The sequence below is a fragment of the Arthrobacter sp. UYEF3 genome (assembly GCF_040546245.1).
In the GTDB taxonomy this organism is placed as follows: Bacteria; Actinomycetota; Actinomycetes; order Actinomycetales; family Micrococcaceae; genus Arthrobacter.
This window is the reverse complement of record NZ_JBEPNK010000014.1, coordinates 1-103,287: the sequence shown is the minus strand read 5'-3', so window position 1 is coordinate 103,287 and position 103,287 is coordinate 1. Positions and strand designations below refer to the sequence as shown.

Genomic DNA, 103,287 nt, shown 5'->3' with positions numbered 1-103,287 from the left:
GACGCCAAACCCGAGGTGTTCGCGCACAACGTCGAGACCGTCCCGCGGATCTTCAAACGCATCCGCCCCGCGTTCCGCTACGACCGGTCCCTGGACGTTATCACCCAGGGCCGCAAGCACGGCATGGTCACCAAGTCCAACCTGATCCTGGGCATGGGCGAGACCCGCGAGGAAATCTCCGAAGCCCTCCGCGATCTGCACGAGGCCGGCTGCGACCTGATCACCATCACCCAGTACCTGCGCCCGTCCGAACGCCACCTCCCGGTGGACCGCTGGGTCAAACCGCAGGAATTCGTGGACCTGCAGCAGGAAGCCGACGAGATCGGCTTCCTCGGCGTCATGTCCGGGCCCCTGGTACGGTCCTCCTACCGCGCCGGCCGGCTCTGGGCCACCGCGATGCGCAAGAAAGGCTGGGAAATCCCCGCCCAACTCGCGCACATCGAAAGCTCCGGCAGCACCCGCCAGGAAGCCAGCTCACTGCTCGCGGCACACTCCTGAGAAACCCCGCACACCATTGCCGCCCAGGGCCGGCGCCGGAGCAATCCGGTGTCCGGCCCTGAGCCGTGCATCACGTAGAATTAAGGCACTATGGCGAATTCCTCTGACTCCAGCACGTCCACTTCTTCAGCCGATGCGCCGAAGCGTGGCTTCTTCTCCCGCAAGCCCAAGGAGGCCAAGGTCAAGAAGCCAAGCCGGCTGAAGCAGATCAGCGAGGTCTTCCAGATGACCCGCCGTCACGATCCGATGGTCCAGTGGCTCATGCTGCTGGCGTTCCTCGGCGTGGTCGCGGTCAGCTTCCTGGTCGGTTTCCTGCTGGACAACTGGATCACCGGCCTGATCATCGGCATACCGCTGGGCATCCTGGCGGCCACCCTGATCTTGTCGCGCCGCGCGGAGCGAGCTGCGTTCGCCCAGATTGAAAACCAGCCCGGCGCCTCGGGTGCCGCGCTGGGTACCCTCCGCCGCGGCTGGGTCACCGAAGACCAGCCGGTCGCCGTGAACCCGCGCACCCAGGACGCCGTCTTCCGCGCCGTCGGACGGCCCGGCGTCGTGCTGGTCAGCGAAGGCCCCAGCCATCGGGTCAAGCCCCTGCTCGATGGCGAACGCAAGCGGCTGGCACGGATCCTGCCCAACGTCACCATCCATCTGATCGAGAGCGGCCGGGGTGAGGGCCAGGTGCCGATCAGCCAGGTCGCGAAGAAGATGGGCAAAATGAAGAACGAGCTGACCAAACTTGAGGTCAACACCGTTTCCAAGCGCATCTCCTCGCTCGGCAACCGCCTGCCGATCCCCAAGGGCATCGATCCGTACAAGGCCCGCCCGGACCGCAAAGCCGCCCGCGGCCGCTAGGATTTTCCTCTCAAAACATGCAGTTTAGGAGCGCCCCGCTTACCGGCATAAGGCCGGGACCCGGGGCGCTTTCTTTTAGTCCTTGGGACTTGTCCCGCAGATTAACCCGCACGACGCCGCGCTACCGCGCGGCCACCACCGAAACCGGAGACGTCCCCATGAAACTTTCCTCGAAGACCGCCGTGATCAGGATCTTCCGGACCCTCGCAGTCGCCGAGGCATTCAGTTGGGCGGCGCTGCTGGTGGGGATGTTCCTCAAGTGGGTTCTCCGGACCACGGAACTCGGCGTGGAGATCGCCGGGCCGATCCACGGGACGATCTTTATCGGCTACGGCGTTGCCGCCCTGGCCCTATGGCGGCAGCAGCGCTGGCCGTTCCTGGTGGCACTGTTTGCCGGGCTATCCGCTGTCGTTCCCTTCGCCACCGTCGGGTTCGAACGCTGGGTTGGGCGCCGCGGGCACCTGACGGTCCGGACCGAAGACGAAGCGTCGACGCCGGCCCGGCAGACGGCCGGAGTCTAGCTCTCAAGGGACGCCTGGATCCGGGCGGGTGGCCCGGGCGGCCCGGGCGGCCCAAGGCCGATTTTGTCCGCCTATTCGCCGTGAGCGGTGCGGGCACTGCCGGTTTTGCGACCGGCTGTCGTCGACTTGACTCAAATGGCGGCTATGCCGGGTGGTAGTACGGCCTTCTCTGGCGAATCGCCGAGGGTTCAGCGCCCCCTCGGTCCCGCACTACCGCCGAGGCTGGATCGCTGACGTACCTCCCCGAGACCTTTGCGCCGGCCACTGGATGCGCCCTCAACGCCCCCGATGCCCACGATTTGACGCAAATGGCCGCTATCCGGGGCGGCTCAGAGGCCATCTTTGGCGAACCGGCGCAGGACTCGGGCCATGGCAGGGCGGAATAACGGCCATCCTTGGCAATCCAGGCGCCGGCCGATAGCAGCAGCGTCCCCGGCGGGCACTTCCACGTGCCCTCCCGCCGACGCTACACCCGGACGCTACCTTCGGACGAGAACCGTGTCCATGGCCTTGTCGTGCAGGCCCCGGTGGTCCGGGTCGAAGATGACGGCGGGGATCACCAGGCAGAGCAGCACACTACGAACCAAGGCCGCGAGCGGTCCCGCAGGGCCGCCGCCGAGCCGGACGACGTGGATTCCCAGGATCCGGTGCCCGATGCTGTACCCCAGCGTGCCGACCAGCAGGGCCTGTTCCACGGCGAAGACCGCGAGGGTGGCCCAGGAGTTTCCGTCGAAGGCGAAGTTGCTGATCAGCAGGGCGATGCCCCAGTCGATGCAGATGGCAAGGATCCGCCGGCCTGCGCGGGCGATCGAGTCTGGACCGGACTCGGGCAGGCCCAGCCGCTCCCCTGGATACTTGGAGATACCGGACGTGTCCGGTCCGCTGAGCCACGAGCCTATGTCTTTGCGATCAACCACCCTCCAAGCCTATCGGCTCCCGGGAGGACAACCGACTGTCCGCCATTTGGACTCTCGCTGGTCACGTTGCGGAACCGGATAGGCCACACTGTGGACGGCGACTAGCTTTAAGACGTCAGCGCATTCTGTAACCTGCCTGAAACAAAGCGGACACCCCGGGGAAATCCCATGTCCTTAGGGTGGTAACAGTTGCCAGCGGCGAGCTATGCGGGGCGGACTATTCGTTTTCCCCGCCGTCGAGCCGCGCTGGACCACACGGCCTTATGGCCAGATCTTTCATATGCGTAAGGAGCATAGATGTTCAAGACTGCGGACGAAGTCCTCAAGTTCATCAAAGACGAAGGCATCAAATTCGTCGATATCCGCTTCACCGACCTCCCGGGCGTCCAGCAGCACTTCAACGTGCCCGCCAAGAGCGTGGACGCGGACTTCTTCGTCAACGGCCAGCTCTTCGATGGTTCGTCAATCCGCGGTTTCCAGGGCATCGCCGAGTCGGACATGCAGCTCATCCCGGACGTCACGACGGCGTTCGTTGATACCTTCCGGATCGAGAAGACCCTAGCGCTGAACTTCTCCATCGTGAACCCGCGCACGGGCGACCCGTACCACCGCGACCCCCGCGGCGTGGCCGAAAAGGCGGAGGCCTACCTTGCCTCCACCGGCATCGCTGATACCGCGTTCTTCGCGCCTGAGGCCGAGTTCTTCGTCTTCGACAACGTCCAGTACGAGTCCTCCCCGCAGGGCAGCTTCTACAAGATCGACTCCGAGGAAGCGCACTGGAACACCGGCCGCCAGGAGGAAGGCGGAAACCTCGGCTACAAGACCCCTGTCAAGGGTGGCTACTTCCCGGTCTCCCCGACCGACAAGCAAGCCGACCTCCGCGATGCCATGTGCATCGCCCTGGACGAGGCAGGCCTTGAGGTCGAGCGCAGCCACCACGAAGTCGGTTCCGCCGGCCAGGCTGAGATCAACTACAAGTTCACCACCCTGACCCACGCGGCTGATGACCTGCAGAAGTTCAAGTACGTCATCAAGAACACCGCCGACGCCTGGGGCAAGTCGGTCACCTTCATGCCGAAGCCGGTCTTCGGAGACAACGGCTCGGGCATGCACTGCCACCAGTCGCTGTGGACCGACGGCGAGCCGCTGTTCTACGACGAGAAGGGCTACGCGGGCCTGTCGGACACTGCCCGCTGGTACATCGGCGGCCTGCTGAAGCACTCCTCCGCCGTCCTGGCCTTCACCAACCCGACGGTGAACTCCTACCGCCGCCTGGTCAAGGGCTTCGAAGCCCCGGTCAACATGGTCTACTCGCAGGGCAACCGCTCCGCCGGTATCCGTATCCCGATCACGGGCTCGAACCCGAAGGCCAAGCGCATCGAGTTCCGCGCTCCGGACCCGTCCTCCAACCCGTACCTGGCGTTTGCCGCCCAGCTGATGGCCGGCATCGACGGCATCCGCAACCGCATCGAACCCCCGGCTCCGATCGACAAGGACCTCTACGAGCTCCCCGCCGAGGAAGCCAAGGACATCCCCAAAGCCCCGGGAACGCTTGAGGAAGCCCTGGAAGCCCTCGCCGAGGACAACGAGTTCCTGCAGGCCGGCGGCGTCTTCACCCAGGACCTGATCGACACCTGGATCGAGTACAAGTACGAGTACGAGATCCGCCCGCTGTCGCTGCGCCCGAACCCGTACGAGTTCGAGCTCTACTACGGCGTCTAGTCGCTCACGGTCGGCGCTGACCGGACGGCGTCACAGTACCGGGTAGTACCCAAAGAGTCCGCCCGGCCGCCAGTTATGGCAGCCCGGGCGGACTCCTTCGTGTTCCGGCCATGATGGCCGGCGTGAACGCTCAGCGCGTCGGCGCCAGCCAGTCCTGCCTGGAGGCGGGCTGGATCCGGACAGGAAGCCCGTCAATCTTCAGCAAGGCACGGTGCGCGGCCACGATCAACATGACGAACCCCGTCAGGCCGAGCACACCTCCTAGGACGGCAATCCCCATCAGCACGGCGACCATTCCGCCGTTTCCCCGCGAAGCTGACCAAACCAGGAACAAATTCGACACAAAGCTCAGGAGCGGGCCGCCTAAAAAGAAAGATATGCCGGCCACGAAAACCCCGGCTGAACGTTTGAACTCCATATTTCCCCCAATGAGCACGATTTACTCGGCAAGCGTACATCGGACACGGAGCAGGCTGCGGGCCATGACGCGTGGGCGTAAGGCGGTACCCCTATGGTTCCCGGCGCACCAGGCCATCACCGCGGGTCAGATCCGCGTTTGGTCGCGGAACCCCCGGTACATGATCCGTTGCGGGCCGGCGTCGCCGCCCAGGTATTGCCCCCGGTCCTCGAAGCCGGCCCTGCGGTAGGCGGCCTGCCCGGCCGGATTGGCCTCGTTGACGGATAGGACGACGCCGCGCTGGTCCCCGCCCAGCGCGGCTGTCAGCCTGACGGCCTCCCGCACGGCCGCGACGGCCCCGGCAGCGCCGAATCCGCTGCCCTGCCGACGCCGGTCCACCAGGAATCCCCGGAGCAGCCAGACCGAATCGTCATCGGCCCAGCCGGCAGCGCATCCGGCGCCGGCCTGCAGGGTGGCGACGCCCACGGCGGCGCCGTCCGAATCCATGACGTAGGGGAAACGGGTGTCCTCCGCCAGGCCCAGCAGCATCATCCGCAGCGGGTCCCCGACAAATTTCTGCTGCCCCGCGCCAAGCTCCAGCCCGGCGACCTCCCCCAGCTTGACGGCCCGGGCGTCGTCGTCGAGCTTCTTCAAGGCGATCAACCACACGTGCCGGGACATGATTGAAGCGTATCCGACGCGCAGCTTAGAGGACCTTGGAGAGGAACTCCCGGGTCCGCGGCTGCTGCGGGTTGCCGAACAGCTCCTCCGGTGCTCCTTGCTCGCAGATGACGCCGTCGGCCATGAACAGCACCCGGTCCGCCACTTCGCGGGCGAAGCCCATCTCGTGGGTGACCAGCACCATCGTCATGCCCTCGCGTGCGAGGTCCTTGATCACCTGCAGCACCTCGCCCACCATTTCCGGGTCCAGCGCCGACGTGGCCTCGTCGAAGAGCATGATGTCCGGATTCATGGCCAGCGCCCGGGCAATGGCCACGCGCTGCTTCTGGCCGCCGGAGAGCGACGCCGGCCGGGCGTCGGCCTTCTCAGCCAGTCCGACGCGTTCCAGCAGCTTCAGGGCGCCGGCCCGGGCTTCAACCTTGCCCTGCTTCTTCGATTCGACCGGCGCCAGCATGATGTTCTCGATCACGGACATGTGCGGGAACAGGTTGAAGTGCTGGAAGACCATGCCGATGTGCCGGCGGACCTCGTTGATGTCCACCTTGGGGTCGGTCACATCGAAGCCGTCCACCGTGACGTGGCCGCCGGTGATGTCCTCGAGCTTGTTCAGGCAGCGCAGGAACGTGGATTTACCGGAGCCGGAAGGCCCGATCACGCAGACCACCTCGCCTTCGGCCACTTCGGCGTTGATGCCCTTAAGGACCTCGTTTGAACCGAAGGACTTCTTCAGCTCCCGGACGGAGATTTTGCTCGGTGCAGTGACTGCCGTGGTCATTTGTTGAACCTCTTATCCGCAACGTTGGCCAGCTTGGTCAACAGCATGATGACCACGAAGTACATGACAGCGACGATCAGCAGGGTCTCGGTGATCCGGAAGTTTCCGGCGTAGATCTGCTGTCCCTGGTAAAGCAGTTCAGCGAAGCCGATGGCGAGCAGCAGCGAGCTGTCCTTGAGCATGATGATCAGCTGGTTTATCAGCGAGGGCGTCATGATCTTGAACGCCTGCGGGACCACGACCTTTTGCATGGACTTCGCGTAGCCCAGGCCCAGGCTGCGGCTTGCCTCCAGCTGGCCCGGGTCCACGGACTGGATGGAGCCCCGGACGATCTCGGTGATGTAGGCGCCGGAGTTGAGGCTGAGCGTTAGAACCCCGGCCACCCAGATGTTGATCGGCTGGCCGGTCAGCTGCGGGATGCCGAAGTAGAAGAAGAAGGCCCAGACCAGCAGCGGCGTGCCGCGGAAGACACTGACGAAGGTGGTAGCGATCCCGCGAAGGACTACGTTCGTGGAGATTTTCAGGAAGCCCATGAGCAGGCCGATCAGCATGGCCACGGCGAAGGAAATCGCGGTGACCAGAACAGTGTTGCCCAGGCCCTTCGCGAGGGCGGGGAAGCTGTTGACCAGGAGGTCCCAGAAACTGGACGGGGTGGCCTGCGTCGGGTCCTTGAGGTACTTGTCCAGGATTTCCTGGTACTTGCCGCTGGACTTCAGCTCCGCCAGGCCGGTGTTGAACGCCTGTAGCAGTTCGGGGTTCTTGCCCTTGTTGACGGCGAATCCGTAGGAGCCGCCCTTTTCCTTCCCGGTTACGGCCTTGAGGCCGTTGTTCTGGCTGATGCCGTAGGCCAGCACCGGGTAGTCATCGAAGACGGCGACGGCGTTACCGGACTTCACGAGCTCGTACATGGTGGCGGACTGGTCCAGGGACTTGACAGTGAAGCCGTACTTGTCGGCGATCGACTTGGCGAACGTTTCGCCCTCGCTGCCGGTCTTGGCGGTGACGGTCTTGCCCTTGAGGTCCTCGTAGCCCTTGATCTCCGAGTTGGCCTTGGCGACGGCCATCTGGACGCCCGACTCGAAGTAGGGCTCGGAGAAGTCGTAGATCTGCTTTCGCGGCTCCGTGATGGACATCCCGGCGATCACGCCGTCCACCTGGTTGGAGGATAGCGCCTGGAGGGCCGCGTTAAAGCCGAGCGACTTGATCTCGACGGCGAATCCCTGCTTCTTGGCGATCTCACGGATGATGTCCATGTCGATGCCGGTCAGTTCGCCGCCGGCGTCGCGGAACTCGAAGGGGGCGAACGTCGTGTCCGTCCCAATGACGAAGGTCTTCCCGGAAAGGCTCGACGGCGCGGCGGCCGGATGCGCTGAACCGGCCGTGGCGGCGGGTGCGTCCGTCGGCGCCGCGGCGGCCCCGACGGCGCCAAAGAGCATGGCGGCAAAAGCCAGCAACGCTCCGATGACCGTGACCCTCCGTGGTCTGACGGCTCCGGTCTGTTGGAGTCTGGGCAAGTTTAACAACCCCTAGGTAAGTGCGGCTACCGGTCCCCGGGACCGGTAAAGTACCCCTCGAGGTTACCCGCATTCGTCCGCCGGTAGCGGACGCAGCCCGCACAACCGGCTACTGGCCGTAAAAGACCCGGTCAAATACGGCGCGTGCCCGGCGGCTGAGCCGCAGATAGTCCTCCTCGAGCTCGGCCGCGTTCCCCTGCCCGTAGCCGCACCAGCGGGCCACGGCTTCCAGGTCGCGGCGCGAGGACGGCAGCAGGTCCGAGGCGCGGCCGGTCCAGATCACGTTGGCCGAACGGATCCGGCTCGCCAGCCGCCAGGCCCGCAGCAGCAGCACCACTTCTCCGGCCTCCAGCAGCTCCAGGCCGGCGGCGGCCTCGAGGGCCTGCACGGTGGAGGCGGTCCGCAGTTCCGGGTGCCTGCCGGCATACCTTAACTGCAGCAGCTGGGCGAGCCATTCGACGTCGCTCAGGCCGCCGCGGCCCAGCTTCAGGTGCCGTGCCGGGTCCGCGCCCCGTGGCAGCCGTTCGGCCTCCACCCTCGCCTTAACCCGCCGGACCTCGCGGACGTCGTGGTCGGAGAGCGTGTCCGGGTAGCGGATGGGATCGATCAGCGCCACGAAGTCTGCGGCGAGCTCGTCATCGCCGGCCATCGGCCGGGCCCGCAGCAGCGCCTGGGCCTCCCAGACGAGGGACCAGCGGCGGTAGTACTCGGCATAGGACTCCAGCGACCGCACCATTGGACCGCTCTTGCCTTCCGGACGCAGGTCCGCGTCCACCGCAAGTACCCGCTCGGCGAGGATGGCCGGCTTGAGCGGCTGGGTCAGGAGGCTGGAGAGCTTGCCCACAATCCGGGCCGCTTGCTGTTGCGCCTCGTCCTCCGGGACGCCAGGCAATCCGCGGTGCACGTAGATGACGTCGGCGTCGGAGCCGTAGCCGATCTCCCGGCCGCCCTGGCGCCCCATCGCAACCACCAGCACATGGGTCTTGAGCGGCTCCCGCATTGTGACCACCGTCTCCGCCACACGGAGCGCGCCGAGCACCGCGGCACGGTCGGTATCGGCCAGCGCCGCGCCCACCTGGTCTTGGTCCAGCAGCCCGGCACTGTCAGCGATGGCAATCCGCAGGATTTCGCGGCGCCGGATCAGCCGGATGAGTCGCATGGCGCTTGCGGGCTCCGCGTGCCGGGACATCTTGGACGTGATCTCCTGCCACTGCGCCTCGTAACTGAGCGGGATCAGGTCCTTGTCCGAGCCCAGCCACGCCACGGACTCGGGCGAGACTTCCAGCAGGTCCGCGATGAGCCGGGAATTGGAGAGCACGTGGCAGAGCCGCTCGGCCGCCGCCGTCGAATCGCGCAGCAGGCCGAGGTACCAATGCGTGGTGCCGAGTGCCTCACTGACCCGCCGGAAGGCCAGCAGCCCGCCGTCGGGGTCCACGCCTTCGGCGAGCCAGCCGAGGAGGATCGGCAGCAGCTGCCGCTGCAGCGCGGCGCGGCGGCTGACCCCGCCGGTGAGCGCCTCGATATGCCGCATCGCACCGGGCGGGTCGAGGTAGCCGAGTGCGGCGAGCCGGCCCTGCGCGGCTTCCGGGGTGAGCCTGGCCTCATCGCTGCTCAGCGCGGCCGCGGTGTTCAGCAGCGGCCGGTAAAAGATGCGCTCGTGCAGTTCCCGCACGGACCGCTTGGTCTTCCGCCAAGCCGCGAGCAGCGCGTCGGGGTGCGGGCGCTCGTTGGAGAACGGTCCCAGCACCGCTTTCGCGAGGGAGCGTAGTGAGGCTTCCTTGACCGGCATGAGGTGGGTGCGGCGCAGCTGGAAGAGCTGGATCCGGTGTTCCAGCAGCCGAAGGTAGCGGTAGTCGCGGTCGAATTCCTTGGCATCGGAACGCCCGATGTAGCCGCCAACGGAGAGGGCAGCGATGGCCGAGGTGGTGTCCCGGCAGCGCAGGCTTTCGTCCGCTTTGCCGTGCACAAGCTGAAGCAGCTGGACGGTGAATTCGACGTCGCGCAGGCCGCCGCGGCCCAGTTTGATCTGCCGCTGCTCCTCCTCGGCCGGGATGTGGTCGGTGACCCGGCGGCGCATCGACCGGACCGACTCGACGAACCCTTCGCGGCCGGCGGAGGACCAGATCAGCGGCGCGACCGCCGCCTCGTAGCGGGCACCCAGCACGGCATCGCCGGCGATGGGTCGCGCCTTGAGCAGGGCCTGGAATTCCCAGCTCTCGGCCCAGCGGGCGTAGTAGCTCTCGTGCGAAGCCAGGGTGCGCACCAGCGGCCCGGATTTGCCCTCCGGCCGCAGGTTGGCGTCGACCTCCCACAGCCCGGGCTCCCGGCTCGTGGACGTGATGGCACGCGAAATACCCGAGGCCAAGGCGGTCCCGATGCTGTTTGCCCGGGAGTCTTCCAGTGCGCCGGCGCCGATGACATAGATGACGTCCACGTCGGAGATGTAGTTCAGCTCGCGGGCGCCGCACTTGCCCATCCCGATCACGGCCAGTCCGACGTCGGCCACGTCCGCGGCGCCGAACTGCGCCGCCGCCTCGGCCCGGGACACGGCCAGGGCCGCCTCGATTGCGGCGCCTGCCAGGTCGGCGAGTTCGGCCCCCACGGAGGGCATGAAGTCCAGCGGATCGGCGGCGCAGAGGTCCTTGACGGCAAGCTCCACCAGGCCCCGCCGGTAGGCCGTCCGGAGGGCGACGTAGCCCTCCTGGCCGGTCAGGCCCGCGACCGGGCGGTCCGCTTTGGGATCGGCCCGGACGGCGTGCAGGAGCCGGGTGCGCAGCTCGCCTGCATCCGCGGGCAGCGGCTCGGGGCTGGCCGATGCCTCGAAGGCGTCCAGGTGTTCGGGGTGCCGGATGAGGAACTCACCGAGCGCCTCCGAGGCGCCGAGAACCCGGTAGAGCGGCTCGCTGCGGTCGGGGTCCGCGGCGGCGAGTTCCCGCAGCTTAGGGTGCTTCTCGATCAGCCGTACCAGGGACTGCAGCGCTGTGTCCGGGTTGGCGGCCCGCTGCAGCCCGGCGAACAGGGCGTCCTGGTCCATGCCCTCAAGCTCGGGCGCGGCCAGGAACCGCTCGCCCTTCTCGAGGTCATTGAAACCGGCGGCAATGAGGCGCCGCGCCAGGCTCACCGGGGCCGTCCTAGAGGATGGCCAGGTTGCGCCGCAGCTCATAGGGCGTCACCTGCAGGCGGTAGTCCTGCCACTCTGCGCGCTTGTTGCGCAGGAAGTGCTCAAAGACCTGCTCGCCCAGGATCTGCGGCATGAGCTCGGATTCCTCCATGGTCCGGATCGCGTCGTGCAGGCTGGCCGGCAGCGGATCGTGGCCCATCGCGCGGCGCTCGGCCGAGCTCAGCGACCAGATGTCGTCCTCGGCGGCGGCCGGCAACTGGTAGCCCTCCTCGATGCCCTTCAACCCGGCGCCCAGCAGCACCGCGTAGGCGAGGTACGGGTTGGCGGCGGAGTCGATGCCGCGGTACTCGATCCGTGCGGACTGGCCCTTGCCGGGCTTGTACAGCGGCACCCGGACCAGGGCGGAGCGGTTGTTGTGGCCCCAGCTCAGGTAGCTGGGCGCTTCGCCTCCACCCCAGAGCCGCTTGTACGAGTTCACGAACTGGTTGGTCACGGCCGTGAACTCGGGCGCGTGCTTGAGGACCCCGGCGATGAACTGCCGGGCCGTTTCGGAGAGCTGGAATTCGGCCCCTGCCTCGTAAAACGCGTTGGTGTCACCCTCGAACAGCGAGAAGTGCGTGTGCATGCCGGAGCCGGGGTGCGTCGTGAACGGCTTGGGCATGAAGGTGGCGTAGGTTCCCTGCTGCAGCGCGACTTCCTTGATCACCGTGCGGAAGGTCATGATGTTGTCCGCGGTCTGCAGGGCGTCCGCGTAGCGCAGGTCGATCTCGTTCTGCCCGGGGCCGGCCTCGTGGTGGCTGAATTCGACCGAGATGCCCACGGATTCCAGCATGGTCACGGCGGTCCGCCGGAAATCCTGCGCCACCCCGCCCGGCACGTGGTCAAAGTAGCCGCCCTCGTCCACCGGCACCGGCGAGCCGTCCGGGCCGGGCTCCTGGGACTTGAGCAGGTAGAACTCGATTTCGGGGTGGGTGTAGCAGGTAAAGCCCATGTCCGCGGCTTTCGCCAGGTTGCGTTTGAGCACGTTGCGCGGGTCCGCCGCGGAGGGCTCGCCGTCGGGCGTCAGGATGTCGCAGAACATCCGCGACGTCGCTTCCGACTCACCGCGCCACGGCAGGATCTGGAAGGTGGACGGATCCGGTTGGGCCAGCATGTCGGATTCGAAGACGCGGGCCAGGCCTTCGATCGCAGACCCGTCGAAGCCCAGGCCCTCGTCGAAGGCGCCTTCGACTTCGGCCGGGGCGAGGGCCACAGACTTGAGGGATCCCACGACGTCGGTGAACCACAAGCGCACGAAGCGCACGTCGCGCTCTTCGATCGTCCGCAGGACAAACTCTTGCTGGCGGTCCATGATGGTGCCTCTTTCCGGGTGTACGTCCGTGCCCGGGCCCGTCCCGACTCCACATCGGGGAAGGTGCCCGCAACTGCTCACGGATCACTCTACTCAGCATTCCCGGGGATTGCTGATGTAGCGCAAACGCGTAACGAAGCGTTAACGTAAACGCCCCGGGCCCGCGCTGCCGCGCCGCTGCCGGCCCTGAGGCCGCATTTGTGACGGGTTTCACTTCGGCTGCGCCGCCGGCCGGTAGCTAGGACCGCGGGTATCGCACTACGCTCGTGGCATGGCCCCCAGCAACAGTCCCGAATCCAGCACGTCCGCAGAGCTCGCCGCCCCCTATGGCACCGGCCCCGACTCGGGCGTACCGGCAGGCTCCGCCGCGGCCCAGGGCCCGGCGGCGGACGGGGCGGCCAAGCCTGCGGCCCGGATCCGCACGCACCACCTGCGCCAGGCCAAGCTCAACGGTGAGCGGTTCGCCATGCTGACTGCTTACGACCAGTACACCGCGGAGATCTTCGACCAGGCCGGTATCGAGGTGCTTCTGGTGGGCGATTCCGCTTCCAACAACGTCTTCGGCAACGAAACCAGCCTGCCCGTCACGGTGGATGAGCTGATCCCGCTGTGCCGGGCCGTCGCGCGTTCCGCCCGGCGCGCCCTCGTGGTGGCCGACCTGCCGTTCGGCAGCTACGAGGTGTCCGCCCAGCAGGCGGTGGCCACCGGTGTCCGGTTCCTCAAGGAGGGGCTCGCCCACGCGGTCAAGATCGAGGGCGGTAAGTTTTACGCCGAAACGGTCCGGGCCATGGTGCAGGCCGGCATCCCGGTAATGGCCCACATCGGCTTCACCCCGCAGAGCGAGCACGCCCTCGGCGGCTACCGGGTCCAGGGCCGCGGCGACGACGCCCGGCGGCTGATCGACGACGCCGTCGCGCTGGCCGGCGCCGGGGCGTTCTGCGTGCTGATGGAAATGGTTCCGGCGCCGACAGCGGCTGCCGTGGACGCCGCCGTCGAGGTCCCCACGATCGGCATCGGGGCCGGCAACGCAACCACCGGCCAGGTGCTGGTGTGGCAGGACATGGCCGGGTTGCGCGGCGGCAAGATGGCCAGGTTCGTGAAGCAGTATGCGGATCTGCGGACCGCCCTGGGCAACGCCGCGAAAGCCTATGGCGAGGACGTGCGCTCGGGCCGGTTCCCCGGCCCGGAACACTCCTTCTAGGCGCGGGTTCCGGGGCCCTGCGGGCTCAGGAAGTGGCCCTGGTCAACCTGGTCCACCCGGCTGCTGACAAAAGTGATCTCCGGGAACCGGGCGGAATCAAAGAAGTCGTTGGTCCGCAGGTGCTGATCGCGGACGGCATTGCGCGGACAGGGCCCGGCCTGGCTAGTTCCTAGTCGTCGTCGCCCTTGTCCCACGCCTCGTTGCGGGCCTTGACTTTCTCAAGGGCGTGCGCGGCCTCCTCGCGGGTCTTGTAGGGGCCGATCAGCTGGCTCCAGTCGGACATGGCGTCTTCTTCGATCTCGTGGGTGTTGACGTTGTACCAGTACTCGGTCATCGGCTCTCCCTTGCGCTGCTGGTGCTTTATTCCAGTTGGGTACTGTCCGGCCTGGGGCCCGGGGCTTATAGAATCAATGTATGCCTTCTCTTACCTCGACTGCACCCATCGGCACCCTTGTCCCGGGAGCAGTGAGTCCCCAGCTTGCCGTGCCGGCGTCCATTCCGCGACCCGAGTACGTCGGCAGGCCCGCTCCGGCCAAGTTCACCGGCTCCGAGGTCAAGTCCGCAGACACCATCGACAAGATCCGGATTGCCTCGCGGATCGCCGCCCAGGCGATTGTTGAAGTCGGCAAGCACATTGCTCCCGGCGTCACCACCGACCAGTTGGATAAGGTGGGGCACGAGTTCCTGCTCGACCACAAGGCGTACCCCTCCACGCTCGGCTACCGCGGCTTTCCCAAGTCCCTATGTTCCTCGCTCAACGAAGTGATCTGCCACGGCATTCCGGACAGCACGGTGATCCAGGAGGGCGACATCCTCAACATCGACATCACGGCCTTCATCGGCGGCGTGCACGGCGACACCAATCACACCTTCCTGGTGGGCGACGTCGACGAGGAGTCCCGGCTGCTGGTCGAACGCACCGCGGAGTCCTTGCGCCGCGCCGTCCGGGCGGTAGCGCCGGGCCGCGAAATCAACGTGATCGGGAGGGCCATCGAGTCCTACGCCAAGCGCTTCGGCTACGGCGTCGTCCGGGACTTCACCGGACACGGCGTCGGCGAGGCCTTCCACACCGGGCTGATCATCCCGCACTACGACGCTGCCCCGGCGTACAACACGGTGATGGAGCCCGGCATGGTCTTCACAATCGAGCCGATGCTCACGCTGGGCACGGTCGACTGGGACATGTGGGCCGACGACTGGACTGTCGTGACGCGCGACCACAGGCGGACCGCGCAGTTTGAGCACACCCTGCTGGTCACGGAGGCCGGCGCCGAGGTCCTGACCCTCCCCTGATTCCGCAACACCGCACGAAGCCCCACCCGCCCCTGCCACGAACGGAACCCCATTGACCAAGAAGGACGAGAAGACGAAGAAGAACGCCCCGCTGATCGGCATCGACATCGGCGGCAGCGGCATCAAGGGCGGAATCGTCGATCTGAAGAAGGGCAAACTGGTGGGCGACCGTCTCCGCGTTCCCACCCCGCAACCGGCCACCCCGGAGGCCGTGGCCGCCGTCGTGGCGCAGGTCGTCACGGAGCTGTCCAGCCGTCCGGACGCCCCGCCGGCGGATTCCCCGGTCGGCGTGACGTTCCCGGGGATTATCCAGCACGGCGTGGTGCACTCGGCCGCTAACGTGGACCACTCATGGCTGAACATGGACATCGACGCCCTGCTGACCGCCCGCCTGCGCCGCCCCGTGGAAGTCATCAACGATGCCGACGCCGCCGGCCTGGCCGAGGCACGCTACGGAGCCGGCGAAGGCGTCCGCGGCACGGTCCTGGTGATCACCCTCGGCACCGGCATCGGCTCGGCGTTCATCTTCAACGGCAAACTGGTTCCCAACGCCGAACTGGGCCACTTGGAAATCGACGGTTTCGACGCCGAGAGCAAGGCCTCCGCCGTCGCCCGTGAGCGCGACGGCCTGAGCTGGGCCGAATACAGTGTGCTGTTGCAACGCTACTTCTCCCACGTGGAGTTCCTGTTCTCCCCGGAACTGTTCATCGTGGGCGGCGGCATCTCCAAGCGCGCCGACGAGTTCCTGCCGCGCATGTCGCTGCGTACGCCGATCGTCCCGGCGGAACTGAAGAACGACGCCGGCATCGTGGGTGCCGCGATCGAGGTGGCCCTTACGCACAAGCTGGCCAAGTAGCACCTAGGTTTGGAGCCGGTGGCGGCCGCGGCTTCCCCTCCGCTGCCACCACCGGAACTTGGATGAGCCTAGAGCGGGCTCTTCTGCGGGCTCTTGCCTTCCAGCCCCTTGGACTCGGCCTCGTGGCGGAGCAGGGCGATGGCAGACTCGAAGTCCTCCAGCGACTCGAAGGCCTGGTACACGCTCGCGAAGCGCAGGTAGGCCACCTCGTCAAGCCGCTGCAAGGGGTTGAGGATGGCGAGGCCTACCTCGTGGGCTTCGATTTCGGCGGCGCCGGAGGCCCGGATGGTCTCTTCGACCTCCTGCGCCAGCAAGGCGAGGTCATCTTCCGTGACCGGCCGGCCCTGGCAGGCCTTCCGCACCCCGTTGATGACCTTACTGCGGCTAAATGGCTCGCCGACGCCGGATCGCTTGATGACGGTCAGGCTGGTGGTTTCCACCGTGGTGAACCGGCGTCCGCAGCCGGGGCACTGCCGGCGGCGCCGGATGGCGGAGCCGTCGTCGGCGATGCGGCTGTCCACCACTCGCGAATCAGGGTTACGGCAGAACGGGCAATACACGTCGGTTCCTCCCCTGCCGCAAGCCAGGGCTCCCAAGAGAGAGCCGGAGCACCGAGGGTGGTGCTCCCGCAATCAGTTTACGACTAGATGTTGATGAATAACAAGCCTGTAATTACTACATGTAGTGGTTAGCGGGCGGCCAAGGCGGCCGCCGCCCAGCTCCCTGCCGGGAATCGGGCGGTGACCGCTTCGCCGTGCGCCGGCAGGTCTTCCGCCCGGGAGAGGCTGACAATGTGCCCGCTGACCTCCGCCAGCGCCGCCTTGCTGTAGTTGATCACCTGGATGGCGCGCAGGAAGGTGGTCACGTTCAACCCGGAGGAAAACGCAGCCGTTCCGCTGGTGGGTAGCACGTGGTTGGAACCGGCGCAGTAGTCGCCGAGGCTGACCGGGCTGTAGTCCCCCACGAAGATGGCACCGGCGTTGCGGATCCGGGCGGCCACGGCCGCGGCGTCGGCGGTCATGATTTCGAGATGTTCTGCGGCGTAGGCGTCGCAGGCAGCGATGCCTTGTTCGAGGTCCTCGACCAGGACGACGCCGGACTGCGGGCCGGACAGTGCCTCCCGGACCCGGGCGCCGTGCTTGGTTGCGGCGGCCAGGGCGTCGAGTTCGCCGCGGACGGCGGCCGCGAGCTCATCGGAGTCGGTAATCAGCACCGATGCGGCCTTCGGGTCGTGCTCGGCCTGGCTGACGAGGTCAGCGGCGACCAGTTCCGGGCGCGCCGTGGCGTCTGCAAGGATCGCGATCTCGGTGGTGCCCGCCTCCGAATCGATGCCCACCACACCCTTGACGAGCCGTTTGGCGGTGGCCACGAAGATGTTGCCGGGCCCGGTGACGACGTCGACCGGGTCGAGGCCGGCGGCCGCGCCCGGCCCGGGCCCGTCGACCGGGTCGATGCCGTAGGCGAAGGCGGCAATGGCCTGGGCGCCGCCGATCGCGTAAACCTCCTCGATGCCCAGCAGGCACGCGGCCGCCAGGATGGTGGGGTGCGGCAGGCCGCCGAAGTCCTTTTGCGGCGGCGACGCCAGGGCGATGGACTGAACGCCCGCGGCCAGTGCCGGAACCACGTTCATGATGACGGAGGAGGGGTAGACGGCCAGGCCGCCGGGGACGTAGAGACCAACGCGGGCAACCGGAACCCAGTTCTGGCTGACCACCGCACCTTCGCCGAGTTCGACGTCGGTATCGGCCGGACGCTGGGCGTCGGCGAAGCGGCGGGCCCGGCGGATGGACTCCTCGAGGGCGGCACGCACGGCCGGGTCCAGCCCGTTAAGGGCTGCGGTCAGGGCCTCGGCGGGAACGCGCGGGTGGGTCTGTTCGACCCCGTCGAACTTCAACGCCAGCTCGCGCAGCGCCTCGAATCCCCGGGTGCGGACCGCCGAGATGATGTCCAGGACCTTCTGCTCGGCGTCGGCCAGGGTGCCGTGCTGCGCCCGCGGGACGGCGGCGCGGAGCCCGGCGAGGGACAACTTCTGCCCGCGCAGGTCCACGGTGCGGAAAGTCAGGGCGGAGAGGGCAGGGCTGTCAGCAGTTGGGGTCACGAGTCCATTTTACGCGCCGGCGGCGCCGGGGCCGGACGCCGTTACCCCGGCCGGTTCGTCAGGCGTCCGGCGCGCCGCCCTGCCCGGGCTCCGGGCGGCTGACTACTGTGGCCAGGAAGATCGCCAGGGCGGTGGCGGCGGGCCAGATGAGGAGCATCGCGTAGGCCCGCAGGGAGAAGGCGGTGCCGGCGCTGCCCGGGATCTCCGCCGCGGGGCCCCACCAGCTGCCGGCGAGCACCCCGGTCCCCCACGCCAGGAGCGCCCCCGCCGCGCCCGCAGCGACGGCCAGGACCACTGTCGCGGTTGTCAGCCGGGCCGGCCGGTTGCCGGCGGTGAGGACGCCGGAAAGGCAGCCGGCCAGAAGGAACAGCCCGGCCAGGACCAGGTCCCGGGGCAGCCAGGTCCCCGGGTTGCTGCCGGCGGCCAGGGCCGGGTCGCGGGTGATGAGGTTGAGCCCGGTCGGCGCCAGGAGCCACCACAGCAGGCCCGCCGGAAGCCCGGCCGCCGCAATCGCGACGGGCCCCTTCCACCGCGCCGGACGGGCTGCTGCGGCGCGCCACGGACCGCCGTCGTGCTGGTCAACGGGAACGGGCATCGCGGGTTGTGTCATGCAACAAACCTTAACAAAGGATCCGGGGCCGCCGGACATTACGCCGCCGCCCGCCACGTGACGCCCGGATGACCCGATAGTGCCGGCCGAATTCCGCGGGCCGGCCGCCGCCGGAATACGCTGGCAGGAAGTACCGGTCGCATCAGCAGCAGGGAGATGAACCACAGTGGCCTCAGCCGAAGAAGCCTTCGAAGGAACCTTCAAGGAGATGTTCCGCCGGCACGCCGCCGGCGTCGCCATCATCACCGCGAACCACGACGGCGTCCCCTACGGTTTCACCGCGACCTCGGTGGCGTCCCTCTCGGCCAAGCCGCCGCGCTTCACGTTCAACATGGCCCGCACTTCCAGCTCCTGGCCTGCGGTGGCCAACACGGCGTACATCGGAGTGCATATGCTCGGGCTGGAGAACCAGGGGCTCGCCGACCGGTTCGCCCGCGCCCGCGACCGGTTCGAGGGCGACCACTGGGAGCTCGGCCCGCATGAGGTGCCGATCCTCAAGGACGTGTCCGGCTGGCTGATCGGCAAGATCCAGATGCGCCTCTCCTTCGAGAACAACGCGGTGGTGGTCGTCGAGGTGGTCGACGGCGCGGTCGGCGGCGACGGAGTGCCGTTGCTATACCACGGGGGCAGCTACAGCCGGCCGGCGCCGCTCGACTACGAAATTTAGGCCGCCGGAGGCCCGGACAAGCCGTCCGGCCCGGGCCTAACCGTCCAGGCAGGTCGGGCCGAGCAGCACCTTCAGGTCGCCGAACAGGGACGGGCTGGGGTTCACGCGCAGATGCACGGGCAGCCCCATCACCTCCACCCTGGAGTCGCCGTGCAGGTGCAGCCGCACCTCCGACTTGCCGCGGTGGGTCGTAAGCACCTCACCGAGTTCGTTCACCACCGCTTCGGTGGCCTTGTGTGTCGGCATCGTGATCACGAGCGGCCCGTCGAGGCCTTCGCTAAGGTCCGGCACGGAGAGTTCCATGCAGTTGACGGCCACCGCACCGTCGTCGCGGCGCTGCAGCCTGCCCTTGACGACGACGATCAGGTCTTCGGCCAGCACCGAGGCGATCGGGCCGTAGACCTGGCCGAAGAACATCACTTCCACCGAGCCGCCGAGGTCCTCGATCTCGGCGCGCGCATAGGCGTTGCCGCTGGCCTTCGCGATCCGCCGGCTGAGCGAGGTGATCATCCCCGCGATGGTGATGATGGCGCCGTCGTGTGGACCGTCCTCGGCGATGATCGAGGTAATGGACTGGTCCGCGTGCTGGGACAGGACGCCTTCGAGTCCCTGCAGCGGGTGGTCCGAAACGTACAGCCCCAGCATGTCGCGCTCGAAGGAAAGCTTGTCCTTCTTTTCCCACTCGGGCAGGTCGGGGATCTCGATGCTGAGGGACGCCTCACCCTCGGCTTCGTCGAACCCGGCGAAGAGGTCGAACTGTCCGATCGCCTCGTTGCGCTTGAGCGTGATGACCGAGTCGATCGCTTCTTCGTGGATCATGGCCAGGGCCCGGCGGTGGTGGTTCAGGGAGTCGAAGGCACCGGCCTTGATGAGGGATTCAATGGTGCGCTTGTTGCAGACCACCGCGGGCACCTTCATCAGGTAGTCCTTGAAGGACGTGTAGGCGCCTTCCTTTTCGCGCGCCGTCACCATGGCGTCGACGACGTTGACGCCGACGTTGCGGATGGCGCCCATGCCGAACCGGATATCGTTGCCGACCGGGGTGAAGTTGAGGGCTGACTCGTTGACGTCCGGCGGCAACACCGTGATGCCCATGTGCCGGCACTCATTGAGGTAGATCGCGGATTTGTCCTTGTCGTCGCCGACGGAAGTCAGCAGGGCGGCCATGTACTCCGGCGCGTAGTGCGCCTTCAGGTAGGCGGTCCAGTACGAAATCACGCCGTACGCCGCCGAGTGCGCCTTATTGAAGGCGTAGTCGGAGAAGGGCAGCAGGATATCCCAGAGGGTCTTGACCGCTTCCATGGAGTAGCCGTTGTCCTGCATGCCCTGGGAGAAGCCGGCGAACTGCTTGTCCAGCTCGGATTTCTTCTTCTTACCCATGGCCCGGCGCAGGATGTCGGCCTGGCCCAGGGAGTAGCCGGCGAGCTTCTGCGCCACCGCCATGACCTGCTCCTGGTACACGATCAGGCCGTAGGTGCCGCCCAGGATCTCCTTCAACGGCTCCTCGAGCTCGGGGTGGATCGGAATGACGTCCTGGATCCTGTTCTTGCGCAGCGCGTAGTCGTTGTGCGCGTTGGCGCCCATGGGACCGGGCCGGTACAGGGCGAGCACGGCGGAGATGTCTTCGAAGTTGTCAGGCTTCATCAGCTTGAGCAGGGAACGCATCGGGCCGCCATCGAGCTGGAACACACCCAGGGTGTCGCCCCGGGCCAGCAGCTCGTAGGACGCGGCGTCGTCGAGGGCCAGGGCTTCCAGGTCCAGGTCCTCGCCACGGTTCATCTTAATGTTTTCCAGCGCGTCGGAAATGATCGTCAGGTTCCGCAGGCCGAGGAAGTCCATCTTGATCAGGCCGAGGCCCTCGGAGGTCGGATAGTCAAATTGCGTGATGACCTGGCCGTCCTGGAAACGGCGCATGACCGGGATGACGTCGATGATCGGGTCGGAGGACATGATGACGCCGGCGGCGTGGACGCCCCACTGCCGTTTCAGGCCCTCGATGCCCAGGGCGGTCTCGAAGACCTTCGCCGCCTCCGGGTCCGTGGCGATCAACTGCCGGAAGTCCGCGGCCTCGCCGTAGCGCTTGGCCTGGGGGTTCTGGATGTCGGCCAGCGGGATGTCCTTGGCCATGACGGCGGGCGGCAGCGCCTTCGTCAGCTGTTCGCCCATGCTGAACGGGTAGCCGAGCACGCGCGATGAGTCCTTGAGCGCCTGCTTGGTTTTGATGGTGCCGTAGGTGACGATCATGGCCACGCGTTCGTCGCCGTATTTGCGCGTTACGTAATCGATCACTTCGGAGCGGCGCCGGTCATCGAAGTCGACGTCGAAGTCGGGCATGGAGACGCGGTCCGGGTTGAGGAAGCGTTCGAAGATCAGGCCGTGGTGCAGCGGATCGAGGTCGGTGATGCGCATGGCATACGCCACCATGGAGCCTGCACCCGAGCCACGTCCGGGACCCACCCGGATGCCGTTGTTCTTGGCCCAGTTGATGAAGTCTGCCACCACGAGGAAGTAGCCGGGGAACCCCATGGACGTGATGACGCCGAGTTCGTAGTCGGCCTGGGTGCGCACCTTGTCCGGGATGCCTTGGGGATAACGGTATTGAAGTCCCTTGTCGACTTCCTTGACCAGCCAGGACGTTTCGTCCTCCCCCTCCGGGCAGGGGAAGCGGGGCATGTAGTTGGCGCCGGTGTTGAACGAGACGTCGCAGCGTTCGGCGATCAGCAGCGTGTTGTCGCACGCCTCCGGGTGGTCCCGGAAGAGCTCCCGCATTTCCTGCGGCGACTTGAGGTAGTACCCGCTGCCGGAGAAGGCGAAGCGCGAGCCGCCGTTGTCGTACGTCGGCTCCAACAGTGTGGAGCCGGACTGGATGGCCAGCAGGGCCTCGTGCGCCTTCGCGTCGTGCTCGTGGGTGTAGTGCAGGTCGTTGGTGGCCACCAGCGGAAGGTTCAGTTCCTTGGCCAGGCGAAGCAGGTCCCCGGTGACACGCCGCTCGATGTCCAGGCCGTGGTCCATGAGTTCGCAGAAGTAGTTCTCTGCCCCGAAGATGTCGCGGAACTCGGCCGCCGCTTCGACGGCTTCGCGGTACTGTCCGAGCCGGAGCCGGGTCTGGACTTCGCCGGACGGGCAACCGGTGGTGGCGATCAGGCCTTCGGAGTAGGTGTTCAGCAGTTCGCGGTCTAGTCGAGGCCATTTGCCGAAGACGGAGTCCAATGACGCGAGCGACGAGGCGCGGAACAAGTTCCGCATGCCCACATTGTTGTAGCTGAGGAGCGTCATGTGCGTGTACGCGCCGCCGCCCGAGATGTCGTCTTTGCGCTGGTTCTCCTCGCCCCAGCGGACGCGCGTCTTGTCCGTGCGCGCGGTTCCCGGCGTCACATAGGCTTCGACGCCGATGATCGGCTTGATGCCCTGGTCTGTAGCCCGCTTCCAGAAATCGAAGGCGCCGAAGAGGTAGCCGTGGTCCGTCGTGGCCAGGGCGGGCATACCCAGCCGCTCGGTTTCATCGAAGAGTTCCCCGAGCCGGGCGGCGCCGTCCAGCATGGAGTACTCGGTGTGGTTGTGGAGATGGACAAACGAGTCATTGCTGGAAGTCACCGGACCATTCTAGTGCCGGGACCCGGCCTCCGCTGCCAGGCACTCCGGATCAGGCGTGGCCGGACTCCAGCACCTCAAGGGCGTACTGCAGGTCCTGCGGGTACTCGCTGGTCACGGTGACCCGCTCCCCCGTCCGCGGGTGGTCGAAGGAAAGTTGCCGGGCGTGCAGCCACTGCCGGGTGAGGCCCAGGGTGGCGGCAAGCCGCGGATCCGCGCCGTAGGTCAAGTCGCCGGCGCAGGGGTGGCGCAACGCCGAAAAATGCACCCGAATCTGGTGGGTCCGCCCGGTCTCCAGGTGCACCTCCACCAGCGAGGCCTTGCCGAAGGCCTCCAGCACCTCGTAATGCGTTATGGAGTCCCGGCCGTCCTCAATCACGGCGAAGCGCCAGTCGTGTCCGGGATGGCGCCCGATCGGGGCGTCGATGGTGCCGGCCAGCGGGTCCGGGAGGCCCTGGACGACGGCGTGGTAGACCTTGTCCACCGTGCGCTCCTTGAAAGCCCGCTTGAGCGCCGTGTACGCCCTTTCCGTCTTGGCGACCACCATGACGCCGGAGGTGCCGACGTCGAGCCGGTGCACGATCCCGGCGCGTTCCGGGGAACCCGAGGTGGAGATCCTGTACCCGAGTCCGGCCAGCCCGCCCACGACCGTGGGACCGACCCAGCCGGGCGAGGGGTGCGCCGCCACACCTACAGGTTTGTCGACCACGACAAACTCGTCATCGTCCAGCAGGATCAACAGGTCTTCCACAACTTCCTCCACGACTTCCAGGGGATCCCGGCGGTCAGGCACGACGACGTCGAGATCCGCCCCGGCGCTGAGCTTGAGCGATTTGCCGACGGCTTTGCCGTGGCTGCTGACGTTGCCCTCAGCGATCAGTGTGGCTGCCTGTGAGCGGGAGATGTCCATCAGTTTCGCCAGACCTGCGTCCACCCGGGCGCCGGCCAGCTCGCCGGGGACGGTGAAGTGCCGGCGTTCGGGCGCCGTCGCCGGTCCGGGCTCAGACATTGTGCTCCCGGCCGTTGTGTTCCGGGCCCTTGTGTTCCGGGCCCTTGTGTTCCGGGCCCTTGTGTTCCAGCGCCGCCGGCCGGGCAGTTTCATCATCCCGGCGCTTGCCCACGCGAGAGCCGTCTAGGGCGATGCCGCGCAGCGTGAGCAGGCAGATGATGACCACCGCGGAGACCACCGCCGAGTCTGCGATGTTGAAGATTGCGAAGTTGGGCAGCTGGATGAAGTCCACCACATGGCCCATGGCGAACGAGGGCTCGCGGAAGAGCCGGTCGGTCAGGTTGCCCAGGGCGCCGCCGAGCAGCAGCCCGAGTGCCAGCGCCCACCAGGCGGAGCCAAGCCTGCGCAGCTGCAGCAGGATCGCGACAGACACTGCAGCCATGATGATCGTGAACACCCAGGTGATGTTCTCGCCGATCGAGAACGCGGCGCCCGAGTTGCGGATGTAGTACCAGTGCAGCAGCGGCGGCAGCACGGGGATCCGCTCCCCTTCGGTCATTGTGGCCGTGACCCAGAGCTTGGTGAGCTGGTCGAATACGTAGGCGAACACCGCGAATCCGGCGAACAGGGACAGCAGGACGGCGCGCCGGGGCTTGCGCGCCGGCCCGGCGGCATTAGCCGTCGGCGAAGGCTGCGCGGAGTCCGCGGGCTGGGCGGCGTCTGGTATTGGTGCGTCAGTCATAGTGCTTTCGTTCCGGTGCCGGTTAATGCAAAAGCCGGTGGCCGAGGAGTCCTCAGCCACCGGCTTCCAGAATACTTGCCAATGGTCCTAGCTGTTGGCTTCGACCTCGGGGGCCGCCACCGAACCGCGGGCGTCCAGGTCACGCAGCTGGCCTTCAATGTAGGCCTTCAGGCGGGAGCGGTAGTCACGCTCGAAGCCGCGAAGCTGCTCAACCTTGCGCTCCAGCACGGAGCGCTGCTGCTCGAGGGCGCCCAGGATCTTGCGGGACTTTTCCTGCGCATCGTTGACGAGGCTGCTGGCTTCGATCTGCGCCTCGGCGATGATCTTGTCGCGCTGCTGTTCACCGTCGGAGACGTGCTTGTCGTGCATCTGCTGCGCCATCGCGAGCAGTCCTGCTGCGGACTCGGCGGACGGCGTGGAGGCGACGCGGGCGGCCGGGGCGGGAGCGGTTGAGGGTGCGGGAGCCTGCTCGGCTTCCTTCTTCTTGGCGACTTCGGCGGCCTTGGCCTCGGCTTCTGCCTTGGCGCGGTCTTCCTTCTCGGCCTTGACGGGTGCCGGCACCTTCTCCACGACGGGAGCGCCAGCAGCGGAGCTGGCGGCCGTACCGGAACCGGATTCGGCGAGCTTCTTGCGCAGCTCGTCGTTCTCCTGGTTCAGGCGCCGCAGTTCGACGACGATTTCATCCAGGAAGTCATCAACTTCGTCCTGGTCGTAGCCTTCACGGAACTTGGTCGGCTGAAAGCGCTTGTTGACAACGTCTTCTGGCGTCAAAGCCATCTGGTCACCTCGTTGGTCTAGTTAGTCAGGGGCCTTCCGGCCGTCAAAACTACGGTACCTAAATATGGTCTGGTTCCTCTAATTCAACACCGCAGTGTCAAACCGGAGTTTCAATCTTTTCCGGCGTCGAACCGGGTCCGCCGCGGCGGCTACGCGGCGATGGGCTGCGCGAAAGTGAAGTACCTCGCGACGTTCATGGCCACTGAAACGGCCAGGAAGAGCACCAGGAACGCCAGGTCCAGCGAGATGCCGCCGATCCGCAGCGGAGGGATGATCCGACCGAGAAGTTTGAGGGGCTTGTCCGTGACGGAGTACACGGCGTGGGCGGTCACCAGAGCGGCGCCGTGCGGACGCCAGCTGCGGGCAAACATCTGGACCCAGTCGAAGATGAGGCGGGCGATCAGGGCGACAAAGAAGAGCAACAGCGCGATATAGGCCAGTCCGAAAACAATTCCCATGAGCTAAGTTATATCTCCATGTTCATTCCGGATACCGCAGTGTCCTGACAGTGGTTATACCTCTATTCCAACACGGAATGTTCGGCACGGATGCCAGACGGGTCTGCCCGCCTGGCATCCGTGCCGAAAATCCGGACTAGCTCTGATTGAAGAAGCTGGCCTGCGTCTCGGAAATCTTCTTGTCGTCACCGATCACTTCGACGTACGACGGCGACAGCAGGAAGACCTTGTTGGTCACCCGTTCTATGCTTCCGCGCAGGCCGAACACAAGGCCGGCGGAGAAGTCGACGAGGCGCTTGGCGTCGGCTTCGCCCATGTCGGTGACGTTCATAATGACGGGGATGCCGTCACGGAAACTTTCGCCGATCAGCTTGGCATCGTTGTAGGACCGCGGGTGGATCGTCGTGATCTGCCGCAGGCCGGTGGCTTCTTCGCGGCCGGCCGCCGCTCGCTTAATGGGTGTCACAGGTGCGCGGTATTCCTCTTCGGCGGCGTAGGGATCTTCCCGGGGGGCCTCGCGTACAGGCGCCGGTGCGCGGCGCTCCTCGCGGTCGTGCTCCATGGAATCGTCCTCATCCTTGTGCGGTGTGTGATGGTCGGACTCGTAATGTTCATCGCCATCGGCGAGCCCAAGATAGATCATTGTCTTGCGCAGACCGCCAGCCATGGTCGACTCCTAATCGTGTCCGTCTGCGGGCCGCTCAGTGACTTGACTGTTTGGAGTCACTGCATTGGAGTCCCCGCCATTGCCTTCCAATACCTCGAACCTACCCCACTGCCGGGCGGGGACCGAGAATATCGGCGCCAATTCGAAGGTGTGTCGCTCCGAACCGGATCGCCGCTTCCAGGTCCTGGCTCATACCGGCCGAAATGGCTGTGGCCTGCGGATACTCGGCGCGGAGCCCGGCGGAGATCCCGGCCAGCTTTTCGAACGCCGCATCCGGAGACCCGCCAAGGGGTGCCACTGCCATTACCCCGGCCAGCCGGAGACCGGCGGCTGTGGCGAGCAGTTCGCCCAGTTCCGGGACGGCGGCGGGCACCGCGCCGCCGCGGTGGCCGTCGGCGTCGTCGTCCAGGCTGACCTGGATGAAGCACTCGAGGTCCTCCCGGCCGGTGCGTCCCTGTTCGGTGACCACCGCCTTGGCCAGGGCGGTGACCAGCTGGGCGCGGTCCACGGAGTGCACCGCGTGAGCGTACTTCACCACCGATTTGGCCTTGTTGCTTTGCAGTTGGCCGATGAAGTGCCAGCGGAGCCGCAGCTCCGCCAGCCGGGCAGCCTTGTCCGCCGCTTCCTGGTCCCGGTTTTCGCCGACGTCGGCGACGCCGAGCGCGGCCAGCCGCGCCACGTCCCCGGCGGAGTGGAATTTAGTCACCACGATCAGCTCCGGCGGGGCCTCCTGCCGCCCGGCGCCAGCCGTTGCGGCGTCGATCCGCCGCCGGACCGCGGCAAGCCGGACGCGCAGTTCGGCGAGCCGGTCATCGTCCCGGCCGTCCCATGCCGCCGGCGCGGTCACTCGGCCGCCCCTGTCCAGATCAGCCCCGCGAACCGGCCGGTGCGGGCGTCGCGCCGGTAGGAAAACAGTTCGCCGTCCTCCCGGGTGCAACCGCCGGAGTATTCGATGGCGACCCCGTCGGCCGCCAGCTGGCTGCGGACCCCGGCCGGAAGGTCCAGCCCGGGGGTGCCCTGCGACGTCGTGCACCAGGCCGCGGGGACGAGCGCCGCAACATCCGCGCGCATGCCCTCTGGGACCTCGTAGCAGCTTCCGCAGATCGACGGCCCGATCCAGGCGCCGATGTTTTCGGCTCCCAGCGCACGCATGCGCGCCACGGCGGCGGGGACCACCCCGGCGGCCATGCCCGGCCGGCCGGCATGGACGACGCCGAGCAGCGGGGCCGCCGGGCCGCCTGCGGCACTCTCCCCCACCAGCACGATCGGCACGCAGTCGGCCACCATGACCGCCAGCGGCTGCCCGTCCGACACCATCGCGTCGGCGGTCGGAGCGCCTGCGGTCGGTGCGGCGGCGCCGACGGCCGACGCCGGGCTGCCGGCAAAGACGGCCACCGTGTTGCCGTGGATCTGGTTCATGAACCGGAAGTGCCGGTATCCGAGCCCTGCGGCCTGTTCAAGTTCCTCCCGGCGACGGTGGACCGCGGCCGGATCGTCCCCGACATGGAGCGCCAGGTTGCCTGCCGCAACGTTGGTAAACGCCACCCAGACGCCGGGCCGCACTTCAGCTCGCCAGGAGAACACTCAGCACCCCGCCATTTCAGGAACCAGCATCATTGAAATCTTCATACCAAACACCGTAACCCGCCAAAGCAGCATGGCACCGCCATCAGGCGGTGCCATGCTGCCGATGACAGCTTGCGGACGGGTGGGCCTACTTCAGGAAGTCGGGCACGTCCAAGTCATCCGTATGACGTCCGGACAGATCCGGCTCGACCACCGAGGGCAGGTCCACGTCGAACCCCGAATCGGCGGGCACAGCCGACGTGCGCTGCTGGCCCCAGTTGCTGAGTCCGGAGGCGCCGACTCCGGCGTGCAGCGGCTGGACCGGCGCCGAGGCGGGAGCCTGGGCCGGGGCGGGGGTGGCGGGACGCGCCGGAGCGGGCAGCGACTGGTCCATCGAAGGAGACGTGGCCTTGACATCGTCGAACCCGGCCGCGATCACGGTAACCCGGGCTTCATCGCCGAGGGCATCGTCAATCACGGCGCCGAAGATGATGTTGGCTTCGGGGTGCGCCACTTCCTGGACCAGCCGTGCGGCCTCGTTGATTTCGAAGAGGCCCAGGTCCGAGCCGCCCTGGATGGACAGCAGGACACCGTGGGCGCCGTCGATCGACGCTTCGAGCAGGGGCGAGGCAATGGCCAGCTCCGCGGCCTTGACGGCGCGGTCTTCGCCGCGGGCCGAGCCGATGCCCATCAGGGCGGAACCCGCACCTTGCATGACGGACTTTACGTCGGCGAAGTCAAGGTTGATCAGGCCGGGGGTGGTGATCAGATCGGTGATGCCCTGGACACCGGACAGCAGGACCTGGTCGGCGGAACGGAAGGCGTCCAGCACCGAGACGTTCCGGTCGCTGATGGAGAGCAGCCGGTCATTGGGGATGACGATCAGGGTGTCGACCTCGTCACGAAGGGCGTCGATGCCTGCTTCCGCGGAACCTGCGCGGCGGCGGCCCTCGAAGGTGAACGGGCGGGTGACGACGCCGATGGTCAGTGCGCCCAGCGATCGTGCGATCCGGGCCACGACGGGCGCGCCGCCGGTGCCGGTGCCGCCGCCTTCGCCGGCGGTAACGAAGACCATGTCCGCGCCGCGGATGACCTCTTCGATTTCGTCGGCGTGGTCCTCGGCAGCCTGCCTGCCCACGTCCGGGTTCGCGCCGGCTCCGAGGCCGCGGGTCAGCTCACGCCCGATGTCGAGCTTGACGTCGGCATCGCTCATCAACAACGCCTGCGCATCGGTGTTGACTGCGATGAATTCGACGCCGCGAAGTCCGACTTCGATCATTCGGTTGACTGCGTTCACGCCACCGCCGCCGATGCCGACGACCTTGATGACGGCCAAGTAATTCTGCGGAGCTGCCACGTTACGTGTCCCTTGTTCGTGTTCTATTGCGAAAACTGATGAAGTCAAGCTTGAAGCCCTGAAGGTTAACCTTCTAGTTGAAGGTTATAGTTATGTCAAGTAACTCATGCCATTGACGCTATTTCCTATGTCCGGGACATTCAATAACCGGCTCCGCGTGTCGCGGTAATACCGGAGAAATGCCGAGTGTTTCTGCCATTGCGTCGCGTTTGAGCTCCGCAACGCGGCGCCGCTTCCCGGCACAGGCACCCATTGGACTGTCGCCCGGGCGCCCGGCGGTGTAAGAGACTGACAATCATCTAGTGACCGGATGCCGCGGCACACTGACGTCGTAGACCCGGACCGGGTTTTTCGGATCAGCCGGCGCCTTCAGCAGCGCGGCGAGCACCCTGGCTTTGAGCTCCTTCTCCCCTTCGTTGCCCCAGACGATGGTCTGCCCGTCCACGAGCTTGAGTTCCACCGCGTCGACTGACTTAGCCGAGGCATCGGAGAGCCGGGCGAGCACGTCGGCCGGCAGCGCCCCGAGTACGGCCGTGATGGCATGGAACAGATCCTGCGGCAGCGCGCCAGCGCCGCCGTCAACGACCGGAAGCTTCACCGAAGCAGGGTCCGGGGTGGTGCTGAGCTGGACGCCGTCGACGTCGACCAGCTGGAAAACGCCGGCCTGCTTGACCAGCGCCACAGGCACCCGCTCCGTGATTCTCACCTGCAGGGTGGACGGCGGCCGGCCCTCGGTGGTGACGGCCTTGATCTGAACCAGCGGCTTCAGCAATCCGCTAACCTCCTGGTCGCTGATCTGCGGCAGCGGCTTGCCCTGCAGCGGAGCCAGGGCGGCCTTGACCTGGTCCGCGTTGAGCATCCGGGCGCCCTCCACGGTGACCGTTTGGACGGCCAGCCACGGTGAGTAGACGGCGGCGGCCACGATTCCCGCGATCAGTACAGCGATCACTGCGACCGTGCTGAGGACGATCCGGCGGCGGCGTTTGGCCTTCGGCTCGGGAAAGGACAGGACATTGCCGCGGCGGGGCCCGGTCGAGGCGGCGCCGGCGGGACCGGCACCCGGGGGTTTCGGCGCTGCGGAGTCCGACTTGGACGCCGAGATGATGTCCGGCCCGCGCGTGCTAGCCACCGGGCGACTCCAGGGTCAGCGCCTCGACGATACGGGGGCCGTACCCGGTGACGTCGCCGGCGCCGACCGTGAGCACGATGTCCCCGGCCGCGGCGGCCTGGAGGACCGCCTGCACGGCGTCCTCGGCGGGCCCGACGAGCCGCCCTTGCGAACCGAGGTGGTCAGCGATCAGCTGACTGGTGACGCCCGGGATGGGGTCTTCCCGGGCCGGATAGATGTCCAGCACCAGGGCCGTGTCCGCGGCGTTGAGGGCGTCGGCGAACTCGTGCGCGAATTCGCGGGTCCGGGAGAAAAGGTGCGGCTGGAACAGCACGTGGACGCGGTGTTCACCGGCCACCGAGCGGGCAGCGGCGAGGGCTGCGCGCACCTCGGTGGGATGGTGGGCGTAGTCGTCGTAGACGCGCACGCCCCGGCCCCCGCCCTTGAATTCGAAGCGGCGCGAGGCTCCGGAGAAGTTTGCCAACGCGCCGGCCGCTGCCCCTGGGGCGACGCCGAGCTCCAGCGCCACCGCGAACGCTGCGGCGGCGTTCAAGGCGTTGTGCCGGCCTGGCACCTGCAGCTCGACTGCGAAGCGCCCGGCCGGCGTGGAGATCCAGACGTCGCCCGTCCCGCCGTCGTGCAGCTTCACATCGGCGTCCCCGGCGGTACCGTAGAGCACCACCCGGGTGTTCGACTGTTCCCGGGTGCGCAGCGCGAGGGCGCGGGCGCCGTCGTCGTCGGCGCAGGCGACCAACAGGCCGTCCGGGGGGAGCAGTGCGGCGAAGCGGTCGAACGAGGCGTAGACCGCTTCCGGCGTGCCGTAGTAGTCCAGGTGGTCCGGTTCGACGTTGGTCACCACGGCGATCTGCGGCCGGTAGTTCAGGAACGAACCGTCCGATTCGTCGGCTTCCGCAACGAAGACCGGTGACGTCCCGGAGGCCGCGTTCACGCCGAGGGCCGGGACGTTGGCTCCGATTGCGAAGGACGGATCCATCCCGGCGCCCTGCAGCAGCACCGTGATCATCGACGTCGTGGTGGATTTGCCGTGCGTTCCGGCCACCGTGATGGCCGTGTCCTGGGCCATGGTGGCGGCCAGGGCCTCGGAGCGGTGCAGCACCGGCAGCCCGGCGGCGCGCGCTGCGGCCAGTTCGGGGTTGTCCGATCGGATGGCCGAGCCGGCGATGACGGTCTGCGCATCGTCAAGGTTGGCCGCGTCGTAGCCGACGCCGACCCGTGCGCCCGCCGCGGCGAGCTCAGCCATCACCGGCAGGTCGTTGGCGTCGGAGCCGCTCACGGGCACGCCCCGGGCCACCATGATGCGGGCGACGGCGGACATGCCTACGCCGCCGATGCCGATGAAGTGCACCCGCCCCAGCGATTCCTGGGTGCGGGCCGCCGGCGGGGTGCCGTTCCGGGCCTGGGTCATTGCTTTACCGCTTCCTGCCTGCTGTTCAAAGACACTGCTGTTCAAAGTCACTGCTGTTCAAAGTCACTGCTGTTCACTGCTCACGGTCACTGCTGGTGGGGGTCACTGCTGGTGGGGGTCACTGCTGGTGGACTGCGCTGCCTCGAGGACCAGTGCGGCCATCCGCCGGTCGGCGTCCCGGATGCCGAGTTGCTCGCCGGCGGCGGCCATCCGGTCCAGCCGGGCAGTATCGCGCAGCAGCGGGATGATGTGCCCGCTGATCCAGTCGGCGTCGAAGCCCGTGTCATCGACAAGCAGTGCGGCGCCGGCGCTGACCAGCCCGGCCGCGTTCAGCGCCTGTTCGCCGTTGCCGATCGGGAGCGGGACAAAGGCTGCGGGGACGCCGACGGCGGCAACCTCGCAGACGGTCGCGGCACCGGAGCGCGCCAGGAGCAGGTCCGCGGCGGCGTAGGCCAGCTCCATGCCCTCCACGTACTCGACCTGGCGGTAGCCGGGGGCAGCCAGCAGCCTGCCCTGGGCATCGTGGACGGTTTTGCCGCGTCCGGTGATGTGCAGGGTCTGGATGCCGGCGTCGGCGAGGGCGGCGGCCGAGGCGGCGATGGCGCTGTTGATGCTCTGCGCGCCGGAGGAGCCACCGGTGACGATCAGGGTGGGTTTGTGCTGCTCCAGGCCGAGCGCGGTGCGGGCGGCCGCCCGGGACGCCAGCCGGTCCAGGCCGGAAATTTCGCGCCGCATCGGCATGCCGACGTGCCGCGCCCCGCGGAGCGTGGTCGCCGCGAACGCCACGGCGACGTGCCGGCTCAGCCGGGCTCCGACCCGGTTCGCGAGCCCGGCCCGGGTGTTCGCCTCATGCACCACGATCGGGATCTTGCGGCGCCAGGCAGCCAGGTACAGCGGGGTGCAGACGTAACCGCCGACGCCCACCAGGACGTCCGCCCGGGCCTCGTCCAGGATGGCACCGGCCTGGCGCACGGCGCCGGCGAGCTTAGCCGGAAGCCGGAGCAGCTCCAGTGACGGCTTACGCGGGAACGGCACCCGGCTGACGGTTGCCAGTTCGAGTCCGGCGGCGGGAACCAGCCGGGCCTCCATGCCGCCAGGGGTGCCGACGGCAAGCAGCCGCGCGCCGGGTCGGACCTCAAGGAGGGCATCCGCGATGGCCAGCAGGGGGCTGATGTGCCCGGCGGTACCACCGCCGGCGAGGACGACGGACAAGGGCGAATCGGTCTTCATGGCGGGCTAGGTACGCTTTCGTGCGGGGTTCTTGGGGGCGGCCGTTCTGGTGCCGGGCTTCCGCATGGCCGTGCTTCCGGCTGCGCTGCTTCCGGTTGCGCTTCTGTCCGGTCTTCCGGCTGCACTTCTGCCTGCCGGTGGCTTTCCTGCCTGCGCCTTGGCTGCCGGCACCTTAGCTGCCGGTGGCTTTGCTGCCGGCGCCTTGGCAGCGGAAGTTTTGGCCGGGGATTTGGCTGGGGATTTGGCCAGGGCCCTGGCCGTCGCAGGCCTGGCGGCTGCCGGTGCCTTGGCGGTCGTCCTCGCCGCCACCTGCTTGCGGAGTACTGTGGCGAACCCGGCGGGACCAAACTTAAGCAGCCCCTTCGGCTGCATGCCAGGTTCCATCTGCGCCCGGGCCAAGGACAACACTACTCCGATGGCGCACAGCGACATGAGCAGGGCCGAGCCGCCGTAGGAAATGAACGGCAAGGGCACACCGACAACGGGGAGCAGTCCGGTGACAACGGCCATGTTGACGGTGGCCTGGCCGAGCAGCCACACCATGATCGCACCCGCGAGGACCCGGTGGAAGACGTCCTGCTGCGCCACCACGACGCGATAGACAGCAGTGCCCAGGATCGCGAAGAGGACCAGGACGACGAGCGTGCCGATCAGGCCAAGCTCCTCGCCGATGATGGCGAAGATGAAGTCATTGTGCGCTTCCGGAATCCAGCTGTACTTTTGCCGGCTCTGGCCCAGCCCAACACCGAACCAGCCTCCTGATGCGAGTCCGTAGAGACCGTTGGTGGATTGGTAGTTCAGATCGGACCCGTCCGCGCAGGTCTGGCCGGTCCACGACAGGATGCGGCACATGCGGTTCGGGCTGGTGATCGCCAGGAATACGGTTCCGAGCGCCAGGACCGCCCCGGCGATACCAAACAGATAAAGCCTCACACCGGCAAAAAACAAGCCCGCAGCCAGGATCATCATCACGATCATTGCCGTACCGAGGTCGTTTCCGGCCAGAATGAGCACCAATACCGCAGCGGCACCGGGGACTACGACCGGAACCAGGACGTGGCGCCAGTTGTCGAGGTGCCGGGCCTTGCGGTGGAGCACGGTCGCCATCCACAGAGCCAGCGCCAGCTTGGAAGCTTCCGACGGCTGAAAGGTGAAGGGACCGACGTCGATCCAGTTCTGGTTGCCCAGTGCGCTGCGTCCCACGAGGAGCACCAGCACCAGCAGGAAGACGGCCAGGATGATGGCCGGCCACGCGAAGCGTTTGAGCCATGCCACGTTCACGCGCGACAAGACCAGCATCACGAAGACGCCAATGGCCGCGAAAAGGCCCTGCTTCAAGGCAGCGGAATAGGGTGACTCCCCCGCGGCGATTGCCTCCACACTGGAGGCGGACAACACCATCATGATGCCGATCGCCGTCAGCGCCAGGGTCGATCCCAGGATGAGGTAGTACGTGGAACCGGTGCGGGATTTGCCGGTCCCTTCCAGAGCGGACCAAAGGCCGCGGTACCAGCCCCGGACCCTGGCGGCGGGGGTGGGCCGTGATCCGGCGGTCCCGCCGGCGGTGGTACCTGCTTTCCTGCCTGCGGCAGCCGTCCGTTCCGCTGCGGAACGGGTGGGCGTGCTGACCATTGCTACTCCTCGGTGGTCTGAGCCTGCCCTTCCACGAGCTCGCGGACAGCTTCGATAAAGGCGTCGCCACGGTGAGCATAGGAAGAGAACTGATCCATGGACGCAGCTGCCGGGGCCAGGAGCACAGTGTCCCCGGAGGTGGCCAGCTGCGCCGCCGACGCAACGGCCCTCGCCATTACAGTCTCGCCGTAAATCCGCGAAGGAACTGCGTCGGCATGGGCCGGTCCGGCAGTCTGCACACTTTCAGTGTCGCCCTTTGGCTGGCCGATCACGGGGACATCCGGCGCGTGTCGCTGGAGCGCGGCCTGCAGGCCGGAAGAGTCCGTCCCGATCAGCACCACGGCTTTGAGGCGCCGGGCGTTGTCCCGGACCAGCGAGTCGTAAGTCACACCCTTGGACAGGCCGCCGGCGATCCACACCACGTGCTCGAAAGCGGACAGTGAGGCCGCTGCCGCGTGCGGGTTGGTGGCCTTCGAATCGTTGATCCAGAGCACACCCTCGTGTCGGGCGACCGGCTGGATACGGTGGTCCCCCGGCAGGTAGTTCTGCAGCCCCTGCCGGACGGCGGCGGGCTCGACCCCGTAGGCCCGCACGAGGGCGGCCGCAGCGAGGGCGTTGGCCACCATGTGCCGGGGGGCCACCGCACCGAGATCGGACATCGCGGCGAGTTCGGCGGCGCTGTCCTTGCGTTCAGGGATAAAGGCCCGGTCAACGAGCAGGCCTTCGACCACGCCGAGCATGCTGATAGCCGGGGTGAGCGTGGTGAAGCCCACCGCGCGGCAGCCCTCCACCACGTCAGCGGCTTCGACCATGCGCTCGGTTTCAATTTGCTCGGCGTTGTAGACGCACGCCTTCTGCGTCCGCTCATAGACCTTGGCCTTGTCCGCCAGGTAGGAGGCATAGGAGCCGTGCCAGTCGACATGGTCTTCGGCGACGTTAAGGCAGACGCTGGCCACCGGCGACACGGAGTGGCTCCAGTGCAGCTGGAAGCTGGAGAGCTCGACGGCGAGGACGTCATAGTCCACCGGGTCGCGGAGCGCGTCAAGAATCGGCGTGCCGACGTTGCCGACCGCAATCGCCTTGAGCCCGGCGGCCTGCAGCATGGATTCGGTCAGGCCGACGGTCGTCGTCTTCCCGTTGGTGCCGGTGATGGCGATCCAGTCCGCCGTCTTGCGCCCCTTGCGTTCGCGGAGGCGCCAGGCGAGTTCGACGTCGCCCCAGACCGGAATGTGCGCCCGGGCGGCTGCGGCGAGCAGGGCCTGGTCGGGCCGCCAGCCCGGCGAGGTGACGATCAGTTCGGGCTTCCCGCCGTCGACCTTGGGCACCGAGTTTACGGCGTCCTCGCCGAGCAGCACGTCGGCGGCTCCGACGATCCGGAGCGTGTCCGCCTGGGCGCGGGCTTTCACACTGTCCGCGGCGTCCACCACAACTACCCGGGCACCGAGTTCGATCAGGGTGTCGGCGGCGGCGAACCCGGAGATGCCGATGCCGGTGACGACGACGCGGAGCCCGGCCCAGTCGGAGTCCCAGCTGGTGAGGTTCTCCAGCCGTGGCGAACTGGCCAACGGCTCGGGAATGACCCCGCTCACAGCAGCACCACCCATTCGGCGTAAAAGATACCCAGACCGGCGGCAACGAAGAGGCCGCAGAGGATCCAGAACCGGACCACGACTGTGACTTCCGCCCAGCCCTTGAGTTCGAAGTGGTGCTGAAGCGGGGCCATCTTGAAGACGCGTTTGCCCTTGGTGAGCTTGAAGAAGCCCACCTGGATGATGACCGAGAGGGTGATCAGGACGAACAGGCCGCCGATGAAGGCCAGCAGCAGTTCGGTGCGCGACAGGATCGCAAAGCCGGCGACGGCGCCGCCGATGGCCAGCGAGCCGGTGTCGCCCATGAAAATTTTCGCCGGCGAGGTGTTCCACCAGAGGAAGCCGACCAGAGCGGCGCTGAGGATGGCGGCGAGCAGGGCGAGGTCTAGCGGATCGCGGACTGTGTAGCAGCCGCTGCCGGCCTGCCGGGGCGAGCCGCAGGACTGGTTGCTCTGCCAGATCCCGATCAGGGTGTATGCCCCGAACACCATAATGGATGCGCCGGCGGCCAGTCCGTCCAGGCCGTCGGTGAGGTTCACACCGTTTGTAGCCGCGGTGACGATCAAGTTAGACCAGACCACGAACAGGATGGCGCCCAGAACGGTGCCGCCGAACGCAAGGTTCAGCCAGGGAATATCACGGACCAGGGAGATCTGGTACGACGCCGGCGTGACCTTGTTCTCATCAGGGAAGTTCAGCGCAAGGACCGCGAAGATGATGCCGACCAGGGCCTGAAGGACCAGTTTGGCCTTGGCGTTGAGGCCCAGGCTGCGCTGCGCGGAGATCTTAATGAAATCGTCCAGGAAGCCCACGAGCCCCATGCCGACCATCAGGAAGAGCAACAGCAGGGCCGAGGCGGACGGGCCGGACGAGACCGGGTTCATCAGCCACATCACGAAGTGCGTGATGCTGTAACTTGCCAGCACCGCAACCACGACGACCATGCCGCCCATGGTGGGCGTTCCGCGCTTGGTGTGGTGCGAGGTCGGCCCGTCGTCGCGGATGAACTGCCCGTAACCTTTACGGACCAGGAACCGGATGAAGAGCGGGGTGCCCAGGAAAGAGAGCAGCAGGGCCAGGCCGGCGCCCATCAGCAGTGCGATCACGGCAGCGCGCTCCCTTCAGTGGCGGTTGCGGCGGACGGTTCGGCCGCTACCGGCGCCAATGGAGGCAATGCTATCCGATCCCCCAAATGCCGCAGGCCGATGCTGTTGGAGGACTTGAAAAGTACCAGGTCGCCGGGCTCCAGTTCGGAGCGCAGGATCTGGTAGGCCTCGTCGGCGGTTTCAGCGAAGAGGCATTCGTCGCCCCAGGAGCCCTCGTTGACGGCCGAAATGTAGAGTGCCCGGGCTTCGCGCCCGATCACCAGCAGCCGGGAGATGTTGAGCCGGACCACCTGGGTGCCGACGGCGGTGTGCTCACGGATGGAGTCTTCGCCGAGTTCCAGCATGGCGCCGAGCACGGCCCAGGTCCGGCGGCCGCGGCCCAGGTCCGCCAGCGTCCGCAGGGCCGCACGCATGGACTCGGGGTTGGCGTTGTAAGCGTCGTTGATGATAGTCACGCCGTCGGGCCGTTCGGTGCGTTCCATCCGCCAGCGGCTGGCAGCGCCCTGGGCGCTCAGCGAGGTGGCGATCCGGGCACCGGGGATGCCGGCGGCATGGGCGGCGCCGGCCGCGGCGAGCAGGTTGGCTACGTGGTGGGCCCCGATCAGCCTGGCCGCGACGCGATGCCGACCGCCGTCCGGAAGGACAAGGTCAAATTCAGGGCTGCCCCCGGCGTTCAACTCGACGGCCTCGGCCCGTACCGTGGCCGGCTGGCCGCTCCGGGCGGGCTGCGAGGAGAAGCCGAGAATAGGCGCCGCGGTCCGGCCGGCCATGGCCGACACGAGGGCATCGTCCAGGTTCAGCACGGCAGTGCCGTCGGCGGGAAGGGCCTCGACCAGTTCGCCCTTGGCCACTGCGATGTTCTCGACGCCGCCGAACTCGCCGGCGTGGGCGGTGCCGACGCCGAGCACCACGCCGATTTCGGGGCGGACCATCGCCGCGAGGTAACGGATGTGGCCGATTCCGGTGGCGCCCATCTCGATCACGAGGTACCGGGTGTCGAAGCCGGCTTTGAAGACGGTCAGCGGCACGCCGACCTCACCGTTGTAGGAGCCCTGCGGGGCCACCGTCGAGCCGTGTTCGGCGAGGATTCCGGCCAGCAGGTCCTTCGTGGTGGTCTTGCCCGCGGAGCCGGTAATGCCGATCACCGTGCAGGCGTCCCCTGCGGCGGCCCGGCGGTCCCGGATCCGGCGGACCGCTTCGGCGGCCAGGGCGCCCATGGCCAGGACGGAGTCCTCGACGACGACCGCAGGGTAGGTGTGCCCCGCGGCGTCTGCGATGTCGCGCTGCACCAGGGCCAGGACGGCACCCCGTTCGAAGGCGGCGGCCACGAAATCGTGCCCGTCGGCCGCTTCCCCCGGCTTGGCCACGTAGAGCGATCCAGCCGCGGCTTCGCGGGAGTCAGTGACCACGGAGCCGGGCGTGATGCCTGGTTCAGCGGACAGCCGGCCGTGGGTAATTTCGGCGATTTCCGCCGCAGTAAATGCAATCATCTCGGTTTAGGACTCTATCCGCTGGTCGTCGAGAACGGTGAATCCTCGTGCTGTCAAGGAGGACCGCAGTTCCACCCGGTCATCGAGGGCAAGGTTCACACCCTTGACCTCCTGCCAGACCTCGTGGCCGCGGCCGGCCACCAGGATCGTGTCCTCCGGGCCCGCCAGTTCTGCCGCTTTGCGGATGGCGGCGTCGCGGGGGAAAACCTCCAGGATGGTGCACTCGAGGTCACCGCTGTTCCTGGCCGCCAGGGCGCCCGCCATCACGTCGGCACGGATGGCTGCGGCGTCCTCATCGTGCGGATCATCGTCGCTAATGATCACGGTGTCCGCGAGCCGGGCCGCGATCGCGCCCATCGCCGGCCGCTTGCCCTGGTCACGCTGGCCGGTGGCGCCGAAGACGACGATCACTTTCGACCCCGGCTCCGGGGAGCGCACGGCCTCCAGCGCGCGGGCGAGGGCATCCGGGTTGTGGGCGAAGTCGACCACGGCGGCAGGAGCCGTCGCGACGAGCTGCATCCGGCCGGGGACGGCCACGGTGAACGGATCGGCACCGTCCAACGCTGCCTGCACCTGCGCCGCACCGGCGCCGCTGGCGAGCACCATGACGGTTGCCAGCGCCGCGTTGGCGATGTTGAAGCTTCCGGGCAGTCCGGTGTGCAGGCGCAGTTCGGTGCCGTCCCGGTGCCGCAGCCCAAAATCGGTGCCGAGTCCGCGCGGAGCGGGGTCCACGACGGTCCAGTCTGCGCCGGGCCCGCCAGCGTCCCCCATACCGGTCGCGAGAGTGGTGACCGGGATGCCGGCGACAGTGGCTAACTTCCGGCCCCACTGATCATCCACGGTCACGACGGCGGTCCGGGCGCGGCCGCCGGTGAAGAGCCGGGCCTTGGTCTGGAAGTACTCTTCCATGCTGCCGTGCAGGTCCAGGTGGTCCTGCGTGAGGTTGGTGAAGCCGGCGACGTCGAACTCCACGCCGTCGACCCGGTGGAAGGCGATGGCATGCGAAGACACCTCCATCGAGGCGGCGTCGAGTCCGCGTTCGCGCATGAGCGCCAGGAGGGCGTGCACATCCGTTGATTCGGGGGTGGTGAGCAGGCTGGGGATCGCCTCGGCGCCGGCCAGGATCTCGATGGTGCCGATCAGCCCGGTCTTCTTCCCCAACGCCTGGAGCAGGGCGTTGATGAAGTAGGTGGTGGTGGTCTTGCCGTTGGTGCCGGTGACCCCGAACAGCGCCGGGGCGTCGGCGTTCGCCGGACGGCTCCGGTAGATCAGCGCGGACAGGCGCCCGACGAGGCTACGCGGCTCCTGGGCCAGCAGCACCGGCACGGAAATGTCGTTAGAGACGGCCAGCAGGCGGGCGCCGGCCTCGTCGGTCAGCACGGCGACCGCGCCGGCGTCCACCGCTTGGGAAACGAAGTCCGCGCCGTGCCGGGCGGCCCCCGGCAGGGCGACGTACAGGTCCCCCGGCTGCACCGCCCGCGAGTTCAGCGAGATCCCGGTGACCTGGACGGCGGCGGAAGTGCCGGGTACGACGACGCCGATCCACTCACCGATGGTTTCCAGCGGCACCGCGGCAACCGCCGCGGGCCGGAACGCCGCGGTGGAGACCTGGCCGGACGGCGCGGAGGCCGCGTCCTGGGCATTGAGCTCTGACAAGTGGATCTCCGTTTGGTGGTGCGGGCGCAGGGTGCGTGGCGCGCGGAGGATTGCCCCGCACGCAGGCCCGGCTGCGTGGAACTGTTGTTGCTGCTGGTTCGTGGTGCTGGTTGCTACTTGGCGTACTGCGGCAGCCTGGCCGGCTCGCCGGTCGACGGCTGGACGTTGTACATGCGCAGCGCCTGTCCCATCACCGAACGGAACACCGGCCCGTTGGTGATGCCGTAAATATTGCCCTTGGGCCGCTGCAGGACCACCTCAACAATAAACCGCGGATCGTCCATCGGCGCCATCCCCACCATCGAGGCCGTAAAACCGCAGAAGCCGGACTTGCCGTCGTCGCACGGCGATTCCGAGGTTCCGGTCTTCGCCCCCACCCGGTAACCGTCGATGGCCGCTTCCTTGATCTCGCCCTCGGTCACGGCACTTTCGAGGATGTCACGCACCTGCTTGGCGGTGTCCTTGGAGACCACCTGCCTGCTGTCGTGGACCGGCACCTTTTCCTCGGTGCCGTCGGGGTTGATGTAGCTGTCGATCAGGCGCGGCTGGAGCATAACGCCGTCGTTGGCAATGCTCTGGTAGGCGCGGACTGTCTGCAGCGTCGACTGCGCAACGCCCTGGCCGAACAGGACGGTGTACTGCTGCCGGCCGTCCCACTGGTCGGCCGGCGTCAGGATGCCCTTGGCTTCGGCTGGCAGGCCGATATCCGGGGTTTCGCCGATGCCGAACTTCTGCAGCCAATCGTGGCGTTGGTCCTTGCTCAACCGCTGGCCCGCCATGACCGTGCCGGTGTTCATGGAATACCCCAGAATGCCGGCCAGGGTCCGCTCTTCGGTGCCATGTTCGAAGGCGTCGCTGAACGTCTGGCCGTCCACGGTGTAGGTCGGCGGAATGGTGAACCTGTCCAGCGGGCTGGACTTGCCCTCCTCGATGAGCGCGGCGGCCGTGATCATCTTCTCCACCGAGCCCGGCTCATAGGCGGCCGTCACGGCACGGACGCCACGGTCCTTGGCGTCCACCTTGCCGGGGTCGTTGGGGTCCGGCGCGTTAGTGTCCGCCATTGCGACGATGTTGCCGGTCTTGACGTCCGAAACGACGATGACGCCCCATTCGGCGCTGAGCTTGTCCTTCTGGCTCTGGATGGCCTGCTGGGCGAAGTATTGGAGGTCGGAATTGAGCGTGAGCTTGATGTCCTTGCCGTTAACGGCCGGGGTGAACTGGTCCACGCCCACCGGGATCCGCAGCCCGTCGGCGCCGATTTCGAAGAGCCGTTTGCCCGCCGAACCCTTCAGGACGTCGTTCTGGGTTTGTTCGAGTCCGGCCTGGCCGGTGGTGCCGTCCTTGAGGAAGCCGACGATCCCCCCTGCCACCGACCCGTTGGGATAGACCCGCTTGCTGGTGCCCTCGGTGACGATGCCGGGGATCTGAAGCTTGGAGATGCGGTCTTCGACGTCGGGCCGGATGTCTTTCGCCACGATGTAGTAGCGCTGCGTGCCCGTCAGCGCCGCCTTGAGGTCCTCCATTTTGATCCCCAGCACTGCCGCGAGCTCCTGGATGCCCTGGTCCCGGGGGATCTTGGCCACGGTGTCCTTGCCGTCGACCTTTTCGAGCCGTGGGAAGGTTTCGGTCTTGGTGTTGACAGTCTGGTCCACCACGACGTTGTAGCGGATCACGCTGCTGGCCAGAATGGTGCCGTTGGCGTCGAGGATGCTGCCGCGCTCCGCAGGCAGCACAATCGGCGTGAGCCGGTTTTTGAGCGCCGCTTCGGCCATGCCGCCGACGTCGAGGCCCTGGACGAGGAAGAGTTTCCCGCCGACCACTAGCAGGAGCGCGAGCATGATGCCGAGCCCGATCCGCAGCCTCCGTGTGGCGCTCGGCGTCTTACCTGTACTTGCCTTGCTGGTGTTCTGCGCCACGATCATTCCTTGCTGCTTGCCTGGCTGGTCGACGGTCCCGTCAGCTACTGTCCCGTCAGCTGCTGTCCGGTCAGCTGCTGTCCGGTCAGCTACTGCCCGGTCAGCTACTGTCCGGGGGCCTTCTGGGCGGGGGCCGGGACTGACCCGCCGTGCAGGTCCACCGCGGGAGCGGGCACCGGGGGTGCCGGCGTCTGTACGGCCGGGGCGGGGACCGCGGATGCCGGAGTGCTCTCGGCGGGTTTGCGGTTGTCCAGCGGATCCTTCGCCGTGGCGGCCGGAACCACGTACGCCAGGCCCGCGACGGCCGGCGCGGCAATGACGGCACCGGGAGCGTCGCCCTTGACGGCAGGCTTGGCCTTTCCTGTCACCGCGAGCGTGGACAGGTCGATCTGGCCGTTGCCCTTGGATGCAACCATGCCCAGCTCCGTGGCCTTGGCGGCGAGGTTCTGCGGGGCGTCATAGTTCTGCACCTGCTGCGTGAGGTCCTGGTTCTGCTTGGTCAGCGAGGACTGCTGCGCCCGCAGCTCCACCAGCTGGTACTGCGCCGAGGAGACGGAGATGTTCAGGACCAGCACCGCCATGAGCGCCAGCGCCAGGATCCCGAAGCACATCACGACGAACGGGGCACGGCGCTTGCGCGGCGTGGACCGGACGACGGAGAGCGGAGTCCGGGTCTTACGTGCCGGTGCGCCCGGGTTCAGCTCCGGCAGGGCACGGGCCGTGGCAGCTGTGGCAACGGGGAACCTGTTGACGGCGGCGGTGCTCATGCGACTCTCCTGGCTTTGATGCGTTCCACGGCGCGGAGCCTGGCGGAGGCAGCACGTGGGTTTTCGGCGATTTCCGCGGCGGTGGGCACCTCGGTGCCCTTCGTCAAGGTCTTCAGTTCGGCTTTGTGTTCCTCAAGTTCCACCGGAAAGCCGAGCGGCGCGGAGGACTTGGAGCCGGCCTGGAAGACACCCTTGACGATCTTGTCTTCCAGCGAGTGGTAGGACATGACGACGATCCGGCCACCCAGCGCGATGGAGGCCACGGCTGCCGGGACCGCTCGCTCGAGGACTTCGAGTTCCTCGTTGACCTCGATCCGGAGGGCCTGGAAAGTACGTTTGGCGGGGTGGCCGCCGGTTTTGGCGGCAGCGGCGGGAACCACGGCGCGGATCGTCTCGACGAGTTCACCGGTGCTGGCGAAGGGTTTCGCGGCGCGGGCCGCGACGATCCGGTTGGCGATCCGGCCGGCGAACTTCTCCTCTCCCCACTTCCGGATGATCCGGACGAGTTCCTCTTCGCTGTAGTTGTTCACCACATCGGCAGCCGTCTGGCCGCGGCTGGTGTCCATCCGCATGTCCAGAGGCGCGTCGAAGGAGTACGCGAAACCGCGTTCGCGCTCGTCCAGCTGCAGCGAGGAGACGCCCAGGTCCATCAGCACGCCGTGCACTTCGCTGAAGCCAAGATCGTCCATGACGTCGGGGATTTCGTCATAGACCGCGTGGACCAGGTCGGTGCGGTCGGCAAAGGGGCGGAGGCGCTCCCCTGCCAGGGCGAGAGCCTCCTCGTCACGGTCGACGCCGATCAGGTGCAGGTCCGGGAACCGCTGCAGCATGGCTTCGGAGTGGCCCCCCATGCCGAGGGTGGCGTCGACGACGACGGGCGTCTCGCCCCGGCGTCGCGCTTCCTCGAAAGCAGGTGCCAACAAATTGATGCACCGGTCCTTGAGGACCGGTACATGGCGTTCGGACGTAGGCTTCGCCTGGGGGGAGTCGTCGCTCATGCCTGCGTCCTTTCGTTGCCGGGAGTGCTTGTCATTTGCTGCTGCGCGGTGTTGCTGCGCCAACGGCTCGGCCGTGGGTCTGGTGTGCGGGTTTCTTGATCCAGATCCCCATCCGCGCCTACCCGGCTGCTGCCTGGCTCCGGGGAAGTGAGCCAGGTGGACGCCGGATGGGCGGCTGGAGATCTCGGTCAAGAAACGTTGTGGTGTTGGTGGTGGCGGGGCTTGCGGGGTTTAGAGAATCCCGGGAATGGCGTCGTCGGTTTCCGAGAAGGCGGTTTCCTTTTCGGCGAGGTACTCGTTCCAGGCCTGGGCGTCCCAGATCTCCGCGCGGGTGCCGGCGCCGATGACGGCCAGCTCCCTGCCGAGACCTGCGTATTCCCGGAGCGCCGGCGGAATCGTCACGCGCCCCTGCTTGTCAGGTACCTCGTCGGAGGCTCCAGAGAGGAAAACGCGGATGTAGTCACGAGCCTGCTTGGAGGAGATTGGAGCCTCCCGCATCTGTTCGTGAACCCGTCCGAATTCCGCCTCACTGAAGACGTAGATGCAACGTTCCTGGCCCCTTGTGAGAACCAGCCCGCCGGCAAGTTCCTCGCGGAACTTCGCGGGGAGGATAATTCGACCTTTTTCGTCCAGACGTGGCGAATGTGTGCCGAGAAACACGGCCTACCGCCTGTCTGTTGTAGTAAGTCCAACGTCCCCTGTGCTGCCACTACCCTCTTACGTCCTCCACATTACTCCACTTTGCTCCCCCGTCAACGGCATCCGGCATATTTAGGGGCAATTTTGAAGCCTTTAGCGCTTGAAAGTCCCTTGCCAGTAAAGGGAAGCGACAAAAGTGGTGGTAAGTGGAGGGATTTGAGCCCCCGGCCCCACTCCCGATCTCCTGGCGGTCCCAGCGGTTGCTCCGTACCCGCCGTTATGGCCCCGCCGAAGGGCAGTCTTGGAGCAGTCGCTGCACGTTAACGGCAAAAGACCCGCCGAAGCGGGTCCTTAGCTGTCCTGGTGGTGCGGAATGGAGGGCCGGCCTGGCGGCCGGAATCCGAAAGTTAGGAGTCCCCGCGGTGCCTTTCCTCCCAGCGCTCCTCAAGGTTGCTCATGAAGGAGCTGCGCGGTTTGCCCGGCTTCCGTGCCGCGCTGCCGGACTTGGCGTTGCCGCTGGAGCTGCGCATGGTCGCGTAATAGACGCCGGCGCCCATCACGACGAATCCCAGTACCCCCAGGAAGATGTTCTGCAACGTGACGCCCAGCAACAGCAACAGAATGCCGGCAAGAGCGCCGAGGACCCCGATGACCAGGTGACGGGTGGACCAGGAACGACCCGGATCCGAGCCCATAGAGCTGGCGAACTTGGGATCGTCCTCGTGCAGCTGCTTCTCAAGTTGCTCCAGCAACTTCTGTTCGTGCTCCGAGAGCGGCATCACGACCTCCTTAAGTCGGCCAACGTCCGGACTTGACGCGGCCCTTGTCCCTAAACCCCTAACGTCCGGGATCCCCGGCTGGTTCCCATTCCCCCTCATCGAAGAAGGGTGGATTTCCGGGTATCCCTGAAAGGTGTTTAGTTGGCATGGCCCACAGTCCGAACGTTCGATCCGGTCGTTCGAAATCTACGTATCTCTAGGATAGTTTGTTGCGCGCAGTTCTGAAAGACGCTGTGGCAAGCATCGCCTCCGTCCGTCGGCCCGCCGGCACCGCTCACCCGGCGTCCGGGCCGGGGTCCAGCAACCGGGCCGGAAGGACTGATTTGTTGCCGAACTTGCGGGTCACGCGGTCCAGGGCCTGCTCGGCTGCGCGCCAGTTGTCGTCCCGGCGGTCCAGGCTGAGCTGCAGGGGTGCCTGCGCCGCTTCCTCGAGCTGCTCTGCACGGATCCCGACCAGCCGCACTGTCATGGGCCGCGGGCCGACCGACTCGAGCAACTGCAGGGCTACGCCGTAGAGCAACTGCGCGCTGTCGATCGGGGTACTCACCGTGCGGCTTCGGGTAATCGTGGAGAAATCGGCGTAGCGCAGCTTCAAGGCGACGGTCCGGGCGTGCATGCCCGCGCTTCGCAGCCGTTCCGCCGTGCGGTGTGCAAGCCGCAGCAGCTCCCGGTGCAGCAGGTCGTCGTCGGCCGTGTCCACCGCGAAGGTCTCCTCGGCACCGATACTCTTTTCCAGCCGGACTGGCGTCACGGGCCGGGGATCAATCCCCCACGAGAGCCGGTGGACGTGCTCTCCGGTGGCTCCAAGGATCTTCCGCAGGGAGGGCAGCGGCGTCGCGGCGACGTCGGCCACGGTCCGGATCCCCATCCGGGCGAACACCTCCTCGGTCTTGGCGCCGACCCCCCAGAGCGCACTGACCGGCAGGGTGTGCAGGTACGGAATTGTCTCGTCGGGACCGATCAACAGCAGGCCGTCCGGTTTGCACCGGGTTGAGGCGATTTTGGCGACGAATTTGCTCGCCGCGATCCCCACCGAAGCAGTGATGCCCAGTTCGCCGGCAACCCGGCGGCGGATCAGCTCGCCGATGTCCCGCGGCGTCCCCAGCCGGCGGATGGCGCCGCCGACGTCGAGGAAAGCCTCGTCGACGCTGAGGGGCTCAACAAGGTCGGTGATCGACTCGAAAATGGCCATGATCTGGCCCGACACCTCGTAGTACAGCTTGTGCCGCGGTTCGATGATGACAGCGGAGGGGCACATCCGCGCCGCGACCACCATGGGCATCGCGGACTTGACCCCGAACTTGCGGGCTTCGTAGGAAGCAGAGAGCACCACGGAGCGGTCCGCGGGATAGCCCACAATCACGGGCCGGCCCTTGAGTTGGGGACGGCTGCGGAGCTCCACGGAGACGAAGAAGGCGTCCATGTCCACGTGCAGGATGCTGCTGCGCCGGAGTTCGCGAAGGCTCGCTTCGCTGAACTGATTCCCGCGCTGATTACCGCTGCTTATCTCGATGTGATTCTCGCTCTCCGGCCCCACCCATCAATCCTATGCGCAGGGACTGACTAAACTGGAGGCTGCATCCGGCGTCAACACCAGGAGGAATATCCCCGTGAAGGTTTTTGGAGAGCGCAAACGCGCAGTGGCGGCGCTGGTCGCCGCCGGCGCCTTGCTGGCCCTGGCCGCCTGCACCCCTGGCCAGGGCCTACCGGCAGCGTCGTCACCATCGGCGTCGACGGCGGGCTCGACCAGCGACGCCCCCACCACGGCCCCTCCCAGCCCGTCCGCCGCGCCTGGCACCTCCGCCACAGTGGGCGCCCTCGTGCCAGGCTTCCCGGAGAAGCTGCTTCCGGTGATGCCGAACGCCAAGGTGGAGTCAAGCAGTTTCGACAAGACCCGAACCCCGGCGACAGTCGCTCTGGTGGGGAAGATTAACTCGCCGGCCGCCGGCGTCGTGGCGTATTACAGCCAGGAACTGGAAAACCAGGGCTTCAAGCCGGTCCCCGGCGAGACCGTGGGGTCGGTGGCATCCAAGGACTTTCTTCGCGGTGACAATGAAACTGTGAACCTCGCCGTCGTCGAGAACGCGGGCGTTTCCACGTTCACCATTGGCGCCAACGTCGCCGCTGAGTCCGTCAAGTGAGCCTGGCCGAGCAGCTGCGGGTTGAGCAGACGGACTTCGTAGCCGCCGTCGCCGGCAAGCTGACCGATTTCCTGACCGAGCGCACCACAGTGATGTCGGCCATTTCACCGGACATTGACCCGCTGATGGGCTCCATCTCGCATCTCGTCACGGGCGGCAAACGCCTCCGCGCCCTGATGTGCTACTGGGGCTGGCGCGGGGCGGGCGGCGGCGCCGGCGCTCCCGAGGTGGTTACGGCCGGCTCGGCGCTCGAGCTGTTCCAGGCCGCTGCGTTGATCCACGACGACATCATTGACCGTTCCGACACCCGGCGTGGTGGACCCAGTGTTCACCGCCGCTTCAGCGAACTGCACGCGAGCCAGGGCTGGGCCCTCGATCCGGAGCGCTTCGGCCACGCCGCGGCCATCCTCACCGGTGACCTGTGCCTGTCCTTCAGCGAGGAATCGTTCACCGAAATCGGCGAGCGGGCGGCCTCCGGAAGCCAGGCCCGGCTCATCTTCAACCTGATGCGCGCCGAGGTCATGGCCGGACAGTACCTGGACATCCTCGAGGAGGTAGCCGGTCCGCGCCGGGACCGTGCCGGCGCCGTCAGCCGCGCCCAGTCGATCATCCGCTTTAAATCGGCCAAGTACTCCACCGAGCACCCGCTCGCGCTGGGCGGCGCGCTGGCGGGCGCCCCCGACGGGCTGCTCCGCGGCTATTCCGGCTTCGCCCTCCCCCTCGGTGAGGCCTTCCAGCTCCGCGACGACGTCCTGGGAGTCTTCGGCGACCCCCTCGCTACCGGCAAACCGGCAGGCGACGACCTCCGCGAGGGCAAGCGTACGGTCCTCATCGCTTTTGCCCTCGACCAGGCCTCGCCGGCCGAATCGAGCTTCATCGACGCCAAATTGGGCAGCCCGGACCTGGACGAGGACGACGTCGAGGAAATCCGGCGGATCATCGTGGACTGCGGGGCCCTCCGGGCCACCGAAGTCCTCATCGAAGAGTTTGGGCGGGTAGCGTTCGAAGCCCTGGACGAACTGGCCCTCGATGAGCTTCCCAAGACAGCGCTCCGGAAACTGGCCGAGGCCACGGTCAGCCGGGCCGCCTGACGCCGCACGCTACTCAGATACTCGGATACACAGAAGGCCGTGCATGGCGCCAACCGCAGTGCACGGCCTTCGCCGTACTGCTCAACATCCTGCTGGTCTACTTAGTGAAGTTCTACTTACTGTTTTTACCAGGCCATGGTCTGGGCCCGGCGCCGGATCTCCGTCTTGCGTCCCTCGCGGAGAGCGTCGATCGGCCGACCGCGCAGGGACTCGTCCGCAGTGAACAGCCAGGTAATGAGTTCCTCGTCCGAGTAGCCGGCGTCTGCCAGGACAACGATGGTGCCCTTGAGGCTCTCGACGGCGTGGCCTTCCTGGATGAAAGCGGCCGGTACGGAGCGGATCCGCCGGTCGCCAATCCGCACTGCGGCCAGCGCACGTTCGTCCAGCAGCGCATGAACTTTAGTGATGGAAACATCCAGCAGCTTTGCCACATCGGGCAGGGGCAACCATTCGCCTACAAGGCTTTCTACAGTACTCACGGATCAAGATTGCCATGCCGGGGCGGATTGCGCCTAGTCAGCCTCGGCCGGCTAATGCGACCCGTCGAAGGAGTGAAGCGCCAATGAACCCGAGACTGGGGCTTTTCCGCGGTCCGGCCGAGGCGTGGACCCGGGCACCCCAGAAGGGCCGGGGACGACACTCCAGAAAGCGGTGTTTGCAGAATGTCAAACGATTCTTGTGCTATTTCGCAATTCATGAGAGATTCACATAGTTCACATTTGTAACTGCAGTATCTTAAGTATCTTTAGTCACACTGGTAACACCAGTAATACCGGCCTGACCTGCAGCGTTCGCCGCTGAGAAGAGGATCTTTCCCATGACGACGTCTCGTACGCCGAAGTCCCCCACGAGGCACGGCCTCCCGCTGATCGCGGCGACGACGGCGGCTTTGCCCGCCGTCGTGCTTTCTTCTCTGGCGATCGCCCAACCGGCCTTGGCCGAACCGCGCCCCCGCGCAATCCCGGCGACGCTTGCCGCCGCCATGAAGGCCCAGTCCCAGGGGCTGACCGCCAAGTCGCTGCCCGCCCTGATTCCGGCCGCGTCCTTTCCGGCCGCCATCCCTACCGTATTCCGTCCTGCCCAGGTATCCGCCCCGGCGGAGTACACGATTGCCCGCGGAGACACCGTCAGTGCGATCGCTGGCAGGTTCGGCCTCGACACCTACGCGGTGCTCACGCTGAACAACCTGCAGGCCAACACCGTGATCTACCCCGGCCAGAAAATCAAGCTCACCGGCACCGCCGGCCCAGCGGCACCTGCTCCGGCGGCTCCTGCTCCGGCGGCACCGGCCGGCGGCCAGGTCTACACCGTGAAGTCCGGGGACACCCTGAGCGGTATCGCCGCCCGCCACGGCGTCAGGCTCTCCGAGGTCTTCGACTGGAACGGGCTCAATATGCGCTCCGTGATTTATCCGGGCCAGCAGGTCAAGATCGGCACGGCCGCGCCCGCCGCTCCGGCGGCTCCGGCCCCGGCGCCCGCCCCGGCGCCCGCCCCGGCACCGGCACCCGCGCCCGCGGCACAGGCCAGTTCCGGGTCATACACCATCAAGGCGGGCGACACGCTCTCGGGCATCGCCGCCCGGAACAGCGTCAAGCTCTCCGACGTCCTGTCCGCGAACCAGTTGACCATGAGCAGCATCATCTACCCCGGCAACAAGCTGGTCATTCCGGGTGCCGGCTCCGGCACTATCACCCCGGCTTCCAGCCAGCCGGCCGCCACCGTAACCCCGCTGGTGCCCGGCACGTTCCTTGGGTTCAGCTACCCGGAAGCCGTGGTCAACTCGGCCAACCAGAACAAGGCCCTGCTTAACGCTGCGCCGGTTCCCAGCCGCGAACAGATGAAGCAGATCGTGGCCGACACGGCGCGCCGTATGGGTGTGGATCCGTCCCTGGCTCTCGCGTTTGCCTTCCAGGAATCCAGCTTCGACCACCGCTCGGTGTCCCCCGCCAACGCCATCGGTGCCATGCAGGTGATCCCGTCCTCGGGGCAGTGGGCTTCGGACCTGGTGGGCCGGAAGCTGAACCTGTTGGACCCGTATGACAACGCCACTGCCGGCGTCGCGATCATCCGCCAGCTGGTGCGGACCAGCAAGGACCTGGACAACGCAATCGCGGGCTACTACCAGGGCCAGTATTCGGTGAGCACCAGGGGCATGTTCGACGATACGAAGGTCTACGTGGCCTCGATCAAAAAGTTGCAGCGGAGTTTCAGCTAAATCGCTAATATGGCGCGGGGCTGAGCCCTCCGCCGCGTAACGATACGGGTCCGGATTGCATGTCAATCCGGACCCGTTTCCGTGCAGAGCTTAGGATCAAATGGTGCAGGAATACACATCGGACGCTCTCGTCGGGACCCTGGTGGACAACCGGTACCTGATTCAATCCAAGCTGGCCCGTGGCGGGATGTCGACGGTCTACCTCGCCACCGACCGCCGGCTCGAACGGGACGTGGCGCTCAAGGTCCTGCATCCGCACATGGCCGGCGATCCGCAATTCCTGGACCGGTTGGGCCGCGAGGCCAAGGCCGCGGCCAGGCTGTCGCACCCGCATGTCGTGGGCGTCCTGGACCAAGGCGAGGACGGACCGCTGGCGTACCTGGTGATGGAGTACATCAAGGGCCACACGCTGCGGGACGTGATCAAAGAAAAAGGCGCCCTTACCCCGCGGCTGGCCCTGGCCCTGATCGACCCCGTGGCGGAAGGCCTCGGTGCGGCTCATGCCGCCGGACTCATCCACCGGGACGTCAAGCCGGAGAACGTGCTCATCGCCGACGACGGGCGGATCAAAATCGGCGATTTCGGCCTGGCACGGGCCATCACGACGACGACCAGCACCGGGGCCCTGATCGGGACCGTCGCGTACCTCTCGCCCGAACTCGTGATGGGCCGGCAGGCTGACGCCCGGAGCGATATCTATTCGCTCGGAATAATGCTCTACGAGATGCTCACCGGCCGGCAGCCGTTCGACGGCGAAGTCCCCATCCAGGTCGCCTACCAGCATGTGAACTCCAGTGTCGGCGCACCCTCCCTGCTTGTCCCGGGGCTGGCTGCCGAGCTCGACGAGCTCGTGCAATGGTGCACAGCCAACGACCCCGACCAGCGCCCGGTGGACGGCAACGCGTTGCTTTCCGAGCTCCGCCACATCCGGACCAACCTCAGCGCGGCGGAGCTGGAGTTGCGGCCGCCCGCGGCCCTGGCCGCCGGCTACCCCGCGGCAGCGGTTGCCGCGGCTGGCGCAGCTGGTGCGGCGACGGACGGCTCCGGTGCGGAACCGCCCGTGGAAGCCCACACCGAACTGCTCGGCGGCGTCCAGCGGCCCACCGAAGTCATCAGCCGCGCCAGCAATCCGACCACCGTCCTCTCCGGCACCCCGCGGCAGAATCCGCCGCGGCAGGGTGCATACGGGCCGCTCGCAACCCCCGAAGAACGGGAGTTCGGCGCCTATCCGGAAGAAGCCCCCGACGCACACGTGGCCCCGGCCGGCAAGCGGGCCCAGCGCAAACAGGACCGCGACGAGGAGAAGGCCCGGTCGCGTGCGGCCGCGACCCCCAGCCGCAGCCTGCGTGCAGGAAACCCGCGGCGTCGCGGCCTGATCTGGATCCTGGTGCTGGTCATGATCGCGTTGTTGGCGGCGGGGGGCGGCTGGTTCTTCGGCATGGGCCCGGGATCGCCGGGGACCATTCCCCAACTGGCCAACAAGACCGTGGCCGAGGCCCAGCAGTTGCTCCGCACCGCCGGCTTCCAATCGACCACCCGGGATGTCTTCGATGACAACATTTCGCCGGGATTGGTGGTGGCTTCGGAGCCTCCGGCCGGGAGGGAAATCCGCAAATTCGAGTCCGTCTCGCTCGCCGTCTCCAAGGGTCCCGAGCTCTTCGCCTTGCCCCGGCTGACCGGCAAGTCGCTCGATGACGCCAAGACTGCCCTCAACGGTGCCGGGATGGCCCTGGGTCCCGTCACCGAGAGCTACGACGAAGCAGCGCCGGCCGGAACCGTGCTGGCCCAAAACCCGGGCCAGGACACTCCGGCCAGGCACGGGACGCCCGTGGGACTGACGGTCTCCAAGGGGCCGCAGCCGATCCCGGTGCCGGATGTCCGCGGCAAAGACCAGGACGCCGCGGTCAAAGCCCTCGAAGCGGCGGGCCTCAAGGCCGTGGTTGCCACGGAACCGGTCTTCGACCGGAAGGTGCCGCAGGGCAAGGTCGTGGCGCAGGACCCCGCCAGCGGGAACCTCACGAAGGGCGGCGCGGTGACCCTCACCATCTCAAAGGGACCCAAACTCGTGCAGGTCCCCAGCTTCATCGGGAAACAAGCCTCGGAAGCCCAGAAAGCCCTTGAACAACTCGGGTTCAAAGTCCAGATCGACAACATCCTGGGCGGGTTCTTCGGCACCGTCCGCGCCCAGGATCCGGTGAACAAAAACGTCCCGGAAGGCTCGGTCATCACCCTGACCGTCGTCTAGCGCCCGCCCGCAGCAATAGCTCCGCCCCGGCTGGATCCAGCCGGGGCGGAGCTACTACAGGCCAGGGTTTGGAACCGCTAGCTAGCGTTTGGAGAGGGATCCCGCCACCAGGAACGCCATTTCCAGGGACTGCATGTGGTTCAACCGGGGATCGCAGACGGACTCGTAGCGGTCCAGGAAGGCGTCCTGGTCGATCGGGTCGGCCCCGCCGAGGCATTCAGCCACATCGTCGCCGGTCATTTCCGCGTGCAGGCCGCCCGGGACGGTACCCAGGCCGTGGTGGACCTCGAAGAAGCCGCGCACCTCGTCGATCACGTCGTCGAAGTTGCGGGTCTTGTAGCCGTTGGGCGAAGTTACGGTGTTGCCGTGCATCGGATCGGTAACCCAGAGGACCTGCGCGCCGGAAGCGGTGACCCGTTCGACGATGGGCGGCAACTTCTCCCGGATGTTACCGGCGCCCATCCGGGTGATGAAGGTCAGGCGGCCCGGTTCCCGGTTCGGGTCCAGCTTGTCGATCAGGCGGAGCGCGTCATCGCCGGTGGTGGACGGGCCAAGCTTCACGCCGATCGGGTTGCGGACACGGGAGAGGAAATCGACGTGCGCATGGTCCAGTTCGCGGGTGCGCTCCCCAATCCAAAGGAAATGCGCCGAGGTGTCGTACGGCAGGCCGGTGCGCGAATCAATGCGCGTCAGGGCACGTTCGTAGTCCAGCAGCAGGGCCTCGTGGCTCGCATAGAACTCCACCCGTTTGAGCGCCTCGAAGTCCGCCCCGCACGACGCCATGAACTTGATGGCCCGGTCAATATCGCGGGCCAGCGACTCGTAGCGCGCGTGCGCCGGATTCTCCGTGAAGCCCTTGTTCCACTGGTGCACGAGCCGAAGGTCGGCGAAGCCCCCCTGCGTGAAGGCGCGGATCAGGTTAAGGGTCGACGCCGAGGTGTGGTAGGCCTTGAGCATCCGACCGGCGTCGTGGGCCCGCGATCCGGGTGTGAACTCATAGCCGTTGACAATGTCGCCGCGGTAGGCCGGCAGCGTGACGCCGTCTCGCGTTTCATCGTTCGAGGAGCGCGGCTTGGCAAACTGGCCCGCCATCCGGCCCATCTTGATCACGGGCATCGCAGCGCCGTAAGTGAGGACGACGGACATCTGCAGGATTGTCTTGACCCGCGCGCTGATCTTGTCCGCTGTGGCGGCTTCGAAGGTTTCCGCGCAGTCGCCGCCCTGGAGCAGGAACGCCTTGCCCTGGGCCGCCGCGGCAAGCCGTTCGCGCAGGATGTCCACCTCGCCGGCGAAGACCAACGGCGGCAACACCGACAGTTCCTGGACCGAAGCCTCAAAGACGGCCCGGTCGGACCAGCTGGGCTGCTGCGAGGCCGGCAGTTCCCGCCAGTGATCCAGCCCCGGATAGTTGGCGGCCCCGCTTTGCGCAGTGCTGGTGAAAGCCGTGCCGGCGAAAGCCGTGCCCGCCAGGGTCCTGCCGGCCGGAGGCATGCCGTTCGAGGCGGAGCCCTCGGGCGAGGGGTTGTTGACGGGGGACGTCGAAGGCGCAGATAGCTCAGTCACCCTCTAAGGATAGTTGGCGCCGCGCCGAACGGGCACGCCCGGCGTCATCGACGGCGGGCCCGCCGTCACACAGTTCCGGCGGTGTCCGGTCCCTGGCCGGCGCCGGCCTCGGGCAGCCCGGTGGCTTTGCCGGCCAACCGAAGTTTGACGACAGCGGCGTACTCGTCGACATAGTCCTGGCCGGAGAGCCGCATCAGTTCGTTCATGATCTCGTCGGTCACGGTGCGTTGGACCAACCGGTCGTCCTCCATGCCGTAGTAGCGGCTGAAGTCCAGCGGTTCACCAAAGATCATCCCGATGCGCCGGATGTTGGGCACCCGCTTGCCGATCGGCTGGACCTTATCCGTGCCGATCATCGCTATCGGGATCACCGGAACCCGGGCCTGCAGGGCGAGCCGCGCCACACCGACCTTTCCGCGGTACAGGCGGGCGTCCGGGCTGCGCGTTCCCTCGGGGTAGATGCCCAGGAGCGAGCCGTTCTTCAGCACGTCCATGCCGGCGTTGAGCGACGTGGCGGACGCTGCTCCCCCGGACCGGTCCATCGGCAGCTGGTTGGTCAGGCGGAAGAAGCCAGCAGTCAGTTTGCCCTTGATTCCCGTGCCCGTGAAGTACTCGGACTTGGCCAGGAACACTACCGGCCGGGGCACCATGAGCGGCATGAAGATTGAATCGGAGAAGGAAAGGTGGTTGGAGGCCAGGATGGCCGCGCCGTCGGCCGGAACGTTGTCCAGTCCCTTGACCCACGGCCGGAACAACAACTTCAGCACCGGCCCAAGGACGAACGTCTTCATGAACCAATAAAACACGGGATGTACCCCTCCGGCCGGCGTCCGGCCGGCCCTCGGTCGGCCCGGCCAGGACTTCAATGACACCCTACTCTAGTGAGTTTTGGTCCGAACAGTGACACGATGGGCTCATGACCGAAAGCAGCACTCCGATGGCGCCTGCCGCTTTCAGCTATCCCGGCCATGGAGCCAATGCCGGCGTCGGAGTGGCTATCTGCCACGGCTTCACGGGAAGCCCCCTGTCGGTCCTGCCCTGGGCCGAGCATCTGGCGTCCCTGGGCCACGCGGTCTCCGTCCCGTTGCTGCCCGGACATGGCACCGACTGGCACGACCTCGCCCGGCACAGCTGGCAGGACTGGTACGGCGCGTTCGAGGCCGCGTACCTGGACCTGGCGGCCCGCACCGGCAGCTGCTTCGTGGCCGGCCTGTCCATGGGCGGCACCATCGCCCTGCGGGCCGCAGCCCGCCACCGGGTGGCGGGCGTCGCCGTCGTCAATCCAGGACTCAGCTTCTACGACCGCAGGGTGCGGTACATCGGGGTGCTCAAGCACCTGCAGCGCACCACCGTCCCGCTCCGGGAGGCGGAGTCGACAGCGGCTGCCACGCAGGACGGCGACTACTCGGTGACTCCGCTCCACGCCGTCCACCAGTTGCGCAAGCTGTTCACCGCAACCCTGCGCGAACTGCCCGACGTCGAGGCGCCCACGCTGGTGTTCAAATCGGACACCGACGCCGTGGTGCCGCCGTCCTCGCTGGAACTGCTGCGGAACCGCCTCGGATCGCGGGAGTTGACAGTGGTGCGTCTTCCTGAGAGCGGGCACGTTGCCACCCGGGACGTCGACGCGCCGCTGATCTTTGCGCAGTCCGCGCGGTTTTTCCGTGAGCACACGGCCCTGTCCGCAGTCCAGTCCACAGTCCCCGCCGGCACGGAGCATCCATGAGCACAGCACTCGACCACTCGCCTTTCAGCAGCCCGTTCACCGGCTCCGGTGCCCGGACCGGAGTCGTGGTGTCCCATGGCTTCACCGGCAGCCCGCACGGCGTCCGGGCGTGGGCCGAGTCCCTCGCCGCCGCCGGCTACGCAGTTCGGATGCCGCTGCTGCCCGGGCACGGCACCAGTTGGCAGGAGCTGGCCCGGACACGGTGGCAGGAGTGGCACGCGGGGATCGACGCCGCCTACCTGGAGCTGGCCGCGGAGTGCGACCACGTCGTGGTGGCCGGCCTCTCGATGGGCGGGGCGCTGGCCCTGCGGCTGGCGGCCACCCGTCCGGTAGCCGGGGCGGTAGTGGTAAACCCCGGCCTGGTCATCGATGATCCCCGCGCGCCGCTGGCCGGAATCCTGAAGTTCGTGCTCAAGAGCACCCCGGCGATCGCCAACGACATCCTGAAGGAGGGCGTCGATGAGGGCGCCTACCCGCGGACCCCGGTGGCGGCGGCGCACGAATTGAACAAAATGTTCAAGGACACCCTCCGGCTGTTGCCGCAGATCACGGCGCCGGTGCGGGTCTACCGCTCGACCGTGGACCATGTCGTCTCCGACGCCAGCGTCGCCGCCCTGCGCCGCGGCCTGAGCAACGCCCCGCTGGAGGTCATCCGGCTGGAGAACAGCTACCACGTCGCTACCCTGGACAACGACGCGCCCCGGATTTTCCGCGGCACGGCAGAGTTCATCCGCTCGGTTGTGGACGGATCTGTTGTGGACGGGCAAAACCCCCGCTCCGCCGGCGCCAGCCGGAAGGAAACGGCCGATGACTAAATCCGACTCCGGCTCCCCCGACCCGGACTCCAGCGCCAACCAGGACGACGCCGTCTGGCTGGAGCTGGTCGCCCGGCTCGAGGCCACCGACTCCGGGCTCGCCGCCCCCGCTGACGGAACCGCCGCCGCACGGACCTTCAGCGACTTCGACCCGCTGGGCCTCGCGGCCCCGCCGCCGCTGGAGCCCCGTCCCGGCGGCCGGCCGGCCCCCCGGGAGAGCGTTGGCCACGACGGCGCAGCGGTCAATGCCGAGGGCAATACAGGGCGCGGTCCCCGGGACTATGAACCGGACGACGGCGACGGAGACTTCGTCCCCGAGGAGCCGCCCAGCCTGGCCGGATCGGACCCGATGACCGTACTTGCGTGGCTGGGGGCCGTCGGCGGCCCGATCGCGCTGCTGCTATCCGCCATCTTCTGGCGGTCCGCGCCGCTGCTGGCGGTGGCCGGCATAGTGGTGGCCTTTGCGGCGTCGGTGGTGTTCCTGATCATGAAGTTGCCGCAGGAAAAGGACGACCACGACGACGGCGCCAGGGTCTAGCCCGGCATGGCCTAACCGGCTGTGGTCCAGCTAGCCGCGCATCCGGCTGCTGACCCGGGAGAGATCAGCGGCGCCGATCAGCCCCGCGTTGGGGCCCAGGGCCGCCAGTTCAATCGCCGCCGCCGGGCGGAAACCGCGTCCGGTCAGATTCCGTGCGAAGGCCTTCCGTGCCGGGGCCAGCAGGAGGTCGCCGGCGTCGCAGAGTCCGCCGCCGATGACGAGGGTGCCCGGGTCCAGGGCCGCGGCCAGGTTCGCCAGCCCCAGGCCGAGCCACTCCCCGACGTCCTCGAGGAGTTCCCGCGAGGTGGGATCGCCGGCCTTGGCAAGCTCGGTGACGATCGCCCCCGTGATCCGTTCGGGGCGGCCGTCCACCACCCTCAGCAGTTCCTGGGCCACCGGCGAGTTGCCGTCGGCCAGTTCCCGCGCTTCCCGGCCGAGCGCGTTGCCGGAGGCGTATTGCTCCCAGCAGCCGCGGTTGCCGCACTCACAGCGGTGGCCGCCCGGCACCAGGATCTGGTGGCCGAATTCACCGGCGACGCCGAAGCGGCCCCTTTCCAGCCGGCCGTCCATCACCATGGCCCCGCCGATTCCGGTGCCCAGGGTGATGCAGACCAGCCGGCTCTCGCCCCGTCCCGCCCCGAACCGCCACTCCGCCCAGCCGGCGGCGTCGGCGTCGTTGGTTAGCAGCACCGGCCGGCGAAGCATCCGCTGCAGGTTGTTCCGGAGCGGCTCGTTGCGCCAGGCCAGGTGCGGGCTGAAGAGCACGGTGGCCCCGTCCAGGTCCATCCAGCCGGCGGCGCCGATGCCCACCGACCGGATCCGGTGGTCCCGCCCCAGTTCCTCCACGAGTTCGACGATCACTTGTTCTACGGCGCGGGGGTCGTTCCCCGGGGTTGACCGCCTGGCTTGGCTGAGGATGCGCCCCTCCGCGTCCACCACCCCGGCCGCCACCTTGGTGCCGCCAATGTCCACGCCGATCGCCAGTCCCTTGCGCCCGAGTCGCAGGTGCTCGCGCAGGCGGCCGGCCCCTGCCCCGCCGGGACGGCCTTGAGCGCTTCGCCGCCATGCAGCAGTCATGCGCTGCCGGCCGGGCCGCGGGCCGGGTGTTGGAGTGTGCATCGCTCCCATTCTATGGTCCGTCGGACCATAGGTCGTGGGCCGCCCTGCCGCGGCCCGACCGGCACGATCAGCGGCCCGGACCATAAAGTTACTCGCCAGTAGCGAATGGAGCACACCCATTGCGGGCCACAGACTAGTGTTGGTCGTACCCACTTGCGGGTCTATGGATATCAAAGGAGCTATCGTGCGAGAAATCAGTATCCCGCCCCTGGTCACCGTCCCGCCGGAAACGAACGTGACGGACCTGGTCCTGCGCCAGGCCGCCAAGGCATCCAACCCTTCCCTATTCTCGCGGCTTGACACCGCCGGCCGGTGGCAGGACGTCCGGGCCACCGATTTCCTGGCCGATGTGTCCCTGCTCGCCAAAGGGCTGATGGCCAGCGGTGTGGCGGCCGGCGACCGGGTCGGCATCATGTCCCGCACTCGGTACGAATGGACCCTCGTGGACTTCGCAATCTGGTTCGCCGGCGCCGTCTCGGTTCCGATTTACGAGACGTCCTCCCCTTCGCAGGTGGCCTGGAACCTCGGCGACTCGGGCGCCGTCGCAGCCTTCGGCGAAACGGCCCACCACGAGGACATCATCCGGCAGGCGGCGACCTCCGAGGGCCTGACCGGGCTGAGGCACGTCTGGCAACTCGAAGGCGACGCCCTCGACGAGGTCCGGGCCGCCGGCTCCGGGATCAGCGATGAGGCACTCGAGGCTCGACGCAGCCAGGCCTCCCTGACCGATCTCGCCACCATCATCTACACTTCGGGCACCACCGGGCGGCCAAAAGGCTGCGAACTGACCCACGGCAACTTCGTGGAGTTGTCCGACAACGTGCTGGCGACCTCGCTGGGCCAGACCGTCCACGAGCAGGCCAGGACCATCATGTTCCTCCCGCTGGCGCACGTCTTTGCCCGCTTCATCTCGGTCCTCGCGGTGGCGGCCGGTGTGACCGTCGCGCACACCCCGGACATCAAGAACCTGCTGCCGGACCTGCAAAGCTACCGGCCCACCTTCATCCTCGCGGTGCCGAGGGTCTTCGAGAAGGTTTACAACTCCGCCCTGACCAAGGCCGAGGACGGCGGCAAGGGTGCCATCTTCCACCGCGCCGCCGAAACCGCCATCGCCTATTCGCGGGCCAGGCAGGAAGGCAGGGTGGGCCTGGGCCTGCGGCTCAAGCACGCCCTGTTCGACCGGCTGGTCTATGGCAAGCTCCGCGCCGCAATGGGCGGCGAGGTCGCGCACGCCGTATCCGGGGGCGGTCCGCTGGGCGCACGGCTCGGGCACTTCTTCCAGGGCATCGGCCTGCAGATCCTCGAGGGCTACGGCCTGACGGAAACCACGGCTCCGGTCACGGTCAATACGCCGTCGCTGATCAAGATCGGCACCGTCGGCGCACCGATCCCCGGCAACGCCGTGCGGATCGCCGACGACGGTGAGATCCTCGCCAAGGGCGTCTGCGTCATGCGGGGCTACTTCAACCGCGATGATCTCACGTCCGAGGCCTTCGAGGACGGGTGGCTGCGCACCGGCGACATCGGCCAGCTCGACGAACAGGGCTTCCTGACCATCACCGGCCGGAAGAAGGAAATCATCGTCACGGCCGGTGGCAAGAACGTGGTGCCGGCGCTGCTGGAGGACCAGATCCGCGCCGACGCCCTCGTCTCGCAGGTCCTTGTGGTGGGCGACAACCGGCCGTTTATCGGCGCCCTCGTCTCCCTGGATGAGGAGGCCCTCCCCGGCTGGCTGCAGCGCCACGGGCTCCCGGCGTCGACCACACTGGCCGAGGCCACCGAAAACTCGACAGTCAATGCGGCGGTCCAGGAGCTCATCAACCAGGCGAACCAGTCCGTCTCGCAGGCCGAGGCCATCAAATCCTTCCGGATTGTGACTTCCGACTTCACCGAGGCCTCCGGGCACCTGACCCCGTCCATGAAGGTCAAGCGCGGCCAGGTAATGAAGGACTTCGAGGACGTGATCGAGGAGATGTACGCCGCGAAGCGCGCCACGCACGCCTGACACGCCTCGCCACCCGCCATACAGCAATGCGGGGTCAGTTACCGCCCGTCTTTGACCCTCAGATGGGCGGTAACTGACCCCGCGTTGTTTTTTCTACTCGACGACCAGCAGCAGGTCACCGCCCTGGACCTGTTCGACGGCGCCAACGGCGAGCCGGGCCACAGTCCCGGCTACCGGCGTCGTGATGGAGGCTTCCATCTTCATCGCCTCGATGGTCGCGACCGTGTCCCCTGCCTTGACAGCGTCGCCTGACTTGACGGTCAGGGTGACGGCGCCGGCGAAGGGCGCGGCAACCTGTCCCGGCTGCGCGGCGTCGGCCCGCTCGGCGGCCTTGACGTTGCTGACCACGGATCGGTCACGGACCACCACCGGCCTGGACTGGCCGTTGAGCGTGCACATTACGGTGCGCATGCCCTTCTCGTCCGGTTCCGATACCGCCTCCAGCGAGGCGATCAGGCGGACGCCCTTCTCCAGCTCGATCTCGTGTTCCGCGCCGCGCTGCAGTCCGAAGAGGTAGTCGCGGGTGTCCAGCACGGAGAGGTTGCCGTAGGTCTCGACGCTCTTTTGGTAGTCCTTGGTGGGCCCGGCGAAGAGCAGCCGGTTAAGGGTCTGCTGCACCGTCATCGAGTCACCCTTGAGGGCCGCGCTGTCCTCCGCGCTGAGTTCGGCGTCGCGGACCTTGACACTACGGCCCTGCAGGGCCTTGGTCCGGAACGGCTCGGGCCAGCCGCCGGGCGGGTCGCCCAGTTCGCCGGAGAGGAAGCCGATTACGGAGTCCGGGATGTCGTACTTCTGCGGGTTCTCGTTGAAGTCGGCCGGATCGGCGTTCAGGCCCACCAGGTGCAGGGCGAGGTCGCCGACCACCTTGGACGACGGCGTGACCTTCACGAGCCGGCCCAGGATCCGGTCCGCCGCGGTGTACATGTCTTCAATCGCCTCGAAGCGTTCGCCGAGGCCGAGGGCCATGGCCTGCTGGCGCAGGTTGGAGAGCTGACCGCCGGGGATCTCATGCTGGTAAACCCGGCCCGTGGGACCGGGCAGACCCGATTCGAAGGGGGCGTAGACGCGGCGTACGGCCTCCCAGTAGGGTTCCAGGGCGCACACGTTGGCCAGGCTCAGGCCGGTGTCGCGGGGCGTGTGGGCCAAGGCCGCGACGAGGGCCGAGGCGGAGACCTGGCTGGTGGTACCGGCCAGCGACGCCGACGCTACGTCCACGGCATCCACCCCTGCGTCCACGGCCGCCAGCAGGGTGGCCAGCTGCCCGCCCGCGGTGTCGTGGGTGTGCAGGTGGACCGGCAGGTCGAACCTCTCCCGCAGGGCCGTCACGAGGCGTGCGGCGGCCGCGGGACGCAGCAGTCCGGCCATGTCCTTGATCGCGAGGATGTGCGCGCCGGCGTCGACAATCTTCTGCGCCAGCTCCAGGTAGTAGTCGAGGGTGTAGAGCTTCTCGTCCGGATCGAGCAGGTCCGCGGTGTAGCAGAGGGCGACCTCGGCCACGGCGGTCCCGGTTTCACGCACGGCGCGGATGGCGGGGGCCATCTGGTGGACATCGTTGAGGGCGTCGAAGATGCGGAAGATGTCGATGCCGGTTGCGGCGGCCTCGTTGACGAAGGCCACCGTCACCTCTTCCGGGTACGGCGTGTAGCCGACGGTGTTCCGGCCGCGGAGCAACATCTGCAGGCAGATGTTCGGCAGCGCCTTGCGCAGCGCGGCCAGGCGGTCCCAGGGGTCCTCGCCGAGGAAGCGCAGGGCGACGTCGTAGGTCGCGCCGCCCCAGGCCTCGACGGAGAGGAGTTCCGGCAGCAGCTTGGACTCGGCGGGCCCGGCCGCTACGAGGTCGCGGGTACGGACGCGCGTCGCCAGCAGCGACTGGTGCGCGTCACGGAAAGTGGTGTCGGTGACGGCGACAGCCGCCTGGCCGCGGAGGGCCTTCGCAAAGCCCTGAGGTCCGAGCTCGAGCAGCCGCTGGCGGGACCCGGCCGGGGCATCGCCGTCCGCCAGTTCGGGAAGCTTGTCCGCCGGGTCGCTGTGCACGGTGAGCTCGCCGTTGGGTTTGTTCACCGTGACCTCGGCGAGCCAAGTCAGCAGCTTGGTGCCGCGGTCCGCAGAGACGCGGGCCTTGAGCAGTCCGGGGCGTTCGTCGATGAACGAGGTGGCGACATCGCCGGCGACGAAGTCCGGATCATCCAGCACGGCCTGCAGGAAAGAGATGTTGGTGGACACGCCCCGGATCCGGAACTCGGCGAGGGCTCGCCGGGCGCGGGCGACGGCGGTCGGGTAATCGCGGCCGCGGCACGTCAGCTTCACCAGCATCGAGTCGAAGTGCGGGCTGATTTCGGCGCCCGAGTACACGGTGCCGCCGTCGAGCCGGACGCCGGCACCGCCGGCCGAACGGTAGCCGGTGATCTTGCCGACGTCGGGCCGGAAGCCGTTCGCCGGGTCCTCGGTGGTGATACGGCACTGCAGCGCGGCGCCCCGGAGCTTGACCGTCTCCTGCGAGAGGCCCAGGTCGGCGAGGGTCTCGCCGGCGGCGATGCGCAGCTGGGCCTGGACGAGGTCGACGTCGGTGACTTCCTCGGTGACGGTGTGCTCGACCTGGATGCGCGGGTTCATCTCGATGAAGACATGCTGGCCTGCCCGTTCGCCCACGGTGTCGACGAGGAACTCCACGGTGCCGGCGTTGACGTAGTTCAACGCCTTGGCGAATTTCACGGCGTCGCGGTACAGCGCCTGCCGGATGCCCTCGTCCAGGTTGGGCGCGGGGGCAATCTCGATGACCTTCTGGTGGCGGCGCTGGATGGAGCAGTCACGCTCGAAGAGGTGCATGACGTTGCCCTCGGCGTCGGCGAGGATCTGCACTTCGATGTGGCGCGGCCGCAGGACTGCCTGCTCCAGGAACATGGTGGGATCGCCGAAGGCCGCGTCGGCCTCACGCATCGCGGCCTGCAGGGCCTCGGGCAGAGCCTCCCGGTTTTCCACCCGGCGCATGCCGCGGCCGCCACCACCGGCAACGGCCTTCGCAAAGATGGGGAACCCGATTTCGTCCGCGGCGGCGATGAGTACCTCGACGTCCTTGGAGGGCTGGCTGGACCGGAGCACCGGGACGCCCGCCTTGCGGGCGGCTTCGAGGGCGGCGACCTTGTTGCCGGCCAGTTCCAGGACCTCTGCGGGCGGACCGACGAAGGTGATGCCGGCCGCAGTAGCGGCACGGGCCAGGTTGGGGTTTTCCGAAAGGAAGCCGTAGCCGGGGTAGATCGCATCGGCGCCAGCCTCCTTGGCCACCCGGACCACCTCGTCCACGTCAAGGTAGGCCCGGACCGGGTGGCCTTCCTCGCCGATCAGATACGCCTCGTCGGCCTTCTGGCGGTGGATGGAGTTGCGGTCTTCGGTAGGGAACACAGCAACAGTCTTGGCGCCCAGCTCGTAGCTGGCGCGGAAGGCACGGATCGCGATTTCGCCGCGGTTAGCCACCAGAATCTTGGAAAACATACTTCTCCTGCATCATTACGAGGTTGGTAAGTTGTCACAGTTTCTAAGACGTGTGCGCGCTTACACAAATCTTTGTGGCGACCATCACAGCATTATGCTTCATCTGGGCCGCATTAAGGAGATCGCCGGCGTTCCGGTAGCGTCCGGGGTGATTCCCGGATCTGGGGACGGCCGCCGGGCCGGATGAGACCGGCTTAGCCGGCGCATCAACATATGATGAGTGGGTGGGTGGCGCATGCACGCCCCCGGCCCAAAGAACGCACGGGCCGGCATGGCCCCGTCCCAGCAACCGGCGTTAGGTATTGGTTTTTCAAGTGCAAGTAGTCAGCATCAGCAGCCTCAAAGGCGGTGTCGGCAAGACCTCCGTGACAACCGGACTGGCGTCGGCCGCACTCGCAGCCGGCATCCCCACCCTCGTGGTCGATCTTGACCCGCACGCGGATGCCAGCACAGCCCTCGGCGTCCGGCCCGGAGAACAGCTGGACATCGGACGGATGCTCAAGGTTCCGCGACGGGCACGCCTCGCCGATAACGTGGTCCCCAGCGGCTGGTTGGAGCACGTCAACGGCGGCTCCCCCCACGCCGACTCCCCCATCGGAGCAGCCGTCCCCGTCCTGGATGTGGCCGTCGGGTCCGCCTACACCGGAATCTACGACCGGCCAGACCTCGGCCGCCGCGACCTGCGCCGGCTTTCCTCGGTGCTGGCCGGTGCCGGGCAGTACGACCTGGTCCTGATCGATTGCCCGCCCTCGCTCAACGGGCTGACCCGGATGGCCTGGTCGGCCAGCGACAAGGTCACCCTGGTCGCCGAGCCGGGGCTGTTCTCCGTGGCGGGCACCGAGCGCACCCTGCGCGCTATCCAGCTGTTCCGGCAGGAATTCGCGCCGGGCCTCTCACCGGCCGGCATCGTCGCCAACCGTGTGCGGTCCGGTTCTGCTGAACACAGCTTCCGGCTCTCCGAGATGCAGTCCATGTTCGGCGAGCTGCTAATGTCCCCGCACATCCCGGAGCAGGCCAACTGGCAGCAAATCCAGGGCGCGGCCCACTCGATCCACCAATGGCCGGGTGACTCCGCTAAGAATGCCGCCGCCTTGTTCGACGCGCTGCTGGAGAACCTGCTGCAGACCGGCGCGCCGGCCGATGCGGAGTCCGCGGGACTGGTCCGGAGCCGCAGCCGACTCTAGCCGGGGCAGGCCCAAGCACCGGGGGATTGACAGAAAAAACCGCGGGGCCAGAACGTGGCCCCGCGGTTTTTAGTTGAATTTCGAGGCCTGATCAGCCGATCTTGCGGGCCGCCCGGCGCTTGCTGAGCTCGTCGTCCGGGAAGGACTGATCCGTGGCGTGTTCGCTTGGAAGGGCAGCGAGGCTTCCCTCGACTTCGCGCCACACCCTCCCGACGGCAATGCCGAAGACACCCTGTCCGCCCTGGACCAGGTCAATGACTTCATCTGCCGAGGTGCATTCGTAGACGCTGGCGCCGTCGCTCATCAGGGTGATCTGGGCAAGGTCCTCAACCCCCCGCTCCCGAAGGTGTTCGACGGCGGTCCGGATCTGTTGGAGCGAGACGCCGGTGTCGAGGAGCCGTTTGACGACCTTGAGGACGAGGATGTCACGGAAGCCGTAGAGACGCTGGGAACCGGAGCCGGCGGCGCCGCGCACGGCGGGTTCGACGAGGCCGGTGCGGGCCCAGTAGTCCAACTGCCGGTACGTGATCCCGGCGGCTTTACACGCCGTCGGGCCGCGGTAGCCTGCGTCTTCGTCCAAGACCGGAAGATCTTCGGTGAACAGCAGGCCCTGGGCACCGCTTGCGGGCACAGCAACACCCGCCGTCGAGGCCTGCTTGAGCTCGCCTGCTTCGCCTTTCGGACTCACGTGGATCCTCCTTGTCATGGGTTCCCGTGGGAACTTGCAGCAACAGCGCGTTTTTCGGCACGGCGTCGGTCTGGGACGGCATTAAAATCATCCGTTAGTTCAGACCCGGCTGCACTGTCCAGTGTGACTTGCGCGGCTGTTGTATGCAATGGGAACTTGTACCTTTGACGTTAGGCCTGCCGGGGCCCAAGGTCAAAGACGTTGGGCCTATTGCCGGGCGTGTCGAAAGTTTCGACCTCGAGTTTAAGCTTTGGGCCGCATCAGCCGGCGAAATCCTCTGGTTCGACGTCGTCAAGGAACTCCCGGAAGCGGCGCAGCTCTCCCTCTTCGTCGACGGCGGGCCCGGGCTGGGCTTCTTCGCCGTCGTCGTGTTCGGTGATCCGCACGCCGGCCTCCTCCATCACTGCGTCCGCGCACCAGATCCTGCATTGGGCTCGCAGGGCCAGGGCCAGGGCATCCGAGGCCCTCGAGCTGACTGTGGTGCCGTCGTCGAACTGGAGTTGGCCGTAGAAGATGTTGTCCTCCACCGCCACGATGTTTACGCTGACGATGGTGTGGCCCAGCGCCTCGACGACGTCCACGAGCAGGTCATGCGTCATGGGCCGCGGCGGGACGACACCCTGCTGGGCCAGGGCAATGGCGCTTGCCTCCGGGGTCCCGATCCAGATGGGAACATGGCGCTGCCCGTGCAGCTCCTTGAGGAGGACAAGCGGCTGGTTGGACGGCAGTTCGATCCGGACACCTACGATTTCCACCTCGATCATCAGCTGTCCATCCTCGAGATGCGGTCCTGGACCAGGGCTCGGTGCAGGGACAGGCAGAGTTCGCTGATTTCGCGCGCGGCTTCGGCTGCGCGGGCATGCGAGGCGGCGTCCTTGCGCGACATCAGGGTGGCCACTGCCCGTTCCACCAGTCCGAATTCGCGGTCGGCGGCGGCCTGGAAAGGCCGCAGGTGGCGCGGTTCCAGGCCGTGGCTTTCCAGCTGCACGCACGCACGGGCAACCTGCAGGGCGTGTTCGTCGAAATTGCCGTTGACGTGCCCGATCAGGCCGAAGCTGAGCAGGGACTCCAGCAGCGGGACGCTGGCCCCGGACTCGACGCGGAGCTGTTCTTCGCTGAGCCGGCGGACCCGGTTGTTCAGCTCGGAGGCAAGTTCCGCGGAGACGATCCGGGGCGAGACCGTGACGCCTGGGGGCAGGTTGTCCGGGCGTTCGCCGCGGTCGATTGCATCCAGGTAGTCCTTAATCACCTTCAGCGGTAGGTACTGGTCCCGCTGCAGGGCCAGTACGAAGCGGAGCCGTTCGACGTCCCCCTCGGAGTACTGCCGGTAACCTGCAGGGGTCCGCTGCGGGTTGATGAGTCCTTTTTCCTCCAGGAATCTGATTTTTGACGCGGTCATAGTCGGGAAGTCCTCGCTCAGTTGAGCCAGGACCTCCCCGATGTTCAGGACCTGGGGTCCGCGCCGTTCGGCTTGTGCCATGGCCACCGGCAACTACCCCGATATCAGACGTTGCCTGCGGTACGGGCAGGGCTGAGGTAGAAGGTGAGCCGGAACTTGCCGATCTGCACCTCATTACCCGACTTCAGCTCTACGCTGTCTACACGGTCGTGGTTGACGTAGGTTCCGTTCAGGCTCCCGGTGTCCACGACTTCGAAGCTGCGCGCCGTGCGGCGGAATTCGACGTGACGGCGCGAGACCGTGACGTCGTCGAGGAAGATGTCGGCGTCCGGGTGCCGGCCCGCCGTCGTCACCTCGGAGTCGAGCAGGAAGCGGGCACCGGAGTTCGGTCCGCTGTGTGCCACCAGCAGGGCGGACCCGGCCGGGAGCGACTCGACGGACGAACGCTCCTCGGCCGAAACCTGCGGGGCGATAGTGGGCTCATCGCGCACCGGAGTGAGGTGGATTGACGTGGTCTCCGAGGCGTTCACGCCACCCGTGCCGTGGTCACCGGTGTCGTTCTGTCCGTGCCCAACCATTGAGTCCTCCTCATTCGTTGCAGGTGTCCCCCCTGCAAACAACGCATGCCGTCCGGAAAAGACTGGCAGATCCGGTAGTCAGTCCCCGACGGCCGCACGGCCGGGGAACCTTAGGCTTTAGCCTACCTGCTGTTCGTACTCGGCCGCACTGAGCAACGACTCCACGGCATCGGCCTCGGCGAGCTTGATTTCCATCAGCCACCCCTCACCGTAGGGATCCGAATTGATCAGCGCTGAATCGGAGTCCAGCGCCTCGTTGCGGGCCACCACTTCGCCGCTGACGGGCGCGTAGATGTCGCTGACACTCTTGGTGGATTCGACTTCCCCAACAACGTCGTTGGCGCTGATGGTGGTGCCGACCTCCGGCATCTGGGCGTAGACGACGTCCCCGAGGGCGTCCTGGGCAAAATCCGTGATCCCCACGCGCACGACACCGTCGGCGTTCGGGGCGGAAATCCATTCGTGTTCGGCGGTGTAGGACAGGTCTTCGGGAATGTTGCTCATGACGGGCCTTTCGTCGGGTCAATCACCAAGGTCGACGGCGGCCCGATCGATCGAGCCGCCGCTGAAAGTATAGGCATATCCGTCCGGGCGCGAGAGGACTCTGGCATGATGGGGCCATGGCGGCACCGACACCCGTTAAGGACACAATTGCCCATGCCTGAGCTACCGGAAGTGGCGGCCCTGGCGGACTTCTTGGATACGCGCCTGCGCGGGTCCGTCCTGGCCAAGGTCCAGATCGTCTCCTTCGCGGTGCTCAAGACGGCGGATCCGCCGCTCTCCGAACTGGAGGGCAGGACCGTGACGGGGGTGCGCCGCCACGGCAAGTTCGTGGACCTCGAGGCCGCCGGGCTGCACTTTGTCTTCCACCTGGCCAGGGCGGGATGGGTGCGTTTCACCGAGTCCCCCACCGGGACACTGCTGAAAATGGGCAGCGGGCATATCGCTGCACGGCTGACGTTTTCCAGCTCGTCGGGTCCGCTCGGCCTGGACCTGACCGAGGCCGGCACGAAGAAAAGCCTGGCAGTCTACCTGGTCCGGGATCCGTCCGGTGTTCCCGGCATCGCGGCGCTGGGACCGGATCCGTTCAGCCCCGGGTTCGACGTCGATGCCCTGGCCGCTATCCTGCGGTCCAGTACCCAACAGATCAAGGGTGTGCTGCGCAGCCAGAGCGTCATGGCCGGAATCGGGAACGCCTACAGTGACGAGATCCTGCATGCGGCCCGGACTTCGCCTTTCGCCACCGCGAACTCGCTGGACGGTCCGGCGGTGCAACGCCTTTACGACGCCATCCACCAGATCCTGGGGGCAGCGCTGGCGGAAGCCCGCGGGAAGCCGCCGGGCGAGCTGAAGGACGCGAAGCGGAGCCATATGAGGGTGCACGGACGGGCCGGCGAGGCCTGCCCGGTGTGCGGTGACACCGTACACGAGGTGTCCTTCGCGGACACCGCGCTGCAGTACTGTCCGACCTGCCAAACGAAGGGCAAAATCCTCGCCGACCGGCGGACGTCGCGTTTCCTGAAGTAAGCGTGTCCCGCAGTAAGCGTGTCCGGGAATCAGAAAACCCCGCCATTCCGTTGCCGGAATGGCGGGGTTCTTTCTGTTGGTCGGGCTGACAGGATTTGAACCTGCGACCCCTTGACCCCCAGTCAAGTGCGCTACCAAGCTGCGCTACAGCCCGCTGATTCCACCGTTCTCCGCTCGTGATGACGTTCTCTTGAATTTCCAAAAGAATTTATCCGAGCAGTCCGGCCGAACCACCTCCAAAAGCTTACACGATTCCGGAGGGTGCCCGTGACACTTCCGCCCTGTCACGGGAACTTTTTCCCTCTGGGGGGCGCGCCCGGAATTAACGCTTCTTGCCGCGCTTTTCCCGGACCCGCATGTTGACCTCGATCGGCGTGCCCTCGAAGCCGAAGGTTTCGCGGAGCCGGCGGGTGATGAACCGGCGGTAGCCGGGATCCAGGAAGCCGGTGGTGAACAGCACGAACTTCGGCGGCCGGCTCGACGCCTGGGTGCCGAACAGGATGCGGGGCTGCTTGCCGCCGCGGACCGGGTGCGGGTGGGCCGCCACGAGCTCGCCGAGGAAGGCGTTGAGCCGCCCGGTGGGGATGCGCTTATCCCAGCTCTCCAGCGCGGTGTCCAGCGCCGGGACCAGCCGGTCCTTGTGCCAGCCGGTCTTGGCCGAAATGTTCACGCGCGGCGCCCATGCCACGTGGGCGAGGTCCTGTTCGATTTCGCGTTCCAGGTAGCTGCGGCGTTCGTCGTCGAGCAGGTCCCACTTGTTGAACGCGAGCACCAGCGCGCGGCCGGACTCGATCGCCAGCTGCAGGATGCGCACATCCTGCTCGCTGAGCACCTCGTCGACGGCGAGGAGTACGACGGCGACCTCCGCCTTTTCGAGCGCGCTCTGGGTGCGGAGCGAGGCGTAGAAGTCGGCGCCCTGGGCCATGTGCTGGCGGCGCCGGATGCCGGCCGTGTCCACGAAACGCCAGGTGCGGCCGCCGAGCTCGATGAACTCATCGACCGGGTCGCGGGTGGTCCCGGCGGTGTTGTCGACGACGACGCGCTCGGAGCCGGCCAGCTTGTTCAGCAGCGAGGATTTGCCGACGTTCGGCCGGCCGATCAGGGCGATCCGGCGGGGGCCGCCGCTGCGTTCCAGGCCTTCGATCGTGGAGAACTCCGGGAGCGTGTCCATGACGTGGTCCAGCAGGTCGGCGACGCCGCGGCCGTGCAGGGCCGAGACCGGGTAGGGCTCGCCGAAGCCGAGGCCCCACAGCGCGGCCGAGTCGGCCTCCTGCGCGAAGTCGTCCACCTTGTTGGCCACCATGATGACCGGCTTCTTGGACTTGCGCAGCATCTTCATGACGCCCTCGTCCGTGGCGGTCGCGCCGACGGCAGAGTCCACCACGAAGAGCACGGCGTCTGCGAGTTCGACGGCCATTTCGGCCTGCTCGGCGACACGGGCGTGGATGCCGCGGGCATCGTGCTCCCAGCCGCCGGTGTCGACCACTGTGAAGTTCCGGCCGTTCCAGGTCGCCGAGTACATGACCCGGTCGCGGGTGACACCGGGAGTGTCCTCCACGACTGCCTCGCGGCGGCCCAGGATGCGGTTGACCAGGGTGGACTTACCGACGTTCGGGCGGCCTATGATGGCCAGGACCGGGTCAAGCTTGACCGGACCGTCGAAGTCCTCGTCCTCGTAGCGGCCGCTCAGCAGGGCCGCGTCTTCCTCATCCAGCTCGTAGTCGTCCAGGCCGGCACGGAGCGAGGCGGCGCGAAGCTCGGCTTCCTCGTCGTCCAGGGCAGCGAGATGCTCCGCCACCTGGTCCGTGCCGGTGGGCGTGTATTCGTCTTCGCCGGCGCCAAAATGGCCGGGGGTTTGAGTCGTATCGCTCATTGCACTTTCCTTAGGTGGTGATCTGCCGGCGTCCCGGCTACTGCTGTCTGGCGTTCTTGCGGGGAATCCGCGTCGGGCAGGCGCTGCCCGCTGCATTGAATTGCGTCCTGGACGTGCCGCGCCAAAGCTGCGCGGATCTCGGTTCCCACCCTGTCCATTGAAGCACGCCCGGTCTCTCCGGGCCTGCGGCTGACGGTGAGTGCGCCGCCGAAGCTGACATGCAGCCTGCGGCCGGGCCGGGGAACCGTGTCGAGGTGTTCGCTGCTGATCCTGGTTCCGAGGATGGCCACCGGGATCACAGTGGCCGCCGAGTTCAGCGCGAGCCAGGCCACGCCGTTGTTGATCGTCGCCGCCTGTCCGCTCCCCCGGGTGCCCTCGGGAAGGATCCCCACGCACCGCCCGGCGTCGAGGACGCGCTTGGCCCGCTGCAGCGCCGCCCGGTCCCCCGAGCGGTCCACCGCCAGCTGGCCGGAGGCTTTCAGGATGAGGCCGGGGACACCCGTGAACATTTCCTTTTTGACGAAGATGTGCATGGGCCTCGGCGCGGCGCCGAACATGACCGGGCCGTCCAGGAAACTGATGTGATTGCAGGCAAAAATCACCGGACCGGCCGCGGGAACGTTGGAGCGGCCCCTGATGGTGGTCCGGTACACCAGATGGTCCAGGATCCAGCCGACCGGTCGGCTCCAGGCCATGGTCCCGTCTAGGAACCATCGGCCGGGACGCTGTGAGCCGGCTCCGGCCTCAGCCACGGTTGAGGGCCGTGTGGTTGATGACCGTGTGCACGATCCGGAGGGCCGCCTCGACGGTCTGGGCGAAGTCCAGGTCCGAGGAGTCCAGGGTCACCACGCCGTCGGCGGCCTGGGTGAAGTTCACCACGGTGGAGTCCTTGGCGTCCCGCGCCGTGACCTGCGCCGCGAGTTGTTCGGCGTTCTGGCTTCCGCCAAGCTGGATGCCGCGGCGGCGAAGCCGGGCTTCCTCGCTGGCGGTGAGCAGCATGCGGACCTCGGCGTGCGGCGCGACGACGGTGGTGATGTCCCGGCCCTCCACCACCATCCGCCGGTGATGCTTTTCGATCAGCTCGCGCTGCCGGCGGATCAGCTCGGTGCGTGCACCGAGCGTGGTGGCGACGGCGCTGACCGCCGCGGAGATGTGCGGTTCGCGGATGGCTCGGGTGATGTCGACCCCGGCCACGCGGACGTACTCTTCCTGCGGGCTGGTGCTGATTTCGAGCAGGAGGCCCTCCGAGGCGGCTTCGACGGCTTCGCCGTCCGCCAGGTCCGTGCCGCTGTCCAGGCAAAACCAGGTGAGGGCCCGGTACATGGCGCCGGTGTCGAGGTACGCCAGCCCGAGCCGGCGCGCCACCTCCTTGCTCACGCTGGATTTACCGGAGCCGGAGGGGCCGTCGATCGCCACGACGAGGCTCTTGGCGGGGCGGACGACGTCCACAGTTTCCATAAGTTCCTGGGCCATTACTGGAGTACCCGCCATCCACGGTCGTTGAGGGCTTCGATGAGCAGCTCGTGCTTGTTGGGCAGCACGGAGATTTCCACCATGCCGACATTCTGCCCCGAGGAGTGGTCCAGCCGGAGGTCCTCGAGGTTAACGCCGATCTCGCCGATCTCGGTAAGGAGCCGGGCGATCTGTCCGGGCGTGTCATCCACCAGGACGGTCAGCCAGGAGTAAGCCTGCGGCGGTCCGCCGTGCTTGCCCGGGATCCTGGCCTGTCCGGCGTTGCCCTCGCTGACCAGCTGGGCGAGGTCCAGCCTGGCGCCGGGCGCTGTCGGATCCTCGAGTGTTCCGATCAGCCGGTTGAGGTCCCCGCGGACGCCGTGCAGGATCTCCACGACCTTGCCCGCGTTGGCGCCGAGGATCTGCACCCAGAGGGTGGGATCGCTAGCGGCGATCCTGGTCACGTCCCGGAGCCCGTTTCCGGCCAGCGAGAGGGCGTGCAGCGGCGTTCCCTGCAGCCTGCTCGCCACCAGGGAGGACATGACCTGGGGCAGGTGCGAGACCAGCGCCACGGCCTCGTCGTGTTCTTCGGCACCGAATTCGGAGACGATGGCGCCCAGGTCCACGGCCAGCGCGCGCGCGGCCTGCAGGGCCTCGGGCCTGGTCTCGGCCGAGGGGCAAAGCACCCACGGCATCGAGGTGAACAGTTCGCCGCGGGCGGCGACCGGGCCGGACTTTTCCCTGCCTGCCATCGGGTGGGTGCCGACGTAGCGGCCCAGGTCGGCGCCGCGGGCGCGGAGCTCCGCCTGAATGCCGGCCTTGACGCTGGCGATGTCGACGACGACGGCCTGCGGGTAGTCCGCGAGAGCGCCGGCGACGACGTCGGCCGTCACGTCCGGCGGCGCGGCGACCACGACGAGTTCCGGCGCTTCGCCGCCAAGGCACGCCAACGGCAGGCCGGCGCCAATGTCTACGGCGACGGCCTGGTTCGTGGGCGAGGGGTCGGTCAGGAAGACGGCGACGCCGCGGCCGCGAAGGCCCAGCCCGATGCTGGTCCCCAGCAGCCCGGTCCCCACGACCACCACCGGCCCGTTGAGGTGGCCGCGGCCGTGGGTGCGAAAAGCGGACATGCCTTACAGCCCCACGGATGCCAGCAGGTGGCCGACTTCCTGCTTGCCGAGGTTGCGGATGCTGCCCTGGCGCTGGTCGCCCAGGCCGATGGGGCCGACCTTGACGCGGACCAGGCGCAGCACCGGGAAGCCGACGGCGTCGAAGAGCCGCCGCACAATCCGGTTCTTGCCTGAGTGCAGCACGACTTCGATCAGCACGTGGCCCGGGGTCGAATCGACGAGCTTGAAGGAATCCACTGAGGCCATGCCGTCTTCGAGTTCGATGCCCCCCTTGAGCTGGGCGCCGACGCCCTGCGGGAACGGCCCGCGGACCTGGACCAGGTAGGTCTTGGGAACCTCATAGGACGGGTGCGTCAGGCGGTTGGCGAGCTCGCCGTCGTTGGTCAGCAGCAGCAGCCCCTCGGTGGCGACGTCGAGCCGGCCGACGTGGAAGAGGCGCTCGCCGTGATGATTGCGGACGAAGTCGCTGATGCACGGGCGGCCGTCCGGGTCCTCCATCGTGGAGACGACGCCCTTGGGCTTGTTGAACACCATGTAGACCATGTTCTCGTCCAGCTGGATGCGCAGGCCGTCCACATGGATCACTGCGGTCTCGGGGTCGACGCGGACGCCGAGCTCCGTGACGACCTGGCCGTCCACCTCGACGCGTCCTTCGGCGATCATTTCCTCGCACACTCGACGGGAGGCGACGCCGGCGGAAGCCATGACCTTCTGCAGCCGGACTCCGTCGGCGTCGTGCAGCTCGGACTGGGGTACCTCGGCGCGCGGGCCGCGCTTGCGGGCCGGCTTCCGGACCGGGCCGAGGCTCTGGCCGAAGCGTTCTCCGCCGAAAGCGCGGGAGCCGGTGGCTTTGGCCGCCCCGGCGCCGATGCGGGCCTTGGGCTTGAGCGCGCCGGGGGTGCCGGGGGCCTTGCCGAAGCCGGGCTTTCGGGTGGCAGCCTTACGGGCTGCTTCCTTGCCGGACTGTGCGTTGCCGGACTGTGCGTTGCCGGACTGTGCGTTGCCGGACTGTGCGTTGCCGGATGGCGGCTTGGACTTCCAGTCCCCGGAAGCCGGACGGGCGGCCGATGGTGCGCCGTCGGGACCCTGCAGGTCCGGATCGATAAAAGCCTCTTCGCGCGGTTTGGGGTGCTTGAAGGGTCGGCCTCCGCCGCCCTTGAATCCGGCGCCGCCGCTGCGGCCTGCGCCCGCCTGTGCGCCGCGGCCTGAGCCTTGCGCTGAGTTTTGTCCGGCACTGTTACGTCCCGAACTGTTACGTGGTGAACCCTGGCGTCCCGCCTGTGTCATGACCCGTCCTTCGTTGTATTGGCCGACGGGCGCTGTCTCCCGACAACACCCATCAACGGGCAAATTGGTTCTGCCCTCATGGATACTCTTGCGCAGGCAGTCGTTCCTGCCTACATTCTTCCTGCGTCGTAAAACTCTGCAATGCCCTCAAGCCCCGGAAGATGGGGTGAAAGCTGCGGCAACTCCGCCACCGAGCCGATTCCCATTCGTTCGAGGAAATACGACGTCGTGCGGTACAGGATGACCCCTGACTCGGGATCGTTTCCCGCATCCTCGATCAGTCCGCGCTGGGTCAGCGTCCGTACCACGGAGTCAACGTTGACACCCCGGATTGCCGACACCCGCGCCCTGGAAACGGGCTGCCGGTAAGCGATGACCGCAAGTGTTTCGAGCGCCGCCTGCGTTAGCCTGGCCGTTTGGCCGTCCATCACGAACCCGCCTACGACGTCGGCGAACTCAGCGCGGGAATAGATCCGCCAGCCTCCGGCGATGTTCCGCAATTCAAAACCCCGGGGGGCGGAACCAAAGCCAGCAGTGTTATCAGAAGCATTGCTGTCAGAAGTGCTGGCGTTGTCCGCATCCGGGGCCTTACCATTATAGCCGTTATACTCGCGCTGCAGTTCCTGGAGCAGGCCGTCGACGACGTGGGCCGTCAGGTTCAGGCCGGCCGCCAGTTCGGTGGTGCTGGCCGGTTCATCGATCACCATGAGGACCGCCTCAAGGGCCGCGCGGGCGCCTCCGGGCAGCGCCGTCACGTCGGGGCCGGACTCCGCGGCCTCAGCTGTGGCTCCATCGGATTTAGTAAGGGCCGGTGCGTCGGTCACTGCTGCTCCTCATATTCTTCACTCAGGTTTACACTGCTCCAGTCCGCGGCCTCGGCACTCCAGTGCACGGACAGCTCGCCGAGGGGCAGAAACTGGTCGAATGTCACCACTTTGTCCCGGAACATTTCCAGCAGCGCGAGGAACCGCGCCACCACCACGAGGGTGGATTCGGCGTCGGCGATCAGTGCACGGAACGTCAACGCCTTGCCCAGCCGCAGCCGGAGGCCGATAATTTCGGCCTGTTCTCGCACGCTCACCGGCGTCCCGTGCAGGTGCGCCAGGCCTACCTCGGTGGGCGCTGCTTCCTTCGGTTTCAGCGCGGCTTCGGCCAGCGCCGCGAACTCCTGCGGGCTGTGCTTCCAGACCAATTCCGGCAGCAGCGCCGCGAAATGGCCTTCCAGCGCGACCTGCCGCGGGTAGCGCCGGCCTTCCAGCTCCAGGGTGCCGTCGATGAGTCCGGCCACGTGCTTGAAGGCCTTGTACTGCAGCAGCCGGGCGAACAGCAGGTCGCGGGCCTCCAGCAGTGCGATGTCCTCATCGTCCTCGACCTCGCCGGCGGGCAGCAGCCGGGCGGCCTTGAGGTCAAGCAAGGTGGCGGCGATGACGAGGAACTCGCTGGCCTCATCCAGGGCCCAGTCCTTTCCCAGCTGCTGCAGCCCCTTGATGTACTTGATGAACTCATCGGTGACAGTAGCCAGCGCCACCTCGGTGATGTCCAGCTGGTGCTTTGAGATCAGGCCCAGCAGCAGGTCGAACGGGCCGGTGAAGTTGGCCAGCCGGACCTCGAAGCCGGGCTTCTTTCCCGACGGCGCCAGCTCCGCCGTCGGGGTGCCTGTCGCCGCCACGGCCTGCCTAGGGTGCGCCGCCGCGGGAAATCAGCTCTTTCGCCAAGCGGCGGTAGGCGTCGGCGCCGGCGTGGTTGGCGGCGTAGCTGGTGATCGGTTCGGCAGCGACGGATGCGTCGGCGAACTTGATGGAGCGCTTGATGACTGTCTCGAAGACCGTGTCGCCGAAGGCTTCCACGAGCCGGGCGATGACTTCACGGCCGTGCAGGGTGCGGGCGTCATACATGGTGGCGAGCACACCGTCGACCTGCAGTCCCGGATTCAGCCGGTCCTGCACCTTGTCGATCGTCTCGACCAGCAGCGCCACTGCGCGCAAGGCGAAGAATTCACAGATCAGCGGGATGATGACGCCGTGCGCCGCGGTCAGCGCGTTGACGGTGAGCAGCCCGAGCGAGGGCTGGCAGTCGATCAGGACCACGTCGTAGTCGTCCTCGACCTTCTTCAGTGCCCTGTCCAGCACCTGTTCCCGGGCCACCTCGTTCACCAACTGGACTTCCGCGGCAGAGAGGTCGATGTTTGCCGGCAGTAGATCCACGTTCTCGACCCCGGTCTTCTGGATGGCGTCGCGGATATCAACCTTGCGGTCCATCAGGACATTATAGACCGTGAGGTCCAGTTCGTGCGGGTTCGTTCCGAACCCCGCAGAGAGGGCGCCCTGCGGATCAAAGTCCACCAGCAGCACACGCCGGCCGTATTCGGCCAGGGCCGCGGCCAGATTGATGGTGGACGTGGTCTTACCCACACCGCCCTTTTGGTTGACCATGGCGATGACCCGCGCCGGGCCGTGGGAGGACAGCGGTGCCGGCTCCGGGAAGTCGCGTTGGGGTCGCCCGGTGGGGCCCATGACGGCGTCTTCCAGGTCGAGTTCGGTGCCTTCCAAAGTGGCTGAACCCTGTTCGCTGCTCACGTATCTATCCACACTTTCGATGACGGTGACTTTCGTGCCCGACCCGGCCGGTTTGCTCCTGCGCACTCTTGCTGCTGGCCATTTTTTACAAACTCCTGCGAATTTCTGCAGATTTCTACAGATTTCTGCAAATTTCGCAGGGGCGGCCGCCCGGCGCGGATCGTTACGTTATTCCTCCCAAGGTTACAGCCCCCGACACGGTATTTCCCGGACCTTGACAAGCGCGGTTCCGCGCGCCTTGACCCTCTAGTTGAGGTAGAGGGTTGAAGTCGGGAGCTGATGTCAGGCCAAGCAAAACCGCCCGGACGCGGTGCTGCGTCCGGGCGGTTCCACCGGGGTGTCCCGGCAGGACTGCAGAAGGGAAGTCAGGCCGGACCGGCATCCGGTCAGGCGTTGGCAGGCGCCGGCTGCGGGGGCTGCGCAGCGGCATCCAGGCCGGCCGTGTGGCCCGGGTTCATGGTCAGTTCGTCGAAGGGATCTGCGCCGGAGAGCACCCGGTTAACCTGTTCGCCGTCGATTTCCTTGACCCACGTTCCGATCACGACGGTCGCCACGGCGTTGCCAGTGAAGTTGGTCAGCGCCCGGGCCTCGGACATGAAGCGGTCGATGCCGACGATCATGCCGACACCGCCCAGCAGTTGCGGCGCGTGCGCCTGGAGACCGGCGGCGAGTGTGGCCAGGCCGGCACCGGTGACACCGGCGGCACCCTTGGAGGCGATGATCATGAAGACCAGCAGGGAAATCTGGGCGCCAAGGTCCATCGGGGTGCCCATGGCGTTCGCGACGAACAGAGACGCCATGGTGAGGTAGATGGCGGTTCCGTCAAGGTTGAACGAGTAACCGGTGGGCACGGTGACGCCGACTACGGGCCTGGAAACACCGAGGTGTTCCAGCTTGGCAATCAGGCGCGGCAGGGCAGCCTCGGAAGAGGACGTGGAGAAGATCAGCAGGTATTCCCGGGCCAAGTACTTCATCAGCTTGAAGATACTGACCCCCGAAACCACCTGGAGGATGCCGCCAAGAATCACAACGATGAACAGTGCGCAGGTGATATAGAAAGCGATCATCAGGGTAAACATGCTCACAATCGCCTGGATGCCGGTGGCGCCCACGACGGCGGCGATCGCACCGAAGGCACCCACGGGCGCCAGCCACATGATCATGATCAGAACCCGGAAAACCAGGGCCTGGCCGTAGCCGATGGCCTTCAGGATCGGAGCACCCTGGTGGCCCATCTTCTGGAGGGCAAAGCCGACCAGGATCGCGGCGAGGAGCGTCGGCAGCACCGGAATGTCGCCCGGGATGATGCCGAGCAGGAAGTCGACGGTGCTGTCCGTCGCGGCCTTCTTGTTGGGGTCGTACGGCGTCAGGTGCAGGCCCTCGCCCGGGTGGATGAGGTTGCCGACCGCCAGGCCGATGGCCAGGGCGAAGGTGGACATGACCAGGAAGTAGCCGAGTGCCAGGCCGCCCACTTTGCCGACGGTGGCGGCTTTGGCGATGGAACCGATGCCGAGCACGATGGTGCAGAAGATGACCGGCCCGATCATCATCTTGATGAGTTTGATGAAGCCGTCACCGAGAGGCTTGAGGCTCTTGGCGATGTCGGGGAACAGCAGACCGACGACAGCACCGAGGATCACTGCGGCAATGACGGCGATATACAGGTAATGCGTTTTGTCGAGCCCTTTGCGCGCGGCCTTGACAGGCGCGGCTGACTCTCCTCGCTGAGAAGTCATGATGTGTCTCCTTGTGGATAATCTGGATGACGCCGGAGCTCTTGCTCTGAGCTGACGACGGCGGCCTGGTGTGATCTCCATCATTCGTGATCGCGTGACTTGGGCCACCGTTGCGTTCATATTGGACATGGAAGGTTTGGATGAGACACAAGTGGAGCATTGCCCGCAGGCTGTTCGTGGCTCATTTGCTGTTCGTGCTCGCGTTGACCGCCACAGTCGGCACTGCCACATTCGTTGATGCCCGGGACCACGCCTATGACGAGGCGGGCCGGCGGATGGCCGGCATCGCCACGTCCGTAGCCGACAACCCTCTTGTCCTGCAGGCGGCGGCCGCCCCGGACCCGTCAGCCCTGCTCCAGCCCTACGCCCTGCAGGTGACGCGCGACGCCCGGGCGGACTTCATCACGATCATGGCGCCAGACCGGACCCGGTGGACCCACCCCAACGACGAAGAACTGGGAAAGCCCTACATAGGTTCGATCGAGTCCGCGTTGAAGGGGCAGGTCTTCACCGAAATCACTGCGGGCACGCTGGGACCGTCGGTGCGCACCATCGCTCCCGTCACGGACCGAAGCGGAACCGTGAAGGCGCTGGTTGCGGCGGGCGTCACGGTGCGGACCGTGGACGTGGCCGTCTCCGGCAGGCTGCCGGCGCTGCTGACCATCGGATTGGCGCTGCTGGCGAGCGGTTCGGTGGCGTCCTGGCTGCTGGGCCGCTACCTGCGCCGGGTCACGCGGGGCTGGGGCCCGGAGCAGCTGGCGCAACTCTTCGCCTACTACGAATCCGTACTCCACTCTGTCCGGGAGGGCGTGATCCTCATTGACAACAAGGGCAGGGTGGTGATGTACAACGACCAGGCCGCCGAGCTTCTGGGAGTCCCGCCACGCCCGGTCGACGGCGGTGCGCCCGGCGCCCGGAGCGGGGAGGCGCCGTCGCTGGCCGAGCTGCCGCTGGCGCCGAGCCTCCGGACGCTTTTCGAATCCGGCCGGGCCGCGCAGGACGAAATCCACCTGACCGGGCCGCGGGTGCTGGTCGTGAACCAGGGTCCCGCGGTGGGCCCCAGCACCCCTGCGGTGGCGCCGCGGTCCCCCGGACGTCAGCGCGCCGCGGTCTTCGGCACCGTGGCCACCATCCGGGACCGCACCGAGATTGAGTCACTCGGCAGCGAGCTTGAAACCATGCGTACGCTCTCCGATGCGCTCCGCGCCCAGACCCACGAGCACGCCAACCGGCTCCATACGATCGTCTCCCTGATGGAGCTGGGCCGCGGCGCCGAGGCGCTGGACTTCGCCACCAAGGACCTGGAGCTCAGCCAGCGACTGACCGATGATCTGCTCGGCTCCATCGAGGAGCCGGTACTGGGGGCACTGGTCATGGGCAAGGCAGCCCAGGCACACGAACGCGGCGTCGAACTCAGCCTGTCGACGGACGGCTCCACGGCCGTGGCCGGACTGGCTGTCCAGGACCTCGTGGCCATCCTGGGCAACCTGCTCGATAACGCGATCGATGCAGCCGCAGACGCGCCGCCGCCGCGGCTGGTGGAGCTGTCCGTCGCGGCGCAGGGCGGCGCCGTGGAGATCTCGGTGGAGGACAGCGGGCCTGGAATCGATCCGGACGCGGTGGAGGACGTCTTCCGGCATGGTTTCAGCACCAAGGCGGCGGGCCCTTTCGGGCGCGGGCTGGGCCTGGCGCTGGTCCGGCAGGCGGTGCAACGCCTGGGCGGTACCATGACTATCACCAGCCCGGCCGGGGCACTGTTCCGGGTCACCCTGCCGACGGTGCCCGTCGCCTCCGCGGGAGCCCCAGCGGCCGCGGGGGCGGCGGCGGGGGTGGAGACCATAGGGACAGCAGAGGAACAGCCATGACCGATATCCGTGTACTCGTCGTCGAGGACGAGCCGATCGCGGCGGCGGCACATGCAGCCTACATCGGCCGGCTGGACGGCTTCACCCTGGCGGGCACCGCCCCCGACGGTCAGTCGGGCCTGCGCCTGATGGCGGAACTGTCGGCCGGCGGCCAGCCCGTGGACCTGGTCCTCCTCGATATGAACCTGCCGGACCTGCACGGACTGGACATCGCCCGCCGGATGCGCGCGGCCGGCCACTTCGCGGATATCATCGCGATCACAGCGGTGCGCGAGCTGAACATCGTCCGCAGCGCCGTGGCAACCGGCGTCGTGCAGTACCTGATCAAGCCCTTCACTTACGCCACGTTCGCAGACAAACTGGGCAGCTACCGGCTGTTCCGGGAACAGCTGGCCTCCCCCGGGCCGGGCGATCCCGGGACGGGCGCGTCGCAGAGCGATGTGGATCAGGCTTTCGCGAGCCTGCGAGCGCCCTCGGAACTGCCGCTGCCCAAGGGCCTCTCCGGTCCCACCCTGGACTCCGTGCAGACCTTCGTGAAGCTCCAGTCCGGGGCGGTCTCGGCCAGCGAGGTGATGCAAGCGCTGGGGATGTCCCGGGTGACGGCCCGCCGCTACCTCGAGTACCTCGCCGACGCCGGCCTGGTGTCCCTCACAGCGCGCTACGGCGCCCCGGGCCGGCCCGAAAAGGAATACCGCTGGAGCCGCCCGGGGTCCTAGCCCGACCGGTTCCCGGCCTCCGGACTCCCGGGCCTCCGGACTCCCGGGCCTCCGGGGTCCCAGGTCTCCGGACTCCTATGCCGGACCCCCGGCAGCGGGGCGGAGCATCGCCAGGAGCTGGTCGATCACGCCCGCGTCCTCGATCGTCGAGGGCACCACGTAGTCGTCTCCGTCGGCGATCTGGCGCATGGTCTTCCGGAGAATCTTGCCGGAGCGGGTCTTGGGCAGCGCCTCCACCACGGTGACGTTCTTGAAGTCCGCCACCGCGCCGATGTCCCGGCGGACCAGGGCGATCAGATCCTTAACGAGGACGTCCTCCGGCACGTCCACCCCCGATTTGAGCACTACGTAGCCGCTGGGGCGCTGGCCCTTGAGCGGGTCGTTGAGTCCGATCACCGCGCATTCGGCCACGGCAGGGTGCTGCCCGATCACCTGTTCCATGGCGCCGGTGGAGAGCCGGTGGCCTGCGACGTTGATGATGTCATCGGTGCGGCCCATCACGAAGAGATAGCCGTCCTCGTCCCGGTAGCCGGAATCACCCGTGGCGTAACAGCCTTCGAACGCCTGGAGGTAGGAGGAAATGTAGCGTTCGTCGTCGCCCCAGAGCGTGGTGAGTGTTCCCGGCGGCAATGGCAGCCCCAGGACAATGTTGCCCTCGGTGCCGGGTTCGACTTCCTCGCCGGAGCCGTCAAGGATCCGCAGCTTGAACCCGGGCATCGGAACACTGGGCGAGCCGGCCTTGATCGGCAGCCCGTCGAGGCCGCGCGGGTTGGCACAGATGGCCCAGCCCGTCTCGGTTTGCCACCAGTGGTCCACCACGGGGACGCCCAAGACACGGGAGGCCCAGTGGAAGGTGTCGGTGTCCAGCCGTTCGCCGGCGGCAAACAAGGTCCGCAGGCTGGAGATGTCGTAATGTTCGAGCAGCGTTGCCTCGGGGTCGGTCTTCCGGATGGCCCGTAGCGCCGTGGGCGCGGTGAACAGGACATTGACTTTGTGGTCCTGGATGACCCGCCAGAATGCGCCCGCGTCGGGTGTGCCCACGGGCTTGCCTTCGTAGAGCACGGTGGTGGCGCCGGCCAGCAGCGGCCCATAGACGATATAGGAGTGCCCCACCACCCAGCCGACGTCGGAGGCGGTCCACATCACGTCTCCGGGGCCGACGTCGTAAATGTTTTCCAGCGTCCATTGCAGGGCGACGGCGTGGCCGCCATTGTCCCGGACGACGCCCTTGGGGGCGCCGGTGGTTCCCGAGGTGTAGAGGATGTAGAGCGGGTCCGTGGCTTTCACGTCGACCGGGGCGGCGGGTTCGGCGGACGCCAAAGCGGTGTCCCAGTCCAGCCAGCCGGCGTGGTCGGCCGCGGACGCGGTGAAGCCTTCCCGTGCCTTGACCAGGACCGGGATGTCAGGCGTACCGGCCAGTTCGAGCGCCTCCGCGACGGCTGGCAGGTACTCGATCCGGCGGGAGGGTTCGATCCCGCCGGAGGCGGTGACCACGGCGGCCGGGGCGGCGTCCCGGATGCGGGCGGCGAGTTCCTTAGGCGCGAAGCCTCCGAAGACCACCGAATGGATCGCGCCGAGCCGGGCCGTGGCGAGCATGGCGATGGCGGCTTCGGGGATCATCGGCATGTAGATCACCACGCGGTCGCCCTTGCCCACGCCGTTTCGGCGCAGTACGCCGGCGAACCGGGCGACGAGGTCCGTCAGTTCGGCGTAGCTGAAGCGCTGCTGCGTGCCGAGCATGGCGGAGTCGTAGATCAGGGCGTCCTGAGCTCCGCGGCCCTCCGCCACGTGCCGGTCGAGGGCGTTGTAGCAGGTGTTCAGCACGCCGTCAGGAAACCAGCCGTAGAGCGGAGCCCGGCCGGAGTCGAGTGCGCGGGACGGAGGCGTGCTCCAGGCGACCATGGCAGCGGCCTCGAGCCAGAATTCCTCCGGCCGCTCGACGCTGCGTTCGTAGCTGTCCCGGTAGCTTTTGGTGACCATGAAGTATTCCCGTCCACGACGTTGTGATGTAGCTCATAATAGCCCGGCGGGTGACCCACAACAAGGCCCGTGTATACATAGAACGCCTTTACGAACGGGATTTGCCCAAAAACCTAGGCAGAATTCCGAAGCGTGTATACACTAAGGAGATCATTCAAGGAGGGAGACCAGCATGCGCGCCAGCGATAAGGCCTACGCGGTCCTGCGCGAGGACATCATCGAATGGCGTCTTCTGCCTGGAACGGTCCTCGCCGAGGTCGAGCAGTCCGAGCGGCTCGGCATCTCCCGCACCCCGCTCCGGGAAGCCCTGAGCCGGCTCACCGCGGAAGGCCTGACGACGACGGCCGGCGGCCGCGGCGTCGTCGTCACCGACATCTCGCTCGAGGACATTGACGAGCTCTTCGAACTGCGCGAAACCCTCGAAGGCAAGGCCGCCGCACTCGCTGCGCAACGCGGCGACGCCGCGACCTTCGAGCAGCTGTGGTGCGAACTGCTGCGGGCGCCGGAGTTGATCAACGGCGCCGACCCCGCACGGCATGACTACTACGGGCTGGTCGGGCGGCTCGATACCGCCATCGACGCCGCCATCTCCAATTCCTACCTGGCCCAGGCCATGCGCAGCCTGCGCGTGCATCTGGTCCGGGTGCGCCGGCTGGCGGCCGACGACGCCGCTCGCCTGACCGCCGCTGCGGCAGAGCACGCCGCCATCGCCGAGGCGATCGCCGCCGGCAACCCGCGGCTCGCCGAGGCCGCCACCACCCTTCACCTGCACCGAAGCCTTTCCCACGTCAAAGCAACCCACGTACCGCACCAGAAGGAGCACCATGGTTAAGGAACACCACGTCCGCGTCTACAAGAGCGAGGAAAACCTGGCCCGCGAGGACCAGCTCGCCTACAAGATCGCCAAGGTGGCCGCGGATCCCGTCGCGGTCTCCGACGAGGTCACCGACATGGTCATCAACCGCGTGATCGACAACGCCTCGGTGGCCATCGCCTCGCTGAACCGCGCCCCGATCATCGCTGCCCGGGCGCAGGCCCTCACCCACGGCCCCACCACGGGCGGCAAGGGCTCGAAGGTCTTCGGCATCGACGAGCCCGTCGCCGTCGAATGGGCCGCCTGGGCCAACGGCGTCGCAGTGCGTGAACTCGACTACCACGACACCTTCCTCGCGGCGGAGTACTCCCACCCGGGCGACAACATTCCGCCGATCCTGGCGGTCGCCCAGCACGTCGGCGCAAGCGGCCAGGACCTGATCCGCGGCATCGCCACTGGCTACGAGATCCAGGTCAACCTGGTCAAGGCGATCTGCCTGCATAAGCACAAGATCGACCATGTGGCCCACCTCGGCCCCGCCGCCGCCGCCGGCATCGGCACCCTTCTGGGGCTCGACGTCGAGACCATCTTCCAGTCCATCGGCCAGGCGCTGCACACCACCACCGCCACGCGGCAGTCCCGCAAGGGCGAGATCTCCACGTGGAAGGCCCACGCACCGGCCTTCGCCGGCAAGATGGCCGTCGAGTCCGCGGACCGCGCCATACGCGGCCAGACCTCCCCGGTGCCGATCTACGAAGGCGAGGACGGCGTCATCGCCTGGATGCTGGACGGCCCCGACGCCTCCTACACGGTGCCGCTGCCCGAAGCCGGCGAAGCCAAGCGGGCCATCATGGACACCTACACCAAGGAGCACTCCGCCGAGTACCAGGCGCAGGCCTGGATCGACCTCGCCCGCAAGCTGCACGGCGAACACCCCGAGCTGAAGGACCCGGCCAATGTAGCGTCGGTGCTGATCAAAACCAGCCACCATACGCACAACGTGATCGGCTCCGGCGCCAACGACCCGCAGAAGTACAGCCCGACGGCCAGCCGGGAAACCCTGGACCACTCCATCCCCTACATCTTCACGGTGGCGCTGCAGGACGGTGCCTGGCACCACGTCGATTCCTACGCGCCGGAGCGCGCGGGACGCCCTGACACAGTGGAACTGTGGCACAAGGTGACCACGGTCGAGGACCCGGAATGGACCCGCCGCTACCACTCGCTGGACATCGCGGAGAAGGCCTTCGGCGGCTCCGTCGAGATCACCCTGGCGGACGGCACCGTCATCACCGAGTCGATCGCCGTCGCCGATGCGCACCCGCTGGGCGCCCGGCCGTTCGCCCGGGAGCAGTACGTCAACAAGTTCCGCACCCTCGCCGCCGGCCTCGTGGCCGAGGCCGAGATCGAGCGCTTCCTGGCTGCCGCCGCGCGGCTTCCCGAGCTCGCCGCCGGCGAGCTTGAGCAGCTGAACATCAAGGCAGCCGACGGTGTGATCGACCTTGCCGCCGCACCGAAGGGACTCTTCTAATGCTGTATTCGAAGACCACGCCGGAGCAGAAGCGGATCCGCTTCCGGGAGCTGCTGGCCTCCGGCACCATCGCCCAGTTCCCCGGCGCGTTCAACCCGCTCTCGGCCCGGCTGATCGAGGAGAAGGGATTTGCCGGTGTCTACATCTCCGGTGCCGTCCTCGCCAATGACCTCGGCCTGCCGGACATCGGCCTGACGACCCTCACCGAGGTGGCCACCCGCGCCGGGCAGATCGCCCGAATGACGGACCTGCCCTCGATCGTCGACGCCGACACCGGCTTCGGCGAACCGATGAACGTGGCGCGAACCGTCCAGGAACTCGAGAACGCCGGCCTGGCCGGCCTGCACATCGAGGACCAGTTCAACCCGAAGCGCTGCGGCCACCTCGACGGCAAGAACGTGGTGGACCTGGACACCGCCACCAAGCGGATCCGGGCTGCGGCCGATGCCCGCCGGGATCCGAACTTCCTGATCATGGCCCGCACCGACATCCGGGCCACGGACGGCCTGGCAGCGGCCCAGCAGCGCGCCAAAGCCCTCGTGGAGGCCGGCGCTGACGCGATCTTCCCGGAGGCCATGAAAGACCTGAGTGAATTCCAGGCGATCCGCGACGCTGTGGACGTGCCCATCCTGGCCAACATGACGGAGTTCGGCAAGAGCGCACTCTTCACCGTGGATGAACTGGCCGGCGTCGGCGTCAATATGGTCATCTACCCGGTGACGCTGCTCCGTAGTGCCATGGGCGCCGCTGAGCGTACTCTGGAATCGATCCAATCCGACGGCACCCAGGAGGCACAGGTTTCGAGCATGCTGACCCGTGCACGGCTTTACGACCTCGTCGACTACGAGGCCTACAACCGCTTTGACACCGGGGTGTTCAACTTCCAGATCCCCGGCAGCTGACACCACCACCGGACTGCCGGCCCCGGCCGGTGAACAGTCGATAGGAACAAAAGGAGTTTCAGCATGGCTGAAAATGAGATCAAGAAGGGCCTTGCCGGCGTCGTGGTGGACTACACCGCGGTCTCCAAGGTCAACCCGGACACCAATTCCCTGCTCTACCGCGGCTACCCGGTCCAGGAGCTGGCCGCCAAGTGCAGTTTCGAGGAAGTAGCCTACCTGCTGTGGAACGGCGAGCTGCCCTCCGACGAGCAACTGGCCGGGTTCACCGCCAAGGAGCGTGCCGGCCGCGCCCTGGATCCGGTCCTCAAGCAGGTCATCGACGCGTTGCCGCTCACCTCGCATCCGATGGATGTCTGCCGGACGGCGACGTCGGTGATCGGCGCCCGGCACCCGCTGGCCGAGGATTCCTCCCGCGAGGCCAATATGGCCAAGGCCGTGGACCTGTTCGCGGCGATGCCAGCGGTGGTCGCCTACGATCAGCGGCGCCGCCACGCGGAGGGGCCCATTGAACCGGTGGAGCCCCGCGACGACCTGGGCTACTCCGCGAACTTCCTCTGGATGTCCTTCGGTGAGGAGCCCGTGCAGGAAGTCGTCGAGGCCTTCAACGTCTCGATGATCCTGTATGCCGAGCACTCCTTCAACGCCTCGACGTTCACGGCACGGGTGATCACCTCGACACTGTCGGACCTGCACTCGGCCGTGACCGGCGCCATTGGGGCGCTTAAGGGACCGTTGCACGGCGGCGCGAATGAGGCCGTCATGCACACCTTCGACGAGATCGGCATCCGGCAGGAGGAGTCGCTCGAAGAGGCTGCGGTCCGGGCCAAGGCCTGGATGGCAGATGCCCTCGCGCAGAAGAAGAAGGTCATGGGCTTCGGGCACCGTGTCTACAAGCACGGCGACTCCCGGGTGCCCACGATGAAAGCCGCCCTGGACAAGATGGTGGCGCACTACGGCCGTCCCGAGCTCCTGGGGCTCTACAACGGCCTGGAGACGGCAATGGATGAGGCGAAGGCGATCAAACCGAACCTCGACTACCCGGCCGGCCCGACCTACCACCTGATGGGCTTCGACACCCCGACCTTCACTCCCCTGTTCGTGGCCAGCCGGATCACCGGCTGGACGGCGCACATCATGGAGCAGTTGGACGCGAACTCGCTGATCCGCCCGCTGAGCCTCTACAACGGTGTGGAAGAACGGCACGTGCCGTAGTACCAGCCATCCTTACGACGGCGGGCCGGTCACCTTGTGAAGGTGACCGGCCCGCCGTCGTTATCGGTTAAGCCGGGGCTTGCGGTACTGCTAGCCCGCCGAGACCTTCACGGAAGTGAGCATGCGCTTCGCGTTCAGGTACTCGGGGGTCTGCATGTAGGCCCGCGCCGCTTCCAACGACGGGAAGGTCTTGGCGCCCTTGCGGTTCGGGACCTGTTCGGTGCCGCCGGCGTTGACCTGGAAGGTATCGGCGAAGGAGAAGAGCGGCGACCACGCAGGGCCGTTGATCGCGTTGTAGAACATGCACGTGGTTCCGTCCTGGCCGGCAACGAAGCTGGTCAGGCCGTAGGACGCCGTCACGCGGTCGGCTTCCTGGAGGGCGCGGAAGGTAAAACGCGGCGTAACCGAACCCTTGGTGGGCTGGTAGGGAATGTCGACTTCAACCGAATCCAGCACGGTGTAGGGCACCGGTCCCTGGCAGGCGCCGCCGATCCCCCCGGTTGGCCCGGCATGCAGGGACGCCACCACCATGCCGGCCTCATCCGAAACGTCGACGTCCACCGCGCCGGACCCCGCACCTGCGGGGGGCGCCACCCGCCAGGCGGCGGGGTGCTCGAAACTAATCTTTCCGCCCGGGCTGGTGAAGGTCTGCCAGGACGCGGCGGGAGGTGCCGGCGTGGCTGTGGCGGAGGTTGACGGCGCAATTGTCACCGGCGCCGTGCCGGTGGGCGACGGCGACGGCGTCGTACCGGTGGGCGACGGCGTCGTGCCAGCATCCGCAGATGCTGTCGGTGCCATGACCGAGGGCGACGAGACTGCCGACCGGCCCGCGTCCGTTGACCCAAAGTTTTCTGCCACGGCAACGCCCCCTGCGAAGGCCGCCCCGACGAGGGCAAGGGCGCCAACGGCCCAAGGCCAGCGCCGTCGCGCGCTGATGCCCGTCGCCGGTTCGTCGTCGTATTGATCCGTGCCCGGAAGGTCGTGATTAGTCGAGTCCATGCCCTGCCCCAAGTGGTCCGTGTGCGCCGGCCGGAGTGCGAATAAATGCCTGGATCGCCGCGGCGGAGTGTCTGGTCCCTAGGCTACCGGCCGGCCCGATGCGCTGCGGGCACCACCGTTCGAGTCGCGGCAGATTTTGGCGCGGCGGCGTGCTTTCACCCCCGTGTCGAGGGATTCCGGACGGACGCGACGGTCTCATTGTCCTCGTTCAGGACCACGACGACGTCGACCGTTCCGCCTGCCAGCGCGGAAGGCAACCAGTGCTCCGCATCCTGCCACATCCGCTCCAGCGGCAACGAGGCGGCATCGAACCACTCCGGCGATATTTCAGGGCTGTCGGAGGGTTCGCCTTCCCAGCGCCGGGTGGTGAAGAGCCGGCACGACATGCTCCATTCGAGCCGGGCGGGAAAGATGAACTCCACGAGGCCGACGTCGGCCAGGTCTTCCTGCCGCACGACGACGCCGGCTTCTTCCCAGACCTCACGGACCGCGGCTTCGGCGTCGCTCTCCCCCGGCTCAACGTGGCCGCCGATGCCGACGATCTTACCGGTGCCGAAACCGGTCCGTTTCAGCCCCAGCAGCACCTCGGTACCGCCTTGCACTCCGGTAACGTCCTGAGCTGCGGTACCGCCTTGTGCGTCGGTACCGCCCCGTGCGTCGCGGAGCAGAAAGCAGAGGGTGACGGGCGTGAGCGGCATGAGTTCCACCTTATAGCTGCGGCCCCTGCGGCTGCCGCCGGTCTGCAGGAGCGGGAATCAGGCTTCATCGTCCGGGCCCACACTCAAAACGAATTCGAAATTGACGCATATTGGAGCGGGACGTCGCCCGGGATGGGGTCGTCGAGGGGCGCCGGCCAGTCCGGATCGTCTATGTCCGCGTCGGGTATTGGATGCGACGCTACGAAGACATGCCAGTCCCGGAAGGGGTCCTGGGGTAGTTCACGGTCCGTCCAAGATTCAGTGCCCGGGTCAGTGCCGAGGCCGATGTCAGCCTCCGGTCCAATTTCAGCTTCCGGGTCTTTGTCAATGCCCGTCCGGATTTCCTGCGGCCAGTGGGGTGGTTCCCAGTCCTGGTGTTCGCTGGGGTAACAACGTCCTGACGGGGAGGTCCAGCCGGGCGGGTGGTTCTTGCTGGCCGCGGTGGGGGTCCAGGCGGTGGTGTGTTTGAGCCGGTGGTGTTTGCGGCAGGGCTGACCGAGGTTGGCGATGCCGGTGGTGCCGCCGTCGGCCCAGGCCAGGAGGTGGTCGGCGTCGTTGTCCAGGGAGGGGTTGTGGCAGCCCGGGAACGGGCATTTGCCGTCGCGGAGGCGGAGCCAGTGCCGCAGGGCTTTGGTGAGCCGGTAGCTGGTCCGGCCGATTTCCAGCGGCGCCCCGTCGCGGGGGTCGGTCAGGACCCGGTAAAAGGAGTCAGCACCGTCGGCGACCAGGGCCCGGGCCATCGACGGCGGGATCGGACCGTACCCGTCGAGGACGGCAGGTTCGTCGGTGGCACCGAGCAGGGATAGGACCGGGACGGTGACCAACACCTGCGCCCGCGGAACCGGCACGCCCTCCCCAAGGGACCCGCCGTCGGTGCTGGTGCCGGGTATCCCACTACCGCCCATTCCTCCGGAGGTGCCGGTGCGGACCGTACCGGTGGTGAGGAGCCAGGTGGCGGTGATGTCGGCGCGGAGCTGGGTCAGGGTCCTGCCCTCGGCCGGGCCCTGTAGGGCCCGGGCGGCGGTGGTGGTCCGCTCCCAGATCCCCGCCGCCGTGGCGGCCGGGAGGTAGGCCGAGAGCCAGGCCATGCCGTCCCGGTCCGGGGCGTACTCGACCCGCCGGTCGCCGGCGCTCCTGGCGTGGCGGGTTTCGATGCTGACGGGGTGGTGGCGTTCGCGCCAGGTGCGGGCCTTGGCCCGGAACCGGCCCGGCACCAGCTCCCCGGCCGGGCAGCCGCGGGCCGGGGTCGCCGCACCGGGGTCCAGGAAGTGCGCCTCCAGGGCGGCCGCCCCGGCCGGGTCCAGGCCGGAGGTTTCATCGACCATGATCCGGGCGTGCTGCCAGGAAATTTCCCCGGCCTGCAGGGCGGCCAGGGTCAGCGGCAACGCCGTCGTCAACGCCAGGGATTCGCAGATCAGGGCGCTGGCGGTCCGTTCGCTGACGGTCAGGACGCAGGCGACCTCGGCGACCACGGCCATCTCCTGGCCGGTGCGTTCCTGCGCGGAGACTGCCGGGGCCGCCAGTGCCTCGGCCGCCTGCACGTAATCCGCGGTCACCCGGACCTTCAACGCGGCCGCCCCGGCCGCCCACCGCTCCAGCCCGGCCAGGACGTCCAGACACACGTCCGCCCTGGCACGCAACGGATCAAAGTCCCGCAGCGGATCCGTGTCGGAGGGCTCATCGAGGTCACAGTCCGCGCCCGCTTCGGTGTCGGCGAGGGCAGCCAGTGCGGCGGCGGACGCGGCGAGGGCCGCCAGGGCCTCCCGGGTTTCCGCACTCAAAGCCGCACCGCTTTTCATGCTCCCAGCCTATGACCGGGCACCGACAATTTAGACCAGCCAGCCCCGCCGCTTACGCGGCACCCCGGACACACCCGACGGGGGTCAGCTTGGCCACGACCGTTTGGCTGAGTGACGTGCGGGCCAAGACGACGAGCGCCAGCGGGCCCGGCTTAGCCGAGAGCCCTCGGGTGAGCGGCGGCATAGATTTCCCGCAGCGTGTCCGCCGTGACCAGGGTGTAAACCTGCGTGGTGGTCACGGAAGCGTGACCCAATAGCTCCTGCACGACGCGCACGTCCGCCCCGCCTTCCAATAGGTGGGTAGCGAAAGAGTGCCGCATGGTGTGCGGCGAGACGTCCTTGGTGATGTTGGCTTTCTCCGCCGCCGCTTTGAGGATGGTCCAGGCGCTTTGCCGGCTGATCCGTCCACCCCGGGCATTGAGGAACAGGGCCGGGGTGCCTTTGCCCTTGGCGGAGAGCAGCGGCCGGCCACGGACAAGGTAGGCGTCCAGCGCCCGCGCCCCGAAGGACCCCAGCGGTACCAACCGCTCCTTCGAACCCTTGCCGAACAGCCGGACGATGGCTGGGCCGACGCGGCCGGGTTCCTCGTCCCCTTGCAGCGAGATGTCGTCAACGTCCAGGCCAACAGCCTCGCTGATGCGCGCACCCGTGGAGTAGAGGAACTCGAGCAGGGCGCGGTCCCGGAGCCCCGTTGCCGTGTCCGTCCCGACTGCTTCCAGGATACGGGTGACCTCATCGACCGTGATGGCCTTGGGCAGCCTTTTGCCGGGCATCGGCGGGTGCACGTCATGGGCAGCGTCGGTGGGGGTGACGCCTTCCAGCGCCCAGAATTTGTGCAGTCCGCGGACAGCGACGACGGTGCGGGCGGCCGATCGCACGCCCAGGGCGGAGCCGCCGTCGGATCCGTCGGAGAGTGCCTGCACGAATGCCGTCACGTCCCGCCGGGTGATCTCCTCGGGGCGCTGGCGCCCCGTCGCGGCGAGGTGCCGGGCGTAGCGCGTCAGGTCCCGTCGGTAGGCGGACAGGGTGTTGGCGGCGAGCCCGCGTTCCACGCTCATGTGCTGCAGATAGTCGGTCATGGCACGGTCGACGGCGGTCGGCGGCCGGCCGGGCCGCTCTGCGGCCTTTGGCTCTTCGGCCGGCGGCTCTTCGGCCGGCGGCTCTTCGGCCGGCGGCTCTTCGGCCGGCGGCTCTTCGGCGGGCGGCTCTGCAGCCAACAGCTCAGTCATCAGCGCTGGCTGGGGTGGGCGGGCCAGGGCGCGTCGGCCGGGCGGAGGCCGCGGAAATCGTCGGCCCGCGCCGCGGCGGCGGCGAGGATCCCGACGACGGCGGACGGGTTGTGCAGGCGCCCTTCCAGCACCGCCCGGACTGCGTCATCGAGCGCAATCCAGTGCAGTTCTATTTCCGCTTCCTCGTCGGTGCGGACGTGCAGCTCGTGGCCGGGTACGTCACCCAGGCCGCGCGCCAGATAGATGCGGATGGCTTCGCTGGAAGAACCGGGTGAGTTGAAGAAGTCGGTCAGCACGTTCCAGCGCGCGGCCACGAGGTCGGCTTCCTCGGCGAGCTCACGGGCCGCGCCGGCCATGAAGTCCTCGCCCTCGATGTCGAGAAGCCCGGCCGGAATCTCCCAAAGGGCCATCCCGACAGGGTGGCGGTACTGCTTGATCAGCAGGACCTCGCCGTCCTCGTTCATCGGTAGAACGGCCACGGCCCCGGGGTGGTCGATATAGTCGCGGACCAGGGGCTCGCCGTCGTCGCTCAGCTGGAAGCTGTCGCTGACAACATCCCAGATCCGGCCCTCATAGACCTTCTCCGAAGACAAAAGACGGCGCGGGCTCGGCTCATCCGAAACCTGCCGTGCAGCATTGGGGGTCTCAGGGTTACCGGGCATCGCGCCGTCCTTTGATTCAGTTGGGAGTTATTTGGACTCTACCGGAGCCGACGTGGCAGCAGCCTTGGCCGTCGCTGCAGCAGACTTGCCGGACCCATGCTGGTGGTCCAGTGCGGCCTTGACCAGTCCCGCGAACAACGGGTGCGGACGGGTGGGCCGTGAGCTGAGCTCCGGGTGTGCCTGAGTGGCCACATAGTACGGGTGGACTTCACGGGGAAGTTCAACGTACTCCACCAGCTTGCCGTCGGGTGAGGTTCCGGAGAACACCAGACCCTGGGCGGCAATCTGCTCGCGGTATTTGTTGTTGACCTCGTAGCGGTGCCGGTGGCGTTCGCTGACCTTGGTGGTGCCGTACGTCTCGGCGATGACGGAACCTTCGTCCAGCTTGGCTTCGTAAAGGCCAAGGCGCATGGTGCCGCCCAGGTCGCCCTTACCCTCCACGATATCGAGCTGCTCTTCCATCGTGGCGATGACCGGATACTTGGAGTTCGGTTCGAATTCCGAGGACGACGCACCTTCGAGGCCAACCACGTTACGGGCGTACTCAATCACCATGCATTGCAGGCCCAGGCAGAGACCGAGGACCGGGAGCTTGGTTTCGCGGGCGTACTTCAGCGCGCCGAGCTTGCCTTCGAGGCCGCGGATGCCGAAGCCGCCGGGAACGCAGATCGCGTCCACGCCCTCCAGGGACTTGACCGCACCCTCGTGGGTTTCGCATTCGTCCGAGGGGACCCAGCGGATCTTGACCTTGGTGTCGTTCGCGAAGCCGCCGGCACGCAGCGCCTCGGTCACGGACAGGTAGGCGTCAGGCAGGTCAATGTACTTGCCGACGAGGGCAACCTCTACCTCATGCTTGGGGTTGTGGACGGCTTCGAGGAGTTTGTCCCAACTGGTCCAGTCGACGTCCTTGAACGGCAGGTCAAGGGCGCGGACGATGTAGGAGTCCAGGCCCTGGGAGTGCAGCGTCTTAGGGATGTCGTAGATGCTCGGCGCGTCCGGGCAGCCGATGACGGCTTCGATATCGACGTCGCACATGCGGCCGATCTTGGCCCGCATGGCTTCGGGAACTTCGCGGTCCGACCGGATCACGATCGCGTCGGGCTGGATGCCGATGGAGCGCAGCGCAGCGACGGAGTGCTGCGTGGGCTTGGTCTTCAGCTCCTGGGATGGCCCGATGTACGGCACCAGCGAGACGTGGACGAAGAAAACGTTGCCGCGGCCGACGTCCTGGCGGACCTGACGGGCGGACTCAAGGAACGGCTGGGACTCGATGTCGCCCACGGTGCCGCCGATTTCGGTGATGATCAGGTCCGGGGCGTTCTTGCCCTCGGCGGGAAGCCGCATGCGCCGCTTGATTTCATCGGTAATGTGCGGGATGACCTGGACGGTGTCGCCGAGGTATTCGCCGCGGCGTTCCTTGGCGATGACCGTGGAGTAAACCTGGCCGGTCGTCACGTTGGCCGACCCCTCGAGGTTCTCATCGAGGAAGCGCTCGTAGTGGCCGATGTCGAGGTCCGTCTCGGCGCCGTCGTCGGTCACGAAGACTTCGCCGTGCTGGAAGGGGTTCATCGTGCCCGGATCCACGTTCAAATAGGGATCGAGCTTTTGCATTGTTACAGACAGGCCGCGTGCCCGCAGAAGGTGACCGAGGCTCGAAGCCGTCAGTCCCTTACCGAGCGAGGACGCCACACCACCGGTTACGAAGATGTGTTTGGTCGTCTTGGACGAGCCCGGAAACCGGGAATTTACACGGGAATTTGATCGCTGCACCACGGAATTCGAGCCTATCACCAATTCCGTCTTCGTTGAGTCGATACAACGCCGCGTTGATAAAGCACAGCTGTGAGCGTTGTCCCAGTCCCCCAGCCGCCCGGGCCGCCGGCCGGGCCACTCACGCCTGGTGCGGAAGCAGCTTGGCGTCGTCCAGGAGCTCCTGGGCGTGTGCCCGGGCCGATTCGGAATCCTCTTGCCCGGCCAGCATGCGGGCCAGCTCCCGGACCCGCTCGGCCTCGTCCAGCAGCTGGACGTCACTGGAGGTGAAGCCAGTGGCCGTCGCCCCGTCGGCACCGCGCACCGAGGTCTTGGTGACCCGGATGTGCTGATCCGCGAAGGCCGCTACCTGCGGCAGGTGGGTGACCACAAGGACCTGGACATGCCGGGCCAGCATCGCCAGCCGCCGGCCGATTTCGACGGCGGCGCGGCCGCCCACGCCGGCGTCGACCTCGTCGAAGACGAACGTCGGTACGGGGTCGACGGCGGCCAGCACCACCTCGATGGCCAGCATCACGCGGGAGAGTTCGCCGCCGGAGGCGCCCTTGCCAAGCGGCCGGGCCGGCGCGCCGGAGTGCGGCTGCAGCAGGAAGGAAATCTCGTCGGTGCCGAACGGGCCCAGCTGCTCGCCGGAGTCCACGTTGATCACCAGGGTGGCGTCGGCCATGGCCAGCGCGGTCAGCTCCGTACTGACCCGGGCGGAGAGGTCCTTGGCGGCCTTCTTCCGTGTCTTGCTGAGGGCAGCCGCCTGCTTGCGGAGGTCCGCCTTCGAACGCTCGACCTCGGCGTCCAGCGCCCCGATCCGGGTGGAGTCGTCCTGGAGCTCGTCATAGCGGGCCCGGGCCTTGTCCGCCCAGACCAGCACCTCGTCGATGCTGGGCGCATATTTCCGGACGAGCTTGGCAAGCGCGGCCCGGCGGTCCTCGATCCCGGCCAGGCGCTCCGGGCCCTCAGTGTCGAGGGCGGCCTGGTAGCTGGCCAGTTCACCGGCGATGTCGGTCAGCAGGAATCCCACCTCGGCAAGCCTGGCGGCGACCGATCCCAGTTCCTCGTCGTGTTCGGCGACGTGCTCCAGGGTGCGTTTCGCGGCGTCCACCAGCGTGGTGGCGTCGGCTTCCTCGCCGAAGTCCTCGGAGATGAGGGCCTGGTGGGCGGTGCTGGCGGCGATCCGCAGCTCTTCGACATTGGCGAGCTTGACGGCCTCGGCCTTGAGCGTCTCATCTTCTCCCGGCTGCGGGTCGACGGCGTCGATTTCGGCCAGGGCAGCCTTCAGGGATTCCGCCTCGCGCAGCCGTTCGCGGGCGGCGCTGCGGAGCTCGTCCAGCTCGGCCTGGCTGTTCTTCCAATGCCCGTGCAGTCCCTGGTAAGCCGTCAGGGACCCGGCCAGGCCCTCCCCCGCGAATTTGTCCAGGGCCTCGCGTTGGGCCACCGGGCTCTTGAGCCTGATTTGGTCCGACTGCCCGTGGACCACCACCAGCGTCCCGCCGATCTCGGCGAGGACGCCGACCGGTGCGCTCCGGCCGCCCAGGTAGGCTCGGCTGCGTCCGTCGGCGCCGACGCTGCGGGCGAGGAGCAGCTCCGCGCCGCCGTCGAACTCCTCGACCTCGGCCCCGGCCTCACGCGCCCGGGTGATCGCGGGGTGGCCCGCATCGAGCTTCAGCACCGCCTCGGCGGAGGCGCGCTTCGCGCCGCTCCGGACCGCGCCGGCGTCGGACCGCGCGCCGAGCAAGAGGCCGACGGCGGTGACCACCATGGTCTTGCCGGCGCCGGTCTCTCCGGTCACGACACTGAGGCCCTGGCCCAGCGGCAGGGTCGCGTCGGTAATGACGCCGAGGTCGCGGATTCTGAGTTCTTCAAGCATGAATCACTTCGCAGTCGAGGGGTCGGTTGGTGCGCCGGGGTCCGCGTGCCGCGCCCCTGCCGGCGGCGGAGTCGGCAGCGCACGATTCGGCCGGGGGGTGCGGACCACCGGCACGGGTCCGGTGTGGATGACGTCGGGCTGCGGCACCGGGCCGCGCCAGCCTTGGATGGGAAGTTCGAATTTACGGACCAAGCGGCCGGAGAACGGGGTCTGGTGGGTGCGGGCCAGCCGGACCGGAGTGGCGGACCGGGTGACTTCCACGCGGGCCCCGGGCGGCAGGTCCACGGAGCGGCGGCCGTCGCACCACAGCACGCCCTGGGCGTCGGTGCGGTTGAGGATCTCGACGGCGAGCCGGGACCTCGGCGACACAACCAGCGGCTTGGCGAAGAGTGCGTGGGCGCTGATCGGCACGATCAGCAGCGCTTCGACCTCCGGCCACACCACGGGGCCGCCGGCGGAAAACGCGTAAGCGGTGGAGCCGGTGGGGGTAGCGAGGACCACGCCGTCGCAGCCGAAGGACGTGAGCGGGCGTTCGTCGACCTCGGTGACCACCTCAAGCATCCGTTCCCGGTTGCCCTTCTCGATGGCCGCCTCGTTTAGCGCCCACGTGTGCCAGATCTTCTGGCCGCGGACCCACACCTGCACATCGATGGTCATCCGCTCCTCCACCGTGTACTGGCGGCTGGCAACCCATTCGACAGTCTGAGCGAGGTCCGCCCGCTCGCTTTCGGCGAGGAAGCCGACATGGCCGAGGTTGACGCCGAGCAGCGGCACGTCGACCTCGCGCACCAGCTCCGCCGCGCGCAGGATCGTGCCGTCGCCGCCTAACACCATGACCAGTTCGACGTCAGGAAGTTGGACGTGGTCGTGCAGGACCTCGACGGGCTGGTCCAGTTCTCCGAAGAACCGGACCATATCGGCGAGCTCGGATCTTTGCATCACCGGGACGATGCCCGAGGCATGCAGCTGGGCGCACGCTTCCCACGCGGCCTTGAGGGACTCCTCGCGGCCAGTGTGGGCAAGGATGAGGACACGCCTGCTCATCGGGTTCCGCCTTCTAGTGCTTTTCGTTTTTCTCGTGCTTCCAGGGCTACGGCCAGATCGTTGCGAGTAACGCAGCAACAGCCGTGTCCCGCTCCTCGATCTTAGGCAAGTCTGCCCGGTTCCCGCGTTTTATCCACAGAAAGTACTCGACATTTCCGTCCTGACCGGGCAACGGGCTCTGCGCCAGGCCTTGCAGATCCAAGCCGGCAGCCAGTGCAGCGGTAGCCACCTTGGCGACCGCCATCCTGCGTTCCCGCTCGGAGCTGACCACACCGGTGCGGCCCAGCCGGTCCTTGCCGATCTCGAACTGCGGCTTGACCATCAGCACCAGGTCCCCGCCGGGCTCGGTGCACGCCGCGAGGGGCGCCACCACAAGGGTCAGCGAGATAAAGGACAGGTCCGCGACGGTCAACGCGGCCGGACCGCCGATCGGCTCCGGGGTCAGGTAGCGGACGTTGAGGCCTTCGTGCACCGAGACCCGCGCGTCGTTCCGGATTTGCGGTACCAGCTGATCATGCCCGACGTCGACCGCCACAACATGGGACGCGCCGCGCCGCAACAGCACCTCGGTGAAGCCGCCGGTGGAGGCGCCCGCGTCGAGGCAGCGTTTGCCGGCTACCTCGACGGCGGGAAAGGCATCCAGCGCACCGGCGAGCTTGTGGGCCGCGCGGCTGACGTAGTCGTCCTCGCTCGTGGCAGCGACGTCCAGGACCGTACCGTCCTGGACCTGCAGGGAGGCCTTGGCCAGCACTTCGCCGCCGGAGCTGACCTTTCCTTCGGCGATCAGGCGTGCAGCGTGGGTCCGCGACCTCGCCAGACCGCGGCTGACGAGGGCCTGGTCAAGCCTGGTCATGGGCGCAGATCCCCCGGGTCCATTCCAGCCTGCAGGCTGGCCACGTCCTCATTGAGGGCTGCGGCCAAGCCGTCGTGCACGCGGGCGTAGACGTCGCCGTGGCCCGCCACCGGCAACTCCGGCAGCGAGTCGAGACGTAGCAACAGGGCGTCAACGGCAGGATCAACCGCGGCTGGGTCCCCCACGGCAGAGTCGCCGGCGTTCGCGGGCCAGTCGACCATGGTTTCGGCACTTTCCGGACGGTCGTGATTGGAGGGGTTCAGCTCGGTCATGCACTCCAGTCTAGTGAGTGAGCCACTCGAGGCCGGGCGCCCGGGCGGTTTCCGTCTCGGGGTTGGCGGCCCACCAGGCGGCGCAGGCTGCACGCCACGAGTCGAGCTCCGCAGGGTCCCCGCTGATGCGCACGGTGGCCTCCTGCACCACCGCCACGGCGGCGCCGCAACGGAACCGTCCGTCGCCGTCGTGCTCCACCGTCGGGTAGGCGCGGTAGAGATCGGTGAGGTCGTTGATCAGGAAGGTAGGCCGTTCCCGAGTGCGTGCGGCCAGGACGGACTCCCTGGTATCGACGCCCGTCAGCACGGCCACGGTGGCAAAGCCGGCGTTGTTGCCGCCGAGGATGTCGGTGTCCAACCGGTCGCCGACGACGAGCGGCCGCTCGGCGGCCAGCCTCTTGGCGGCGGCACGGAAAAGGGGGGCCTCGGGCTTGCCCGCGACGAGGGGCTCCCGGCCCGTGGCGGCAGAGACAGCCGCGACCAGCGTGCCGTTCCCTGGCGCCATCCCGCGGGGCTGCGGAATGGTCAGGTCCGTGTTGGTGGCCACCCATACAGCGCCGGCCGCGACGACGTAGGACGCCTCGGCGAGGTCCTTCCAGCCCAGGTCGGGGTGGAAGCCTTGCACGACGGCCACCGGGTCCTCGGCCCCGTTGCGGACCGGCACCAGGCCCGCGACTTCGATCTCGCGGGCCAGCGCCTCGCCTCCGGTAATCAGGACCCGGGCACCGGCGGGCAGCAGGGAAACGAGCAATTCGGCGGCCGCTTGCGGCGAGCTCACCACCTGCTGCTCCTCCGCAGGAGCTCCGAGCTCGCGCAGATGCTGTGCCACCTCGGCGGGTGACCGCGAGGCGTTGTTCGTCACGTAGCCGAGCCCGACGCCGATTTCGGCGAGCCGTTTCAGCGACTCCACCGCGCCGGGAATGGCGTGCGGGCCAGCGTAGACGACGCCGTCCAAATCGGCGAGGAGCGCGTCGAACGCCGAGATCAGTTCAGTTCCGGGCACGTTGGATTAGTCCCGGGCGTGTTCCGGCTGGTCGGCGTCCGCGTTGTGGGAGTCCTCGAAGGAGTCTGCGGGGCTGGTGTCCCCAGAGTCGTCCCCGGCCAGTACTTCCGAGCGGTCCAGGGCGTCCTTTTCGACCGAGTCCTCATCGGACTCGGCGTCGTCGGACTCCCAGAAGTCGGATTCGACGTCGTCGGACTCCGTCTCGAGGGCGTTCTGGCCTTCCGCAGCCTGGTGCGTTTCCGGGAGCCCGGCAACGGCCTCTGCGGTGGCGGCACGGGGTGCCCGCTCGTCGGCCACGGCGGCGGACTGCTCCGCCAGGAGCCGGCGACGCTGCTGTTCCTCGCGGGCTTCCTCTTCCTCGTCCCAGCCGAGGTCGATGATGTCCGGATCGTCCGAGTCATCGAGCCCGAGGGCGTTCTCGGCGACGACGGCCTGGCGCTGCCATTTCCCGGCCTCGGTTTCGCGGCCGACCGCCGTCAGTGCGTCGCCGTACGCGCGGAAGAGCCTCGGGCTGTAGGAAAAGGCACGGTTGATGTCCAGCTGGACGATTTCCAGCTCGGAAACGGCGGCGTCGAGCTGGCCCAAATCGGTACGGGCGCCGGCGGCGACGATGGCCAGCTCCACTTTGCCCGGAGCATCAAGATCCTTGGCTTCCTCGGAGCGGGCCATATCCAAGGCGCGGTCCGGGCGGCCAAGGCCACGCTCGCAGTCCGCCATGACCGGCAGGTGCATATTGGAGCCGCTGATCCGGCGGTAGGTCCGGAATTCACGCAAGGCCTCGCCGTAATGCCCGGCCGCGTACGCGGTCAGGCCAACGGCTTCACGGACAGACGCGAGACGGCCGCCGCGCCGGCTGGCAGCCAAGGCGTGTTGGAAGGCGAGTTCCGGCTCGTCGTCAATGAGACGGCCGGCCATGACGAGGTGGCGCGCCACCCATTCAGCGCTGTTGTCTTCGAGCGTCTTGATCTGGTGCTGTGTGGCGCGGTCAAGTTCCTTGCCCGTGACATCCTCGTCAATCTGGGGCGAACGCTCGCGGTCCGGGCGGTTGGCGCTGCGCAGGTCCCTGGCGTTCGGCTCGCGGACCGGACGGTCCTCGGGGCGGTCACGGCCGAACTGGCGGGGGCCGGAGTCACCGCGGTCGAAACTGCGGCCCGGACGATCCTCGCGATTACCGAAGGGCTTGCGGTTATCTCCACCGCTGAACGGCTTACGATCACGGTCACCCCCACCGAAGCTGCGGGGCGCCCCACCCTCACGCGACGGACGATCACCAAACGGCTTACGATCACGGTCACCGCCACCGGAGAACGGCTTGCGGTCACGGTCACCGCCACCGGAGCTGCGGGGAGCCCCACCCTCACGCGACGGACGATCACCAAACGGCTTACGATCACGGTCACCGCCACCGGAGAACGGCTTACGATCACGGTCACCGCCACCGGAGAACGGCTTACGATCACGGTCACCGCCACCGGAGAACGGCTTACGATCACGGTCACCCCCACCGGAGAACGGCTTACGATCACGGTCACCCCCACCGGAGAACGGCTTACGATCACGGTCACCGCCACCGGAGAACGGCTTACGATCACGGTCACCCCCACCGGAACTGCGGGGAGCCCCACCCTCACGCGACGGACGATCACCAAACGGCTTACGATCACGGTCACTTAATGGCGGCCGCGATCCGCCCGATCGATCATCCCTGCCGCGGAAGCCTCGAGGGTCACCGCCGGAGTTGTTGGCCCCTCGGAATCCCCCGCCCCCGGAATTACGTCCGCCGCCCGAGTTACCGCGGTCGTTGCCGTCGTTGTTCTCAGCCATGGTGGATTCCTCCTGTTATGAGCTGACCACTGGCGCAATCGCAGCCGCTCTTTCCGTGTTTCGTTCACTACGCAACCCGAAATCAAAGCGCTTCGAAGTCCGTATATCTGATTCAATTCTAGGCGAGACGCCCGTACCGGGCTAACGGAAGTAGCGCTTACAGCCCACGGGGTGTGAATCCTCACAGCCAGTCCGTGGACGTTCCCTCATACGACCTCCACGGCCGGCGCTGCGGGAGGGCATGGTGTTCTGTGTGGCGGTATGCGGGTGGGTTCCTGGTGTGGGTGGGGGGTTAAATGCGGGAGGACCCCAACGTGGTGGTTGGGGTCCTCGACCGTTTAATGATGTTCCGGCGGTGA

Annotated in this window: 91 protein-coding genes, 1 tRNA gene and 1 pseudogene; 25 read left to right on the top strand and 68 right to left on the bottom strand. The window is 67.3% G+C overall.

What is annotated here, in order from left to right; genetic code table 11:
• The 3 genes from ABIB14_RS11685 to ABIB14_RS11675 all read left to right on the top strand — a co-directional run.
• Positions 1 to 498 (top strand): lipoyl synthase (locus ABIB14_RS11685; protein WP_502909652.1); only part of this gene is annotated, 498 nt, incomplete at its 5' end.
• A 90-nt stretch (positions 499 to 588) separates the two neighbouring features.
• Positions 589 to 1,350 carry a DUF4191 domain-containing protein gene (locus tag ABIB14_RS11680; RefSeq protein ID WP_354236040.1) on the top strand — a complete coding sequence of 254 codons (762 nt, stop codon included), beginning with the start codon at positions 589 to 591 and terminating at the stop codon, positions 1,348 to 1,350.
• Positions 1,351 to 1,508: 158 nt separating this feature from the next.
• Positions 1,509 to 1,871 (top strand): DUF3817 domain-containing protein, encoded by a 363-nt coding sequence (locus ABIB14_RS11675; RefSeq protein ID WP_354236047.1) that lies wholly within the window; start codon positions 1,509 to 1,511, stop codon positions 1,869 to 1,871.
• A gap of 479 nt (positions 1,872 to 2,350) precedes the next feature.
• Here ABIB14_RS11675 and ABIB14_RS11670 read toward each other — a convergent pair whose 3' ends face one another.
• Positions 2,351 to 2,788 carry an RDD family protein gene (locus tag ABIB14_RS11670; protein ID WP_354236039.1) on the bottom strand — a complete coding sequence of 146 codons (438 nt, stop codon included), beginning with the start codon at positions 2,786 to 2,788 and terminating at the stop codon, positions 2,351 to 2,353.
• Between the two features lie 297 nt (positions 2,789 to 3,085).
• Here ABIB14_RS11670 and glnA (ABIB14_RS11665) point away from each other — a divergent pair, with 297 nt between their 5' ends.
• A complete protein-coding gene (glnA, locus tag ABIB14_RS11665; RefSeq protein ID WP_354236038.1) occupies positions 3,086 to 4,510 on the top strand; it encodes a type I glutamate--ammonia ligase in 1,425 nt (474 codons plus the stop codon).
• Positions 4,511 to 4,640: 130 nt separating this feature from the next.
• Here the strand turns inward: glnA (ABIB14_RS11665) and ABIB14_RS11660 are convergent, their stop codons facing one another.
• The 6 genes from ABIB14_RS11660 to glnA (ABIB14_RS11635) all read right to left on the bottom strand — a co-directional run bounded on the left by ABIB14_RS11660 (position 4,641) and on the right by glnA (ABIB14_RS11635) (position 12,349).
• On the bottom strand, positions 4,641 to 4,805 hold the full coding sequence (locus ABIB14_RS11660) for a hypothetical protein (protein ID WP_354236037.1): 165 nt from the start codon (positions 4,803 to 4,805) through the stop codon (positions 4,641 to 4,643).
• A 249-nt stretch (positions 4,806 to 5,054) separates the two neighbouring features.
• Positions 5,055 to 5,588, bottom strand: a complete 534-nt coding sequence (locus ABIB14_RS11655; RefSeq protein WP_354236036.1) for a GNAT family N-acetyltransferase — start codon at positions 5,586 to 5,588, stop codon at positions 5,055 to 5,057.
• A gap of 25 nt (positions 5,589 to 5,613) precedes the next feature.
• Positions 5,614 to 6,363, bottom strand: coding sequence for an amino acid ABC transporter ATP-binding protein (locus ABIB14_RS11650; protein WP_354236035.1), 750 nt, complete (start codon positions 6,361 to 6,363; stop codon positions 5,614 to 5,616).
• On the bottom strand, positions 6,360 to 7,877 hold the full coding sequence (locus ABIB14_RS11645) for an amino acid ABC transporter substrate-binding protein/permease (protein ID WP_502909651.1): 1,518 nt from the start codon (positions 7,875 to 7,877) through the stop codon (positions 6,360 to 6,362). The genes ABIB14_RS11650 and ABIB14_RS11645 overlap by 4 nt, the downstream gene beginning before the upstream one ends.
• 109 nt (positions 7,878 to 7,986) lie before the next feature.
• Positions 7,987 to 10,998: a bifunctional [glutamine synthetase] adenylyltransferase/[glutamine synthetase]-adenylyl-L-tyrosine phosphorylase gene (locus ABIB14_RS11640; protein WP_354236034.1), complete on the bottom strand. Its 3,012-nt coding sequence runs from the start codon at positions 10,996 to 10,998 to the stop codon at positions 7,987 to 7,989.
• 10 nt (positions 10,999 to 11,008) lie between these two features.
• A complete protein-coding gene (gene glnA / locus ABIB14_RS11635) occupies positions 11,009 to 12,349 on the bottom strand; it encodes a type I glutamate--ammonia ligase (protein ID WP_354236033.1) in 1,341 nt (446 codons plus the stop codon).
• Positions 12,350 to 12,620: 271 nt separating this feature from the next.
• On the opposite strand from glnA (ABIB14_RS11635), the gene panB reads away from it, so the two are divergent.
• Positions 12,621 to 13,550, top strand: coding sequence for a 3-methyl-2-oxobutanoate hydroxymethyltransferase (gene panB, locus ABIB14_RS11630; protein WP_354236032.1), 930 nt, complete (start codon positions 12,621 to 12,623; stop codon positions 13,548 to 13,550).
• Here panB and ABIB14_RS11625 read toward each other — a convergent pair.
• Both ABIB14_RS11625 and ABIB14_RS11620 read right to left on the bottom strand, forming a co-directional pair.
• On the bottom strand, positions 13,547 to 13,744 hold the full coding sequence (locus tag ABIB14_RS11625) for a YceI family protein (protein WP_354236031.1): 198 nt from the start codon (positions 13,742 to 13,744) through the stop codon (positions 13,547 to 13,549). The genes panB and ABIB14_RS11625 overlap by 4 nt on opposite strands.
• Positions 13,720 to 13,884 (bottom strand): SPOR domain-containing protein, encoded by a 165-nt coding sequence (locus ABIB14_RS11620; RefSeq protein ID WP_354236030.1) that lies wholly within the window; start codon positions 13,882 to 13,884, stop codon positions 13,720 to 13,722. Before ABIB14_RS11620 ends, ABIB14_RS11625 begins: the two co-directional genes overlap by 25 nt.
• A gap of 80 nt (positions 13,885 to 13,964) precedes the next feature.
• On the opposite strand from ABIB14_RS11620, the gene map reads away from it, so the two are divergent.
• Both map and ppgK read left to right on the top strand, forming a co-directional pair.
• Positions 13,965 to 14,843, top strand: a complete 879-nt coding sequence (gene map / locus ABIB14_RS11615) for a type I methionyl aminopeptidase (RefSeq protein ID WP_354236029.1) — start codon at positions 13,965 to 13,967, stop codon at positions 14,841 to 14,843.
• 52 nt (positions 14,844 to 14,895) lie between these two features.
• Entirely contained in the window at positions 14,896 to 15,699 is an 804-nt protein-coding gene (ppgK, locus tag ABIB14_RS11610) for a polyphosphate--glucose phosphotransferase (protein ID WP_354236028.1), read from the top strand.
• A 68-nt stretch (positions 15,700 to 15,767) separates the two neighbouring features.
• Here the strand turns inward: ppgK and nrdR are convergent, their stop codons facing one another.
• The 3 genes from nrdR to ABIB14_RS11595 all read right to left on the bottom strand — a co-directional run bounded on the left by nrdR (position 15,768) and on the right by ABIB14_RS11595 (position 18,407).
• On the bottom strand, positions 15,768 to 16,259 hold the full coding sequence (nrdR, locus tag ABIB14_RS11605) for a transcriptional regulator NrdR (protein WP_354236027.1): 492 nt from the start codon (positions 16,257 to 16,259) through the stop codon (positions 15,768 to 15,770).
• A 128-nt stretch (positions 16,260 to 16,387) separates the two neighbouring features.
• Positions 16,388 to 17,797: a histidinol dehydrogenase gene (gene hisD / locus ABIB14_RS11600; RefSeq protein WP_354236026.1), complete on the bottom strand. Its 1,410-nt coding sequence runs from the start codon at positions 17,795 to 17,797 to the stop codon at positions 16,388 to 16,390.
• A 58-nt stretch (positions 17,798 to 17,855) separates the two neighbouring features.
• Positions 17,856 to 18,407 (bottom strand): hypothetical protein, encoded by a 552-nt coding sequence (locus ABIB14_RS11595; protein ID WP_354236025.1) that lies wholly within the window; start codon positions 18,405 to 18,407, stop codon positions 17,856 to 17,858.
• Positions 18,408 to 18,615: 208 nt separating this feature from the next.
• Here ABIB14_RS11595 and ABIB14_RS11590 point away from each other — a divergent pair, with 208 nt between their 5' ends.
• Complete coding sequence (locus ABIB14_RS11590; protein WP_354236045.1) at positions 18,616 to 19,074, top strand: flavin reductase family protein; 459 nt, start codon at positions 18,616 to 18,618, stop codon at positions 19,072 to 19,074.
• Positions 19,075 to 19,110: 36 nt separating this feature from the next.
• On the opposite strand, the gene dnaE is transcribed toward ABIB14_RS11590, so the two are convergent.
• From dnaE to dinB, 23 genes and pseudogenes are all read right to left on the bottom strand, one after another.
• Positions 19,111 to 22,668, bottom strand: coding sequence for a DNA polymerase III subunit alpha (gene dnaE / locus ABIB14_RS11585; RefSeq protein WP_354236024.1), 3,558 nt, complete (start codon positions 22,666 to 22,668; stop codon positions 19,111 to 19,113).
• A gap of 49 nt (positions 22,669 to 22,717) precedes the next feature.
• A complete protein-coding gene (locus ABIB14_RS11580) occupies positions 22,718 to 23,674 on the bottom strand; it encodes an RluA family pseudouridine synthase (RefSeq protein WP_354236023.1) in 957 nt (318 codons plus the stop codon).
• The gene (gene lspA, locus ABIB14_RS11575) at positions 23,667 to 24,356 is read right to left on the bottom strand and encodes a signal peptidase II (RefSeq protein ID WP_354236022.1); all 690 of its coding nucleotides are present in this window, start codon (positions 24,354 to 24,356) and stop codon (positions 23,667 to 23,669) included. The genes ABIB14_RS11580 and lspA overlap by 8 nt, the downstream gene beginning before the upstream one ends.
• Positions 24,357 to 24,443: 87 nt before the next feature.
• On the bottom strand, positions 24,444 to 25,133 hold the full coding sequence (locus tag ABIB14_RS11570) for a DivIVA domain-containing protein (RefSeq protein ID WP_354236021.1): 690 nt from the start codon (positions 25,131 to 25,133) through the stop codon (positions 24,444 to 24,446).
• A gap of 149 nt (positions 25,134 to 25,282) precedes the next feature.
• Positions 25,283 to 25,591 carry a YggT family protein gene (locus ABIB14_RS11565; protein WP_354236020.1) on the bottom strand — a complete coding sequence of 103 codons (309 nt, stop codon included), beginning with the start codon at positions 25,589 to 25,591 and terminating at the stop codon, positions 25,283 to 25,285.
• A 136-nt stretch (positions 25,592 to 25,727) separates the two neighbouring features.
• The gene (locus ABIB14_RS11560) at positions 25,728 to 26,258 is read right to left on the bottom strand and encodes a cell division protein SepF (protein WP_354236019.1); all 531 of its coding nucleotides are present in this window, start codon (positions 26,256 to 26,258) and stop codon (positions 25,728 to 25,730) included.
• Positions 26,259 to 26,358: 100 nt separating this feature from the next.
• Complete coding sequence (locus tag ABIB14_RS11555; protein ID WP_354236018.1) at positions 26,359 to 27,105, bottom strand: YggS family pyridoxal phosphate-dependent enzyme; 747 nt, start codon at positions 27,103 to 27,105, stop codon at positions 26,359 to 26,361.
• A complete protein-coding gene (locus ABIB14_RS11550) occupies positions 27,102 to 27,842 on the bottom strand; it encodes a purine nucleoside phosphorylase YfiH/LACC1 family protein (protein ID WP_354236017.1) in 741 nt (246 codons plus the stop codon). Before ABIB14_RS11550 ends, ABIB14_RS11555 begins: the two co-directional genes overlap by 4 nt.
• A 130-nt stretch (positions 27,843 to 27,972) precedes the next feature.
• Entirely contained in the window at positions 27,973 to 29,181 is a 1,209-nt protein-coding gene (ftsZ, locus tag ABIB14_RS11545) for a cell division protein FtsZ (protein ID WP_354236016.1), read from the bottom strand.
• Between the two features lie 295 nt (positions 29,182 to 29,476).
• Complete coding sequence (locus ABIB14_RS11540) at positions 29,477 to 30,310, bottom strand: cell division protein FtsQ/DivIB (protein WP_354236015.1); 834 nt, start codon at positions 30,308 to 30,310, stop codon at positions 29,477 to 29,479.
• On the bottom strand, positions 30,303 to 31,715 hold the full coding sequence (gene murC, locus ABIB14_RS11535; RefSeq protein WP_354236014.1) for a UDP-N-acetylmuramate--L-alanine ligase: 1,413 nt from the start codon (positions 31,713 to 31,715) through the stop codon (positions 30,303 to 30,305). Before murC ends, ABIB14_RS11540 begins: the two co-directional genes overlap by 8 nt.
• 102 nt (positions 31,716 to 31,817) lie before the next feature.
• Positions 31,818 to 32,945, bottom strand: coding sequence for an undecaprenyldiphospho-muramoylpentapeptide beta-N-acetylglucosaminyltransferase (murG, locus tag ABIB14_RS11530; RefSeq protein ID WP_354236013.1), 1,128 nt, complete (start codon positions 32,943 to 32,945; stop codon positions 31,818 to 31,820).
• A gap of 339 nt (positions 32,946 to 33,284) precedes the next feature.
• Positions 33,285 to 34,577: pseudogene (ftsW, locus tag ABIB14_RS11525) on the bottom strand (putative lipid II flippase FtsW); the annotation flags it as partial.
• A gap of 2 nt (positions 34,578 to 34,579) precedes the next feature.
• On the bottom strand, positions 34,580 to 36,181 hold the full coding sequence (murD, locus tag ABIB14_RS11520; RefSeq protein ID WP_354236012.1) for a UDP-N-acetylmuramoyl-L-alanine--D-glutamate ligase: 1,602 nt from the start codon (positions 36,179 to 36,181) through the stop codon (positions 34,580 to 34,582).
• Positions 36,163 to 37,272, bottom strand: a complete 1,110-nt coding sequence (gene mraY / locus ABIB14_RS11515; RefSeq protein WP_354236011.1) for a phospho-N-acetylmuramoyl-pentapeptide-transferase — start codon at positions 37,270 to 37,272, stop codon at positions 36,163 to 36,165. The genes murD and mraY overlap by 19 nt, the downstream gene beginning before the upstream one ends.
• Entirely contained in the window at positions 37,269 to 38,762 is a 1,494-nt protein-coding gene (locus ABIB14_RS11510) for a UDP-N-acetylmuramoyl-tripeptide--D-alanyl-D-alanine ligase (protein WP_354236010.1), read from the bottom strand. The genes mraY and ABIB14_RS11510 overlap by 4 nt, the downstream gene beginning before the upstream one ends.
• Before the next feature lie 6 nt (positions 38,763 to 38,768).
• On the bottom strand, positions 38,769 to 40,418 hold the full coding sequence (locus ABIB14_RS11505; RefSeq protein WP_354236009.1) for a UDP-N-acetylmuramoyl-L-alanyl-D-glutamate--2,6-diaminopimelate ligase: 1,650 nt from the start codon (positions 40,416 to 40,418) through the stop codon (positions 38,769 to 38,771).
• A gap of 113 nt (positions 40,419 to 40,531) precedes the next feature.
• Positions 40,532 to 42,340: a peptidoglycan D,D-transpeptidase FtsI family protein gene (locus ABIB14_RS11500; protein ID WP_502909650.1), complete on the bottom strand. Its 1,809-nt coding sequence runs from the start codon at positions 42,338 to 42,340 to the stop codon at positions 40,532 to 40,534.
• A gap of 98 nt (positions 42,341 to 42,438) precedes the next feature.
• Positions 42,439 to 43,101, bottom strand: a complete 663-nt coding sequence (gene ftsL / locus ABIB14_RS11495; protein WP_354236007.1) for a cell division protein FtsL — start codon at positions 43,099 to 43,101, stop codon at positions 42,439 to 42,441.
• The gene (rsmH, locus tag ABIB14_RS11490; protein ID WP_354236006.1) at positions 43,098 to 44,099 is read right to left on the bottom strand and encodes a 16S rRNA (cytosine(1402)-N(4))-methyltransferase RsmH; all 1,002 of its coding nucleotides are present in this window, start codon (positions 44,097 to 44,099) and stop codon (positions 43,098 to 43,100) included. Before rsmH ends, ftsL begins: the two co-directional genes overlap by 4 nt.
• Positions 44,100 to 44,330: 231 nt before the next feature.
• On the bottom strand, positions 44,331 to 44,759 hold the full coding sequence (gene mraZ, locus ABIB14_RS11485) for a division/cell wall cluster transcriptional repressor MraZ (RefSeq protein WP_160666519.1): 429 nt from the start codon (positions 44,757 to 44,759) through the stop codon (positions 44,331 to 44,333).
• A gap of 386 nt (positions 44,760 to 45,145) precedes the next feature.
• Positions 45,146 to 45,517, bottom strand: coding sequence for an SCO2097 family morphological protein (locus ABIB14_RS11480; RefSeq protein ID WP_354236005.1), 372 nt, complete (start codon positions 45,515 to 45,517; stop codon positions 45,146 to 45,148).
• 274 nt (positions 45,518 to 45,791) lie between these two features.
• Positions 45,792 to 47,024 (bottom strand): DNA polymerase IV, encoded by a 1,233-nt coding sequence (gene dinB / locus ABIB14_RS11475; protein WP_502909653.1) that lies wholly within the window; start codon positions 47,022 to 47,024, stop codon positions 45,792 to 45,794.
• A 103-nt stretch (positions 47,025 to 47,127) separates the two neighbouring features.
• Between dinB and ABIB14_RS11470 the strand changes: the two genes are divergently transcribed.
• Entirely contained in the window at positions 47,128 to 47,658 is a 531-nt protein-coding gene (locus ABIB14_RS11470; RefSeq protein ID WP_354236004.1) for a hypothetical protein, read from the top strand.
• Positions 47,655 to 48,749 carry a polyprenyl synthetase family protein gene (locus ABIB14_RS11465; protein ID WP_354236003.1) on the top strand — a complete coding sequence of 365 codons (1,095 nt, stop codon included), beginning with the start codon at positions 47,655 to 47,657 and terminating at the stop codon, positions 48,747 to 48,749. Before ABIB14_RS11470 ends, ABIB14_RS11465 begins: the two co-directional genes overlap by 4 nt.
• 125 nt (positions 48,750 to 48,874) lie before the next feature.
• On the opposite strand, the gene ABIB14_RS11460 is transcribed toward ABIB14_RS11465, so the two are convergent.
• Positions 48,875 to 49,228, bottom strand: coding sequence for an Rv2175c family DNA-binding protein (locus ABIB14_RS11460; protein WP_354236002.1), 354 nt, complete (start codon positions 49,226 to 49,228; stop codon positions 48,875 to 48,877).
• Positions 49,229 to 49,566: 338 nt separating this feature from the next.
• On the opposite strand from ABIB14_RS11460, the gene ABIB14_RS11455 reads away from it, so the two are divergent.
• Positions 49,567 to 50,964, top strand: coding sequence for a LysM peptidoglycan-binding domain-containing protein (locus ABIB14_RS11455; RefSeq protein WP_354236001.1), 1,398 nt, complete (start codon positions 49,567 to 49,569; stop codon positions 50,962 to 50,964).
• A 100-nt stretch (positions 50,965 to 51,064) separates the two neighbouring features.
• Positions 51,065 to 53,209 carry a Stk1 family PASTA domain-containing Ser/Thr kinase gene (locus ABIB14_RS11450; RefSeq protein WP_354236000.1) on the top strand — a complete coding sequence of 715 codons (2,145 nt, stop codon included), beginning with the start codon at positions 51,065 to 51,067 and terminating at the stop codon, positions 53,207 to 53,209.
• An 81-nt stretch (positions 53,210 to 53,290) separates the two neighbouring features.
• On the opposite strand, the gene ABIB14_RS11445 is transcribed toward ABIB14_RS11450, so the two are convergent.
• A complete protein-coding gene (locus ABIB14_RS11445; protein WP_354236043.1) occupies positions 53,291 to 54,700 on the bottom strand; it encodes a class II 3-deoxy-7-phosphoheptulonate synthase in 1,410 nt (469 codons plus the stop codon).
• Positions 54,701 to 54,837: 137 nt separating this feature from the next.
• The gene (locus ABIB14_RS11440) at positions 54,838 to 55,578 is read right to left on the bottom strand and encodes a lysophospholipid acyltransferase family protein (RefSeq protein WP_354235999.1); all 741 of its coding nucleotides are present in this window, start codon (positions 55,576 to 55,578) and stop codon (positions 54,838 to 54,840) included.
• A 110-nt stretch (positions 55,579 to 55,688) separates the two neighbouring features.
• On the opposite strand from ABIB14_RS11440, the gene ABIB14_RS11435 reads away from it, so the two are divergent.
• From ABIB14_RS11435 to ABIB14_RS11425, 3 genes are read left to right on the top strand one after another with little or no spacing between them, the layout of a single operon-like run.
• On the top strand, positions 55,689 to 56,498 hold the full coding sequence (locus tag ABIB14_RS11435; protein WP_354235998.1) for an alpha/beta hydrolase: 810 nt from the start codon (positions 55,689 to 55,691) through the stop codon (positions 56,496 to 56,498).
• Positions 56,495 to 57,313 carry an alpha/beta hydrolase gene (locus tag ABIB14_RS11430; protein WP_354235997.1) on the top strand — a complete coding sequence of 273 codons (819 nt, stop codon included), beginning with the start codon at positions 56,495 to 56,497 and terminating at the stop codon, positions 57,311 to 57,313. Before ABIB14_RS11435 ends, ABIB14_RS11430 begins: the two co-directional genes overlap by 4 nt.
• Entirely contained in the window at positions 57,306 to 57,851 is a 546-nt protein-coding gene (locus tag ABIB14_RS11425; protein WP_354235996.1) for a hypothetical protein, read from the top strand. The genes ABIB14_RS11430 and ABIB14_RS11425 overlap by 8 nt, the downstream gene beginning before the upstream one ends.
• Before the next feature lie 30 nt (positions 57,852 to 57,881).
• Here the strand turns inward: ABIB14_RS11425 and ABIB14_RS11420 are convergent, their stop codons facing one another.
• On the bottom strand, positions 57,882 to 58,970 hold the full coding sequence (locus tag ABIB14_RS11420; RefSeq protein WP_354235995.1) for an ROK family glucokinase: 1,089 nt from the start codon (positions 58,968 to 58,970) through the stop codon (positions 57,882 to 57,884).
• A gap of 184 nt (positions 58,971 to 59,154) precedes the next feature.
• Between ABIB14_RS11420 and ABIB14_RS11415 the strand changes: the two genes are divergently transcribed.
• Positions 59,155 to 60,975: an AMP-dependent synthetase/ligase gene (locus ABIB14_RS11415; protein WP_354235994.1), complete on the top strand. Its 1,821-nt coding sequence runs from the start codon at positions 59,155 to 59,157 to the stop codon at positions 60,973 to 60,975.
• Between the two features lie 93 nt (positions 60,976 to 61,068).
• On the opposite strand, the gene ABIB14_RS11410 is transcribed toward ABIB14_RS11415, so the two are convergent.
• Positions 61,069 to 64,464: a pyruvate carboxylase gene (locus tag ABIB14_RS11410; RefSeq protein ID WP_354235993.1), complete on the bottom strand. Its 3,396-nt coding sequence runs from the start codon at positions 64,462 to 64,464 to the stop codon at positions 61,069 to 61,071.
• Positions 64,465 to 64,778: 314 nt separating this feature from the next.
• Between ABIB14_RS11410 and ABIB14_RS11405 the strand changes: the two genes are divergently transcribed.
• Complete coding sequence (locus tag ABIB14_RS11405) at positions 64,779 to 65,648, top strand: ParA family protein (protein WP_354235992.1); 870 nt, start codon at positions 64,779 to 64,781, stop codon at positions 65,646 to 65,648.
• Between the two features lie 91 nt (positions 65,649 to 65,739).
• Here the strand turns inward: ABIB14_RS11405 and ABIB14_RS11400 are convergent, their stop codons facing one another.
• The 5 genes from ABIB14_RS11400 to gcvH all read right to left on the bottom strand — a co-directional run bounded on the left by ABIB14_RS11400 (position 65,740) and on the right by gcvH (position 68,817).
• Positions 65,740 to 66,336 (bottom strand): MerR family transcriptional regulator, encoded by a 597-nt coding sequence (locus tag ABIB14_RS11400; RefSeq protein WP_354235991.1) that lies wholly within the window; start codon positions 66,334 to 66,336, stop codon positions 65,740 to 65,742.
• Between the two features lie 260 nt (positions 66,337 to 66,596).
• Positions 66,597 to 67,100 (bottom strand): bifunctional nuclease family protein, encoded by a 504-nt coding sequence (locus ABIB14_RS11395; protein WP_354235990.1) that lies wholly within the window; start codon positions 67,098 to 67,100, stop codon positions 66,597 to 66,599.
• Positions 67,100 to 67,816: a transcriptional regulator FtsR gene (gene ftsR / locus ABIB14_RS11390; protein ID WP_354235989.1), complete on the bottom strand. Its 717-nt coding sequence runs from the start codon at positions 67,814 to 67,816 to the stop codon at positions 67,100 to 67,102. The genes ABIB14_RS11395 and ftsR overlap by 1 nt, the downstream gene beginning before the upstream one ends.
• Positions 67,817 to 67,839: 23 nt before the next feature.
• On the bottom strand, positions 67,840 to 68,313 hold the full coding sequence (locus ABIB14_RS11385) for an FHA domain-containing protein (protein WP_354235988.1): 474 nt from the start codon (positions 68,311 to 68,313) through the stop codon (positions 67,840 to 67,842).
• 117 nt (positions 68,314 to 68,430) lie between these two features.
• On the bottom strand, positions 68,431 to 68,817 hold the full coding sequence (gene gcvH, locus ABIB14_RS11380; RefSeq protein WP_354235987.1) for a glycine cleavage system protein GcvH: 387 nt from the start codon (positions 68,815 to 68,817) through the stop codon (positions 68,431 to 68,433).
• 153 nt (positions 68,818 to 68,970) lie between these two features.
• Here gcvH and ABIB14_RS11375 point away from each other — a divergent pair, with 153 nt between their 5' ends.
• Complete coding sequence (locus ABIB14_RS11375; RefSeq protein ID WP_354235986.1) at positions 68,971 to 69,840, top strand: Fpg/Nei family DNA glycosylase; 870 nt, start codon at positions 68,971 to 68,973, stop codon at positions 69,838 to 69,840.
• Between the two features lie 77 nt (positions 69,841 to 69,917).
• Here ABIB14_RS11375 and ABIB14_RS11370 read toward each other — a convergent pair.
• The 10 genes from ABIB14_RS11370 to ABIB14_RS11325 form a co-directional block, all read right to left on the bottom strand.
• Positions 69,918 to 69,994: transfer RNA gene (locus ABIB14_RS11370), tRNA-Pro, on the bottom strand.
• Positions 69,995 to 70,162: 168 nt separating this feature from the next.
• Positions 70,163 to 71,713, bottom strand: a complete 1,551-nt coding sequence (der, locus tag ABIB14_RS11365; RefSeq protein WP_354235985.1) for a ribosome biogenesis GTPase Der — start codon at positions 71,711 to 71,713, stop codon at positions 70,163 to 70,165.
• A complete protein-coding gene (locus ABIB14_RS11360; RefSeq protein ID WP_354235984.1) occupies positions 71,710 to 72,408 on the bottom strand; it encodes a lysophospholipid acyltransferase family protein in 699 nt (232 codons plus the stop codon). The genes der and ABIB14_RS11360 overlap by 4 nt, the downstream gene beginning before the upstream one ends.
• 49 nt (positions 72,409 to 72,457) lie before the next feature.
• On the bottom strand, positions 72,458 to 73,186 hold the full coding sequence (gene cmk, locus ABIB14_RS11355; protein WP_354235983.1) for a (d)CMP kinase: 729 nt from the start codon (positions 73,184 to 73,186) through the stop codon (positions 72,458 to 72,460).
• Positions 73,186 to 74,295, bottom strand: coding sequence for a prephenate dehydrogenase (locus ABIB14_RS11350; RefSeq protein WP_354235982.1), 1,110 nt, complete (start codon positions 74,293 to 74,295; stop codon positions 73,186 to 73,188). Before ABIB14_RS11350 ends, cmk begins: the two co-directional genes overlap by 1 nt.
• Positions 74,296 to 74,298: 3 nt before the next feature.
• Positions 74,299 to 75,582, bottom strand: coding sequence for a pseudouridine synthase (locus ABIB14_RS11345; protein WP_354235981.1), 1,284 nt, complete (start codon positions 75,580 to 75,582; stop codon positions 74,299 to 74,301).
• Positions 75,583 to 75,692: 110 nt separating this feature from the next.
• A complete protein-coding gene (gene scpB / locus ABIB14_RS11340) occupies positions 75,693 to 76,289 on the bottom strand; it encodes an SMC-Scp complex subunit ScpB (protein ID WP_354236042.1) in 597 nt (198 codons plus the stop codon).
• A 113-nt stretch (positions 76,290 to 76,402) separates the two neighbouring features.
• A complete protein-coding gene (locus ABIB14_RS11335) occupies positions 76,403 to 77,251 on the bottom strand; it encodes a segregation and condensation protein A (protein ID WP_354235980.1) in 849 nt (282 codons plus the stop codon).
• A gap of 7 nt (positions 77,252 to 77,258) precedes the next feature.
• Positions 77,259 to 78,158, bottom strand: coding sequence for a ParA family protein (locus ABIB14_RS11330; protein WP_354235979.1), 900 nt, complete (start codon positions 78,156 to 78,158; stop codon positions 77,259 to 77,261).
• Positions 78,159 to 78,544: 386 nt separating this feature from the next.
• On the bottom strand, positions 78,545 to 79,894 hold the full coding sequence (locus ABIB14_RS11325; RefSeq protein ID WP_354235978.1) for a cation:dicarboxylate symporter family transporter: 1,350 nt from the start codon (positions 79,892 to 79,894) through the stop codon (positions 78,545 to 78,547).
• Between the two features lie 140 nt (positions 79,895 to 80,034).
• Here ABIB14_RS11325 and ABIB14_RS11320 point away from each other — a divergent pair, with 140 nt between their 5' ends.
• Positions 80,035 to 81,759, top strand: a complete 1,725-nt coding sequence (locus tag ABIB14_RS11320) for a sensor histidine kinase (protein WP_354235977.1) — start codon at positions 80,035 to 80,037, stop codon at positions 81,757 to 81,759.
• Positions 81,756 to 82,475, top strand: a complete 720-nt coding sequence (locus ABIB14_RS11315; RefSeq protein ID WP_354235976.1) for a response regulator — start codon at positions 81,756 to 81,758, stop codon at positions 82,473 to 82,475. Before ABIB14_RS11320 ends, ABIB14_RS11315 begins: the two co-directional genes overlap by 4 nt.
• A gap of 75 nt (positions 82,476 to 82,550) precedes the next feature.
• Here ABIB14_RS11315 and ABIB14_RS11310 read toward each other — a convergent pair whose 3' ends face one another.
• Complete coding sequence (locus ABIB14_RS11310; RefSeq protein WP_354235975.1) at positions 82,551 to 84,455, bottom strand: propionyl-CoA synthetase; 1,905 nt, start codon at positions 84,453 to 84,455, stop codon at positions 82,551 to 82,553.
• Positions 84,456 to 84,627: 172 nt separating this feature from the next.
• On the opposite strand from ABIB14_RS11310, the gene ABIB14_RS11305 reads away from it, so the two are divergent.
• The 4 genes from ABIB14_RS11305 (at position 84,628) to ABIB14_RS11290 (ending at position 88,914) form a co-directional block, all read left to right on the top strand.
• Entirely contained in the window at positions 84,628 to 85,287 is a 660-nt protein-coding gene (locus ABIB14_RS11305; protein WP_354235974.1) for a GntR family transcriptional regulator, read from the top strand.
• Positions 85,280 to 86,800 (top strand): MmgE/PrpD family protein, encoded by a 1,521-nt coding sequence (locus ABIB14_RS11300; RefSeq protein WP_354235973.1) that lies wholly within the window; start codon positions 85,280 to 85,282, stop codon positions 86,798 to 86,800. The genes ABIB14_RS11305 and ABIB14_RS11300 overlap by 8 nt, the downstream gene beginning before the upstream one ends.
• Positions 86,800 to 87,702 (top strand): methylisocitrate lyase, encoded by a 903-nt coding sequence (gene prpB, locus ABIB14_RS11295; protein ID WP_354235972.1) that lies wholly within the window; start codon positions 86,800 to 86,802, stop codon positions 87,700 to 87,702. The genes ABIB14_RS11300 and prpB overlap by 1 nt, the downstream gene beginning before the upstream one ends.
• A gap of 63 nt (positions 87,703 to 87,765) precedes the next feature.
• Complete coding sequence (locus ABIB14_RS11290; RefSeq protein ID WP_354235971.1) at positions 87,766 to 88,914, top strand: bifunctional 2-methylcitrate synthase/citrate synthase; 1,149 nt, start codon at positions 87,766 to 87,768, stop codon at positions 88,912 to 88,914.
• 90 nt (positions 88,915 to 89,004) lie between these two features.
• Here the strand turns inward: ABIB14_RS11290 and ABIB14_RS11285 are convergent, their stop codons facing one another.
• The 12 genes from ABIB14_RS11285 to ABIB14_RS11230 form a co-directional block, all read right to left on the bottom strand.
• Positions 89,005 to 89,913 carry a hypothetical protein gene (locus ABIB14_RS11285; protein WP_354235970.1) on the bottom strand — a complete coding sequence of 303 codons (909 nt, stop codon included), beginning with the start codon at positions 89,911 to 89,913 and terminating at the stop codon, positions 89,005 to 89,007.
• 155 nt (positions 89,914 to 90,068) lie between these two features.
• The gene (locus ABIB14_RS11280) at positions 90,069 to 90,611 is read right to left on the bottom strand and encodes an 8-oxo-dGTP diphosphatase (protein WP_354235969.1); all 543 of its coding nucleotides are present in this window, start codon (positions 90,609 to 90,611) and stop codon (positions 90,069 to 90,071) included.
• A gap of 83 nt (positions 90,612 to 90,694) precedes the next feature.
• Positions 90,695 to 92,410: an HNH endonuclease signature motif containing protein gene (locus ABIB14_RS11275; protein ID WP_354235968.1), complete on the bottom strand. Its 1,716-nt coding sequence runs from the start codon at positions 92,408 to 92,410 to the stop codon at positions 90,695 to 90,697.
• A 152-nt stretch (positions 92,411 to 92,562) separates the two neighbouring features.
• On the bottom strand, positions 92,563 to 93,489 hold the full coding sequence (gene xerD, locus ABIB14_RS11270; RefSeq protein ID WP_354236041.1) for a site-specific tyrosine recombinase XerD: 927 nt from the start codon (positions 93,487 to 93,489) through the stop codon (positions 92,563 to 92,565).
• Positions 93,490 to 93,638: 149 nt separating this feature from the next.
• Positions 93,639 to 94,301: an NUDIX domain-containing protein gene (locus ABIB14_RS11265; protein ID WP_354235967.1), complete on the bottom strand. Its 663-nt coding sequence runs from the start codon at positions 94,299 to 94,301 to the stop codon at positions 93,639 to 93,641.
• 27 nt (positions 94,302 to 94,328) lie between these two features.
• Positions 94,329 to 96,092: a CTP synthase gene (pyrG, locus tag ABIB14_RS11260; RefSeq protein WP_354235966.1), complete on the bottom strand. Its 1,764-nt coding sequence runs from the start codon at positions 96,090 to 96,092 to the stop codon at positions 94,329 to 94,331.
• A gap of 100 nt (positions 96,093 to 96,192) precedes the next feature.
• On the bottom strand, positions 96,193 to 97,932 hold the full coding sequence (recN, locus tag ABIB14_RS11255; RefSeq protein ID WP_354235965.1) for a DNA repair protein RecN: 1,740 nt from the start codon (positions 97,930 to 97,932) through the stop codon (positions 96,193 to 96,195).
• 3 nt (positions 97,933 to 97,935) lie between these two features.
• The gene (locus tag ABIB14_RS11250) at positions 97,936 to 98,976 is read right to left on the bottom strand and encodes an NAD kinase (protein ID WP_354235964.1); all 1,041 of its coding nucleotides are present in this window, start codon (positions 98,974 to 98,976) and stop codon (positions 97,936 to 97,938) included.
• Between the two features lie 46 nt (positions 98,977 to 99,022).
• A complete protein-coding gene (locus tag ABIB14_RS11245; protein ID WP_354235963.1) occupies positions 99,023 to 99,829 on the bottom strand; it encodes a TlyA family RNA methyltransferase in 807 nt (268 codons plus the stop codon).
• The gene (locus tag ABIB14_RS11240) at positions 99,826 to 100,101 is read right to left on the bottom strand and encodes a hypothetical protein (protein ID WP_354235962.1); all 276 of its coding nucleotides are present in this window, start codon (positions 100,099 to 100,101) and stop codon (positions 99,826 to 99,828) included. Before ABIB14_RS11240 ends, ABIB14_RS11245 begins: the two co-directional genes overlap by 4 nt.
• A gap of 10 nt (positions 100,102 to 100,111) precedes the next feature.
• On the bottom strand, positions 100,112 to 101,104 hold the full coding sequence (locus tag ABIB14_RS11235) for an HAD-IIA family hydrolase (RefSeq protein ID WP_354235961.1): 993 nt from the start codon (positions 101,102 to 101,104) through the stop codon (positions 100,112 to 100,114).
• Positions 101,105 to 101,110: 6 nt separating this feature from the next.
• On the bottom strand, positions 101,111 to 101,878 hold the full coding sequence (locus ABIB14_RS11230) for a hypothetical protein (RefSeq protein WP_354235960.1): 768 nt from the start codon (positions 101,876 to 101,878) through the stop codon (positions 101,111 to 101,113).
• A 12-nt stretch (positions 101,879 to 101,890) separates the two neighbouring features.
• Here ABIB14_RS11230 and ABIB14_RS11225 point away from each other — a divergent pair, with 12 nt between their 5' ends.
• On the top strand, positions 101,891 to 102,778 hold the full coding sequence (locus ABIB14_RS11225; protein WP_354235959.1) for a hypothetical protein: 888 nt from the start codon (positions 101,891 to 101,893) through the stop codon (positions 102,776 to 102,778).
• Positions 102,779 to 103,287: the final 509 nt, after the last annotated feature.

Bases quoted from the DNA above. Each gene is read 5' to 3' on its own strand.
- ABIB14_RS11680 (WP_354236040.1), top strand. From the start codon at position 589: ATGGCGAATTCCTCTGACTCCAGCACGTCCACTTCTTCAGCCGATGCG.
- ABIB14_RS11675 (WP_354236047.1), top strand. From the start codon at position 1,509: ATGAAACTTTCCTCGAAGACCGCCGTGATCAGGATCTTCCGGACCCTC.
- glnA (WP_354236038.1), top strand. From the start codon at position 3,086: ATGTTCAAGACTGCGGACGAAGTCCTCAAGTTCATCAAAGACGAAGGC.
- ABIB14_RS11660 (WP_354236037.1), bottom strand. From the start codon at position 4,805: ATGGTCGCCGTGCTGATGGGGATTGCCGTCCTAGGAGGTGTGCTCGGC.
- ABIB14_RS11655 (WP_354236036.1), bottom strand. From the start codon at position 5,588: ATGTCCCGGCACGTGTGGTTGATCGCCTTGAAGAAGCTCGACGACGAC.
- ABIB14_RS11650 (WP_354236035.1), bottom strand. From the start codon at position 6,363: ATGACCACGGCAGTCACTGCACCGAGCAAAATCTCCGTCCGGGAGCTG.
- glnA (WP_354236033.1), bottom strand. From the start codon at position 12,349: ATGGACCGCCAGCAAGAGTTTGTCCTGCGGACGATCGAAGAGCGCGAC.
- panB (WP_354236032.1), top strand. From the start codon at position 12,621: ATGGCCCCCAGCAACAGTCCCGAATCCAGCACGTCCGCAGAGCTCGCC.
- ABIB14_RS11620 (WP_354236030.1), bottom strand. From the start codon at position 13,884: ATGACCGAGTACTGGTACAACGTCAACACCCACGAGATCGAAGAAGAC.
- map (WP_354236029.1), top strand. From the start codon at position 13,965: ATGCCTTCTCTTACCTCGACTGCACCCATCGGCACCCTTGTCCCGGGA.
- ABIB14_RS11595 (WP_354236025.1), bottom strand. From the start codon at position 18,407: ATGACACAACCCGCGATGCCCGTTCCCGTTGACCAGCACGACGGCGGT.
- ABIB14_RS11590 (WP_354236045.1), top strand. From the start codon at position 18,616: ATGTTCCGCCGGCACGCCGCCGGCGTCGCCATCATCACCGCGAACCAC.
- ABIB14_RS11580 (WP_354236023.1), bottom strand. From the start codon at position 23,674: ATGTCTGAGCCCGGACCGGCGACGGCGCCCGAACGCCGGCACTTCACC.
- lspA (WP_354236022.1), bottom strand. From the start codon at position 24,356: ATGACTGACGCACCAATACCAGACGCCGCCCAGCCCGCGGACTCCGCG.
- ABIB14_RS11570 (WP_354236021.1), bottom strand. From the start codon at position 25,133: ATGGCTTTGACGCCAGAAGACGTTGTCAACAAGCGCTTTCAGCCGACC.
- ABIB14_RS11565 (WP_354236020.1), bottom strand. From the start codon at position 25,591: ATGGGAATTGTTTTCGGACTGGCCTATATCGCGCTGTTGCTCTTCTTT.
- ABIB14_RS11560 (WP_354236019.1), bottom strand. From the start codon at position 26,258: ATGGCTGGCGGTCTGCGCAAGACAATGATCTATCTTGGGCTCGCCGAT.
- murC (WP_354236014.1), bottom strand. From the start codon at position 31,715: ATGACCCAGGCCCGGAACGGCACCCCGCCGGCGGCCCGCACCCAGGAA.
- murG (WP_354236013.1), bottom strand. From the start codon at position 32,945: ATGAAGACCGATTCGCCCTTGTCCGTCGTCCTCGCCGGCGGTGGTACC.
- murD (WP_354236012.1), bottom strand. From the start codon at position 36,181: ATGGGTGGTGCTGCTGTGAGCGGGGTCATTCCCGAGCCGTTGGCCAGT.
- ABIB14_RS11510 (WP_354236010.1), bottom strand. From the start codon at position 38,762: ATGATTGCATTTACTGCGGCGGAAATCGCCGAAATTACCCACGGCCGG.
- ABIB14_RS11500 (WP_502909650.1), bottom strand. From the start codon at position 42,340: ATGATCGTGGCGCAGAACACCAGCAAGGCAAGTACAGGTAAGACGCCG.
- ftsL (WP_354236007.1), bottom strand. From the start codon at position 43,101: ATGAGCACCGCCGCCGTCAACAGGTTCCCCGTTGCCACAGCTGCCACG.
- rsmH (WP_354236006.1), bottom strand. From the start codon at position 44,099: ATGAGCGACGACTCCCCCCAGGCGAAGCCTACGTCCGAACGCCATGTA.
- ABIB14_RS11480 (WP_354236005.1), bottom strand. From the start codon at position 45,517: ATGCCGCTCTCGGAGCACGAACAGAAGTTGCTGGAGCAACTTGAGAAG.
- ABIB14_RS11455 (WP_354236001.1), top strand. From the start codon at position 49,567: ATGACGACGTCTCGTACGCCGAAGTCCCCCACGAGGCACGGCCTCCCG.
- ABIB14_RS11450 (WP_354236000.1), top strand. From the start codon at position 51,065: ATGGTGCAGGAATACACATCGGACGCTCTCGTCGGGACCCTGGTGGAC.
- ABIB14_RS11445 (WP_354236043.1), bottom strand. From the start codon at position 54,700: ATGCCTCCGGCCGGCAGGACCCTGGCGGGCACGGCTTTCGCCGGCACG.
- ABIB14_RS11435 (WP_354235998.1), top strand. From the start codon at position 55,689: ATGACCGAAAGCAGCACTCCGATGGCGCCTGCCGCTTTCAGCTATCCC.
- ABIB14_RS11430 (WP_354235997.1), top strand. From the start codon at position 56,495: ATGAGCACAGCACTCGACCACTCGCCTTTCAGCAGCCCGTTCACCGGC.
- ABIB14_RS11425 (WP_354235996.1), top strand. From the start codon at position 57,306: ATGACTAAATCCGACTCCGGCTCCCCCGACCCGGACTCCAGCGCCAAC.
- ABIB14_RS11420 (WP_354235995.1), bottom strand. From the start codon at position 58,970: ATGCACACTCCAACACCCGGCCCGCGGCCCGGCCGGCAGCGCATGACT.
- ABIB14_RS11410 (WP_354235993.1), bottom strand. From the start codon at position 64,464: ATGTTTTCCAAGATTCTGGTGGCTAACCGCGGCGAAATCGCGATCCGT.
- ABIB14_RS11395 (WP_354235990.1), bottom strand. From the start codon at position 67,100: ATGATCGAGGTGGAAATCGTAGGTGTCCGGATCGAACTGCCGTCCAAC.
- ftsR (WP_354235989.1), bottom strand. From the start codon at position 67,816: ATGGCACAAGCCGAACGGCGCGGACCCCAGGTCCTGAACATCGGGGAG.
- ABIB14_RS11385 (WP_354235988.1), bottom strand. From the start codon at position 68,313: ATGGTTGGGCACGGACAGAACGACACCGGTGACCACGGCACGGGTGGC.
- gcvH (WP_354235987.1), bottom strand. From the start codon at position 68,817: ATGAGCAACATTCCCGAAGACCTGTCCTACACCGCCGAACACGAATGG.
- ABIB14_RS11375 (WP_354235986.1), top strand. From the start codon at position 68,971: ATGCCTGAGCTACCGGAAGTGGCGGCCCTGGCGGACTTCTTGGATACG.
- der (WP_354235985.1), bottom strand. From the start codon at position 71,713: ATGAGCGATACGACTCAAACCCCCGGCCATTTTGGCGCCGGCGAAGAC.
- ABIB14_RS11360 (WP_354235984.1), bottom strand. From the start codon at position 72,408: ATGGCCTGGAGCCGACCGGTCGGCTGGATCCTGGACCATCTGGTGTAC.
- cmk (WP_354235983.1), bottom strand. From the start codon at position 73,186: ATGGCCCAGGAACTTATGGAAACTGTGGACGTCGTCCGCCCCGCCAAG.
- ABIB14_RS11350 (WP_354235982.1), bottom strand. From the start codon at position 74,295: ATGTCCGCTTTTCGCACCCACGGCCGCGGCCACCTCAACGGGCCGGTG.
- ABIB14_RS11345 (WP_354235981.1), bottom strand. From the start codon at position 75,582: ATGACACAGGCGGGACGCCAGGGTTCACCACGTAACAGTTCGGGACGT.
- scpB (WP_354236042.1), bottom strand. From the start codon at position 76,289: ATGGTGATCGATGAACCGGCCAGCACCACCGAACTGGCGGCCGGCCTG.
- ABIB14_RS11325 (WP_354235978.1), bottom strand. From the start codon at position 79,894: ATGACTTCTCAGCGAGGAGAGTCAGCCGCGCCTGTCAAGGCCGCGCGC.
- ABIB14_RS11320 (WP_354235977.1), top strand. From the start codon at position 80,035: ATGAGACACAAGTGGAGCATTGCCCGCAGGCTGTTCGTGGCTCATTTG.
- ABIB14_RS11315 (WP_354235976.1), top strand. From the start codon at position 81,756: ATGACCGATATCCGTGTACTCGTCGTCGAGGACGAGCCGATCGCGGCG.
- ABIB14_RS11310 (WP_354235975.1), bottom strand. From the start codon at position 84,455: ATGGTCACCAAAAGCTACCGGGACAGCTACGAACGCAGCGTCGAGCGG.
- ABIB14_RS11305 (WP_354235974.1), top strand. From the start codon at position 84,628: ATGCGCGCCAGCGATAAGGCCTACGCGGTCCTGCGCGAGGACATCATC.
- ABIB14_RS11300 (WP_354235973.1), top strand. From the start codon at position 85,280: ATGGTTAAGGAACACCACGTCCGCGTCTACAAGAGCGAGGAAAACCTG.
- prpB (WP_354235972.1), top strand. From the start codon at position 86,800: ATGCTGTATTCGAAGACCACGCCGGAGCAGAAGCGGATCCGCTTCCGG.
- ABIB14_RS11290 (WP_354235971.1), top strand. From the start codon at position 87,766: ATGGCTGAAAATGAGATCAAGAAGGGCCTTGCCGGCGTCGTGGTGGAC.
- ABIB14_RS11285 (WP_354235970.1), bottom strand. From the start codon at position 89,913: ATGGACTCGACTAATCACGACCTTCCGGGCACGGATCAATACGACGAC.
- ABIB14_RS11280 (WP_354235969.1), bottom strand. From the start codon at position 90,611: ATGCCGCTCACGCCCGTCACCCTCTGCTTTCTGCTCCGCGACGCACGG.
- ABIB14_RS11275 (WP_354235968.1), bottom strand. From the start codon at position 92,410: ATGAAAAGCGGTGCGGCTTTGAGTGCGGAAACCCGGGAGGCCCTGGCG.
- xerD (WP_354236041.1), bottom strand. From the start codon at position 93,489: ATGACCGACTATCTGCAGCACATGAGCGTGGAACGCGGGCTCGCCGCC.
- ABIB14_RS11265 (WP_354235967.1), bottom strand. From the start codon at position 94,301: ATGCCCGGTAACCCTGAGACCCCCAATGCTGCACGGCAGGTTTCGGAT.
- recN (WP_354235965.1), bottom strand. From the start codon at position 97,932: ATGCTTGAAGAACTCAGAATCCGCGACCTCGGCGTCATTACCGACGCG.
- ABIB14_RS11250 (WP_354235964.1), bottom strand. From the start codon at position 98,976: ATGAGCAGGCGTGTCCTCATCCTTGCCCACACTGGCCGCGAGGAGTCC.
- ABIB14_RS11245 (WP_354235963.1), bottom strand. From the start codon at position 99,829: ATGACCAGGCTTGACCAGGCCCTCGTCAGCCGCGGTCTGGCGAGGTCG.
- ABIB14_RS11240 (WP_354235962.1), bottom strand. From the start codon at position 100,101: ATGACCGAGCTGAACCCCTCCAATCACGACCGTCCGGAAAGTGCCGAA.
- ABIB14_RS11225 (WP_354235959.1), top strand. From the start codon at position 101,891: ATGCCCGGCCGCGTACGCGGTCAGGCCAACGGCTTCACGGACAGACGC.